The sequence below is a fragment of the Stenotrophomonas sp. 116085_Sma genome, assembly GCF_056479585.1.
In genome coordinates, this window is the sequence record NZ_CM151057.1 from 3877500 (window position 1) to 3992842 (window position 115343).

Annotated in this window: 99 protein-coding genes, 1 tRNA gene and 1 other RNA gene (2 of these 101 cut by a window edge); 44 read left to right on the forward strand and 57 right to left on the reverse strand. The window is 67.1% G+C overall.

The annotated features are described in order from the left end of the window. The 3 genes in view from ACZK0Z_RS18045 to ACZK0Z_RS18055 are tightly spaced (at most 27 nt apart) and all read left to right on the forward strand, a layout consistent with a single transcriptional unit that may run on beyond the window. On the forward strand, positions 1-63 hold the 3' portion of the coding sequence (locus tag ACZK0Z_RS18045) for a thiazole synthase (RefSeq protein ID WP_005410813.1). 732 nt of this gene lie to the left of the window's left edge; the window shows 63 of its 795 coding nt (coding positions 733-795); its start codon lies beyond the left edge, outside the window; it ends in the stop codon at positions 61-63. Beyond that, a complete protein-coding gene (gene trmB, locus ACZK0Z_RS18050; RefSeq protein ID WP_049429900.1) occupies positions 63-797 on the forward strand; it encodes a tRNA (guanosine(46)-N7)-methyltransferase TrmB in 735 nt (244 codons plus the stop codon). The genes ACZK0Z_RS18045 and trmB overlap by 1 nt, the downstream gene beginning before the upstream one ends. Before the next feature lie 27 nt (positions 798-824). Further along, entirely contained in the window at positions 825-2672 is a 1848-nt protein-coding gene (locus ACZK0Z_RS18055) for an SLC13 family permease (protein WP_197633144.1), read from the forward strand. Positions 2673-3016: 344 nt separating this feature from the next. Here the strand turns inward: ACZK0Z_RS18055 and ACZK0Z_RS18060 are convergent, their stop codons facing one another. After that, the gene (locus ACZK0Z_RS18060; RefSeq protein ID WP_197633145.1) at positions 3017-3352 is read right to left on the reverse strand and encodes a Rieske 2Fe-2S domain-containing protein; all 336 of its coding nucleotides are present in this window, start codon (positions 3350-3352) and stop codon (positions 3017-3019) included. A 178-nt stretch (positions 3353-3530) separates the two neighbouring features. Here ACZK0Z_RS18060 and ACZK0Z_RS18065 point away from each other — a divergent pair, with 178 nt between their 5' ends. From ACZK0Z_RS18065 to ACZK0Z_RS18080, 4 genes are all read left to right on the forward strand, one after another. Next, a complete protein-coding gene (locus tag ACZK0Z_RS18065; protein WP_010481462.1) occupies positions 3531-3812 on the forward strand; it encodes a hypothetical protein in 282 nt (93 codons plus the stop codon). 75 nt (positions 3813-3887) lie between these two features. Further along, the gene (locus ACZK0Z_RS18070; protein ID WP_049429897.1) at positions 3888-4604 is read left to right on the forward strand and encodes a fumarylacetoacetate hydrolase family protein; all 717 of its coding nucleotides are present in this window, start codon (positions 3888-3890) and stop codon (positions 4602-4604) included. Between the two features lie 54 nt (positions 4605-4658). Further along, positions 4659-5063, forward strand: a complete 405-nt coding sequence (gene mscL, locus ACZK0Z_RS18075) for a large-conductance mechanosensitive channel protein MscL (protein ID WP_049429896.1) — start codon at positions 4659-4661, stop codon at positions 5061-5063. 242 nt (positions 5064-5305) lie between these two features. After that, positions 5306-6727 (forward strand): M28 family peptidase, encoded by a 1422-nt coding sequence (locus tag ACZK0Z_RS18080; protein WP_197633146.1) that lies wholly within the window; start codon positions 5306-5308, stop codon positions 6725-6727. A gap of 184 nt (positions 6728-6911) precedes the next feature. On the opposite strand, the gene ACZK0Z_RS18085 is transcribed toward ACZK0Z_RS18080, so the two are convergent. From ACZK0Z_RS18085 to ACZK0Z_RS18120, 8 genes are all read right to left on the reverse strand, one after another. Then, on the reverse strand, positions 6912-7745 hold the full coding sequence (locus ACZK0Z_RS18085; RefSeq protein WP_049429892.1) for a TrmH family RNA methyltransferase: 834 nt from the start codon (positions 7743-7745) through the stop codon (positions 6912-6914). After that, positions 7738-9255: an alanine/glycine:cation symporter family protein gene (locus ACZK0Z_RS18090; RefSeq protein WP_049429891.1), complete on the reverse strand. Its 1518-nt coding sequence runs from the start codon at positions 9253-9255 to the stop codon at positions 7738-7740. The genes ACZK0Z_RS18085 and ACZK0Z_RS18090 overlap by 8 nt, the downstream gene beginning before the upstream one ends. Positions 9256-9435: 180 nt before the next feature. Continuing rightward, positions 9436-9975 carry a GNAT family N-acetyltransferase gene (locus ACZK0Z_RS18095; protein WP_197633147.1) on the reverse strand — a complete coding sequence of 180 codons (540 nt, stop codon included), beginning with the start codon at positions 9973-9975 and terminating at the stop codon, positions 9436-9438. Next, on the reverse strand, positions 9968-13093 hold the full coding sequence (locus tag ACZK0Z_RS18100) for an efflux RND transporter permease subunit (protein ID WP_197633148.1): 3126 nt from the start codon (positions 13091-13093) through the stop codon (positions 9968-9970). Before ACZK0Z_RS18100 ends, ACZK0Z_RS18095 begins: the two co-directional genes overlap by 8 nt. Beyond that, complete coding sequence (locus ACZK0Z_RS18105) at positions 13090-14196, reverse strand: efflux RND transporter periplasmic adaptor subunit (RefSeq protein ID WP_197633149.1); 1107 nt, start codon at positions 14194-14196, stop codon at positions 13090-13092. Before ACZK0Z_RS18105 ends, ACZK0Z_RS18100 begins: the two co-directional genes overlap by 4 nt. A 300-nt stretch (positions 14197-14496) precedes the next feature. Next, positions 14497-16560 (reverse strand): TonB-dependent copper receptor, encoded by a 2064-nt coding sequence (locus tag ACZK0Z_RS18110; protein WP_197633150.1) that lies wholly within the window; start codon positions 16558-16560, stop codon positions 14497-14499. A gap of 71 nt (positions 16561-16631) precedes the next feature. After that, positions 16632-17039 carry a DUF2946 family protein gene (locus tag ACZK0Z_RS18115; protein WP_197633151.1) on the reverse strand — a complete coding sequence of 136 codons (408 nt, stop codon included), beginning with the start codon at positions 17037-17039 and terminating at the stop codon, positions 16632-16634. Between the two features lie 590 nt (positions 17040-17629). After that, entirely contained in the window at positions 17630-18613 is a 984-nt protein-coding gene (locus ACZK0Z_RS18120) for a LysR family transcriptional regulator (RefSeq protein WP_049427427.1), read from the reverse strand. A 207-nt stretch (positions 18614-18820) separates the two neighbouring features. Between ACZK0Z_RS18120 and cysK the strand changes: the two genes are divergently transcribed. Further along, positions 18821-19780, forward strand: coding sequence for a cysteine synthase A (gene cysK / locus ACZK0Z_RS18125; protein WP_106551328.1), 960 nt, complete (start codon positions 18821-18823; stop codon positions 19778-19780). A 194-nt stretch (positions 19781-19974) separates the two neighbouring features. Further along, positions 19975-20574: an O-acetyl-ADP-ribose deacetylase gene (locus tag ACZK0Z_RS18130; RefSeq protein WP_197632854.1), complete on the forward strand. Its 600-nt coding sequence runs from the start codon at positions 19975-19977 to the stop codon at positions 20572-20574. 92 nt (positions 20575-20666) lie between these two features. Here ACZK0Z_RS18130 and ACZK0Z_RS18135 read toward each other — a convergent pair whose 3' ends face one another. The 8 genes from ACZK0Z_RS18135 to gap form a co-directional block, all read right to left on the reverse strand. Next, positions 20667-21812, reverse strand: a complete 1146-nt coding sequence (locus ACZK0Z_RS18135; protein ID WP_197632856.1) for an ABC transporter substrate-binding protein — start codon at positions 21810-21812, stop codon at positions 20667-20669. Positions 21813-21941: 129 nt separating this feature from the next. Beyond that, the gene (locus ACZK0Z_RS18140; protein ID WP_049427418.1) at positions 21942-22946 is read right to left on the reverse strand and encodes a class I fructose-bisphosphate aldolase; all 1005 of its coding nucleotides are present in this window, start codon (positions 22944-22946) and stop codon (positions 21942-21944) included. 195 nt (positions 22947-23141) lie between these two features. After that, a complete protein-coding gene (pyk, locus tag ACZK0Z_RS18145) occupies positions 23142-24608 on the reverse strand; it encodes a pyruvate kinase (RefSeq protein WP_049427416.1) in 1467 nt (488 codons plus the stop codon). Positions 24609-24813: 205 nt separating this feature from the next. Beyond that, on the reverse strand, positions 24814-25467 hold the full coding sequence (locus tag ACZK0Z_RS18150; RefSeq protein ID WP_049427413.1) for an HAD hydrolase-like protein: 654 nt from the start codon (positions 25465-25467) through the stop codon (positions 24814-24816). After that, a complete protein-coding gene (locus tag ACZK0Z_RS18155) occupies positions 25464-26639 on the reverse strand; it encodes a phosphoglycerate kinase (RefSeq protein ID WP_197632857.1) in 1176 nt (391 codons plus the stop codon). Before ACZK0Z_RS18155 ends, ACZK0Z_RS18150 begins: the two co-directional genes overlap by 4 nt. 593 nt (positions 26640-27232) lie before the next feature. After that, positions 27233-28609, reverse strand: coding sequence for a DUF3999 family protein (locus ACZK0Z_RS18160; RefSeq protein ID WP_197632859.1), 1377 nt, complete (start codon positions 28607-28609; stop codon positions 27233-27235). Continuing rightward, positions 28606-31269 carry a DUF2339 domain-containing protein gene (locus tag ACZK0Z_RS18165; RefSeq protein WP_197632861.1) on the reverse strand — a complete coding sequence of 888 codons (2664 nt, stop codon included), beginning with the start codon at positions 31267-31269 and terminating at the stop codon, positions 28606-28608. The genes ACZK0Z_RS18160 and ACZK0Z_RS18165 overlap by 4 nt, the downstream gene beginning before the upstream one ends. Positions 31270-31394: 125 nt before the next feature. After that, positions 31395-32399: a type I glyceraldehyde-3-phosphate dehydrogenase gene (gene gap, locus ACZK0Z_RS18170; RefSeq protein WP_019660012.1), complete on the reverse strand. Its 1005-nt coding sequence runs from the start codon at positions 32397-32399 to the stop codon at positions 31395-31397. 192 nt (positions 32400-32591) lie between these two features. Here gap and ACZK0Z_RS18175 point away from each other — a divergent pair, with 192 nt between their 5' ends. Next, positions 32592-33221, forward strand: coding sequence for an OmpW/AlkL family protein (locus ACZK0Z_RS18175; protein WP_049432699.1), 630 nt, complete (start codon positions 32592-32594; stop codon positions 33219-33221). Between the two features lie 231 nt (positions 33222-33452). Here the strand turns inward: ACZK0Z_RS18175 and ACZK0Z_RS18180 are convergent, their stop codons facing one another. Next, on the reverse strand, positions 33453-34580 hold the full coding sequence (locus ACZK0Z_RS18180; RefSeq protein WP_197632863.1) for a GGDEF domain-containing protein: 1128 nt from the start codon (positions 34578-34580) through the stop codon (positions 33453-33455). Between the two features lie 114 nt (positions 34581-34694). On the opposite strand from ACZK0Z_RS18180, the gene ACZK0Z_RS18185 reads away from it, so the two are divergent. Together ACZK0Z_RS18185 and ACZK0Z_RS18190 are read left to right on the forward strand one after the other, a co-directional pair. Further along, a complete protein-coding gene (locus ACZK0Z_RS18185; RefSeq protein WP_197632865.1) occupies positions 34695-35513 on the forward strand; it encodes a S1/P1 nuclease in 819 nt (272 codons plus the stop codon). Positions 35514-35524: 11 nt separating this feature from the next. After that, a complete protein-coding gene (locus ACZK0Z_RS18190; RefSeq protein ID WP_197632866.1) occupies positions 35525-36325 on the forward strand; it encodes an MBL fold metallo-hydrolase in 801 nt (266 codons plus the stop codon). A 22-nt stretch (positions 36326-36347) separates the two neighbouring features. Here the strand turns inward: ACZK0Z_RS18190 and ACZK0Z_RS18195 are convergent, their stop codons facing one another. The 5 genes from ACZK0Z_RS18195 to ACZK0Z_RS18215 form a co-directional block, all read right to left on the reverse strand. Next, positions 36348-36800: a hypothetical protein gene (locus tag ACZK0Z_RS18195; protein WP_049432687.1), complete on the reverse strand. Its 453-nt coding sequence runs from the start codon at positions 36798-36800 to the stop codon at positions 36348-36350. Continuing rightward, entirely contained in the window at positions 36797-37675 is an 879-nt protein-coding gene (locus ACZK0Z_RS18200) for a hypothetical protein (protein WP_197632867.1), read from the reverse strand. Before ACZK0Z_RS18200 ends, ACZK0Z_RS18195 begins: the two co-directional genes overlap by 4 nt. An 80-nt stretch (positions 37676-37755) precedes the next feature. After that, complete coding sequence (locus tag ACZK0Z_RS18205; protein ID WP_049432681.1) at positions 37756-38319, reverse strand: hypothetical protein; 564 nt, start codon at positions 38317-38319, stop codon at positions 37756-37758. Further along, positions 38316-39557, reverse strand: coding sequence for a M56 family metallopeptidase (locus ACZK0Z_RS18210; RefSeq protein WP_197632868.1), 1242 nt, complete (start codon positions 39555-39557; stop codon positions 38316-38318). Before ACZK0Z_RS18210 ends, ACZK0Z_RS18205 begins: the two co-directional genes overlap by 4 nt. Beyond that, positions 39550-39915, reverse strand: a complete 366-nt coding sequence (locus tag ACZK0Z_RS18215) for a BlaI/MecI/CopY family transcriptional regulator (RefSeq protein ID WP_010484077.1) — start codon at positions 39913-39915, stop codon at positions 39550-39552. The genes ACZK0Z_RS18210 and ACZK0Z_RS18215 overlap by 8 nt, the downstream gene beginning before the upstream one ends. Before the next feature lie 118 nt (positions 39916-40033). On the opposite strand from ACZK0Z_RS18215, the gene ACZK0Z_RS18220 reads away from it, so the two are divergent. The 3 genes from ACZK0Z_RS18220 to ACZK0Z_RS18230 all read left to right on the forward strand — a co-directional run bounded on the left by ACZK0Z_RS18220 (position 40034) and on the right by ACZK0Z_RS18230 (position 43226). Beyond that, on the forward strand, positions 40034-40591 hold the full coding sequence (locus tag ACZK0Z_RS18220; RefSeq protein WP_049432676.1) for a flavin reductase family protein: 558 nt from the start codon (positions 40034-40036) through the stop codon (positions 40589-40591). Positions 40592-40625: 34 nt separating this feature from the next. Further along, positions 40626-42578, forward strand: a complete 1953-nt coding sequence (locus ACZK0Z_RS18225) for an acetyl-CoA hydrolase/transferase C-terminal domain-containing protein (protein ID WP_049432673.1) — start codon at positions 40626-40628, stop codon at positions 42576-42578. A 99-nt stretch (positions 42579-42677) separates the two neighbouring features. Continuing rightward, positions 42678-43226: an NADAR family protein gene (locus ACZK0Z_RS18230; protein ID WP_049432719.1), complete on the forward strand. Its 549-nt coding sequence runs from the start codon at positions 42678-42680 to the stop codon at positions 43224-43226. Positions 43227-43341: 115 nt separating this feature from the next. On the opposite strand, the gene tkt is transcribed toward ACZK0Z_RS18230, so the two are convergent. The 13 genes from tkt to ACZK0Z_RS18295 form a co-directional block, all read right to left on the reverse strand. Further along, positions 43342-45339: a transketolase gene (gene tkt, locus ACZK0Z_RS18235; RefSeq protein ID WP_197632869.1), complete on the reverse strand. Its 1998-nt coding sequence runs from the start codon at positions 45337-45339 to the stop codon at positions 43342-43344. Between the two features lie 215 nt (positions 45340-45554). Next, positions 45555-46874 (reverse strand): dicarboxylate/amino acid:cation symporter, encoded by a 1320-nt coding sequence (locus ACZK0Z_RS18240; RefSeq protein ID WP_049432668.1) that lies wholly within the window; start codon positions 46872-46874, stop codon positions 45555-45557. A gap of 57 nt (positions 46875-46931) precedes the next feature. Beyond that, a complete protein-coding gene (locus ACZK0Z_RS18245; protein WP_197632870.1) occupies positions 46932-48647 on the reverse strand; it encodes a BatD family protein in 1716 nt (571 codons plus the stop codon). Further along, positions 48644-50488, reverse strand: coding sequence for a VWA domain-containing protein (locus tag ACZK0Z_RS18250; RefSeq protein WP_197632871.1), 1845 nt, complete (start codon positions 50486-50488; stop codon positions 48644-48646). The genes ACZK0Z_RS18245 and ACZK0Z_RS18250 overlap by 4 nt, the downstream gene beginning before the upstream one ends. Further along, entirely contained in the window at positions 50485-51489 is a 1005-nt protein-coding gene (locus ACZK0Z_RS18255; RefSeq protein WP_459018140.1) for a vWA domain-containing protein, read from the reverse strand. The genes ACZK0Z_RS18250 and ACZK0Z_RS18255 overlap by 4 nt, the downstream gene beginning before the upstream one ends. Beyond that, on the reverse strand, positions 51486-51935 hold the full coding sequence (locus tag ACZK0Z_RS18260; protein WP_049432655.1) for a DUF4381 family protein: 450 nt from the start codon (positions 51933-51935) through the stop codon (positions 51486-51488). Before ACZK0Z_RS18260 ends, ACZK0Z_RS18255 begins: the two co-directional genes overlap by 4 nt. After that, positions 51932-52861 (reverse strand): DUF58 domain-containing protein, encoded by a 930-nt coding sequence (locus tag ACZK0Z_RS18265; protein WP_197632874.1) that lies wholly within the window; start codon positions 52859-52861, stop codon positions 51932-51934. Before ACZK0Z_RS18265 ends, ACZK0Z_RS18260 begins: the two co-directional genes overlap by 4 nt. A gap of 8 nt (positions 52862-52869) precedes the next feature. Further along, the gene (locus tag ACZK0Z_RS18270) at positions 52870-53895 is read right to left on the reverse strand and encodes an AAA family ATPase (protein WP_197632876.1); all 1026 of its coding nucleotides are present in this window, start codon (positions 53893-53895) and stop codon (positions 52870-52872) included. Between the two features lie 198 nt (positions 53896-54093). Continuing rightward, positions 54094-56061 carry a type IV pilus secretin PilQ gene (locus ACZK0Z_RS18275; protein ID WP_100443671.1) on the reverse strand — a complete coding sequence of 656 codons (1968 nt, stop codon included), beginning with the start codon at positions 56059-56061 and terminating at the stop codon, positions 54094-54096. A 21-nt stretch (positions 56062-56082) separates the two neighbouring features. Then, the gene (locus ACZK0Z_RS18280; RefSeq protein ID WP_043035665.1) at positions 56083-56586 is read right to left on the reverse strand and encodes a pilus assembly protein PilP; all 504 of its coding nucleotides are present in this window, start codon (positions 56584-56586) and stop codon (positions 56083-56085) included. A 26-nt stretch (positions 56587-56612) separates the two neighbouring features. Continuing rightward, positions 56613-57269, reverse strand: a complete 657-nt coding sequence (locus ACZK0Z_RS18285) for a type IV pilus inner membrane component PilO (RefSeq protein WP_005410857.1) — start codon at positions 57267-57269, stop codon at positions 56613-56615. Beyond that, entirely contained in the window at positions 57266-58162 is an 897-nt protein-coding gene (locus ACZK0Z_RS18290) for a PilN domain-containing protein (RefSeq protein WP_197632879.1), read from the reverse strand. Before ACZK0Z_RS18290 ends, ACZK0Z_RS18285 begins: the two co-directional genes overlap by 4 nt. Further along, positions 58162-59220: a pilus assembly protein PilM gene (locus ACZK0Z_RS18295; RefSeq protein ID WP_099552984.1), complete on the reverse strand. Its 1059-nt coding sequence runs from the start codon at positions 59218-59220 to the stop codon at positions 58162-58164. The genes ACZK0Z_RS18290 and ACZK0Z_RS18295 overlap by 1 nt, the downstream gene beginning before the upstream one ends. Before the next feature lie 219 nt (positions 59221-59439). Between ACZK0Z_RS18295 and ACZK0Z_RS18300 the strand changes: the two genes are divergently transcribed. Together ACZK0Z_RS18300 and ACZK0Z_RS18305 are read left to right on the forward strand one after the other, a co-directional pair. Beyond that, positions 59440-61863: a PBP1A family penicillin-binding protein gene (locus tag ACZK0Z_RS18300; protein WP_197632880.1), complete on the forward strand. Its 2424-nt coding sequence runs from the start codon at positions 59440-59442 to the stop codon at positions 61861-61863. Positions 61864-62121: 258 nt separating this feature from the next. Then, complete coding sequence (locus ACZK0Z_RS18305; protein ID WP_010484059.1) at positions 62122-62766, forward strand: hypothetical protein; 645 nt, start codon at positions 62122-62124, stop codon at positions 62764-62766. 123 nt (positions 62767-62889) lie between these two features. Here the strand turns inward: ACZK0Z_RS18305 and ACZK0Z_RS18310 are convergent, their stop codons facing one another. The 15 genes from ACZK0Z_RS18310 to gmk form a co-directional block, all read right to left on the reverse strand. After that, on the reverse strand, positions 62890-63639 hold the full coding sequence (locus ACZK0Z_RS18310; protein WP_049432630.1) for a hypothetical protein: 750 nt from the start codon (positions 63637-63639) through the stop codon (positions 62890-62892). A 69-nt stretch (positions 63640-63708) separates the two neighbouring features. Further along, on the reverse strand, positions 63709-68637 hold the full coding sequence (locus ACZK0Z_RS18315) for an ESPR-type extended signal peptide-containing protein (protein WP_197632882.1): 4929 nt from the start codon (positions 68635-68637) through the stop codon (positions 63709-63711). Positions 68638-68704: 67 nt separating this feature from the next. Beyond that, positions 68705-69403, reverse strand: a complete 699-nt coding sequence (locus ACZK0Z_RS18320) for a pilus assembly protein (protein WP_197632884.1) — start codon at positions 69401-69403, stop codon at positions 68705-68707. A 17-nt stretch (positions 69404-69420) separates the two neighbouring features. Next, positions 69421-70548 (reverse strand): CfaE/CblD family pilus tip adhesin, encoded by a 1128-nt coding sequence (locus ACZK0Z_RS18325; protein ID WP_197632886.1) that lies wholly within the window; start codon positions 70546-70548, stop codon positions 69421-69423. After that, entirely contained in the window at positions 70545-73265 is a 2721-nt protein-coding gene (locus ACZK0Z_RS18330; protein WP_197632887.1) for a TcfC E-set like domain-containing protein, read from the reverse strand. The genes ACZK0Z_RS18325 and ACZK0Z_RS18330 overlap by 4 nt, the downstream gene beginning before the upstream one ends. 50 nt (positions 73266-73315) lie before the next feature. Beyond that, positions 73316-73819: a CS1 type fimbrial major subunit gene (locus ACZK0Z_RS18335; RefSeq protein ID WP_049432619.1), complete on the reverse strand. Its 504-nt coding sequence runs from the start codon at positions 73817-73819 to the stop codon at positions 73316-73318. Between the two features lie 431 nt (positions 73820-74250). Further along, entirely contained in the window at positions 74251-75315 is a 1065-nt protein-coding gene (locus ACZK0Z_RS18340) for a hypothetical protein (RefSeq protein WP_197633765.1), read from the reverse strand. Between the two features lie 288 nt (positions 75316-75603). Continuing rightward, the gene (locus ACZK0Z_RS18345; RefSeq protein ID WP_049404024.1) at positions 75604-76881 is read right to left on the reverse strand and encodes a citrate synthase; all 1278 of its coding nucleotides are present in this window, start codon (positions 76879-76881) and stop codon (positions 75604-75606) included. A gap of 296 nt (positions 76882-77177) precedes the next feature. Next, positions 77178-77420, reverse strand: coding sequence for a type B 50S ribosomal protein L31 (locus tag ACZK0Z_RS18350; RefSeq protein WP_010484049.1), 243 nt, complete (start codon positions 77418-77420; stop codon positions 77178-77180). An 88-nt stretch (positions 77421-77508) separates the two neighbouring features. After that, positions 77509-78447: a nucleoside hydrolase gene (locus ACZK0Z_RS18355; protein WP_049432713.1), complete on the reverse strand. Its 939-nt coding sequence runs from the start codon at positions 78445-78447 to the stop codon at positions 77509-77511. A gap of 515 nt (positions 78448-78962) precedes the next feature. Then, the gene (gene recG, locus ACZK0Z_RS18360; protein WP_197633764.1) at positions 78963-81074 is read right to left on the reverse strand and encodes an ATP-dependent DNA helicase RecG; all 2112 of its coding nucleotides are present in this window, start codon (positions 81072-81074) and stop codon (positions 78963-78965) included. 7 nt (positions 81075-81081) lie between these two features. Then, positions 81082-81468 carry a RidA family protein gene (locus ACZK0Z_RS18365; protein ID WP_005410875.1) on the reverse strand — a complete coding sequence of 129 codons (387 nt, stop codon included), beginning with the start codon at positions 81466-81468 and terminating at the stop codon, positions 81082-81084. A 196-nt stretch (positions 81469-81664) separates the two neighbouring features. After that, positions 81665-83827: a RelA/SpoT family protein gene (locus ACZK0Z_RS18370; RefSeq protein WP_049432610.1), complete on the reverse strand. Its 2163-nt coding sequence runs from the start codon at positions 83825-83827 to the stop codon at positions 81665-81667. Between the two features lie 105 nt (positions 83828-83932). After that, entirely contained in the window at positions 83933-84232 is a 300-nt protein-coding gene (rpoZ, locus tag ACZK0Z_RS18375) for a DNA-directed RNA polymerase subunit omega (RefSeq protein WP_005410877.1), read from the reverse strand. Positions 84233-84342: 110 nt separating this feature from the next. Next, the gene (gene gmk, locus ACZK0Z_RS18380; protein WP_057499642.1) at positions 84343-85008 is read right to left on the reverse strand and encodes a guanylate kinase; all 666 of its coding nucleotides are present in this window, start codon (positions 85006-85008) and stop codon (positions 84343-84345) included. Between the two features lie 292 nt (positions 85009-85300). On the opposite strand from gmk, the gene fdnG reads away from it, so the two are divergent. From fdnG to selD, 9 genes are all read left to right on the forward strand, one after another. Next, positions 85301-88369 carry a formate dehydrogenase-N subunit alpha gene (gene fdnG, locus ACZK0Z_RS18385; RefSeq protein ID WP_197633720.1) on the forward strand — a complete coding sequence of 1023 codons (3069 nt, stop codon included), beginning with the start codon at positions 85301-85303 and terminating at the stop codon, positions 88367-88369. 10 nt (positions 88370-88379) lie between these two features. Beyond that, positions 88380-89297 (forward strand): formate dehydrogenase subunit beta, encoded by a 918-nt coding sequence (gene fdxH / locus ACZK0Z_RS18390; RefSeq protein WP_197633721.1) that lies wholly within the window; start codon positions 88380-88382, stop codon positions 89295-89297. Beyond that, entirely contained in the window at positions 89294-89941 is a 648-nt protein-coding gene (locus tag ACZK0Z_RS18395; RefSeq protein WP_049432600.1) for a formate dehydrogenase subunit gamma, read from the forward strand. The genes fdxH and ACZK0Z_RS18395 overlap by 4 nt, the downstream gene beginning before the upstream one ends. Positions 89942-90163: 222 nt before the next feature. Beyond that, positions 90164-90349 carry a hypothetical protein gene (locus ACZK0Z_RS18400; protein ID WP_336339810.1) on the forward strand — a complete coding sequence of 62 codons (186 nt, stop codon included), beginning with the start codon at positions 90164-90166 and terminating at the stop codon, positions 90347-90349. Further along, positions 90330-91313, forward strand: coding sequence for a formate dehydrogenase accessory protein FdhE (gene fdhE, locus ACZK0Z_RS18405; RefSeq protein WP_197632766.1), 984 nt, complete (start codon positions 90330-90332; stop codon positions 91311-91313). The genes ACZK0Z_RS18400 and fdhE overlap by 20 nt, the downstream gene beginning before the upstream one ends. Positions 91314-91316: 3 nt before the next feature. Next, entirely contained in the window at positions 91317-92741 is a 1425-nt protein-coding gene (gene selA, locus ACZK0Z_RS18410) for an L-seryl-tRNA(Sec) selenium transferase (protein ID WP_197632765.1), read from the forward strand. Continuing rightward, a complete protein-coding gene (selB, locus tag ACZK0Z_RS18415; RefSeq protein ID WP_197632764.1) occupies positions 92738-94669 on the forward strand; it encodes a selenocysteine-specific translation elongation factor in 1932 nt (643 codons plus the stop codon). Before selA ends, selB begins: the two co-directional genes overlap by 4 nt. Before the next feature lie 24 nt (positions 94670-94693). After that, a tRNA-Sec gene (locus ACZK0Z_RS18420) sits at positions 94694-94789 on the forward strand. A gap of 26 nt (positions 94790-94815) precedes the next feature. Continuing rightward, the gene (gene selD, locus ACZK0Z_RS18425; RefSeq protein WP_197632763.1) at positions 94816-95895 is read left to right on the forward strand and encodes a selenide, water dikinase SelD; all 1080 of its coding nucleotides are present in this window, start codon (positions 94816-94818) and stop codon (positions 95893-95895) included. Positions 95896-95952: 57 nt separating this feature from the next. Here selD and ACZK0Z_RS18430 read toward each other — a convergent pair whose 3' ends face one another. Next, complete coding sequence (locus ACZK0Z_RS18430) at positions 95953-96813, reverse strand: YicC/YloC family endoribonuclease (protein WP_197632762.1); 861 nt, start codon at positions 96811-96813, stop codon at positions 95953-95955. A gap of 124 nt (positions 96814-96937) precedes the next feature. Here ACZK0Z_RS18430 and rph point away from each other — a divergent pair, with 124 nt between their 5' ends. From rph to pepQ, 7 genes are all read left to right on the forward strand, one after another. Beyond that, complete coding sequence (rph, locus tag ACZK0Z_RS18435) at positions 96938-97663, forward strand: ribonuclease PH (RefSeq protein WP_049426699.1); 726 nt, start codon at positions 96938-96940, stop codon at positions 97661-97663. Further along, on the forward strand, positions 97660-98049 hold the full coding sequence (locus ACZK0Z_RS18440) for a VOC family protein (protein ID WP_049426698.1): 390 nt from the start codon (positions 97660-97662) through the stop codon (positions 98047-98049). The genes rph and ACZK0Z_RS18440 overlap by 4 nt, the downstream gene beginning before the upstream one ends. Continuing rightward, on the forward strand, positions 98046-98642 hold the full coding sequence (rdgB, locus tag ACZK0Z_RS18445) for an RdgB/HAM1 family non-canonical purine NTP pyrophosphatase (RefSeq protein ID WP_197632761.1): 597 nt from the start codon (positions 98046-98048) through the stop codon (positions 98640-98642). The genes ACZK0Z_RS18440 and rdgB overlap by 4 nt, the downstream gene beginning before the upstream one ends. Before the next feature lie 58 nt (positions 98643-98700). Next, positions 98701-99927, forward strand: coding sequence for a radical SAM family heme chaperone HemW (gene hemW / locus ACZK0Z_RS18450; protein ID WP_336339809.1), 1227 nt, complete (start codon positions 98701-98703; stop codon positions 99925-99927). Between the two features lie 198 nt (positions 99928-100125). Continuing rightward, positions 100126-102402 carry a DUF1631 family protein gene (locus ACZK0Z_RS18455; RefSeq protein WP_197632760.1) on the forward strand — a complete coding sequence of 759 codons (2277 nt, stop codon included), beginning with the start codon at positions 100126-100128 and terminating at the stop codon, positions 102400-102402. After that, positions 102399-102773 (forward strand): PilZ domain-containing protein, encoded by a 375-nt coding sequence (locus ACZK0Z_RS18460; protein WP_049426705.1) that lies wholly within the window; start codon positions 102399-102401, stop codon positions 102771-102773. The genes ACZK0Z_RS18455 and ACZK0Z_RS18460 overlap by 4 nt, the downstream gene beginning before the upstream one ends. 75 nt (positions 102774-102848) lie before the next feature. Then, the gene (gene pepQ / locus ACZK0Z_RS18465) at positions 102849-104180 is read left to right on the forward strand and encodes a Xaa-Pro dipeptidase (RefSeq protein WP_197632759.1); all 1332 of its coding nucleotides are present in this window, start codon (positions 102849-102851) and stop codon (positions 104178-104180) included. 645 nt (positions 104181-104825) lie between these two features. Here the strand turns inward: pepQ and ACZK0Z_RS18470 are convergent. Together ACZK0Z_RS18470 and ACZK0Z_RS18475 are read right to left on the reverse strand one after the other, a co-directional pair. Beyond that, the gene (locus ACZK0Z_RS18470; RefSeq protein WP_197632768.1) at positions 104826-106148 is read right to left on the reverse strand and encodes an aminopeptidase P N-terminal domain-containing protein; all 1323 of its coding nucleotides are present in this window, start codon (positions 106146-106148) and stop codon (positions 104826-104828) included. Positions 106149-106153: 5 nt separating this feature from the next. Beyond that, positions 106154-106702, reverse strand: coding sequence for a UPF0149 family protein (locus tag ACZK0Z_RS18475; protein WP_197632758.1), 549 nt, complete (start codon positions 106700-106702; stop codon positions 106154-106156). 154 nt (positions 106703-106856) lie between these two features. Here ACZK0Z_RS18475 and ACZK0Z_RS18480 point away from each other — a divergent pair, with 154 nt between their 5' ends. The 8 genes from ACZK0Z_RS18480 (at position 106857) to ACZK0Z_RS18515 (ending at position 110927) form a co-directional block, all read left to right on the forward strand. Next, positions 106857-107078: a TIGR02449 family protein gene (locus ACZK0Z_RS18480; protein WP_005410898.1), complete on the forward strand. Its 222-nt coding sequence runs from the start codon at positions 106857-106859 to the stop codon at positions 107076-107078. Further along, complete coding sequence (locus tag ACZK0Z_RS18485; protein WP_049428297.1) at positions 107075-107371, forward strand: cell division protein ZapA; 297 nt, start codon at positions 107075-107077, stop codon at positions 107369-107371. Before ACZK0Z_RS18480 ends, ACZK0Z_RS18485 begins: the two co-directional genes overlap by 4 nt. A gap of 97 nt (positions 107372-107468) precedes the next feature. After that, positions 107469-107654: non-coding RNA, 6S RNA (ssrS, locus tag ACZK0Z_RS18490), on the forward strand. Positions 107655-107737: 83 nt separating this feature from the next. Then, a complete protein-coding gene (locus tag ACZK0Z_RS18495; protein ID WP_197632757.1) occupies positions 107738-108331 on the forward strand; it encodes a 5-formyltetrahydrofolate cyclo-ligase in 594 nt (197 codons plus the stop codon). Further along, positions 108328-108807: an EVE domain-containing protein gene (locus tag ACZK0Z_RS18500; RefSeq protein ID WP_197632756.1), complete on the forward strand. Its 480-nt coding sequence runs from the start codon at positions 108328-108330 to the stop codon at positions 108805-108807. Before ACZK0Z_RS18495 ends, ACZK0Z_RS18500 begins: the two co-directional genes overlap by 4 nt. Before the next feature lie 23 nt (positions 108808-108830). Then, positions 108831-109478 carry a ribose-5-phosphate isomerase RpiA gene (gene rpiA, locus ACZK0Z_RS18505; protein ID WP_019338635.1) on the forward strand — a complete coding sequence of 216 codons (648 nt, stop codon included), beginning with the start codon at positions 108831-108833 and terminating at the stop codon, positions 109476-109478. A gap of 21 nt (positions 109479-109499) precedes the next feature. Beyond that, complete coding sequence (locus ACZK0Z_RS18510; protein WP_049428291.1) at positions 109500-109946, forward strand: DUF192 domain-containing protein; 447 nt, start codon at positions 109500-109502, stop codon at positions 109944-109946. 135 nt (positions 109947-110081) lie between these two features. Then, positions 110082-110927, forward strand: coding sequence for a SirB1 family protein (locus ACZK0Z_RS18515; RefSeq protein ID WP_005410904.1), 846 nt, complete (start codon positions 110082-110084; stop codon positions 110925-110927). Between the two features lie 70 nt (positions 110928-110997). Here the strand turns inward: ACZK0Z_RS18515 and ACZK0Z_RS18520 are convergent, their stop codons facing one another. Further along, entirely contained in the window at positions 110998-111222 is a 225-nt protein-coding gene (locus ACZK0Z_RS18520) for a rubredoxin (RefSeq protein ID WP_014038358.1), read from the reverse strand. Between the two features lie 34 nt (positions 111223-111256). Between ACZK0Z_RS18520 and thiE the strand changes: the two genes are divergently transcribed. Together thiE and hemL are read left to right on the forward strand one after the other, a co-directional pair. After that, complete coding sequence (thiE, locus tag ACZK0Z_RS18525; protein ID WP_197632755.1) at positions 111257-111883, forward strand: thiamine phosphate synthase; 627 nt, start codon at positions 111257-111259, stop codon at positions 111881-111883. A 16-nt stretch (positions 111884-111899) separates the two neighbouring features. Then, complete coding sequence (gene hemL, locus ACZK0Z_RS18530) at positions 111900-113189, forward strand: glutamate-1-semialdehyde 2,1-aminomutase (protein ID WP_197632754.1); 1290 nt, start codon at positions 111900-111902, stop codon at positions 113187-113189. A gap of 174 nt (positions 113190-113363) precedes the next feature. Here the strand turns inward: hemL and azu are convergent, their stop codons facing one another. After that, on the reverse strand, positions 113364-113813 hold the full coding sequence (azu, locus tag ACZK0Z_RS18535; protein ID WP_049428283.1) for an azurin: 450 nt from the start codon (positions 113811-113813) through the stop codon (positions 113364-113366). 122 nt (positions 113814-113935) lie between these two features. Here azu and ACZK0Z_RS18540 point away from each other — a divergent pair, with 122 nt between their 5' ends. Then, complete coding sequence (locus ACZK0Z_RS18540; protein WP_049428280.1) at positions 113936-114538, forward strand: HAD-IA family hydrolase; 603 nt, start codon at positions 113936-113938, stop codon at positions 114536-114538. Between the two features lie 93 nt (positions 114539-114631). On the opposite strand, the gene ACZK0Z_RS18545 is transcribed toward ACZK0Z_RS18540, so the two are convergent. Further along, on the reverse strand, positions 114632-115343 hold the 3' portion of the coding sequence (locus ACZK0Z_RS18545; protein ID WP_006467246.1) for an acetylornithine transaminase. Its footprint extends 515 nt past the window's final position; the window shows 712 of its 1227 coding nt (coding positions 516-1227); its start codon lies off the right edge, out of view; it ends in the stop codon at positions 114632-114634.

The window sequence follows — 115343 nt, forward strand, 5'->3', positions numbered from 1 at the left end:
GGGCGCATTCCGCGCAAGCGCTATGCCAGCGCGTCCTCGCCGGTGGATGGGTTGATCGGCTGATGACCAATCCTTTCGACAGCGCCGGTTCCAAGGCCCCGCCCAAGCCCTTCACCGTCAGCGAGGGCCGCCGCGAGGTGCGCAGCTTCGTGTTGCGCCAGGGCCGTTTCACTCCCGCCCAGCAGCGCGCGTTCGATGAACGCTGGCCGCGCTTCGGCATCGACTACAACGGCCAGCCGCGCGACCTGGATGCCACCTTCGGCCGCCCGGCGCACAAGGTGCTGGAAATCGGCTTCGGCAACGGTGCCGCGCTGCGCTTCGCCGCCCAGCACGACCCGTCGCGCGACTACATCGGCATCGAAGTGCATGCCCCGGGCGTGGGTCGCCTGCTGAACGCGCTGGCCGAGGACAACGCCGACCACGTGCGCCTGTACCACCACGATGCCGTGGAGGTGCTGCAGAACGAGATCGCCGACGGTGCGCTGGATGAAGTGCGCATCTACTTCCCGGACCCGTGGCACAAGAAGCGCCACAACAAGCGCCGCCTGTTGCAGCCGGCGTTCGCCGACCTGCTGGTGCGCAAGCTGCGCCCGGGCGGCCGCCTGCACTGCGCCACCGACTGGGAAGACTACGCCGAGCAGATGTGGGACGTGCTCGATGCCACCGCCGGGCTGGTCAACCGTGCCGGCCCGCGTGGCAGCGTGCCGCGCCCGGACTGGCGCCCGCAGACCCACTTCGAGACCCGCGGCCAGAAGCTCGGCCATGGCGTCTGGGACCTGCTGTACGACCGCACCTGACGATCATCTGAGGACACCGCGCCCCACATGGATACCGCGCTGACGCTGACCAACGACATGAAGCTCGTGCTCGGGCTGGTCGGCTTCACGATGGCGATGTTCCTGTTCGAGCGCATCCGCGCCGACGTGGTCGCGCTGGTGGTGCTGGTGGTGCTGGGTGTCACCGGCCTGATCGCGCCAGAAGAGATCTTCGGCGGCTTCTCCGGTAACGCGGTGATGAGCATCATCGCCACGACCATCCTCGGTGCGGGTCTGGACCGCACCGGGGCGCTGAACCGGCTGGCCGCCTGGCTGCTGCGGCGCGGCCATGGCGTCGAGCAGCGGCTGCTGATGATGACCACGGCCATCGCCGGCCTGAACTCGTCCTTCATGCAGAACCCGTCGGTGATGGCGCTGTACCTGCCGGTCGCTTCGCGGCTGGCAGCGCGCACCGGCCTGACCCTGCAGCGCCTGCTGCTGCCGATCTCGGCGGCGATCGTGATGGGCGGCGCGCTGACCATGGTCGGCAACTCGCCGCTGATCCTGCTGAACGATCTGCTGGCCTCGGCCAACAACAACCTGCCCTCGGGCCTGGCCACCATCGAACCGCTGCGCATGTTCGCGCCGCTGCCCATCGGCGTGGCCCTGCTGATCGCCTCGCTGCTGTATTTCCGCTATTACGGCGACCGCAAGCTGGTCGAAGAAGAAAGCCTGGTCAACGACGGTGTCACGCCGGCGCGCACCGAGAGCTACTTCGCCAAGACCTACGGCATTGAAGGTGATGTGTTCGAGCTGGTGGTCAGTGCCGAAAGCCCGCTGGTGGGCATGACCCTGGGCGAGGCCGAGAACCTGCACGACGCGCCGCTGCTGCTTGCCCTGAAGACCGGCAACGACACCCGCCTGGCGCCGCCGGCGGAAATGCGCATCTGGGTTGGCAGCGTGCTCGGTGCGATGGGGCCGCGTGAGCAGATCAGCGACTTCGCGCAGAACCAGTTCCTGCGCATGTCCTCGCGCCTGAAGCACCTGGGCGACCTGTTCAATCCCAGCCGTGCCGGTATTTCCGAGGCGGTGGTGCCGCCGACCTCGAACGTGATCGGCAAGAGCGCGGCCGATCTGCGCCTGCGCAAGGAGCGCGGCATCAGCCTGCTGGCGATCAACCGCGACAAGCAGGTGATCCGCGAGGACGTGCGCGATGTGCAGCTGCGCGCCGGTGACATGCTGGTGTTCCACAGCATCTGGACCGACCTGGCGCAGGCCGCGCGCAGCCGCGACTTCGTGGTGGTGACCGACTACCCGACGGGCGAACAGCGCCCGCACAAGTTCAAGATCGCGATGGCGATCTTCGCGTTGACCATCCTCATCGCGCTGACCAGCAAGCTGCCGGTGGCGCTGACGCTGATGACCGGCGTGGCTGGCATGCTGCTGACCGGCGTGCTGCGCATGGACGAGGCCTACGCCTCGATCAACTGGAAGACGGTGTTCATGATGGCCGGGCTGATTCCGCTCGGCTGGGCGATGGATTCCAGCGGTGCGGCGGCGTGGGTGGCTGGCCATACCATCGACAAGTTGCCCACCGGTATCCCGATCTGGGTGCTGGAAGTGGCACTGGCGCTGCTGACCACGGCGTTCTCGCTGGTGATCAGCCACGTGGGTGCGACCATCGTGATGGTGCCCATTGCGGTGAACCTGGCACTGGCGGCCGGTGGCAACCCGACCGCGTTCGCGCTGATCGTGGCGCTGTCGGCGTCCAACAACCTGATGACGGCGTCGAATCCGGTGATTTCGATGATCACCGGTCCGGCCAATTACACCCCGCGCGAGATGTGGCGGGTCGGCGGACCGTTGTCGCTGATCTACACCTGCGTGGTGGTGTTGATGATCAACCTGATGTTCTGAGGGTTGGGGCTTGTTGGCAGGGCTGCGCCCTGCACCCGCAGAAGCCGAAGCAACAGCAACAGCGTGCATTCCGTGGGATGGCGGGGCACTGTGGGTTTGCGGGGACGCCGTGAACCCGTCCATGGGGGCTTGGTCGCGGCATCCATGCCGCTCACACCCCGCAAACCCACAGTGCCCCGCCTTCGACAGGTTCATGCTGCTGATGGTGGGTGCCGACCTTGGTCGGCACGGATCTCGCTCTGGTGGGTGTCGACCGTTGGTCGGCACGGATCTCGCTCTGGTGGGTGTCGACCTTGGTCGACACGGCTTTTGTAGAGTCGAGCCGTGCTCGACTGCTTCCGGCCTCAGGCCAGGTAAACCTGCCCGTCACGCACATCCACCGGCACGGTGCGCAGGCGGTCGCCCTTGCACGGGCCGGCAATGCAGTCGCCGCTGTCCAGGGCGAACGAGGCGCCATGCGCGGCGCACACCAGGTGGCCCTCACGGCTCTTCAGGAACTGGCCAGGAGCCCAGTCCAGGCGGCGGCCGGCGTGCGGACAGATGTTCAGGAAGGCTCGGACCTGCCCGCCGTCGCGGTACAGCACCAGCGACTCGGCATCGCCATCAACCACCGCTTCGACCTCGGCAAACGCGCCATCGGCAATGGCTTCAAGGGCGATCAGGGCAGCGGCGGTAGTCATGGCGAAGGCTCGGACGGTAAACCGGAATTGTCGCATGCCTGCTCAGGTGACTGGCTGCGACATGAACACAAGTCATTGATCCGTAATAAGCACAGGCTATATTTAACGAGTTTTTCACTCAATGACAGTGGCGCGTCCCGATACTCTGGTTTCGCTGATCCCAGCCTATCGAGCCGCCATGTTCAATCGCGCATCCGCCTTCAACCAGTTCCGCACCCTGTTCGCGCCGCGCAAGCCGCGCCATCCGTTGGTGCGCGTTGCCGTGGGCCTGCTTGGCCTGGCGATCCTGGCCGCGATGGTGTTCATCGGCGTGTTTGTTGGTGCGGCGATGATCATGGTCGGCCTGGCGTGGAAGCTGCTGGCCTCGCGCAAGCCGGGTGCCGCGCGTCCGGTCGACCCGACCGTGGTCGAGGGCGAGTACCGCGTGGTGCGCAAGCCGGTGTTGCCGGTCTCGCGCTGACCTGCGCCATCCGCGCCCGCTGACGGCGGGCGCCATGCGTTCTAGACTGCGGGCACGCCCTTCCTGGATGCCCGCATGTCCGATGTCTCCGATGTGATCCCTGCCGTAGCCCTGCCGCGTGTGCCGGTAGCCGGTGGCGGCAGTTTCCCCGTGCACCGCATCTACTGCGTCGGCCGCAACTTCGCCGACCACGCCCGCGAAATGGGCGCAGCGGTGCCGGCGGCCGATGACCGCGGCCGCCCGATGTTCTTCAGCAAGCCGGCCGATGCGATCGTGGTCGGTCACGACGATGCCATCCCCTACCCGCCGGCGACTGCCAACCTGCACCACGAAGTGGAACTGGTGGTGGCGATCGGCAGCGATGCACCTGCCGGTGAGCTGGCCGTGGCCGATGCCGATGCACTGGTCTACGGCTACGCCGTGGGCCTGGACCTGACCCGCCGCGACCTGCAGGCCGCCGCCAAGGACAAGGGCCACCCGTGGGACGCGGCCAAGGGCTTCGATGCTTCCGCGCCGATCAGCGAAATCGTCCACGCCGAGGAAGTGGGCGACCTGGCCGCGCTGAACCTGTCGCTGGAGGTCAACGGCGAGGTGCGCCAGCAGGCGCTGCTGGACCAGATGATCTGGAACGTGCCGGAGATCCTGCACGAGCTGTCCAAGCTGTGGCAGCTGCGCGCGGGCGATCTGGTGTTCATGGGCACGCCGTCCGGGGTCGCCGCTTTGAAGCCGGGCGATCGCTTCAGTGCGCGCCTGGAAAACGTGGCCGAACGCCATGGCGTGATCGCGGGCTGACATCACCTGCGCTACCCTGCGCGCTGTCCACTTCCCCACCGGAGAACAACAACAATGGGAATGCTCACCGAGTTCAAGGAATTCGCGATGCGCGGCAACGTCATCGACCTCGCCGTCGGCGTGGTGATCGGCGCGGCCTTCGGCAAGATCGTGACCGCGCTGGTCGAGAAGATCATCATGCCGCCGCTGGGCTACCTGATCGGCCGCGTGGACTTCTCCAGCCTGGCCTGGACGTTGTCGCCGGCTCACCTGGGCCCGGATGGCAAGGAGATTCCGGCCGTGGTGGTTGGCTATGGCGACTTCATCAACACCGTCATCCAGTTCGTGATCGTGGCCTTCGCCATCTTCATCGTGGTCAAGGCGATCAACCGCCTGTCGCGCAAGCAGGAAGCAGCACCGGCCGCCCCGGCCGAGGAAGTGGTGCTGCTGCGCGAGATCCGCGACAGCCTGAAGAAGTAAGGGTACCGGGTGCCGTCGGCGCCCCTCCCACCTGTAGAGCCGAGCCCACGCTCGGTTGATCTGCAAAAGGCAGCCGAGCATGGGCTCGGCTCTACAGAAGCAGGCGAAAGCCCCGCTCCGGCGGGGCCTTCGCTTTGCCGGACATGGCGGAAAACAGCGTTCGCGCCAGGCATGACCTCCCGCCCATGCGCGGGCCTGAACGACTGTTAAGCTCCAAGGCTTGGTCCCTTCCGGAGTTGCCCATGCGTCGCCGCGTCCTTGCCATCGCATCCTCCCTCGCCCTGCTGGCCGCTCCGGCCTTTGCGGCGCCGCACATCACTACCCTGCCCCCGGCATCGCTGGCCACCGCTGCACAGCTGCGCGATCAGGCACTGGCCGACGACACCGGCTGGAAGGTGGTCGAATCGCTTACCACCGAAATCGGTCCGCGCATCGCCGGCAGCGAAGCCGACGCCCGCGCCGTGGCCTGGGCTGAGGCCAAGTTCAAGGCCCTCGGCTTCGACAAGGTATGGAAGGAGCCGGTGACGTTCCCGAAGTGGGAGCGCCGCAGTGAACACGCCGCCGTGACCGGCAGGAACCCGCAGCCGCTGCAGATCACCGCACTGGGTGGCAGCCCGGGCGGCACCGTGGAGGCCGAGGTGGTGCGCTTCGCCGACCTGGCCGCGCTGCAGGCCGCACCGGCCGGTTCGCTGAAGGGCAAGATCGCCTTCGTCGATTACCAGATGCTGCCGTTCCGCGATGGCCGCGACTACGGCCGTGGCGGCGCGATCCGCAGCAAGGGCCCGTCCGAGGCGATCCGCAAGGGCGCGGTGGGTTTCCTGATGCGCTCGGCCGGCACCGATTCGCACCGCGTGCCGCACACCGGCATCACCCGTTTCGATGACGGCCTGACCCCGGTGCCGTCGGCGGCGCTGTCGGTGCCCGATGCCGACCAGCTGGCGCGCCTGCTGGCCCGTGGCAGCACCACGGTGAAGGTCGCGCTGGATTGCGGTTGGGATGGCACCGCCACCTCGTACAACGTGATCGGCGAGATCACCGGCCGCAGCCTGCCGAAGGAAGTGGTGGTGATTGGTGGTCACCTGGATTCATGGGACCTGGGCACCGGCGCGGTGGATGACGGCGCGGGCGTGGGCATCACCATGGCCGCAGGCCACCTGATCGGCCTGCTCAAGCAGGCACCGAAGCGCACCATCCGCGTGATCGCCTTCGCCAACGAGGAACAAGGCCTGTACGGCGGCAAGGCCTACGCCGAAGCGCACGCCAAGGACGTGGCCCTGCACCAGCTGGCTGCCGAGAGCGATTTCGGTGCTGGTCGCATCTACGCCTTCAACACCGGTTCGCCGAACCCGGAAGGCTCGCGCGAAGCGACGAAGCAGATTGCCGAAGTGATGAAGCCGCTGGGCATCGAGTACCAGGCCGACAAGGGTGGCCCGGGCCCGGACGTCGGCCCGCTGGCCGCCAAGGGCGGTGCGTGGGCGTGGCTGGCGCAGGATGGTTCGGACTACTTCCACCTGCACCACACCGCCGACGACACGCTGGACAAGATCGACCCGAAGGCGCTGGCGCAGAACGTGGCCGCGTATACCGTGTTCGCGTACCTGGCGGCGGAAGCCGATGGCAACTTCGGCAGCGAGGCCAAGGCGACCACGCCGCCAAACGAGTGATGCGGTAACGCCGGGCTATGCCCGGCGAGTGAAGCGGTGGGAGCGGTGCGAACCAAGGTTCGCACCCACCAAGGCAGATCCCGCATCGGTAACGCCGGGCCATGCCCGGCGAGTGAAGCGGCAGGAGCGGTGCGAACCAAGGTTCGCACCCACCAAGGCAGATTTCGCACCCACCGGGCGCCACTCAGCCGCGTCGGCTTGCCCACTGCGCCAGCAGCACCGCCGTGGCCGAGGCCACGTTGAGGCTCTCCACCGCACCACTGCCGGGAATCGAGACCTGCAGATCGCACTGGCTCGCTAGGCCACGGTCCATGCCTTCGCCTTCGGCGCCCATCACATACACCAGCCTGTCCGGCAGCGACGCGCGGAACACGTCATCACCGCCCTCAACCAGCGTCGCGGCCAGGCCAAAACCGGCGCTGCGCAGCTGTGCCATCGCCTCCGCGGTCTCCGGCAACTGCACCAGCTGCACCGATTCCGCACCGCCTTCGGCCACGCGTGCGGCAGCACCGGACAGCGCCAGCGTGCTGCCTGCCGGCAGCAGCAGCGCCTTGACCCCGAAGTGCGCGGCCGAGCGCAGGATCGCGCCGAAATTGTGCGGATTGCCGACACCGTCCAGCCACAACGCCAGCGCCGGGCCTTCGCCCAGATCGGCCAGCCACTGTGCCAGCGGCACAACCGGCGCGCGCAGCACGTCGGCCACCAGGCCTTCGTGATGGGTGGTGGCAGCCAGCTTGTTCAGGTCGCCTTCCTCGACGACGCGATAGCCCACGCGGTTGGCCACGCACCACTTCAGCACCGGCTGCATGCGCGGAATCAGCGCGTCCACCAGGTACAGCTTGCGCAGCGCCTGCGGGCGCTTGGCGAACAGGGCCTGCACGGCGTTCCAGCCATACAGGCGCAGTTCGTCGTTGCCGCGCCCCGGCGGCGGCGGGGTGCCGCCCTCACGCGGAGGCAGCGGGGTGGCCCGCGGCGGTCGCGACGACGGGCGGCGGGCATTCTTCCAGGGATCATTCACTACGGGACAACTCCAGCTTGCGTTGACGCCAGAAATCGGCGTTCTTGATGCCCAGGGCATCGGGGTCGAAGATCGGATCCAGGCCGAGCTTCTTCTGACGTTCGTAATCACGCAGGGCCAGCATCGCCGGCTTCTGGATGATGAGGATGGCAATGATGTTCAGCCAGGCCATCAGGCCCACGCCGATGTCACCCAGCGCCCAGGCCAGGGTGGCATTGTGGAACGCGCCGAACACCACCATGCCGATGATGCCCAGGCGCAGCAGCAGCACGGTCAGTGGGCGCTTCTTGTTGTGGTTCACATAGCTGAGGTTGGTCTCGGCCATGTAGTAGTACGCCATGATGGTGGTGAAGGCGAAGAAGAAGATGGCGATCGAGACGAACGCCGAGCCCCAGCCCGGCAGCACCGCTTCAACGCCAGCCTGCGCGTAGCCCGCGCCTTCCGGAATGCCGGCCAGGCCCTGGAAGATCGGCGCGGCGCCGGGCACCGGCGAGTACACATTGTAGGTACCGCTGGCCAGGATCAGGAACGCGGTGGCGGTGCACACCATCATGGTGTCGAAGTAGATGGCGAAGGCCTGCACATAGCCCTGCTTGGCCGGGTGCGAGACTTCCGAGGCGGCCGCCGCATGCGGGCCCGAACCCTGGCCGGCTTCGTTGGCGTAGATGCCGCGCTTGATGCCCCACTCCACCGCCAGGCCCATCATCGCGCCGAACGCCGCGTGCGTGCCGAAGGCGCTCTTGAAGATGATGCCGAACATTTCCGGCACGCGGTCGTAGTTGATGATCATGATGACGATGGCCATCAGGATGAAACCGGCTGCCATGAACGGCACCACCACTTCAGCGAAGTTGGCGATGCGCTTGACGCCACCGAAGATCACCACGCCCAGCAGCAGGGCCACGACGATGCCGATGCCCAGCTTCAGCGCCTGCACGGACTCCATGCCGAAGGCCTGGCCATCGAGCGGACCGCACAGGGCAGTGCCGCGGCAGGCGTTGATGATGCTGTCGGCGATGGCATTGGCCTGCACGCCCGGCATCAGGAAGCCGGCAGCGATGATCGTGGCGATGGCGAAGGCCAGCGCGTACCACTTCAGGCCCATGGCCTTTTCGATGTAGTAGGCGGGGCCACCGCGGTAGCGGCCTTCGGCGTCCTTGGTCTTGTAGATCTGCGCCAGGGTGCATTCCACGTACGAGGTGGACGCGCCGAGGAAGCCCATCACCCACATCCAGAAGATCGCACCGGGGCCGCCGAAGGCGATGGCGGTAGCCACGCCGGCAATGTTGCCGATGCCCATGCGGCCCGCCATCGACATGGCCAGGGCCTGGAACGAGGACACGCCGGCGTCGGATTTCTCACCCCTGACGGTGAGGCGGCACATCTCGACGAAACCCCGGATCTGCATGAAGCGGGTGCGCAGGCTGAAGAACAGGCCGGCGGCCAGGCACATGAAGATCAGTGCCTTGCTCCAGATGATGCTGTTGATGAAATGTACGGTAGCTTCCACGCGCGCTCTCTCCAGTCGGCGGGTTGTAAGGACGTCCCGTCGGCTGGAGGGGACCGGTCGATTCTCCCTGATCGAAGGCCGCTGCGGTAGCGCTGTTTTGCAGAGCCGAGCCCATGCTCGGCTGCCGTCAGGGGCCCAAGCCGAGCATGGGATCGGCTCTACAGCGGCCCGCCCGCGTGTTCAGGGCAGCTGCGTGCGCACCCGGGCGAAGCGGCGCAGGTCGTGCAGCTCACCCCGCTTGTAGATCGCGCAGCGATCCACGCCCTCTTCCTGGAAGCCGTTCTTTTCCAGTACCCGTGCCGAGCCGAGGTTGAAGTCGACCACCCCGGCCTGCAGCCTGAACAGGCGCAGTTCGTCCATCACCCACGGCGCGAACAGGCCAACCACCCGGGTCATCAGGCCCCGGCCCCAGTAGGCCTGGCCCAGCCAGTAGCCCAGCTCGGCCATGTGTCCGCGCTCGGCCACACCCTGCTGGGCGCCGACGCTGCCGCAGGCCTGGCCGTCGATCTCGATGGCCAGGTTCAGCGTGCCCGGGGCCAGCACGCGCCCGCCCAGGAAGGCTTCGCCATCCTCGCGGGTGTACGGATACGGGAAGCGGTCACGCAGCCCACGCGAGACGTCCGCGTCATTGGCATGGCGCAGCAGCGATTCCAGATCATCCGCGCGCCAAGGGCGCAGCTGGAAGCCATCGCCCCGCAGCAAAGTGGCCGGATCAGGCATGGCCACCCACCGAGGGCGATTCCGCTTCCTGCTTCTCCAGCTCGCGCTTCACCGCTTCAGGCGAACGGGTGTACGGGGCCAGCCGCGCGTAGAACGCCGGCACCACGAACAGCGACAGGAAGGTGGAGAGGGTCACGCCGAAGATGATCACGATGCCGATCGTGCCACGGCTGGCCGAACCGGGGCCACCGGCCACCACCAGCGGGATCGCGCCGACCACGGTGGCGATGGAGGTCATCAGGATCGGGCGCAGTCGCACCATCGCCGATTCGATGATCGCCTCGCGCACGGTGCGCCCGTCGTCGCGCAGCTGATTGGCGAATTCGACGATGAGGATGCCGTTCTTCGCCGCCAGGCCGACCAGCATGACGATGCCGATCTGGCTGAAGAGATTCACCGTGCCCCCGCTCACCCACAAGCCGACCAGCGCACCGAGCACGCCCAGCGGCACGGTCAGCATGATGGTGAGCGGGTGGATGAAGCTTTCGAACTGCGCGGCCAGCACCAGGTAGACCACCAGCAGGGCCATGGCGAAGGTGAGCAGCACCGCGCCACCAGCGCTTTGGTACTCGCGCGATTCACCCTTCCAGTTCACCTGCGCGTACTGCGGCAGCTCTTCCTGGGCCACGTTCTGTGCCCAGGCAATGGCTTCGCCCAGCGGATAGCCCGGCGCCAGGCCGGCACTGATGGTGATCGAACGCAGTCGGTTGAAGCGGTTCAGGGTGCCGGCCTCAGCCACTTCACTCAGCGTGACCAGGTTGGACAGCGGCACCAGCTCGCCGGAGGTGGCGCGCACGCGGATCGCGGCCAGGTCGGCCGGGCTGGCGCGGCCGTCACGCCCGGCCTGCACCAGCACGTCGTACTCCTCGCCGTTGTCGACGAAGGTGGTGACGCGGCGCGAGCCCATCATGGTTTCCAGCGCAGAACCGATCGCGGTGACCGGCACGCCGAGATCGGCCGCACGCTGGCGGTCGATGTTCACCCGCATCTGCGGCCGGGTTTCCTTGTAGTCCGAGTCCGGGCCGACCAGGCCGGGGTTGTCGGCCATGCGCAGCAGGATACGGTCGCGCCACTGCGCGATCTCTGCATATTCCGGGCCACCCAGCACGATCTGGAATGGCTGGCCGCCACTGCGCACCAGGCCGCCACCGACCTGGGTACGCACGCGCACGCCACGGATGGTGTTCAGTTCCTTCTGCAGTTCGTTGGCCACGTCCGGGGTGGCCTCGCTGCGCTGGCGCCACGGTTGCAGGAAGATGCTGACGCGGCCGGTGTGCATCTCTTCGCTGGCACCGAAGCCACCGGGCACGCGCGGGTTGGCACGCACGATCGGCTTGTCCGGGCCGACATGCGGCGCCAGCAGCGCTTCCACCTGCTGCACCTGCTGCACGGTGTAGTCGTAGCCGGCGCCTTCCGGGCCGTCGATCATGATCTGGAACGAACCACGGTCTTCGGCAGGCGCAAGCTCCGACGGCAGCAGCTTGAGCAGGCCCCAGCTGGCGGCCAGCGCGGCCACCATCACCAGCAGGTAGATCCAGGTGCGGTCGACATGGTGATCGAGCACCCGCCCATAGGCACCCGCCAGGCGTTCCAGGTTGCGGTTGATGAAGCCGTGCAGGCCCCGCGGTGCCTGCCCGGTGTGCGGCTTGAGCAGCTTGGAGGCCATCATCGGCGTCAGCGTCAGCGCCACGAACGCGGACAACGCCACCGCTGCCGCCAGCGCCACTGCCAGTTCGCGGAACAGGCGCCCGGTGTTGCCTTCCAGGAATCCAACCGGCAGGAACACCGCCACCAGCACGGCGGTGGTGGCGATCACCGCGAAGGCAACCTGTGCGGTGCCGCGCTTGGAGGCCACCAGCGGTGGTTCGCCCAGGTCGATGCGGCGCTGCACGTTCTCCACCACCACGATCGCATCGTCCACCACCAGGCCGATGCACAGCACCAGCGCCAGCAGGGTCAGCAGGTTGATCGAGAAATCGAACGCATACAGCGCGATGAACGCCGCCACCAGGCACACAGGCACGGTCACCGCTGGAATCAACGCGGCGCGGAAACTGCCGAGGAACAGCCAGATCACTGCCAGCACCAGGATCATCGCTTCCACCAGCGTGGCGTAGACGCGGTCCACGGCGGCTTCGATGAATGTGGTGTTGTCGAAGGCGACGAAGATCTGCGTGCCCTTGGGCAGGGTCAGCGCCACCCGCTCGGCTTCAGCGCGCGCGGTACGCGCAACGTCCAGCGAGTTGGCGGTGGAGGTCTTGACGATGCCCAGGCCGATGCCCGGCTCGCCGTTGCTGCGGTAGTACGCGCGGCGTTCGGCCGAGGCCAGCTCGATCTTCGCCACGTCACCCATGCGCACCACGTAACCGTCGCGCCCCTTGCCCAGCGGGATGGTCGCGAAGTCTTCGGGCTTGATGTAGTTACGCTCCACGCGCAGGGTGAAATCGCGGTCGGTCGACTCGATGCGGCCGGCCGGCAGTTCCACGTTCTCGTTACGCAGCGCGGTTTCCACGTCGCCGGTGGTCAGGCCGCGTGCGGCCAGTTGGTCACGGTCCAGCCAGATGCGCATCGCATAGCGCTGGCGGCCGCCGATGCGGACCTGGGCCACGCCATCGAGGCTGGAAAAGCGATCGACCACGTAGCGGTCGGCGTAGTCGCTCAGCTCCAGCGTGTCCATGGTCGAGGAGACCATGTTGAACCAGATGATCGGGTCGGCATCGCTTTCGACCTTGGCGATTTCCGGCGGCCGCGCTTCTTCCGGCATACGGTCGGCAACGCGGCTGACCGCATCACGCACATCGTTGGCCGCCGCTTCGATATCGCGGTTGGAGGTGAACTCGATACTGACCTGCGAGCGGCCGTTGGTGCTGCGCGCGTTGATGGTGTCGATGCCCTCGATGCCGGCCAGCGCGTCTTCCAGCACCTGGGTGATGCGGCTTTCGATGACCGCCGCCGACGCGCCGGTGTAGTCCACCGACACCGACACGATCGGCGGATCGATGGCGGGCAGTTCGCGCAGGGTCAGGCGGGTGAAGGACATCACGCCCAGCACCAGCAACAGCAGGCTCATCACCACGGCGAACACCGGCCGCTGGATGGAGATGTCGGACAGCTTCATCCGCCGTGGCCCTCGGCCGCGACCGGTGCCGGCGCGTCAGCCGGCTTCGCGCCGCTGGCCGGTGCCGCATCCTTGGCCGTGACCTTCAGGCCCGGGCGCAGCTTGCCGGTGCCGTCGACCACGATGCGCTGGCCGGCCTCCAGGCCCTGCTTGATCTCGACCACGCCGGCACGGCGCGCACCGGTCACCACGTCCACGCGCTCGACGCTGTCGTCGCTCTTGATGCGGTACACGAACGTGTCGCGGCCGACCTGCACCACGGCGATTTCCGGCACCACCAGCGCTGGGCGCTCCGGGCGGAACAGGCGCACGTCAAGCAGCATGCCCGGGCGCAGCGCGTGGTCGCCGTTGGCGAAGTCGGCACGCACGGTCACCGCGCGGGTGGCCGGATCGATGCGTGCGTCGATGGTGCTGACCACGCCCTCGAAGGTGCGGCCGGGCCATGCCACGCTGGTGGCGCTGACCTTGTCACCGACGCCCAGTGCGGCCAGTTCCACTTCCGGCACCTGGAAATCGATGTGCATGTGCTCGATATCGTCGAGCGTGGCGATCACCGTGGTCGGCGTCAGCAGCGAGCCAGGGCTGACCTGGCGGATGCCAAGCACGCCGGCGAACGGCGCGCGCACACGGCGATCACCGATGTCGGCCTGCATCTGCATCACGCGCGCCTCAGCGGCATCACGGATCGACTTCTGCGTATCCAGCGTGGCGCTGGACACCAACCGCTGGGAGGCCAGCTCGCGCTGGCGCTTGTACAGCTGGTCGGCCTCGTGGAACGTGGCCTGCGCCTGCACCAGCGCCGCTTCCTGGGCCTGGCCGCGCAGGGTCACGATCGGCGCACCGGCGGCGATGTGCTGGCCGCTTTCGAAATGCACCTTCTCGACGATTTCGCTGACCTTGGCGGTGACGCTGATCGACTCGCGTGCCTTGGCGGTGCCCAGCGCCTGCAGGGTGTCGTTCCACTGCGTGGGCTGCACGAGCTGCGCGGTAACCGGCACTGCTTCGCCCTGCCGACGCGCGGCGGCCTCCTGTTTGCCTGCGCACCCGGCCAGCACGGCCAGGCTGAGGCCAAGGGCCAGGGTCGAAGCGATACGAGCCAACATGAACGGTCCTGATTGATCCACGGCCGCCGAGTGTAGGCAAGGGCCCGCAAAAGCGGTATGTGCCAAGCGTTTACCGGCGTGGAACCGAAGCCGTGATAGCGCCTTGAACCCGTTCCGTGCAAGGCTGCCCATGGCGGTGTCGGCGTGTGTCGGGGTGTATCCAGCGCCCCATTGCCAGTGCCGTCATCGTAGAGTCGAAGCTGCCCGACGGAGGGCGTTGGGCAGGGGGCGGATCCTGGCGGGGATCCGGCCCCGTTTTTTTGCCCGGTGCATGGGTAGCGCCGGGCCATGCCTGGCGGATCAATACCGGTAATTCACCTTCATCCAGACGCTGCGCCCGGGCTCGTTGATGCGCACCGGATCGGCCGGGAAGCCGAAGTCGGCGCTGCCGGCCAGGTTCAGGTGCTCGCTGTAGGCGCGGTCGAACAGGTTGTCGACACCCGCGCTGAGCTGCAGCTGCGAACTGAAGCGATAGGCGGCGTTGAGCGCGAACGTGGCGAAACCAGCACTGGGACCCAGGTCCTGGGCCACCACGTTGCCTTGGCCATCTGCGACACGATGCTGGTGGGTCACCGCGCGCAGCAAGGCCCCCGCGCTCCAGCGCTGGCCTTCCCAGTTCGCACTCAGGCGCGCTTCCAGCGGCGGCATCTGCGGCAGTGGACGCTGCTGGTCGCGGTTCTCGCCCCAGGCATAGGCCAGCGTGCCCCCCAGTTTCCACTGCTCGGCCACACTCACTTCCAGCCCCGCCTCGGCACCGGCGATGCGCGCATCGATGTTGCTGGCCTGGCTCATGCCCATCATGCCGCTGCCGTGATAGGTGAACAGGATGTAGTCCTGGATCTGCCCGGCGTAGGCCGAGACCCAGGCCTGCACGCGCGGGCCCTTGTACTGCAGGCCGACGTCGAGCTGGGTGGTGCGCTCGGGCTGGATGCCGGCGAAGGCGTTCGGTGCACCGGCCGGACCGTGATCGGGTGAGAACAGCTCCCAGTAATCGGGCATGCGCTGGCTGTGGCCGAGACCGGCATACCAGGTCAGGCCGTCGGCCAGGTCCTGTTCGTAACGCAGGAAACCACTGCCCAGCCATTCCTTGCGACGCTGGCCCGAGGTCGCATTGGGCATGTTCCCCATCATGCCGCGGATCGACTGCCGCTCATCGCGCACGCTGGCGCGATCGATGCGCAGGCCACTGATCCAGCGCTGGTCGGTGCCGGCACCCAGGGTCAGTTCGCTGAACACGCCATAGCGACGGAAGCTGGCATCGGTCTCCCACGCCGCCTGCCGGTAGGTATCGCGGCCCATGCCCATGCGGCCGCGGTGGCGGCTGTCTTCGCCATCCACACCCGCCACCAGCTGCACGTCCTGCCAGCGCCACTCGGAACTGACGCGGCCGCCCTGGGTACGACGGTCCACGTTCGAGGCCATCGGCATCGGCATCATGCTGTTGGGATTCGGCGTGCGCAGCGTGTAGTTGTCCATCACGTGGTCGGCTTCGTTGTAGTACACGTTGGCCTGCACCACGTCCCACGCGCCCGGCAGGTTGCGCTTCTCGAAGCGTGCCGCGTAACTGGTGCGCTCGAACGCGGCGCCGTCCATGCCGCGCCCGGCATAACGCGCGATCGCATCGCCGGCACCGGCGGAAATTTCCAGCAGCGTATCGGCGTCCGGCGTCCAGCCGATCGCCACATCACCGTTCCACTTGCGCCACTTCGACGGCACCACATCGCCGTGGCCGTCCTTGTAGTCATCGGCTTCAGAACGGTTGCCGCTGGCACGCACATAGCCGGTCGGGTTGCCCAGGGTCAGGTCCAGTACCTGGTCGTTGCGGTTGCGCGAACCGACCAGCGCACTGGCATCGGCACGCAGGCCCGGCTCCTCGAAACGCGGCGTGTCGCGCTCGAAGCGCACGGTACCGGCCGAGGCACCGGCGCCCCAGCGCACGCTCTGCGGGCCCTTGATGATGGTCAACCGGTCGAAGCTCTCCGGCGCGATGTAGGACAGCGGATTATCCATGCGCGACGGGCAGGCACCGATCAGGTTGCCGTCGTTGCTGAGGATGTTCAGGCGCGACCCGAACATGCCGCGCAGCACCGGGTCGCCGTTGGTGCCGCCGTTGCGGATGGCGGAGAAACCGGGAACGGTTTTCAGGTAATCGGCACCATCACTGGCCGGCACCGGCTGCCGCGGCAGGCGCGGATCGGTCACCCAGTGCAGCGGCGAGGACGGTGCGGCGGCGGTGACCACCATCGTGTCGAGGGTGCGCGCTTCTTCGGCAGGCGCAGCGTGGGCCAGTGACGCGGCCACGGCCAGGCCAAGGGCAACCGGCAGGCGCGCGCAGGCGCCCGCGGGGCGGGAAGTCATTTTCATCGGAACAGCTCCAGGGTACGCACACGCGCACGGCGCCCGGTCAGGCGTCGTGCGGCAGATTCATGGGGATATCAGCGGACGATGGAGACGCGTGGTGGCCCACGTGCGGCATGTGCTGGCCAGTGCAGCGCGGGCAGCGCCTGCTGCGACCACGGGAACACCAGGCGCGGCCGCCACAGCAACGGCAACAGCAGCACCAGCACCGCCAGCCACGGCAGCAGGCGCATGGCCAGCACGCAGTACTCGCAGGCTTCGCCGTGCATGGCGTGGGGATCGGCGGGGCGACTGGGCGCTGTCGTCGCAGCGTTGTGCTGCTCGTGCCCGGCCATGGCCATGTCGTGCATGTCATGACCCATGGCGGCGTGGTCCATCGGCGGCGCCTGCAGCGCGCGGCTGACCAGCGGCGCAAGCACCATCAGCAGCGTCGCCAGGATGGCGAGCTGGAGCAGAAGGCGCTGCGGGCGGGACAGGCGGGTCACCCCGCTAGTGTAGAGGCGGGTCGAGGGTTGCCCGTGCGACGAACCGTCGCAGGAGGGGGTTTGTCGGCAGGGCTGCGCCCTGCACCTGCCGAATCAACGTCAACGTCAAAAGCGGGCAATCCGTGGGATGGCGGGGTGGGTACGGTTGCGGGGGACGCCGTGAATACCTCCATGTAGGCTCGGTCGCCGCATCCATGCGGCTCACGCCCCCGCAACCGGACCCACCCCGCCTTCGACAGATTTCTGCGATCTGTCGGAACGGCTTTGGGGTCAGATCCGTTTTCCGAAGGAAAACGGATCTGACCCCAGATGTATTTCGATATCTGACAGCTTTCATCCACGCATGGCGTGGATCTACCGTGTCGACCAAGGTCGACACCTACCAACAGCCATCGGAATCTGTCAGAGGTGGGGCGGTGTCGGAGTGCGGGGTGTCAGCCGCATGGATGCGGCTGCCAAGCCTACATGGACGTACTTGCGGCGTCCCCGCACTCCGACACCGCCCCGCCCCCCCTGCGGATAGCCCGCTTTTGACGTTGACGTTGCTCCGGCTTGTAGCAGGTGCAGGGCGCAGCCCTGCTCGACCTACCTCACACCGTGATGGTCTGGGTCAGCGATTCCCACGTCGGTGGCACCGGCCACGCGGCGGCCTGGTTGCCATCCAGCACCCTTCGCAGATCGCGCGGATCAATCTGCGGTGCCAGCACATGCACCAGTTCCAGCGCGTAATCACGCAGCACCCGGTCGCGCGGCAGCACCGCCCAGGCGATGCACTCGCTGATAGGGTCCGGCGCCGGCCACGATCTCAGGTCTTCGTCGTTGGAACTGACCGCCATCTCGGCCAGCAGCCCCACGCCCAGCCCGGTGCGCACGTAGGTCTTGATCAGGTCGGCGTCGAGCGCGGTCAGCGCCAGGTCCGGCACCAGCCCGTTGGCGGCGAAGGCGCGCTGCAACGACGAGTTCGGGCGGGTCGAGGATTCATAGCTGATCAGCGGCTGGCGGGCCAGCGCGGCCAGGTCCGGTGCACGACCGGCGCGATCCAGTGGATGGCCCTTGGGCACCACCACCAGCCGTCGCCAGCGGAACAGCGGCACCGCGATGCCATCGGTGGGTTCGCCACCGGCGGTACTGATGATCGCGATATCGGCATCGCCCTGGTTGAGGCGGTCCAGTGCGTCGGCCTCACCGGCCTGCTGCAGGTGCACGCTCACCTGCGGGTAGGCCTGCTTGATGGCTGCCACCGCCGGCGGCAGCACGAAGCGCGCCTGGGTGTGGGTGGTGGTCAGGATCAGCTGGCCCTGGCTCTCGCGGCGCTGGTTGGCAGCGTAGGTGCGGATGTTGTTGGCCTCGGACAGCACCGCGCGGGCGCGGGCGATCACCTCGGTGCCGGCCGGGGTGACCGATTCCAGGCTGCGGCCCTTGCGCACGAACAACAGGAAGCCGAGCTCGTCCTCCAGCTGCTTGAGCTGCTTGGACAGGCCGGGCTGGGTGGCGTGCACGCGCGAGGCGGCCAGCGTGATGTTCAGCTCGGCGTCGGCGATGGCAACCAGGTAGCGCAGCTGGGTCAGCGTCATGGGAGGCGGGCGGCGTGGGGCGGAGGTCCACTCTAGGGTCAATTGCCGTCACCAGCTTATAACCAAAGGTTGTTTAAGAAAGGTATCTGGTCATTTCCGGGCGTCATATGCCGGCGCTACGGTCAGCCGGCAGCCGCTGGCCTAACAGCCAGCCCTCCCCCCTTCGCCCGCCGAAGCCCGGCGCGGCCCCGTTTCCGGAGCGCTTCCATGGCCCTGTACGACTCCATCCTCGATACCGTCGGCAACACCCCCATCGTCAAGCTGCAGCGCCTGGCGCCGCCGCAGGTCAGCCTCTACGCCAAGGTCGAGTCGTTCAACCCGGGCGGCTCGGTGAAGGACCGCCTGGCGCTGGCGATCATCCTCGATGCCGAAGCGCGCGGCGTGCTGAAGCCGGGCGACACGATCGTCGAGGCCACCTCGGGCAACACCGGCGTGGCGCTGGCGATGGTGGCCGCCGCGCGCGGCTACAAGTTCGTGGCGACCATGGTCGAGACCTTCTCGGTGGAGCGCCGCAAGCTGATGCGCGCGTATGGCGCGAAGGTGATCCTGACCCCGGCCGCCGAACGCGGCAGCGGCATGGTGCGCAAGGCGCGCGAACTGGCCGAGCAGCACGGATGGTTCCTGGCCAGCCAGTTCGCCAACCCGGCCAACCCGGCGTATCACCGCAACACCACCGCCGCCGAAATCCTGCGCGACTTCGCCGGCAAGCGGCTGGACTACTTCGTCAGCGGCTGGGGCACCGGCGGCACGCTCACCGGTGTGGGTGAAGTACTGAAGGTCGCGCGCCCGCAGACCCGCATCATCGCCACCGAGCCGGCCGGCGCCGCACTGCTGAAGGGCGATGACTGGAAGCCGCACAAGATCCAGGGCTGGACCCCGGACTTCGTGCCGGACGTGCTCAACCGTGATGTGGTGGATGAACTGGTCTCGGTGGACGACGACCGCGCCATCGCCACCGCGCGCCGGCTGGCGGCGGAGGAAGGCATCTTCGTCGGCATCTCCGCCGGCGCCACCGTGGCCAGTGCCCTGGACGTGGCCGCACGTGCCGAACCGGGTTCAGTGATTCTGGCCATGCTGCCGGACACGGGTGAACGCTACTTCTCCACGCCGCTGTTTGCCGATGTGAACGAAGGCTCCGACGACGAGTGGCTGGCCGGCCTGCCGTGATGCGATTCGCCGGGCCATGCCCGGCGTGCGCCCCGCTTCAGCCTGCGTGAAGGCGTCGCCCGCCATCGTGCGTGAAGGCCGTCGGATCGCAGCGCGTGAGACGGTCATGACGCAGTATCGATGCCCTGTCCCCTACCGTGGGAACAGCCGGCGCAGATGCTGCGCGGATCACCTCACAGGCAGGAGACGGACGCATGAAGATCGAAGTTTGGCAGGGCGACATCACGACCCTGGCGGTGGATGCGATCGTCAACGCGGCCAACGAAACACTGCTCGGTGGCGGCGGTGTCGACGGCGCGATCCATCGCGCAGCGGGCCCTGCATTGCTGTCCGAATGCGAGCAGCTACCGGAGCTGCGCCCGGGCGTGCGTTGCCCGACGGGCGAGGTGCGCGCCACGGCCGCATATGCGCTGCCGGCACGCCACGTACTGCACACGGTCGGCCCGGTCTGGCACGACGGCCAGCGCGATGAACCGGCACTGCTGGCCAACTGCTACTGGAAATCGCTGCAGCTGGCCGAGTCGCTGGGCGTACAGTCGATCGCGTTCCCGGCCATCAGTTGCGGCGTGTATGGCTATCCGCTGTACCGGGCTGCACAGATCGCGGTGACGGAAACACTGGCATGGCAGCGCAGCCACGCGCAACCGATGCGCATCGTGCTGGTCGCGTTCAACACGGCCACCGCCAAAGCCTACCAGCAGGCGCTGGCCGCCGCCGGCCAGAGCACGGAAAGCGAGCCACGCGGCGCGATGCTGCCGCCGCTCGGCGATGCGGGCCTTGCCGCCGCGCATTGAAACGCGGCACAGCATGGAAAAGAAAAGGCCGGGCATTGCCCGGCCTTTTCCATTGCACCGTTGATGTCATCCACGCATGGCGTGGATCACCCTCAACGGCTGGCAGCTTCCACCGCAGCAGCGTCATCGGCCACGGCGGCTGCAGCGTCAGCAGCAGCGCGGGCCGCGGAGGCGGCAGCACCGTCAGCGCTGGCACCATCCACCTGCACGCGCACTTCCACCATGCCTGCGCCATTGTTCAGGCTGGACACGTCGACGGTGTAGTGGCCGGCCGGCAGGGTCTCCTCCAGGCGCGAGTTGGTACCGTTGCCACCGTCGTCGTCGGTCAGCTCGACATCGCCACCGACCACGCGCAGCACGGTATCGACCTGGCTGGAGATCGCATCCAGGCGCACGTCGGCGGGACGATCCAGCGTCAGCAGGAAGCGGCGACGGCCTTCGTTGTCCAGCATGGTGTACACGCTGCCCGACTTCGGCAGGGCAGTGCCATCGCGCTCGACCAGATTGCCCGGCAGTTCGATGCGGGTGGCAGACAGGGTGAACATGCCATTGACACCGCTGCCGAGGCCGCGCGCGGTCAAGGTGTACTTGCCCGGCTTCAGCGACAGGGTCAGCCGCGAGTTGGTGCTGTCGTTGCCATCGTCGTTTTCGGCTTCAACGCCCTGGCCCGACAGCTTCAGCACCGGATCGAAGACGTCCGACACCAGGCGGATTTCGTACAGGCCGGTCTTGTCCACCTGCAGGGTGTAGTCCTGCGAGTCACTGGCCAGCATGTCCACGATTTCGCCACTGCCCGCCAACGGCTTGCCGTCGTAGGGTTTCAGCTTCTCGGCGCGCAGGCGATACGGACCAAAGGCGGTCGGGCCATCGGCATTGACCGCCACCTGGTAGGTGCCGCCGCCATTGGCACGGAACGCCAGCGAGACGTCGCCTTCGCGTTCGTAACCGGTGTTGCTGGTGGAAACAAGGCTGCCGTTGTTGAACACGGCGATCGAGCCGCTGAGGGCACCGGTGAGCTTCAGGCCGACCAGGTCCTTGTCTTCCAGCTTGATCTGGTAGAGCTGGTGATGGCTGCCGTCGTTGAAGTTGATGCCGCTGCGCGAGGTGATCTCGCCGGACACCGGCTTGTCGAAATCGAGCGACGCGGCCTTGCCTGCGTCACCACTGCTGCCGATGCGGTTGCAACCGCCGGCGACCAGGACCGCGGCAACGGTCAGTGTGAGTACTGCCAAACGCATGTTGTTTCTCCTTGGCCTTCCATGTAGTTCCCGCGTGCCGGCCGGGCGCGCGGGGCCGGAAACGATACCCGCAAAAGCAAACGCCGGCGTGATGCCGGCGTTGCCCTGTTCATCCAGCGATGGGACGGATCAACCGTTCCACTTGCCCAGCGCGGCCAGACCGTTGTCCTTGGCGCGCTCGTACACGGTCTTCTGGGCAGCGGCGTAGTTGCCCTTCATGTCCTTGGCCCACAGCTTCAGCGCGGCCTGCTGCATGGCGCGGCCGTAGGAGAAGCTCAGCGGCCACGGCAGGTTGCCCAGCTGGTTCATCGCGTTCAGGTGCTCGGTCGACTGTTCGTCGCTCTGGCCACCGGACAGGAACACCACGCCCGGCAGGATCGCCGGCACGGTGCTCTTCAGGCACATCACCGTCGACTCAGCCACTTCCTCGACGTCGGCCTGCTCATCGCAGTTCTTGCCGGAGATGACCATCGACGCCTTCAGGATGGTGCCTTCCAGCAGCACGTTCTGCTGGTACAGCGCGTCGAACAGCGAACGCAGGGTGGCTTCGGTGACTTCGTAGCAGGTCTCGATGTCGTGGTCGCCGTCCATGATCACTTCCGGCTCGACCATCGGCACCAGGCCGCATTCCTGGCACAGCGCGGCGTAACGGGCCAGCGCGTGAGCGTTGGACTCGATGCAGGTGCCCGACGGAATGCTCTCGCCGATGTTGATGACCGCACGCCACTTGGCGAAGCGCGCGCCCAGCTTGTAGTACTCCTGCAGGCGCTCGCGCAGGCCGTCCAGGCCTTCGGTGACCAGCTCGCCCGGGCAGCCGGCCAGCGGGTGCGCACCCTTGTCCACCTTGATGCCCGGAATCATGCCGTGGTCGGCCATGTACTTGGCGAACGGCACGCCGTCCTTGGTCGACTGGCGGATGGTTTCGTCGTACAGGATGGCGCCGGAAATGTGCTCGTTGAGCTTCGGCGTGGTCAGCAGCAGCTCGCGGTAGGCACGACGGTTCTCCTCGGTGTTCTCGATACCGACGCCGGCGAAACGCTTGGCGATGGTAGCGGTGGATTCGTCGATCGCGATGATGCCCTTGCCCGGGGCGACCATGGCCTGGGCGGTTTCGGCCAGCTGTTCGATGCTCATGTATTTCCTGTGGCGGGTGCGGGAAAAACGTAAGTATAGCCCCGCTGCCCGTTGCCCCGGTGTCGAGGGCAGGATGGAAACGATTCCAAGTCTGCACAGGACAAAGAATGTCCTGCCGTTGGGGGTCAGAGCCCCTGCGGGGATCTGACCCCGGGCCGGATCCGCATGGCGGCTCCCGCCCGATGCGGCCCTTTCTTACAGGTCGCCCAGGCCGATGGCGCGGCCGTCGTCGCCCACTTCCAGCAGGCGCAGGGTGTTGGTCGCGCCCAGGGTTTCCATATGCTCACCGCTGGTGAACACGACGCGGTCGCCGGCCTGCAGCAGTTCGGCTTCGACCAGCAGGCGGATGCTGCCCCGCGCCGCTTCGCGCGGGGTCAGGCCACGGCTGTCGAAGTTGATCGGGTAGACATCGCGCATCAGCGCCATCTGACGGCGTGCGCCGTCATGGCGGGTGACCGCGAACACCGGCGCCTTGGCACGGAAACGCGACAGGTAACGCGCAGTGCCACCGGATTCGGTCATCGCCACGATCGCGCGCACGCCCACGTGCTGGGACAGGAACATGGTGGCCATGGCAATGGCCTGGTCGGCGCGTTCCAGGTTGCGCGGCGAAGCGTTGAAGTCGGTCTCGGTCTGGAACTGGCGCTCGGCCCCCAGGCAGATGCGCGCCATCGCTTCGACGGCCTTGACCGGCCAGGCACCGGCAGCGGTCTCGGCCGACAGCATCACCGCATCGGTGCCGTCGATGACCGAGTTGGCCACGTCCAGCACTTCGGCACGGGTCGGGATCGGGCTTTCCACCATCGACTGCAGCATCTGCGTGGCGGTGATCACCACCTTGTTCTGCGCCAGCGAGGCCTTGATGATCTTCTTCTGCAGGCCCGGCAGTTCGGCATCGCCGATTTCCACGCCAAGGTCGCCACGGGCCACCATCACCACGTCGCTGGCCTCGACGATTTCTTCCAGGTTCTCGATGGCCTCGGTGCGCTCGATCTTCGACACCAGCGCAGCATCACAGCCATGCGAGCGGGCGATGTCACGCGCATCGTTCATGTCCTGCGCGTTGCGGCAGAACGACACGGCGATGAAGTCGACGCCGATCTTGGCGACGATGCCGATCAGCTCCTTGTCACGCTCGGTCAGCGCGCCCAGCGACAGGCCGCCGCCCTGCTTGTTCAGGCCCTTGCGGTCGGACAGCACGCCGTCGTTGAGCACGGTGTTGATGATGCGTTCGCCCTGCACCTCCACCACCTGCAGCTGCATCAGGCCGTCGTCGAGCAGCAGCACATCACCCGGGCCGACGTCCTGCGGCAGGCCGAGGTAGCTGACACCGACCTGGGTGGCATCACCCGGGCCGGCGTTGGTGCTGGCGATCAGGTCGAAGCGGTTGCCCGCCTTCAGTTGCACCTTGCCTTCGGCGAAGCGCTCGATGCGGATCTTCGGGCCCGGCAGGTCGGCCAGGATGCCCACTTCCACGCCCACGCGGGCGGCGGCGGCACGCACTTCGGCGGCCCGCTTGGCCTGGCCGGAGGGGTCACCATGGCTGAAGTTGAGGCGCACCACGTTGACGCCGGCGCGGAACAGATCCTCCAGCACGCCCGGCGGATCGGTGGCCGGGCCGAGGGTGGCAAGGATCTTGGTGCGACGCTGACGCTCGAACATGGTGAATGGGCCTCTCCCGATAAAGAACGGAAATTAGCACATCCTTCACGTCGCATGTATACGGTTACAGCCTTGTGCTGCCTGACTTCGCGGGTCATGGAACGGACATGGTCCGGACATACGCTGGCGCAGGGCATTCTGTAGAGCCGAGCCCATGCTCGGCTGGGTACACGCCGAAGCAGCCGAGCATCGGCTCTACAGGAGCCTAGGCCAACAGCGTGGTCAGCTGTGCCGGCTCACGGGCCAGCTGGCCCGCACCGGCTTCGGTGAGTTCCGCTTCGCCACCAAAGCCCCACAGCACGCCCACGCTTCGCAGACCGTGGTGGCGCGCGCCCTCGATGTCCATGCGGCGGTCGCCGATCATCCAGCACTGCGCGGGCTGCACCTGCAGCCGACGCAGCGCTTCGCCGACCAGCTCCGGCTTGTGGCTGCGCGAGCCATCCAGGGTCGAACCGACGATCTCCTCGAACAATCCACCAAATGGCAGATGGGCGAGGATGCGCCGCGCGTGTGGCTCGTTCTTGGCAGTGACCACCGCCAGGCGGTGGCCACGACCATGCAGCGCGCGCAGCGTGTCTTCAATCTGCGGGTACACCGTGTGCTCGCGCCAGCCTTCGGCGTCGAAGCGCTCGCGGTAATAGCCCACCGCCTGCTCCACCCGCGCCGGTTCACCGAACAGCGGCGCGAAAGTGGTGCGCAGCGACGGACCGATCCAGCCCAGCAGCGTTTCCTGCGCCGGCACCGGATGGTCCATCTTCTGCAGCGCGTAGGCGATGCAGGCGGTGATGCCCACCTGCGAATCGATCAGCGTGCCGTCCAGGTCGAAGAACAGGACATCCTTGCCGTGGTCGGCACTCATGCGCCGCGCGCGTCGAGTGCCGCCACTGCCGGCAGGGTCTTGCCTTCCAGGAACTCCAGGAACGCGCCGCCACCGGTGGAGATGTAGCTGACGTCCTTGGCGATATCGAACTTGTCGACCGCCGCCAGGGTGTCGCCACCGCCCGCGATGGAGAAGGCCGGCGAGCTGGCGATGGCGCGGGCCAGTGCCTCGGTACCCTTGCTGAAGGCCTCGAACTCGAACACACCGACCGGACCGTTCCAGACCACGGTGCCGGCCTTATCGATCAGCTGCGCGTACTGCGCGGCGGTCTGCGGGCCGATGTCCAGGATCAGGTCGTCTTCGGCAACGGCGTCGACCGCCTTCACTTCCGCAGCGGCATCAGGCAGGAACTGCTTGGCGGTGACCACGTCCACCGGCAGCGGAATGTCGGCGCCACGCGCCTTGGCATCGGCCACGATCTTCTTCGCGGTATCCAGCAGGTCCGGTTCGTACAGCGACTTGCCGACGTTGTAGCCGGCGGCGGCGATGAAGGTGTTTGCGATGCCACCACCGACGATCAGCTGATCCACCTTGCCGACCAGGTTGGCCAGCAGTTCCAGCTTGGTGCTGACCTTGCTGCCGGCCACGATGGCCAGCAGCGGCTTGGCCGGTGCATCCAGCGCCTGCGCCAGCGCGTCCAGCTCGGCCATCAGCAGCGGGCCACCGGCAGCGACCGGTGCGAAGCGGATGACGCCGTGGGTGGATGCCTGGGCACGGTGCGCGGTGCCGAAGGCATCCATCACGAACACATCGCACAGCGCGGCGTACTTCTTCGACAGGGCTTCATCGTCCTTGCCCTCGCCGACGTTCATGCGGCAGTTTTCCAGCAGCACCAGCTGGCCCGGCTGCACGTCGACGCCATCGACCCAGTCGCGCACCAGCGGAACCTCGCGGCCCAGCAGCTCGGACAGGCGCGCCGCGACCGGTGCCAGCGAATCAGCTTCGCTCCACACGCCTTCCTTCGGGCGCCCCAGGTGCGAGGTGACCATCACCGCCGCGCCCTGCTCCAGTGCGCGCTTGAGCGTCGGCAGCGAAGCGGTGATGCGCTGTTCGGAAGTGATGCGGCCATTCTCGATCGGCACGTTCAGATCCTGGCGGATCAGCACGCGCTTGCCGGAGAGGTCGAGGTCGGTCATGCGGACGATGGACATGGGCAACTCTTTGGCTCAGGGACGGGATGCCGGGATGCGGCAGACGGCCATTGTATCGGGTGCGGGTGGTGGGAGGGTCGATGCCTGCGGCAGGCAGAGGCGCAGGGCAAATGCAACAGCAACGGCAACGGCCAAGGCGCTGGCGCTTCGTGGTGCTGTGAGTGGGCCGGGGTGGTGTGGGCTGGCAGGGGACGCCGTGAATCCATACCTGGAGGCTTGGCCGCGGCATCCATGCCGCGGACACCCCTGCCAGCCCACACCGCCCCGGCCTCGACAGGTTCATGAGGTAGAGCGGATGGCAAAAGGCAAGAGCGGTTTCTGATGTCGGACGGAGAAGGAATGTAGAGCCGAGCCCATGCTCGGCTGGAGATTTCGCGGAGAGCAGCCGAGCGCGGGCTCGGCTCTACAAAGAGCGCCCAGCCAGGCAGCTTTTGCTCTTCTTCTTTCTTTCCGTGGGTGGAAGCAACCGGAAACTGTCAAAGGACGTACTTGCGGCGTCCCCCGCGAACCCACCCCGCCCGGCCAAGCGCGGCTTTTGCTTTTGCTTTGCACGACCACCCCCACCCACGAGGGGCTGCGCCGTTCGCCGGAACCTACGCCGAAGGCGCAGGCTTCTGCCGAAGCAGGCTGACCGCCAGGCCGCCAACAACCAGCACACCCAGCCCCAGCAATGCCCACAGCAACCACGACTTCCAATCATGCTGGGCCTTCAGCGCCGCATCGCCGGCCAGCGGCTCCGGGCTGCCTTCCAGGCGCGCCAGCGTCGGCTGCCACGACGGGTCGTTGCGCTGTCGCAGTTCCTCGATCAGCACCCCGATCGGCGCCTCCATCCGGCGCGCGGTCGAGCTGCCCACCGCCAACGCGTAGGGCGCCGCGCCCTGGCTGAGGAACACCAGCACTTCCGGCTGGTAGCCCAGGCGCAGGGACGGCGCAGTCGCCAATTCGGCAGGATTCGCAACCAGCTTCCAGTAGCGGTCGCGATGCACGCCGCCCAGTGCCTGCGCGGCTGACTGCTGGCGCGGGCCCTGTGCGCCCTGCTGCAGCTGGTAGGCAATCCACGGCGCACTACGGCGCTGCCACTCCGCACTTTCGTCGTCGCGGCTGAACAACGTCCACTGCACCAGGCTGTTGTCGGTACTGGCCACGTCCGCACGGGCGACCGGGAAACGGCCATCCATCTCAAAGGTGTATTCCCCCTTGCCCGTCGAGGTCGGCTCCAGCGACAGCCACTCCCACGGCAGTGTGGCCGGCGCCGGCGGCAGCTCGGCCAGTACGCTGCGCAGCGCCGGCAGGCGTGCATCGCCCTGCGCCAGCACGCGCAGGTAGCGCGCCTCGCCGTCCACCTGCAGGCGGCGCTGCAGCAGGCGCTTGCCAGCACGCTGCAGGTCGACCAGCGGGATATCACGCCCGATCGGACGCCAGTGCTGCAGGTCGTCGCTGGCATCCAGCTGCACCTGTGCCTGCAGCGGCTCTCCGCTGTCGGCCCAATCCAGTACCAGCGCCGCCACCGGCTGCTGGCCGAGCACGCTGGCGTCGATCAGCCAGCCACCCTGCCCGCTCGCCGCCGCACCGCCACTCACGCGTGCTTCGACGCGACGCACACGGCCATCGGTATCACGCTCGGTCAGCAACTGCAGATCGTTGCGCTGCGCTTCGGCCAGCAGCGGCAGCGCGAACCAGGGCAGCTCACGCTGCACCGGCGGCTGCGCCAGCGGCTGATCGGGCGCCAGCAAGGCGGAGGGCAGCGACTGGCCTGCGGCATTGAACACCTGCAGATCGCTCAGGTCCGCGGTACCGGCGCGACGGTAGATCGCCGGTTCCAGCACGACGCGATAAGCACCGGACTGTGCACTGGACAACGTCAGTGGCCACTGTTCGGCGTACTGCGTGCGGTAATCGGCGGCCTGCACCGCGACGGCGGCCAGCAGGCCGAACATCGCCGGCAGCAGCACCCTGCTCCACGTTTTCATTGCTTTTCCTCCACGGTCGGCGCCGCGCTGGGCGGTGCCGGTGCCAGATAACCCACGACGGTGCACAGCAGGCCGTAGGCGATGAACGATGCGATGCCCAGCAGGTTGCCCAGGTGCTGGCGATCGACGATGACCAGCTTGGCCAGCACCACGCCCATCAGCACGGCACCGACCATCCACAACACGCGCTGGCCGCGACGCGAACCCCATACCCAGGCGATCACGCCGAGCACGCTCCACAGCACGGTCAGGCTGGTCTGCGCCAGGCTGAAGCGCATCATCGACGCGTTCCACGACAGGCCGCCCCACTGGTGCACGCCATGCAGCACCACGCTGGTCAGCGCAACGAACGTTGCCAGTGACAGCAGCGGCATGCGGATACCCAGCAGTGCCTTCGGCGCCTGGCCGCTGTACAGCCAGCGCGCGAGCAGCAACAGGCTGAGCCACTGTCCAAGCTCGGCCGGGTTCAGCACCGGCAGCCAGAGCAACGGAGAAGCATCGCCCGGCAACAGCTGCCCCAGCAGCCAGCCGATCGACAGCAGCCCGAACAGCACGCACTGCAGCGGCGTGCGCACGCGGTCGAACGCTTCACCCAATGGCCAGCGCAGCGTATTCCAGCGCCACAGCGACAGCGACGCCATCAGCAGCCACGGCAGCGTGACCAGCAGCGTCGTCCAACCCTGCGCCAGACCGGCCTCGCCCCCCCCCCACAGCGCCAGCAGCGAAAGCAGCGACGGCCACAGCAGCCACCACAGGAACTGCGCGATGCGCGCCACGCTGTCACCGCCCTGGCGCAGGCACAGCAGCGTGCGTACACCGAGCACGGCGAATACCGCCCAGGCCAACGCACCGTAGCCGGCGAACGGCTGATGGTGCGCGTCGCTCTGCATCAGCGCCAGCGGGAAGCCCAGCGCCAGCATCGCCAGCGCAGTCACGCCCAATGCACGCGCCGGCTGGCGGCGCTGCATTTCGGCGGCCAGCCATGCGGTGACCGCAGCCAGCACCAGCAGCGCATCCACTTCCATGCGGTACGGGAAGAAACGGGTGATCTCGTGTACCAGCCCGCCCAGCCACCACAGCAGGCCCCACAGGTAGTAGACCAGTGCGACCTCATGGCGCGGCCGGCGCTGGTAGCTCCAGGCGGAGGCGAAACCTGCCAGCGCCAGCAGCAGCGCACCGATGGCGGTCGGATTGATCAGGAAGCGCAGGTCCTCGTGCCAGTGGTCGCCGCCGGCCACGAAGGCGAACGCGGCGCCCATCTGCAGCAACGCGCCAGCCACCTGCGGCAGCCAGCGCTTCTGGCGCAGGCCCAGCCAGGCCAGGCCAGCGCCTTCCAGCGCGAACACGGCACCCGTGGCGCGTGCCGACAGCGCCAGCGGCACTGCCAGCGTGGCAAAGCCCGCCGCCAGCACCGCGTGCGACTGCGCCAGCACGGTGTACGACGCACGCCGGATCAACGCCCACGCCAGCACCGCGTAGATCGCGGCCAGGCCGAGCGCGCAGAGCGCCAGCGTCATCGGCTGCTCATGCAGCATGCCGGCCTGCAGCGAGAACGCGACCAGCGGGGTGCCGAACACCAGGCTGCCATCGACCAGGTCGCGGCGGCCGGCGGGCTGCCGGCGTGCGTACAGCAGCGGGATCAGCAGGTAGAAGGCAAAGAACAGCAGCAGGAACGGTTCGGTACTGCCGAACTTGTCCGGCGCGTACTGCAGCACGCCCCAGAACGTACCGATGCCGAACGTGAAGGCGAAACCCAGCAGGTTCAGCGCGCGCCACGGCCGGAACCAGGCAATGGCGAAGATGCCGGCGTTGAGCACCGCGTAGTAGCTGAACAACCCCACGTGGTTGCCACTGCCGGTGGACAGCCACAGCGGCGCCATGAAGCCGGCGAGGATGCCCAGCACCGCCAGGGTTCGCGAGTTCTGCATCACCGCCAGCACGCACAGGCCTGCCACCAGCGCAATCGAGCTGACGAAGGCGAAGCCTGGCGGAATCAGGTCGAATCGCTTGAAGGCGGCGAAGATGGTCAGCAGCAGCACGCCGATGGCACCGCCCTGCAGCGCAAGCGCGAACATGCGCCTGCGTTCGCGCTGGTGCCAGCCGAAGGCCAGCAGGCCCAGCGCGCCCACGGTGACGCCGGCCAGGCGCAGTTCGATCGGCAGCACCAGCCAGCCCTGGTCGCTGACGTATTTGAGCAGCGCGGCGACACCGGCGAGCAGCACCAGCATGCCGATCTTGACCGGCACGTTGCCTTCGGTGAACCAGCGCTTGACCGCACCGATGCCACGCTCGATGAAATTCGGCAGCGCCGGCTCGGCAGGCAGTGGTGGCGCCACCGGTACCGGCGGCGGCGTGACGGGACGGGGCGCAGGTGGCCCGGCAGGCAGGGCTTCAGGCGCCGGCGGCGGTTGTGGTGTCGCCGCCGCGACTGGCCGCAGGAACGGAGGATCGGCGCTGGCCGAAGGCGTCACCACCGACCGGGCAGGCGCCGCTTCGGTGGCGGTGGCCGCAGCGGCCGGCCGGGTGGCAGGCGCGGCGGCCAGCGTGCTTTCCAGCGCGGCGACGCGGCGGCGCAGGCCGGCGATCATCACCAGCGCCACCACCAGCAGCAGCGGGATGGCCAGCAGGACCAGTACGACCAGGGCGATCAGAGCTTCCATTGCGTGCTTCCATTGCGTTCCCGCGCCCCAGCGGCAGCGGTCGACCGGGCCATGCTACGACAGGGCCGGCCCCATAAACGACGAACCCCGGCCAGGCCGGGGTCCGCGTGCGATCTTCGCCGGCCTTACTTGGCGGCGACAACCTTGGCCATTTCCAGGCACTTGTTGGAATAGCCCCACTCGTTGTCGTACCACGACACGAGCTTGACGAAGGTGCCGTCCAGGGCGATGCCGGCGTCGGCGTCGAACACCGAGGTGTGGGTTTCACCGACGAAATCGGTGGCCACCACCTTGTCTTCGGTGTAGCCCAGGATGCCCTTCAGCGCGCCTTCGCTCTGTGCCTTCACTTCGGCGCAGATCTCGGCGTAGGTGGCTTCCTTTTCCAGCTCGACGGTCAGGTCGACCACCGACACGTCCGAGGTCGGGACGCGGAAGCTCATGCCGGTCAGCTTCTTGTTCAGTTCCGGAATGACCACGCCGACGGCCTTGGCCGCACCGGTGGACGACGGAATGATGTTTTCCAGGATGCCACGGCCGCCGCGCCAGTCCTTGTTGGACGGGCCATCGACGGTCTTCTGGGTGGCGGTGGCCGCATGCACGGTGGTCATCAGGCCACGCTTGATGCCCCACTTGTCGTTGATGACCTTGGCCAGCGGGGCCAGGCAGTTGGTGGTGCACGACGCGTTGGAAATGATGGCCTGGCCGGCGTAGGTCTTGTCGTTCACGCCGAACACGAACATCGGCGTGTCGTCCTTCGACGGGGCCGACATGATGACCTTCTTCGCGCCCGCATCGATGTGCTTCTGCGCGGTTTCCTTGGTCAGGAACAGGCCGGTGGCTTCCAGCACCACGTCGGCACCGACTTCATCCCACTTCAGGTTGGCCGGGTCGCGTTCCTGGGTCAGGCGGATCTTCTTGCCGTTCACCAGCAGGTCGTTGCCCTGCACGGCCACGTCGGCCTTGAAGCGGCCGTGCACGGAGTCGTACTTGAGCATGTACGCCAGGTAATCCGGCTCCAGCAGATCGTTGATGGCCACGATTTCGATGTCGTCGCCGAAGTTCAGCACCGCCGAGCGCAGGACGTTACGCCCGATGCGACCGAAACCGTTGATACCAACCTTGATTGCCATGTTCTCAAGCTCCTGCGGCCGCGACGGGTGCGGCGGGATGGATAGGGCCCACAAGTCTAGCAAACCGGGGCTGGCCACCGTGGGCCAGCGCCCGCGCCAGAGGGCTGGCGGACAGGATTTGATCCGGATCAAAGCGTTAGCGCGGCGTGAGGCCGAGACTGTCGCCATCCACCCAGCAACGAGATCACCCCCATGCGCAAGACCTCCCCCCTGATCCTGGCCGGCCTGGCCGCCGCCCTGTCCCTCGCCGCCGCCCCGGCCATGGCCCAGTCCAAGGGTGACTGGACCGTCTCGGCCGGCATCCACCAGGTGGCGCCGAAGTCGAACAACGGCTGGCTGGCCGGCCACACCCTGAAGGTCGACGTCGACAACGACGTCAAGCCGACCATCACCGGCGAATACTTCATCGCCGACAACCTGGGCATCGAAGTGCTGGCCGCACTGCCGTTCAAGCACGACATCAACATCAACGGCCTGGGCCGCGTGGGCAGCACCAAGCAGCTGCCGCCGGTGGTGACCCTGCAGTACCACTTCAACAGCAAGGGCAAGGTCTCGCCGTTCGTTGGCGCGGGCGTGAACTACACGACCTTCTTCAGTGAAGACACCACCGGCGCACTGGCCGGCAGCAAGCTGAAGCTGCAGGATTCGTGGGGCCTGGCCGCGCATGCCGGCATCGACTTCGCGATCGGCGAGAAGGGTGCCCTGCGCGTGGACATGCGCTGGATCGACATCGACAGCAAGGTGAAGTTGAACGGCGAGAAGATCGGCACGGTCAACATCGATCCGCTGGTCTACGGTGCGTCGTACGTCTTCAAGTTCTAAGCGGTGTGTTGAGCGCGGGGGCTTCGGCCCCCGCTCCCTGCCACACGCAAAACCCTCGCAGCATGTTGCCCCGGTCTTTGCCGGGGCTTTTTTCGGGAAGCATGCGTAGGCGCGCCCTTCTGTAGAGCCGAGCCATGCCCGGCTATCTCGCGGAGCGCGCAGATACCCGAAGAAGAGCAGCCGCGCATGGCTCGGCTCTACAGAAGCATGAACGGGCCGCCTTTCAGTCGATTATTGATCCGGCGCCACTTCCACCCGGTTGCGGCCGCTTTCCTTGGCGCGATACAGCGCTGCATCGGCGCGTGCCAATGCCTGCTCCAGCGTATCGCCACCATCGTCATGCCAGCGCGCCACGCCGATGCTCACGCTCACCACCGGGGCTGCATCCGAATCGGCATGTGCGATCGCCAGTGCCTGCACCTGTTGCCGAAGCTGCTCGAACGGCGCTGATTCCGGTTGGCCCGGCGCCCAGTGGCCCAGCGCCACGAACTCTTCGCCGCCGTAGCGCGCCACCACCGAGTCGCTACCGCGCAGCTGCGCGGCCAGGGTGGTTGCCACCGCATGCAGGACGGTGTCGCCGGCGGGATGGCCGTGGTGGTCGTTGTAGCGCTTGAAGTAGTCGATATCGATCATGGCGATGCGCAGCGCGCCGCGCGCATGCGGTGTACGCAGATAGCGCTGGAAGATCTGGTTGGCCTGGCGATCGAAGGCGCGCCGGTTCAGCAGGCCGGTCAGGCCGTCATGGTTGGCCAGTGCATCCAGGCGTTGTTCGGCCCGCCACGTTGCACGCGTCTGCCGTTCGGAAATGTAGCTGCCGAAAATGCCGGCGAGGTTGCTGGCCAGCACGAACATCACGCTCTGCAGCATCTGCGCCCAGTGCCGGCCCACCTGCAGCTCGGCCAGCACGAACGCCAGCGCGATCAGGGTTCCGGTCAGCGTCGCCACCCCGAAACGCAGCCCGCACAGGAAGTAGTTCAGCAACAGGAACAGGCTGATGCCTTCGTAGGGGTAGTTCACGCCGGCACGGTGCGCGGTCCAGATCATGGTCACCAGCGCCAGCCCGCTGACCAGCACGACGCTGCCGCCCAGCCACTGGAGGTGGCGCCGCAACATCGGCACGAAGGTCAGCGCGACGCCCAGCAGCAGTGCCGGCAGCAGAACGCCCAGCCGCCAGCGCAGCACCGGCGCGTGCACCTCCGGCGGCAACCAGTAGGTATCGAGCACGGCAAAGCCCAGCGAGAACGCGCCTGCCACGGCGCAGGCCCAGCGCATGCGCCAGACCACCTGGGCATCGAACGCGGCGGCGAACCCGTCGTCATCGGGATGCCCGGCCATGATGCGCCTGTCCGTGATCGCCATCAGCCCCTCCCCCGCGTGTGCCCGGGTCACCCTAGCGGCTGGTGCATCAAGACCGTGTGGCGAACGCCACGCGTGATCAAGCCCGGGTCTGCCGAGGCCCGCTAGAATGTACGCATGAAAGCCCTGCACTCCCTGTTCCTCGCCGCCGCCCTGGCGCCGGCCCTGCTGTCCGCTTCGGCCCCGGCCCATGCCTGGGGCGCACAAGGCCACCGCCTTGTCGCCGAAGTCGCCGACGCCCGCCTCAACCCCACCGCCCGCGCCGAAGTGGACCGCCTGCTGGCCACCGAGCCAGACGCCACCCTGGCCAGCATCGCCCCCTGGGCCGATCAGCTGCGCGCCAAGGACCCCGGCCTGGGCCGTCGCTCGGCCGGTTGGCACTACGTCAACATCGCCGAAGACAACTGCCATTACGAAGCACCGAAGCACTGCAAGAGCGGCAACTGCATTGTCGAGGCACTGAAAGCACAGAGCACCATCCTCGGCGACCGCAGCCTGACCGACGGCGAGCGCCTGCAGGCGCTGAAGTTCGTCGTGCACCTGGTGGGTGACATCCACCAGCCGATGCACGCCGGCTATGCCCATGACAAGGGCGGCAACGATTTCCAGCTGCAGTTCGGCAACCGCGGTACCAACCTGCACTCGCTGTGGGACAGCGGCATGCTCAACACCCGCAAGCTGGACGATGCCGGCTACCTTCCGCTGCTGCAGAGCCAGCGCGCGCCGAAGCTGGCGCGCCAGTCCAACCCGCAACGCGACCCGCAGACCTGGGCCGAGGCCAGCTGCCGCATTTCCATGCAAGCTGGCGTTTATCCGGCCACGCGTAAAATCGGTGATGAATACACCGAGCGCTACCGGCCGCTGGCCGAAGCGCAGCTGCGACTGGCCGGCGAGAACCTGGCCCAGTTGCTGAACCGCGTGCTCGGCGCGCGCTGAGGAGCGTTCCAATGTCAGTCCAGGTGCAGTCGTTCTTCCACCGTGACAGCAATACCTTCAGCTACCTGGCCAGCGACCCGGCCAGCGGCGAGGCGGCGCTGATCGACCCGGTCCTGGACTACGACCCGGACACCGACGCCAGCAGCGAGTCGCCGCTGCGCGACGTGCTGCAGGCCATCGAACAGCAGGGCCTGCAGCTGCGCTGGCTGCTGGAAACCCACGCCCACGCCGACCATGTGTCGGCGGGGCGTCGGCTCAAGCAGCGCTTCCCGCAGGCCACGCTCGCCATCGGCGAAGGCATCCGTGCGGTGCAGGCGACGTTTGCACCACGCTATGGCCTGCAGCTTCCTGCTGCGGATGACATCTTCGACCACCTGTTCAGCGATGGCGAAACCTTCGCCCTTGGTGGACTGGACGGACGGGTGATCGCCGTGCCCGGGCATACCAGCGACAGCGTCGCCTACCTGATCGGCGATGCACTGTTCACCGGCGACTCGCTGTTCATGCCAGACGGCGGCACCGCCCGCTGCGACTTCCCGGGCGGCGATGCCGCGCAGCTGTACCGTTCGATCCAGCGCCTGCTGGCCCTGCCCGATGCGACCCGCGTATTCGTCTGCCACGACTACGGTCCGGGCGGTCGTGATTTCGCCAACGAAACCACCATCGGCGAGCAGCGCGCGCACAACATTCACGTGCACGACGGTGTAGCCGAGGCGGAGTTCGTCAGCGTGCGCCAGGCCCGCGATGCGACGCTGGAAGAACCGAAGCTGATGCAGCCAGCGGTGAAGGCCAACATCCAGGGCGGGGCGTGAGCCTTCGCACCGGAGCCGGACATCACCCGCACACTGCAGGGCTGTTCCGTGCTGCAGTGGGCGCAGTGCCACTGCGAATGCGCGCAATGACGACGCTGCGGCGGGTTGCAGGCGTGTTCTTCAGCAAGGTGCACACTGCAGGCCCCTGCCTGCGGTAAAGCGTCGCAGCCATCTCGCTGATTTCTTCACTGGCCATGCCATCGGCCACAATCATGAAATCGATCAGTGCCTGCAGCTGCGCCCGCGTCAGTCGACCAGCATCGCGTTCCACCATCGCGTGTACAGCAGGGATCACACGGTCTTCGATGAAGGGTTCGTCTGCATTGCGCGCTGTGTCGGCACGCGCGTCGTGGACGGCGATGAACCGGGTTGCGATGACCACCATATCGGCGCCCTGGTCCCGCTCCGTGGCCAGGCAAGGCGTCATATGCAGCCCCAGGTACACCAGGACGATGGTACCGAGCGCTCTGATCATTCGTAGATCACCTTGTGATAGACGGTTTCCTGCAGCAGGTCATCCTGCGCCGTGCCCACATACATCTGCCGTGACAGCACGCGCTGCGCATCGAAGCGGATACGCACGTTGTAACTCTCCGATGCGTCGCCGCCCTGCAGGTCCAGCACACCGCCGCCAGCATCTGCCTTCAGGGTTCCGCGATGCAGATCGAAGAGATCTCGGTACACCGAGTACGCCACGGGAACCGGCTGGCCGTCCACGCGCAGTTCCAGATGCGTGACCTCGCGGCATGGCGAGGTGGTCCCGCCGCACGCAACGCCGCTTGCGGCCGGTGCATCGGCCGTGCGCATGGCAAGCGTGGCTTCCACTCGCCTGGTGGCAGACGCGTCTGACAGGCGTACCTTCGACTTCTGCGTCAATACACGCGAGGAAGGGTCCTCCAGTTCCTGCAAGGCCTGCCGCAGGCGCTGCAGCTGTTCCGCGCATTGCGCCGGCGCCCCTGGGGAGTCGGTACAGGCCGCCTGCAGCTGCAGCGCATCCACCTGTGCAGCGGTGATTTCGCCGCGATCGACCTTCATTGCTACCGCGCCGAGCAGAAGCGAAAGATCACTGCGCTCTCCCCCATCGAGGATCGCCTGCCGCGCAACCGGCAGGAAGGCCGGCGGCTGGCCGGCGAGCAGTTCGGCGATGCAGGGCGATCGCGGGCGGACCTGCAGCGCTCCCCGCAGATACGCCACGCGTGCGGGGTCGTCCAGCGCTGCCAGGTAGCCGCCGGCCGAGCAGGCCGGCGGACCATTTCGATACGCATCCAGGTCGTGCTTGTCCTGCCCATGCGGCGTGCAACCGGCCAGTACACAGGAAAGCCCGGCCAGCATGATTGTCCAGATACTCATCCCCAGCTTCCGTTGCCGTGTCGCCCGCACTGTACGCCTGTGCGGGCGACGGCGCCTGCCTGGTCGCGCATGGCCCGGCACTACCGGCCCTGTGTACGCACCACATGCTGGCCCTTCACGACCTCGAAGGTGAAGGCGTACTGCAGGGTAACGGCCACCGGCTCGACCCGCTCGGCACCGCGGCAGTCGCCGCGATCCGCAGGTACCTTGCCCGCTGCGAAGTGGCAGACCGCGGCGGACGAATACTTCCACATCGCAACCGCCTCCTGCGCGGCCTGCAGCAAGGGCGCATTCTCCGGCGCCCCACCCGCACTGCATTCGCTGCGGTCGGTCAGCGGCATGCTGCGCTCAACGCTGCCCTGCGCATCCACCACCACCTGCAGGCAGACCGTGGTCGGCGGCAACGACGTGCGAGGATCGCGATCACCCACCACCGGGTCCGGTGCCGTATGCAGCTGCGGCATCCGGTAGCCTTCGCTGGCGGCCAGCGTGTAAGGCTGGATCTGGCCAGCCCCTCCCCCTGCATCGGGCCGCAGCCGCTGGTGACCGACATTCTCGCTGCGGGTATCAACCGTGGTCAGGCGATCCTGGGTTGCACACCCCACCAGCAGCGCCGCCATCATCAACAGCGGCGCGGACTTCACTTCGTATCCTCGGTGTCATCCATGGCGTAGGTGATCGGAATGCGTACGGCACCGGCCACCGGCTTGCCGTTCTTCCGCGCCGGTCGGTAGGTCCAGCTGCGCGCGGCGGCGATGGAGACGGCATCGAACACCCCCGGATTGGTCGCGCTGAGCACCTGTACATCGGTCGGATGGCCCTGTGCGTCCACCTCGATGCGCAGGTTGACCACGCCCACCTGGCGCTGCTCGAAGGCGGACTTCGGATAGGACGGTGGCGGCATCTTGTCGACCTGGATCGGACTGTCCAGCCCCGCCTTTGCCGCATCCTCTTCCGCATGTTCGAACGGCTCGACACCGATCCGGGTACCTACCGCCGCACCGCCCTGGCTGGCCCACGCCACCGCCGCCATTCCCACGCACAACCCGACCACCAGCACCTGCCCCGACACCCACGGCAATGCCTTCCGCTTGGACTGCTTCAACATGGCGATACGCTCCTTCAACACGGGTTGGCTGCGCCAATGGCAGACCGCGGGCGCAACCGGATGGACCAGCTGCGCCTTCAGCAGCGTGCTGGCATAGAGGCCGCGCAGCGCAGGCTGCGGGGCAATGGTGCGGGCATCACAGGCCAGCTCCTGGTCGAGCAGGAAACGGCGTGCAGCCCATGGCAGAAGCGGGTGGAACCAGAACACTGCGCGCACCAGCAGCAGCGCGCCGTTGGCCCAGTGGTCGCCATTGCGGCGATGGCTGCGCTCGTGCTGCAGGATCAGGTTCTGCTCCTGTGCGGTGAACTGCTGATCGAATTGCGGACCGACCACGATGCGCGGCCGCCACAGGCCGACCAGCGCCGGCAGCCCGGGATCGCCACTGGCCTGCCAGCTGCCATCGGCACGCGCACGCAGCTGGCCCATGCTGCGTTCGAAACGGCGCTGCGCACGCAGGTCGCGCAGCAGGCAGATGCCCGTGCCCAGCGCCCATGCCAGCAGCGACAGCAGGGCCCCAGGCACCGACCAACCTGCCCCACCGTCAGTGGCCCCCGGCACCACTTTCAACGGCAGCGTCGGTACATGCTGCAGCAGCGCGACCTGCGGCAACGGCAGCAGCAAGGTCACCAGCAGCAACGGCAGCAGCCACCAGCTGCGATAGGCCAGCCCGGCGCCGCCCAGGCCCACCAGCAGTGGTCGCAGCGCCGCCAGCAGCAGCACGCCCACCGCCAGCCACAGGCTGGCCCGCCACAGTCCGTCGAGCAGCTCAGTCATGGTCCAGCTCCTGGATCAGCTTCTTCAGTTCGGCAATGTCCTGCGCGCTCAGCTGCCCACGTTCGCTGAAGTGCGCCACCAGTGGCGCCACGCGGCCCTCGAAGACGCGTCCGATGAAGTCCTGGCTTTGCGCCTCCACCCAGGCCTGGCGCTGCAGCAGGGGCCGGTACAGATAGCGCCGGCCATCGCGCTCGGCGGCGATCGCGCCCTTGGTCAGCAGGCGGTTGAGCAGGGTCTTGATGGTCGGCTCGGCCCAGTCGCGATGGGCCAGCGCGGCCACCACGTCATCGGCACTACGTGGTGCCTGTTGCCACAGCACCTCCATCACAACGGCTTCGGCTTCGCTGATCGGGGTCATGGTTTACATCCGTAATCGACGATCTGATTACGCGCGTAATCGACTTGGCTGTCAAGTCCCTCGACTCCGGGTTCATCCCGGCTGCGCCAGCATCGGTTCCTCCCACCCCTGGCATCGGATGAAAGCGCTGCCCAAGAAGGACTTCCCGGTCGAGCAGGCACGTCGCTTCCTCGAACCCGGCCCGATCGTGCTGGTCAGTACCGCGTGGCAGGGCCAGCGCAACCTGATGACGATGGGCTGGCACATGGTGATGGGCTTCTCGCCTTCACTGGTCGCAACCTACCTGTGGAATGAAAACCACAGCCACGGCCTGGCCGTCGGCAGTGGCGAGTGCGTGATCAACGTACCCGGCGTGGAGCTGCTCGATACCGTGGTGGACATCGGCAACTGCAGTGGTCGCGAGGTCGACAAGTTCGCCCGGTTCGGGCTCGACGCGCTGCCCGCACGCGAGGTCGGCGCGCCGCTGGTCGGGCAATGCCACTCGAACTTCGAATGCCGCTTGTACGACGACAGCCAGGTGGCATCGAACAACCTGTTCATCTGGGAAATCGTGCGCGCACACGTAGCGCCACGGCCGAAGCTGCCGCGCACGGTGCACTACCGCGGCGATGGGCAGTTCATGGTGGCCGGCGCCGAAGTCTCGCGTCGACGGCGGTTCAAGCCCGACATGCTGTAATGCCAGCACTCCCCCACACGCAGGACCGCCCCGCATGACCGAACACCTCACCGACCTGGACGCCGCTGTCGACTGGTTGTTTGCGCGCGTGGACGGGCCGTTGCGGATCGGGGCACCGCTGGCGCTGGGCAAGCCGCACCGGCTGCTCAATGCCCTGTACGCGCGCGTCGAGCACGACCCGTCGCGGCCGCTGCAGCTGTATACCGCGCTGTCGCTGAACCCGCCGAAGGCGCGCGGCAACGGCCTGGAAGCGCGCTTCATGGCACCGTTCACGCAGCGCCACTTCGGCGACGATTTCCCGCGCCTGGCCTATGCCGATGCGATCGCACGCGACGCGCTACCGGCACATGTGCAGGTGGAAGAGTTCTACATGCAGTCCGGCGCCCTGCTCGGTTCGCGCCAGGCGCAGTCCAGCTATACCAGCCTGAACTACACCCACGCCGCCGACGCGGTCGCCCAGCGCGCGCCGCAGGTGATCGTGCAGAAGGTGGCGATGCGGCCGGATGATCGCCGGCTGTCGCTGTCATGCAACAACGACATCACCCAGGACACCCTGGATGCCATGGCCGCACGTGGCCTGCCGCGGCCCCTGCTGATCGCCGAGATCGACCCGCAGCTGCCCTACCTGGGCGGCTCGGCCACCGTGGATGTGTCGTTCTTCGATCTGGTGATCACCCCGCCACCGCCGTATCCGGCACTGTTCGGCCTGCCGCGGCAGCCGGTCGGCGATGCCGACTACGCCATCGGCCTGTATGCCAGCACCCTGGTCCGCGACGGCGGCACCCTGCAGATCGGCATCGGCACGCTGGCCGACGCGCTCAGCCATGCGCTGGTGCTGCGCCACACCGACAACGCGCGCTACCGCCGCGTGCTGCACGCGCTGGACCCGCAGCTGGCCAGCCACCCGCTGGTGAAGGAGATTGGCGGGCTGGATCCGTTCGAGGTCGGCCTGTACGGCTGCAGCGAAATGCTCAATGAGGGCTTCCGCCGGCTGGTGCAGACCGGGGTGATCAAGCGCAAGGTGCATGACGACCTGGCGCTGATGCAGCGCATCGAGAACGGCAGCACGCTGTCCATCGACCACGCCACCCTGGCCGCCGAGGGCGAGTACCTGCACGGCGCGTTCTACCTGGGCTCGCCGGAGTTCTACGAATGGCTGCGCACGCTGCCGGATGACGAATGCCGTGCGATCGGCATGCGCAGGATCAGCGAGATCAACCAGCTGTACGGCGGCAACGAGACGCTGGAACGCCTGCAGCGCCGCCATGCGCGCTTCTTCAATTCCTGCATGATGGCCACCGCGCTGGGCGCAGCGGTGTCGGATGCGCTGGACGATGGCCGTGTGGTGTCCGGCGTGGGCGGCCAGTACAACTTCGTGGCGATGGCCCATGCCCTGCCCGAAGCGCGCAGCGTGCTGATGTTCCGCGCCGCGCGTGACGACAAGGGCCGGCGCGAATCCAACGTGCGCTGGAACTACGGGCACACTACCATCCCACGCCACCTGCGCGACATCTACCTCAACGAATACGGCATCGCCGATCTGCGCGGCTTGACCGACGAGGATTGCGTGCAGGCGATGACCGCAATCACCGAGGCGCCGTTCCAGGGCGACCTGCTGCAACAGGCGCAGGCTGCACGCAAGCTGTTGAAGAGCACCCAGCCGGATCCCGAGCGCCTGCAGCGAAACACGCCGCAGGCATTGGCCGCCGCACTGGCACCGTTCCGTGCCGATGGCAGCCTGCCGGACTATCCGCTCGGCAGCGATTTCAACGAGATTGAACAGGTGCTGGTGAAGGCGCTGGGATGGCTGAAGGCCAACACGCAGACCCGTGGCGACAAGCTGCGCACGGTCTGGGCGGCGCTGCGGCAACCGGCCGGCGACGGCGACGCGGTGTACCTGCAGCGCATGGGCCTGCAGGCGCCGAAGGATTTCGCCGAGCGCCTGGACGCGCGCCTGCTGCGCCTGGCGCTGGCGCGTACTGCGTAATCACGCGTACGGTAGCGCCGGGCCATCCCCGGCGAAAAAGCATCAGTGCCAACCAAGGTTGGCACCTACCAGGGCACGGCGGCACGCTATGCTGTGGCGATGAACGATGATTCCCGTTTCCTGCATGATCTGCAGCAGCGCGAGGCTTCAGGCGAAGACCTGCGTTACCTCTGCTTCTGGGGCCACCAGCCGCCGCGCAGCGGAGTTTCTGCGTCCTGTTTCAGCCAGTGGTATGACGCCGGCTTCGAGATCGATGGCGTGCACTACCGCACCGCCGAGCACTACATGATGGCCGGAAAGGCGCGTCTGTTCGGCGCCACCAAGCTGCTTGAGAAGATCGTCGCCAGCACCACGCCGGACAAGGCCAAGGCTTTCGGCCGCCAGATCGAAGGCTTCGATGAAGCGCGCTGGACGCAGGCCCGCTACGACCTGGTGGTGGAAGGCAACAGGGCCAAGTTCGCGCAGAACCCGGAACTTGGGGCGTTCCTGCGTGCGACCGCAGGCTGGGTGCTGGTCGAAGCCAGCCCGGTGGATTTCATCTGGGGCATCGGCCTGGCCAAGGATCACGCCGACGCGCACAACCCGGCGCAGTGGCGCGGATTGAACCTGCTGGGGTTTGCGCTGATGGACGTGCGGGACGCAATGTAACGCTCATCCACGCATGGCGTGGATCTACTGGCACGGCGGCCGATTCGTTTCGCCCCACAGAAAAAGAGAAAGGCCGGCTTGCGCCGGCCTTTCCTTCATCACGCTGCGATGCTGCTTACAGCGCCTTGGCAGCTTCCACCACATGGGCGGTGGTGATGCCGAAGTGCTTGTACAGCTGGTCGGCCGGGGCCGAGGCACCGAAGGTGTCGATGCCGATCACCGCGCCGTCCAGGCCGACGAACTGGCGCCAGAAACCGGTGACGCCGGCTTCCACGGCCACGCGCTTGCGCACGGCGTTCGGCAGCACCGATTCACGGTAGGCCGCATCCTGGCGCAGGAACACGTCGGTGGACGGCATCGAGACCACGCGGGTCTTGAGGCCGGCCGCGTCCAGCTGGGCCTTGGCTTCTGTGGCCAGCGAGACTTCCGAACCGGTGGCGATCAGGATCACGTCCGGGGTACCGGCAGCGTCGGCCAGCACGTAACCACCGCGCTCGATCTGGGCGATCTGCTCGGCGTTGCGCGGCTGGTGCGGCAGGTTCTGGCGGCTGAACACCAGGCAGCTCGGGCCGTCCTGGCGGGTGATCGCGGCCTTCCAGCTCACGGCCGACTCGACCGCATCGCACGGGCGCCACACATCGTTGTTCGGGATGTAGCGCAGCGAGGCCAGGTGCTCCACCGGCTGGTGGGTCGGGCCGTCTTCGCCCAGGCCGATCGAATCGTGGGTGTAGACGTGGATGGCGTGGGCCGGGATCAGCGCGCTCATGCGCACACCGTTGCGGGCGTAATCGCTGAACACCAGGAAGGTGGCGTCGAACGGAATGAAGCCACCGTGCAGGGCCAGGCCATTGGCGATAGCCGTCATGCCGAACTCGCGCACGCCGTAGTACACGTAGTTGGCGTTGGCGTCGTCGCTGGCGACCGACGTGCTGCCCTTCCACAGGGTCAGGTTCGAGTGCGCCAGGTCAGCCGAGCCACCGACGATTTCCGGCAGCAGCGGTGCGTAGGCTTCGATGGCCAGCTGCGAGGCCTTGCGCGAGGCGATCGTCGGGCCTTCAGCGGCGACCTGGGCGATGTAGGCATCGGCCTTGGCAACGAAGTCGGCCGGCAGTTCGCCGTGCGAGCGACGGGTCAGTTCGGCGGCTTCGCCCGGGTACTGGCTGGCGTACTTGTCGAACAGCTGTTCCCACTCGGCCTGGCGCAGGGTGCCGGCGCCATTGGCGCGCCAGCCGTCGTAGATCGCCTGCGGGATCTCGAACGGACCGTATTCCCAGCCCAGCTGCTTGCGGGTGGCTTCCAGTTCGTCCTTGCCCAGCGGGGCACCGTGGCTGGATTCCTTGCCCGCCTTGTTCGGCGAACCAAAACCAATGGTGGTGCGGCAGCAGATCAGGGTCGGCTTGTCGTTCTGCGACAGCGCGGCCTCGATGCCGGCCTTGATGCTTTCCGGGTCATGGCCGTCGACGTCGCGGACCACGTTCCAGCCATAGGCCTCGAAACGCTCCGGGGTGTTGTCGGTGAACCAGCCCTCGACGTTGCCGTCGATGGAGATGTGGTTGTTGTCCCAGAAGCAGACCAGCTTGTGCAGGCCCCAGGTACCGGCCAGCGACGCCGCTTCATGCGACACGCCTTCCATCAGGCAGCCATCGCCCATGAACACCCAGGTGCGGTGGTCGACCACTTCCAGCTCCGGGCGGTTGAAGCGCTGTGCCAGCAGCTTCTCGGCCAGGGCGAAGCCCACGGCATTGGCGAAACCCTGGCCCAGCGGGCCGGTGGTGGTTTCCACGCCCGGGGTCTCGTGGCGTTCCGGGTGACCGGCGGTGTGGCTGCCCAGCTGGCGGAACAGCTTCAGCTGCTCGATCGGCAGGTCGTAGCCGCTCAGGTGCAGCAGCGCGTACTGCAGCATCGAACCGTGGCCGTTGGACAGCACGAAACGGTCGCGGTTGAACCAGTGCGGATTGCTCGGGTTATGGCGGAGGTAGTCGTTCCAGAGGACTTCGGCGATATCGGCCATGCCCATGGGCATGCCGGGGTGGCCGGACTTTGCGGTTTCAACCGCATCGGCGGCAAGGAAGCGGATGGCGTTGGCCAACTGGCGACGGGTAGGCTGCGTCATGGTTCTGTCGGAATCGGGAGGCGGCCGCGGACGTGCGGGCGGCCTATTGTCCCATAGTCGCCGGGCGGGGGGTCGGTTCACGGTGCCCGGTCGTGGCGGCCGCTGGCCGGCGGCGGCGTGGTCTCCGCCGGATTCCGCATGTGAAAAGGGGTCGGATACCTTTCCCTGCGGAAAGGAATCCGACCCCGATCAGGTCGCCAGCTGTGGCGTTGGACTTAGTCCTGCTGCGGGCCCAGCGCCGGGCCGTCGTGGGACTCGCCCTTGGCCACCAAGGTGGTCAGGGCCAGGTCGCCGGTCACGTTCAGCGCGGTACGGCACATGTCCAGGAAGTGGTTCACGCCCAGGATCAGGCCGATGCCCAGCGGGTTAACGCCGACCATCGCACAGATCATCGCCACCACCGGCAGCGAGCCCGACGGCACGCCGGCGGTACCGATGCCACCAAGGATGCAGACCGCCATCACCATGATCTGCTGGCCGATGCTCAGGTCCACGCCGAAGAACTGGGCCAGGAAGATCACCGTCACGCCCTCGAACAGCGCGGTGCCATTCTGGTTGGCGGTGGCGCCCACGGTCAGCACGAAGCGCGACACGCGCTGCGGCAGGCCCATCTGGTCGGCCACGCGCAGCGCGGTCGGCAGGGTGGCGTTGCTGGAGGCAGTGGAGAACGCCATCACCGTCGCTTCCTGGGTATCGCGGAAGAACGACAGCGGCGAACGGCCGGACAGCCACACCGCAGTGCCGTAGGTCACGACCATGTGCAGGCCCAGCGCCAGCACCACCACGCCCACGTAGGCACCGAGGCGGATGATCAGTTCGAAGCCGAACAGTGCGGCCAGGTTGAACATGAAGCAGGCCACCGCATACGGGGCCAGGCGGATGACCAGGTTGATCAGGGTCATCGAGATTTCAAACACGCCTTCGATGGCGCGGCGCAACGGGGCGACCTTCTCGTTGTCGGTCAGCACCATGCCGATGCCGAACATCAGCGCGAAGAACATCAGCGACAGGATCGCACCGTTGTCCGACGCCGCCTGCAGCACGTTGCTCGGCACGATCGACAGCAGCATGTCCATGCCCTTCGGCGTGCCATGGATGCCAGCAACGATTTCCTTGCTGCGCTCGGCGTTCTCCGAAAGCATCATGGCGGCGACCTGCGGATCCACGCCGGCACCCGGCTTGAGCAGGTTGACCAGCACCAGGCCGATGCCCACGGCGATGCCGGACAGCAGCACGGTGTAGGCCAGGGTCTTCCAGCCGATGCGGCCGAGGGCGCGGATGTCGCCCATCTCCGACACGCCCATGATCAGCGCCGAGAAGATCAGCGGCACGATCAGCATGAAGATCAGGTTGAGGAACAGGCCCGACGCCGGGGTGGTGACGTAGTCCATTACCCACTTGGCACCGGCCTGCAGACCATCGACGCTGCCACCCAGGGCGTGCACGATCAGTCCCAGGACCAGGCCGATCGCAAAGCCGATGCCCATCTTCCAATGCAGGGGCAACTTCTTCTTGTCGGCAGCAGCTGCTGTCATACGCGGGTTTCCTCGAAAAATGAATGCACTCTAACAAAGCCCGCAAGCGGCGCCGGTTCAGGTTCGCCGCGGTGGATACAGCGGCGCCAGGCCAGTGTCAGCGGCCCCCGCAGCCGTCGACCAGTGCGGTCCGTCACGGAATACCTCGCGCAGACGCGCGCGCAGCGATGCCAGATCGCCCTGCCCGCCCCAGCGTGCCTGCTGCAGGTCCTGCAGCATCTGGCGCTGGGCCGGGTCATCCAACCGTGCGATGACCTGCTCGATGCGTTCGACGCCGGCCATCGCGCACAGCTGTGCCTCGACCTGCTCGAACCCTTCGCCATCCAGCGTGCGGCGCAGTTCGGCCAAGCCAGCACGTCCGCTCGCCACAATCGGCACAGAGGGCTTGCCGGCTACCGGCGCCGCCGCACGCGGTCGGCGGCCTCGCTGCCAGCCCCACAACAGGGTCAACAGCCACAGCAACGCCAGGCCGACGGCCGCGCCCATCCACGGCCACGGACGTTCGGCCAGGCCACCGGCACGCGGATCGGTCGCGGCGATGCGGCTGTCCTGGCCATCGCTGCCGGGCAGCGCGGCATCGGTATCGATTGGCGGCGGCGGTGCCGGCGAGGTGCTGCCAGCGCCATTGCCCGCCGCGACCGTCAGTGTCAGATCCGGCAGCTTCGCCTCCTGCGCCTTGCCTGCGCGCACATCCCACCACGGCAGGCGTGTACCGGGCACCACCAGCGAGCCGGGCTGGCGCGGCACGATCGAATAGCGGCGGGTGATCTTCAGCCGCGGCGTACTGCCATTGAAGGTCTCTTCGTACTGCGCCGGTTCGGCGAATACCTGCGCGGCGCTGCCGACATCCGGCACCGGCAGGTCGGTGAACTGCGCGCGGGTCGCCCCTTCGGCAATCGCTTCGACCACCACATTGGCCGCTTCACCCGTACGGGCGCTGGTCGGTGCACTGGTGTAGCGCAGCTGCAGGCTCTGCAGCGGCAGCCACGGTTGTGGCGCCTGCGTCGGTTGCGCCTGCACCTGCAACGTGCGGTCGGCGCCGGTGGCATTCATGCGCCCGTCACCACCACCAAAGAAGTCATCGAAGAAGCCACCGGCGCTGCGGCCGTTGAAGCGGGCGCCCGCGAGGCGCAGGGTGCCACTGCGCTCCGGGATCAGCAGGAAGCGGCGCTCGACCATGTTGTAACGGCGGCCGTTGACCTGGCGCACATCGGTACGGTCATCGCCTACGCGCTGCAGCGACGCACCGGCCGGGGTATCCAGCACCAGCTCGCCCGACGCCAGCTGTGATGCGAAATACAGGCGCACCACCACGCCCACGCTCTGCTGCACATAGGGTGTCTCATCATCGACAACGGTCTCGATGAAGGCCATCGCATTGCTGTCGGGGCCGGCGACGGCAGCGGCGTCCACCTGCAGGGTCAGCGGCGCGGTACGTGCACTGCCCACCTGCAGGCCCGGAATCACAAGCGCTCCGCTGCGCCGTGGCGTCAGTGCCACGCCATAAAGATTGCGCTGCTGCATGCTGCCATTGCTCCACTCCACCTGGCGGCTGCTGGTCTGCCCGCTCAGATCGAAGTCGTTGCGCAGCAGGGTGAAGTCCGGCGCGCCCTGGTCGCTCTCAACGTTGAGGGTGACCGTGTCGCCCATCGCGATGCGGTCACGGTCAAGCCAGGCCCGCGGTTGCGCCCAGGCCAGCAGCGGCAGCCACAACAGCAGCGCCGCCAGAACGTTCCGTGGCCAGCGCCCATGCATGTTGATCGCCCGCGTCATCGCCCTTCCCTCTTCCTGCGTTCGTTTTCCAGCTGGAACTTGGCCCGCAGCAACGCGCCCGGATCGTCCGGAACACGCCGCATCCACGCTTCCACCGCTTGCTGCTCCTCGCGCTGGCGCGCGGTGCGGCCGTCACCGGCCGGTACCGGCTTGCCGTCCTTGTCCGCCTCGCCTTCGCGCGCCTGCTGCATCGCCTGCTGCATGCGCTGGCGCTGCTGCTCGTCGGCCTGCGCCTGGGCCTTGGCATCCTCAACCTGCGGCGGCACCTGCTGGCCATCGCGGCTGCGCTCGCCGGACTGCGGCTTCGATTGCGTGCTGTCGTCACCCGGCCTGGGCTGGCCCTGCTGGCCCTGCTGTGACTGTGGCTGACCCTGTCCCGGATCCTTCTGGCCCTGCTGCGGCTGCTGGCCTTGCGGGTTCTGCTGGCCCTGGGACGGGTTCTGCTGCTTCTGCTGCCCGTTCTGCTGCGGCTTCTGCTGGTCCTGCCCCTGCCCCCCCGACTGCTTGCGCTTGCGCGCGGCATCGACCACCGCGCGGTTGGCCACCGCATCGGGCATGCCGGGATGCAACGCCAGTGCGCGGTCGTAGGCGGCGATGGCTTCATCGTAGCTGCCCTGGCGCGCCAGCGTGTTGGCCAGGTTGTACCAACCGGCATCGTTGTTGATGCCTTCAAACTGCCTGCGCGCGCTGGCGAAGTCGCCCTTGCGATAGGCCTGCACTCCTTCCGCCAGGCGCTGGTGCTGCAGCTGGTCAGCCCGCTTCCACAGGGTGCCCTGCGGCGGCTGCGAAGCGGGTGCGGCAGGCGCCTGCGCCTGCACGTCACTCATCCACGGCAACAGGCCCACCGCCAGCAGCGCCGCCAGCACCGCGCGGCGGCGGAACGCCAGCAGCGCCAGCAGCATCAGCGGCGGCAACAGCCAGAAGCCCTCGTCACGCCATTGCTTGCCTTCGCCCGGCCGTTGCGCGGCGCTGCCTTCGCGTGCATCGAGCACACCCAGCGCACGCAGGTCACTGTCATCGGCGGCAATGCGCGCATAGCGACCGCCACCTGCCGTGGCAACGGCACGCAGGCTGCCCTCATCCAGTGCGGCCTGGCGGATCTGCCCGCTACCGTCACGGTACGCCGCACCCGCCGGTGTACCCAGCCCCAGCACCGACACCTGCAGGCCGAGACCACGTGCCTGCGCGGCCGCCAACGCAGCTTCGCCATCGGCTTGGTCGGTGACCAGCAGAATCTGTCCCTGCGCTGCAGCGATCTGCCGCATCAGCCGCATGGCCCAGTCGATGCCACGGTCGGCACGCTGGCCATCACGCGGCATCACATCCGGCGACAAGGCATCCAGATACAGCGCAACATTGCTGCCGTCATCGGTCAGCGGCGCCACGGTGTAGGCATCTTCGGCGTACACCACCAGACCGACCTGCCCGCCCTTGCGTGCGCGCAGGAGCTCGCCGACCTTGGCCCGTGCCTGCAGCAGGCGCGACGGTGGCAGGTCGGTGGCAGTGATGCGGCTGGACAGATCCAGCACGACCAGCAGCGGTGCGCTGGGCTGGAACATCGGTTGTGCCTGCTGCCGCCAGCTCGGTCCCGCCATCGCCAGTGATGCCAGCGTCCAGCCCAGCAGCACCGCCAATGGCAGCCGCATGCGACGGCGCGTACCCGCCGCCAGCAGATGCGGCAACAGGTGTGCATCCACCGCCTGCCGCCACGCATCGCTGCGCCGCTGCCGGTACAGCGCCACGGCGAGAATCACCGGCAGCGCCAGCAATGCCCACAGCCATTCCGGGCGCAGGAAGTGCAGCGCGTTCCAGTCCGGAAGATGGGAAGCGAAAGCGATCATCGACGACGCTCCGGCCATGCCCAGGCCAACGCGCCCAGCAGCAACGCCAGGCCCAGCGGCCATGTGTAGCGCTCCTCACGCGGGCGCAGGCACGGTCCCTTCGCCGCGATCGGCTCCAGACGGTCCAGTTCGGCATAGATGCCGGCCAGCTGCGCGGTATCGCGTGCGCGGAAGAACTGGCCGCCGGTCAGGCTGGCAATCTTCTTCAACGTCGCCTCGTCGACCGGGTCCTGGTCAGCGGAAATCGGAATGCCGAGGAAGCGCATGCTGCCATCGCCACCAAACGCAACGGTGTGGATGCGTACGCCTTCGGCCTGCGCGACTTCGGCCGCACGCAGCGGTTCGAGCACGCCGGCATTGCTGACGCCGTCGGTCAACAGGATCAGTACACGCTGCCCTTCGGGCTGGCTGCGCAGGCGCTTCACCGCCAGGCCGATGGCATCACCGATGGCCGTCTCGCGGCCAGCCAGGCCGACCACGCTGTCGCGCAGCTGGTCGCGCACGCTGGCCAGGTCGGCAGTGAGCGGCGTGAGCGTATAAGCGCGGTCGCCGAAGATCAGCAGGCCGATGCGATCACCGGCGCGACGATCCAGGAAGTCGGCCAGCACGGCCTTGGCCGCGGTGAGGCGATCCACCGCCTGCCCCCCCAGTACCATGTCGCCCTCGCCCATGCTGCCGGATACGTCCATCGCCAGCATCATCTGCCGCCCCTGCTGCGGTGGCGTGATGGCCTCACCCAGCTGCTGCGGGCGCGCGAACGCGATGCACAGCGCGCACCAGCCCAGCCACAGCAGCAGCGTGCGCAGCCACGACACATCGACGCGGCCACCACCGGACAGCGCTTCCAGTTCACTCGCCGCGTACGGTACGCGCAGTGCCGCACCCGGGTCGGCGCGGCGCTTCCACCCCTGCATAAGCAGTGGCAGCGGCAACGCCAGCAGGGCCAGCGGCCACGCCAGCTGCAGGTCCGGCCATGGCCAGTAACTCGCCAGCAGGTTCATCGGCGGCGCTCCAGCAGCATTGCCAGGTAGCGCTCGCGGGCCCAGCTGCGCACGGCCGCCACTTCGCTGGCGTCCACGCGGGGGCGATAGGCACCTTCGGCCAACAGGCTGCGACGCGCGTCGGGCAACGTGCCCTTCGGATCCACGCGCTGCCACCAGGCATCGTCGCGCAGGGATTCACTGCCCGGCTGCGCCTGCCGCGCGGCACGGCGCAGCAGGCCGGCGATCACCGCCAGTTCCGCGGTGGCATCAGTGGTGGTGGCCAGCTCCTGGTCGAACGCCTGCAACCAGCGTTGGCGACGGCGGCGGCGTTTCCACCACAGCAGGGCCAGCGCCAGGATCACCAGCAACACCGCGCCGCCGATCATCAGATAGCCGGGGGCCGGCGGCCACCACGACGGTGCCGGCGGCAGCTGTACATCGCGCAGCGGAAGGTTGGCGCTCATGCCGGTACCTCGGTCGCCGACGGCGCCAACCAGGCATCGCTGGGCGCATCGGTGGACAACACCTGCACGTCAACGCGGCGTGCGCCGAGCTGGCGGCGCAGCGCCTGCAGCGGTTCGACGAAGTGCGCCTGCCAGTGCGACTGCACTTCGCTGCGCCGCAGATCAAGGCCAATGCGCTGCTGCGCGGTCTGGAACTGCAGGACCGCCGAAGGTGGTTGCAGCTCGAGGGGATCGACCAGCAGCACCAGGCTGAGGTCATGGTGCTGGGCCAGCGCGCTCCAGCGCACGACGGGAATCTTCGCGGCCTGCTGCGGATCGGCCAGCACCAGCATGCGCGCCCCGGGACGCAGCACGCGGGCGGCATGGTCCAGCGCGCGCTCCAGGCCGAGATCGTCGGCGGGCGGCTGCGCGTACCAGCGGGTGAGTGCGTCGAGCACGCGCAGTACGCCCCGCGGCCCACCCGCAGGTGCAATCGGCGCTTCGCGGTCGCTGCCGCGCAGGGCACCCACGCGATCACCGCGACGCTGTGCCGACCACGCAGCGACGGCGCCCGCGCGGGCCGCCTGCACCGACTTGAATCGCACGCGGGTGCCGAAATACAGCGCCGGCGAAGTATCAGCCACGATCAGGCTGACCCGCTCGCGTTCGGCCTGGAAAAGCTTGGTATGGGCACGCCCGGTCCGCGCGGTCACGCGCCAGTCGATATGCCGGGCATCATCACCGGCCACGTACTCGCGTGACTCCGCGTACTCCATGCCACGCCCACGCAGCGGCGACGGCGCCTGCCCGGCATTGCCGGCGCGACCACGGCGCGGCGGCGGCGGCCGCTGTGCCAGCCGGCGCAGCGCCACCAGTTCGGACAGGTGCGGGCGCAATCCGTCGCCATCACTGACGGTGGATGCGGCTTCCAGGGATCGATCGGTCATGCGCAGGCTCAGGGTGCCGGCACCCGGGCCAGCAGCTCCTGCACCAGGCGCTCGCCATCCCAGCCTTCGGCGGTGGCTTCGTAGCTGGGCAGCACGCGATGGCGCAGCACGTCGGCGGCGACCGCACGCACATCGTCGGGAGTGACGAAGTCGCGGCCGGCCAACCAGGCGCGTGCACGTGCGCAGCGTTCCAACGCAATGGAACCACGCGGGCTTGCGCCCCAGGCGATGCGGCGCCCAAGGCCGGCGTCATAGCGCGACGGATCACGCGAGGCCAGCACAAGTTCGACCAGATAGCGTTCCAGTGCCGGTGCCATATGCAGGTCCAGCACTTCGCGGCGGGCGTCGAACACATCCTGCATCGGCAGCTTCTCCGGTGCGGGTGCCACCTCGCCCAGCGCGCCACGGGCACGCTCGCGGGCGAGCCGCAGGATCTCTGATTCGGCCGCCTGGTCCGGGTAGCCGATGCGTACGTGCATCAGGAAACGGTCCAGCTGCGCTTCCGGCAGCGGGAAGGTACCTTCCTGCTCGATCGGGTTCTGCGTGGCCATCACCAGGAACAGCGGCGGCAATGCGTAGGTGTGACGGCCAACGGTGACCTGGCGCTCGCCCATCGCTTCCAGCAGCGCCGACTGCACCTTGGCCGGCGCACGGTTGATTTCATCGGCCAGCAGGATCGGATGGAAGATCGGGCCGGGTACGAATTCGAAGCGCCCTTCCTGCGGGCGCCAGATCTCGGTGCCGGTCAGGTCGGCCGGCAGCAGGTCGGGGGTGAACTGCACGCGGGCGAAATCCGCCTCCAGGCGCGAGGCCAGCGCGCGGATGGCCGTGGTCTTGGCCAGGCCCGGCGCGCCCTCCACCAGCAGGTGGCCGTCGGCCAGCAATGCGATCAACAGGCGTTCGACCAGGGCCGCCTGGCCGACGATTTCGGCCGACAGCGCGTCGCGCAGCTGGTTGAAGGCGCCATGCAGGCGGGAGGTGGCCGGCGCGGGCGGCGGCGAGACGGTTTCGGGCATCGGCGGTGGCAGGTTCATGGGGGCCTTTGACCGGCGCGGGACGGCACGGGTTCCCGACATCATCGCAGGGTGCCTTGCGATTGGCATCAAGAACGGCTGAACGGGCACCTCATCCACGCATGGCGTGGATCTACCGGATCGTCCGCGCATTACGTCCGGCATGAACGAAGAAGGGCCGCGCATGGCGGCCCTTCTTCGTGTCGCGGGTGCGTTGGCTCAGTTCTGCCTGGCCACGCGCAGCACCTTCGGGGTGACGAACACCAGCAGCTCGGCCTTGTCCTTGCTGCGGCCACGCTTCTTGAACAGGTTGCCCAGGAACGGCACATCGCCCAGGAACGGAACCTTGCTGATGCTGTTGCGGTCGGTGAACTCGTACACACCACCGATGACCACGGTCTGCCCGTCCTCGACCAGCACTGCGGTGTTCACTTCGCGGCGGTTGATCGACGGCACGGTACCATAGCCTTCCAGCTGGATCAGCCGATCCACTTCGTCCTTCTTCACCTGCATGTTGAGGAACACGCGGTTGTCGTTGGTGATGGTCGGGGTGACCTTCAGTTCCAGCACCACTTCCTTGAACTGCACGTTCGGCGTAGCGACACCGCCGGCACCGGCACTGATGGTCACATAGCCGATTTCCTTACCCTGCTTGATCAGGGCCTCGCGCTGGTTGGTGGTGACCACGCGCGGGTTGGAGATCACTTCACCACGCGACTCCTCCTGCATGGCCGACAGCTCCACGTCCAGCAGGTAGCCGGCATTGAGGATCGATAGCGCCAGCGAGCCCGCGGGGTTGGTGGACGCCGCCGGCATGGCCCAGTTCAGGCCACGGGTGATCGTCGAACCGACCGGAATCGGCGCCGGGCCGGTGCTGCCGCCCGCCACCCAGTCACGGTACGCCTTGGCGTTGGTCGCATTGGCTTCGACCTGCGACTTGCGGGTTTCCGCATTGGCTTCGAGGTTGCCGCTGAAGTAGGCGTTGTCGCGGCTGCCGCTGATGCCGAACCGCGCACCCAGCTCACGCGCGAACGTATCGGTAGCGATGACGATGCGGCTCTCGATCAGCACCTGGTCGACCGGACGGTCGATCACGCTGATCAGTTCACGCATGCGCGCGATCTTCTTCGGGATGTCGCTGATCATCAGCGTGTTGGTGCGCTCGTCGGCGACGATGCGGCCACGGCCGGACAGGAAGCCGCTTTCCTCCTGCGACGACCCACCGCCCCCGCCACCTGCACCACCACCGCCACCACCGCCGATGCCCTTGGCTTCGGTCAGGGCTTTGAAGATCTGGGTGGCGCTGTGGTAGTTGATCTGGACGTAATCGGTCACCAGGTCTTCGCGGTTCTCGATGGCGATGCGCGCGTCTTCCTTCTCCTGCTCGAACTTGGCCAGTTCGGCCTGCGGGCCGACCCAGATCACGCTGCCGTCGCGTCGCTTGTCCAGGCCCTTGGCGCGCAGCACGATGTCCAGCGCCTGGTCCCACGGCACGTTGACCAGGCGTAGCGTCACATTGCCCTGCACCGAGTCGGAGGCCACCACGTTGAGGTTGGACTCTTCGGCGATCAACTGCAGCACGGTGCGCACCGGCACGTCCTGGAAGTTGAAGGTCACCGGCTTGCCGGTGAAGCCGCGCTGGCCGACGGCCTTTGCCGCCTGGGTGACGCTGCCGGCGGTCACTGCACCGACGGCGGCCGGAGCCTGCCGCGCGCTGATCTCGACCACGTATTCGTTGCCGCTCTGGTAGGCCAGCGACTCCACCGCACCGCCGGTGCTCAGCACCAGCTGGGTGCCGGCGCCGGACGGCTTGGCGTCGATGCGCTGCACCGGCGTGGCGAAGTCGACGACGTTCAACGGCTTCTGCAGGTTGGCCGGCAGGCGGGCGTTGCCGACGTCGACCACCACGCTGTTGCCCTGCGTGCGCAGGTCCGGGATCGCGCCCTGGCCGTCAAACTGCACGATCAGGCGGCCCGCGCCATCATCGCCGCGCTTGAAGTCGATCTTGGCCACCGACAGGCCGGCGGGTGCCGCGGCCGGTGCGACGGTGGTGCCCACCGGCTTCTCCGCCGGTGCGGCGGCCAGCGCCGGAGCGCAGGCCAGCATCAGCGCGACTCCCAACGCGCTGACACGGTTCAAGGTAGAGCGCCGGATGGGACGCAGCCCCTTGGCTTGGTGAAAGGTCATCGTGCTATCCCCAGTAAACGATCATTGATCTTCAAGCGAGAGCGTTGCCGGCCGTTCCAGCCAGCCACCCGCGCCATCCGGCACCAGTTCGATCAGCTCCACACGGTCTTCGAAGACCGCAGTGACCCGCCCGTCGCTCTGCCCCAGGTAGCCGCCCGGGCGCACCCGGTAGGTCACCTTGTCCGGCCCCATCACCAGCGCGACGGTGCCGCCGCCGGTGCCGATGGTACCGACCATGTCCAGTGCGTCCAGCGGGAAGCCCTCCAGGGGCTCCTTGCGCCGGTTCGGATCCGGCCGCAATCCGCCATTCCCCTGCGGATTGGTCCAGGCGTCGGTGAACGGATCACGCAGGCCCTGCGCGGAGTACTCGAAGGTCTCGAACTGCTGCATCACAGGCAACGGTTCCAGCGGCTGCGCCGGCCGGGCACGTTCGCCTTCCACCCACTTCTCGAGATTCGGCGCGTCGCCCGGCGTGCTGGTCACGCCACGGCCGCAGGCGGCCAGCAGCAGCACGGCAGCGACCATCCCGCAACGTGCAAGGAAGGAACGGATCACTTGCTGCCCTCCTTGCCGGCTTCAGCCTTCTGCTGTTCCTGCACCTCGGTCTCGTCGAGATACCGGTAGGTCTTGACCGTGCCGGACAACTCCAGCGCACCGGCACGCGAACCACCGCCAGCCTTGTCCGCCGGCTTCAGGTTGATGTCGTGCATGGTCAGGATCACCACGCGCGGCAGCGAGGCCACGCCACTGACGAACGCGCCGAACTGGTGATAGCTGCCCACCATCTTCAGCTTGATCGGCTTCTCGGCGTAGAACTCCTTGACCTGCTCCTGTTCCGGTTCGAACAGCTGGCTGGTCAGGCCGCTGGACAGCGCGGTCTGCGAAATGTCGATGATCAGGTCCGGCATTTCGGTCTTGCTGGGCAGCTGCCGCAGCATCTGCTGCAGGACCTGCTCCATCTGCGCCAGCTGCTGCTTCAGCGGCCCCAGGTTCACCGCGCGTTCCTGCTGCTTGGAGAACTCGGTACGCAGATCGCTTTCCTTCGACTCCAGGCTGGCCAGTTCATCACGCTTGCCGCTGATCAGCAGCATCCACGCAACGAACATGATGACCAGGGCCAGCAACGAACAGAAGACGATCTTGGCCTTCTGCGGCCAGTTGCCGATGTCGTTGAAATCCAGGTTCTTCAGATCGATTTTCTGGCTCATGCGCGATCCCCCTGCAGCGGGGCGTAAGAGGCCTGCGGCGGCTGCGCCAGGCGGCTGCCCTCAGGCCTGGCGGCCGGTGCCGGTGCGGCGGGCTGGTTCGGCTTGGCCGGTGCAGGCGCCGGCGCAGTGGCCGGCGCAGTGGCCGGTGCGGTGGCCGGCGCCGCTGCCGGGGCCGCCGCCGGTTGGGCCGGGGCCGGCGCTGCTGCAGCGGCCGGGGCCGCCGCATCGGGGCCGGCGGCAAGCGGCGCCACGGCGGGCGTCGCAGCCGGCGCGGCCGCCACGCTGCCATCAGCGTTCAAACCGGGGGTGCCGGTCTCTTCACTCTGCGCAGGCAGCTTCACCGTGACCTTGAACATGTACGGCAGTGCCTTGATGTCCGATACCGGGCCGGCAGCACTCTTGTCTGCGGCACTGGCCTGGATGATCGACAGCTCCGGGTTGGTCATCCAGCCGGAAGTTTCCAGGTTGCGCATGTAAGCCGACACGCGTGCATTGGACTGGGTGCGCCCCTCGAGGGTGAGCATGTCCCCCTCCTGCTGCAGGGCGGTCAGCACCACGCCGTCAGGAATCGTGCGCACCAATGCGTCGAACAGGTGGACCATCTGCGAGCGCTTGGCCTGCAGTTCCTCGATCACCTTCTTGCGGGCCAGCAGGCGGTCCTTCTGCGCATCGAGGCGGTCGATCTCCTTGTTCTGTTCCTTGACCTTCTCGATCTCGGCTTCCAGATAGGCGTTGCGGTCCATCTGGCCGCTCACCTGGCGGTCGTAGTAGAACCAGATCAGCAGCGACAGCAGCAGGCCACCAATCGCGGCCATGCCCAGCATTGCGTAGAACTCGCGCTGGCGTTGCTTGCGCCGCTCGGCGCGCCAGGGCAATAGATTGATGCGTGCCATCAGTCGAAGCTCCTCAGCGCCAGACCGGTGGCGATCATCAGCGCGGGGGCATCCTGGGCCAGCGCATGCGCGTTCACCTTCGGGCCCAGGGTCATCTGTGCCAGCGGATTGGCGACAACGGTCGGCACGCCCAGCTGTTCTTCGACCATCTCCGGCAGGCCACCCAGCACGGCGCAGCCGCCGGCCAGCACGATGTGGTCGACACGGTTGAACTCGCTGCCTGCATAGAAGAACTGCAGCAGGCGGCTGATCTGCTGGACCGTGGCCTCCTTGAACGGCTCCAGCACTTCCATCTCGTAGCTTTCCGGCAACCCGCCCTGGCGCTTGGCCAGGCCGGCTTCCTCGTAGCTCAGGCCGTAGCGGCGCATGATCTCGTCGGTCAGCTGCTTGCCACCGAACACCTGTTCGCGGCTGTACAGGCTACGGCCACCGCGCAGCACATTGAGCGTGGTCATGGTGGCGCCGATGTCGACCAGCGCGACCACGCCGTCGCTGGACACCGGCAGCTCACTGGCGACCAGGGCGTAGGCGTTCTCGACCGCGAAGGCCTCCACGTCCATCACCTTGGCCTGCAGGCCCCCCAGTTCCAGCGCGGACTGGCGCAGTTCCACGTTCTCCGAACGCGACGCGGCCAGCAGCACCTGGACCATCTCCGGGTTGTTCGGAATCGCCCCGATCACCTCGAAGTCCAGATTCACTTCCTCGATCGGGTACGGAATGTAGTTGACCGCTTCCAGCTCGATCTGGGCTTCCATGTCGTTCTCGTCGAGCTCGGCCGGCATCGGGATCACCTTGGTGATCACCGCCGACCCGGCAACGGCGGCGGCGGCCAGCTTGGCCTTGCTGCCTGAACGATTCATCGCACGGCGGATGGCCTCACCCACGGCCTCCACTTCCACGATGTTCTTCTCCACCACCGCATTCGGCGGAAGAGGTTCCACAGCGTAGTGTTCCACACGGAAACGATTGCCGCTGCGGGACAGCTGCAAAAGCTTTACCGCAGTCGAACTGATGTCGACGCCTACAAGCGGCGACTGACTTTTTGGGATGAGCCCCACGGTTTCTCCCCTGCCGACGGGCACTTGGACGCAAGACCTGCGTCCGAGCATTAATAACGTATTCTTAGCAAATGGCAACGGCCCTGCTGTGAAGTTCCTCACGGATTCACGATGCAGCCCCTGACTGTTCCCCTTGCGCTCCCCGGTGCCGACCCCAGCCGCCACCTTGCGTAATCTATACTCTGCGACCACGAAATTCGCAATCGGAATCTGAACCCGATGACTCGACTCCGCCGCTGGCTGCGCTGGATCTTCCTGATTGTCCTGGTCCTGGCGCTGATCGGCGCGGCCGCCGTGGGCGGTCTGTACTACGCTGTGTCCTCCAAGCTTCCCGACGTGCAGACCCTGCGCGACGTGGAAATGCAGGAGCCGATGTACGTCTATGCTGCCGACGGCAAGCTGATGGCTGTGTTCGGCGAGACCCGGCGCACCCCGATCACCATGAAGGACGTGCCCGAGAAGCTGAAGCAGGCGTTCCTGGCCACCGAGGATGCCCGCTTCTACGAGCATGGCGGCGTGGACTACATGGGCATCGGCCGTGCGGTGTGGCTGCTGGCCACCACCAGCGACAAGCGCGTGCCGGGTGGCTCCACCATCACCCAGCAGGTGGCCCGCCAGTTCTTCCTCAGCTCCGAGTACAGCTACACCCGCAAGCTGGCCGAGATCCTGCTGGCGCGGAAGATCGAGTCCGAGCTGAGCAAGGATGAGATCTTCGAGCTGTACCTGAACAAGAGCTTCTTCGGCAACCGCGCCTACGGCGTGGCCGCCGCGGCCGAGTTCTACTACGGCAAGAAGCTGAACGAGCTGGACCTGGATGAAATGGCCTCGCTGGCCGGCATTCCCAAGTTCCCCTCCTCGGGCAACCCGATCTCCAACCCGGAACGTGCCCGCCAGCGCCGCGACAACTACGTGCTGCAGCGCATGGCCGACCTGAAGTTCGTCAGCCAGGCCGAGGCCGACGCGGCCAAGGCCGTGCCGATGCACGCCACCGCGCATGAGCCGCCGGTGCAGGTGGATGCGCCCTACGTGGCCGAGCTGGTGCGCCAGGAAATGATCGCCCGCTTCGGCGGTGACGTCGTCAACAAGGGTTACCACGTCACCACCACCATCGACTCCACCCTGCAGACCGCCGCCAACCAGTCGGTGCGCGACGGCCTGCTGCTGTACGACCACCGTCATGGCTGGCACGGCGTGGAGAAGCAGGTCCAGGTCGGTGCCGGTGAAGACGCCGCCGCCCTGGCCGAGCACCTGCGCGGCATGTTCGGCCAGGCCGGCCTGCTGCCGGCGATCGTCGCCAGCACCGGTGCCGATGGCAGCGCCACTGTGGTGCTGGCCAACCGCACCGAGATCGTGCTGCCGGCCGGTGCCGCCAAGTGGACCAACAAGACCCCGGGCAAGCTGGTGCAGCGCGGTGACATCGTGCGCGTGCGTGCCGGTGCCAAGGAGGGCGAGTGGCTGCTGGACCAGATTCCGCGCGGCCAGTCCGCGCTGGTCTCGCTGGATGCCCATAACGGCGCGCTGAAGGCGCTGGTCGGTGGCTTCAGCTTCTCCGGCAACAAGTTCAACCGCGCCACCCAGGCCCGTCGCCAGCCGGGTTCGAGCTTCAAGCCGTTTGTCTACGCGGCCGCCTTCGACAAGGGCTACAACCCGGCCTCGATCGTGCTCGACGCCCCGGTCGTGTTCCGCGACCGCCGCGGCAAGACCTGGGCCCCGCAGAACGATGGCGGCGGCTTCCGCGGCCCGATGCGCCTGCGTGAAGCGCTGGTGCAGTCGCGCAACCTGGTCTCGGTTCGCCTGCTCGACGGCATGGGCGTGGACTACGCACGCAAGTACATCAGCGAGTTTGGTTTTGCCGAATCCGAGCTGCCGCCGAACCTGTCGATGTCGCTGGGTACCGCCTCGCTCACCCCGCTGTCGGTGGCCCGTGGCTACGCTGTGTTCGCCAACGGCGGCTCGCGCGTGGACACCTGGCTGATCGACCAGGTGAACGACCGCGACGGCAACCTGGTGTTCAAGGAGAATCCGGCGCTGGCCTGCCGCGACTGTGCCGGCAGCAGCGACCAGCCGGTCAACCAGGTGGTGGACGGCTTCAACTTCGGCGCCCCGGCCCCGAAGGTGGACCCTGCCGCCGCGGCCAAGGCCGAAGCCAAGGCCGAGACCCCGGCCGCACCGGTCAACCCGGATGCCCGTACCGCCCCCCGCGCGATCGATGCCCGCACCGCCTACCAGCTGGTATCGATGATGCGCGACGTCGTGCAGCGCGGTACCGGCGTGCAGGCCAAGGTACTTGGCCGCGAGGACGTGGGTGGCAAGACCGGCTCCACCAACGACCACCGCGACGCCTGGTTCTCCGGCTTCGGCGGCCCGTACGTGACCACCGTGTGGGTGGGCCGCGACGACTTCCGCTCGCTGGGTTACCGCGAATACGGTGGCAAGGCCGCCCTGCCGATCTGGATCGACTACATGCGCACCGCGCTGAAGGACACCCCGATCGCGCAGAACGATCCGCCCAGCGGCATGGTCCAGGCCACCCTCAACGGCGCGACCGAGTGGGTGAAGGTGGAAGACATGGATCGCCTGACCGACTACGACCTGAACCTCAATACGCCGCAGGCCGACGCCGCCGCGTTCGATATCTTCTAAGAGGCAGGTAGGGGTGGGTGCCAACCTTGGTTGGCACTGCCCTTTGTCTGGTAGACGCCAACCTTGGTTGGCGCCGGTGCGGCTCTGGTAGAGGCCAACCTTGGTTGGCGCTTCGTGCCGACCAAGGTCGGCACCTACCAAAGCATTGGTGGCTGCCAACCTTGGTCGGCACCCACCAGAGCAGCAACATCGCCATACCCACGCAGATGTCACATCCGTGCGCTAGTCTGTAGCCAGGTCGCAACAGGGAGTCATCGCATGCATCGCGCCCGCCAGCATGCTGCCAGCCAGACCCGCGAGCGGCGCCACCGCCTCGCCCACGAAGCCGCCCGCCTGATGGCCGAAGGCGGCATCCGCGACTACCACCAGGCCAAGTTGAAGGCCGCCAGCCGGCTCGGCATCCACGACGATGCCTCCCTGCCCCGCAATACCGAGATCGAAGACGCCCTGCGCGAGTACCAGCGGCTGTTCTCCGGGCCCCAGCACGGCAACGAACTGCAGCGTCGTCGCGAGGCCGCAATGCGTGCGCTGGAGTTCCTGCACGGCTTCTCCCCGCGCCTGGCCGGCCCGGTGCTGGATGGGACCGCCGACGCCAACAGCCCCGTGCAGCTGCACCTGCACAGCGACGACCCGGAGGCCGTGCATCGTTTCCTGGACGAGCACGGCATCCCCGCCGAATCACGGACGCGCCGCCTGCGCATGGACCGCGAACGCTGCCTGGACGTGCCGGTGTGGGTGTTCAGTGCCGAGGAACTGACCTTCGACCTGGCCGTGCTGCCGTACGACGCCCTGCGTCAGGCACCGTTGTCGCCGGTGGATGAGAAGCCGATGCGGCGCGCGTCTGTTGCGCAGTTGCGGCAGGTGCTGGCGGAAGCGGAGATCACCGCGTACATCGGCGGATGACGACGGTAGCGCCGGCCCATGGCCGGCGAGCGCAGCGGCACCTGCCCTGGGTGGGTGCGGACCGTGGGTCCGCACTCTGCTTCAGGTTTCACAGATGCCTGGCCGAAGAGCAGCCGAGCATGGCTACAGTGGCAATCCGGTGCCACGCGACGGCTCGGGGTCACTCATCCACTCGGCCAGCCATGGTGCGGCGGCACGCTTCGGATACTCCTCCATCATCCGCGCATGCATGGTCTGCAGGTCATTCAACAACCAGGCCTGATGGTAGATGTCGCTGAACGAATCAGACCAGCCGCTCTTCACCCGCTGGCGATCGCTGCTTTCCAGGCTCGGCACCAGATCGTGGGGCCCATCCAGAATGGTCTGCAGCGCGCGGTTGATGCCGGCGTTTTCCTCGGCCGCCTCACGCAGCGAGGCAATGCGGTCCACCACACGCGTGCAGCGATAGGGCGCACAGCCGCCCGTGGCCTCGATGTAATCGGCAATATCCGCCAGCAGGTTGGCCTTCAACCGCCACGCCACTTCGCTTTCCATCGCCTGCCGTACCCGCATGGTTCGCCGCGTGCTGGCACGGATGTCCTCCGCGGTGACGTACGGTTGCCCCGGCGTGTTGCTGCCATGACGCACCAGCACGATGCGATGGATCGCCTCCTTGCCGATGCCCTCCACCCGCAGCGCGGCCGCCTGCGGGTGTATGCGCGGCGGAGGCACATTGGTGAACCGCCAGTAGTACCAGAGCAGCATGACCACACCGGACAGGCACAGCAGGCTGGCCAGCATCCAGCCATCCAGGTGCCGGGTGTAGTAGTAGTACCGCGCACGCCACAGATAGAAGCTGCGGTAGCTCATGAATCGACGGACCCAACCGTACATTGCCATCTCCTCGGCCAGTGCCCCGGCGCGGCGGGGCTCGTTACGCGCACCACGCCGGGGCGTCATGCGTTACCAGCCGATGCCCACACCCACGCCCACGGTACGTTCGCCACTGTTGGTGAACGCGCCATTGAGGCTGAAGGTGGCTGAGCCCTTTTCGTTGAGCACGCGCTGGTAGCCCACCGCCATGGCCGACTCGCCATCGCTGTAGCCCACGCCCGCACCCAGGCGGTTGTAGGTGTTCAGGCCGGCGGTGTTCATGGCCATCGCACTCTGCGCGCTGCTCATCGCCGCCATGCGGTTGAAGCGCTTGTCCATCTTGTCCAGGCGACGATCCACCTCGCGCGAGATGCCATCGCTGTACTCGTTGGCACGGGCCAGCATCTTTTCCAGATCGGCGGTGTCGACCTGCGGGGTCGGCTCCTTCGGGGTTTCCGGCGTGGCGTTGGGTGCCTTGCCGGCATCGGCCACGGTCGGCGTTTCGGCTGGCGGCGTGGGGGCCTCGGGGGCACCGGCGGCGTTGGCGGCAACGCGTGCCTGCGGCTGGCCGTCGATGCGCTGCTCCAGCCCGTCCATGCGGCCGTTGAGCTGCTGCTGCACGTCGTGCAGCTGGCCGCCGTTGACGGCGTCGCGGCTGCCGGCAGCGACCAGGCCGTTGGCCACGTTGGAGATGACCATGCCCTGTGCACCGGCCAGGGTGAGCTGGTTCAGGCCGTCGCTGCGGGTGGTGGTGTCCTGGAAGACGGAGCGGAGCTGGGTTTCCACCTGGTCCACGCGCGAGCCCTGGGTGGTAACAGCGCCATCAAGCGACTGCAGGGCATCGTTGAGCGTGGACTGCTGCTGGCCCTGGACAGTGAAGCGCGGGCCGATGATGTTGCCGTTGCTGTCGATGTGGGCGCCGCCGCCGAGGGTGGCGAGGGTGGCGTTGAGCTGGGCGACATTTACGGCATCGTTGCTGCCTCTGCCGCGCGCGAGATTGACGATGCGCCGCTCGTAGCCCGAACGGCCGATGGAGATCGTATCCGCCTCATCTGCATAGGAGCTGTATCCGAGCGCAACACTGTTGGTTGCGTTCGCGTGTACGACTGATCGGGCGCCAAGCGCAATCCCTCCAGAGGATTGGACTTGCGAGACAGTTCCGAGGGCAAAGCCCTCTGTAGCATCTTCCAGCACCCAAGAGCCGCGTCCCAATGCGACGGAATTTGTTGCCATTGCCTTCGCGTAGCTGCCAAGAGCGGTTGCCCCCTCCTTCCCAAGTGCTGGCGAAGCTTCCGCCGAATCACCAACCGCAACACCAAGCAAGCCAGCCGAAGCCCCGGTGCTGTTCTCGTACGAACCAATTGCAACAAATCGACTCCGCTCTTGGATTTCATCCAAACTACGGTTTGTCACGTACAACTGACCACCGTTCACTACGTCCTTGCTCCCCGCCTGCAACTCACCATCCGCCACACCAGTCAGTGTCGCGCCGCCGTAGTCAATTACGCTGCCCGTCTTAGCCGCAGACAAACGTGCAAGATCGTTACCCGTTGCTTGAGAGTCACGCAGCGCATCCAGATCGCTGCGATTGCGGGCGATCTCCTGCTTGGCATCGTGCAACTGGCTACCCGTCACTGCATCGCGACTGCCCGCTGCGATTCGACCATCAGCCAGGTTGGTCAGCACCGCGCCCTGTGCGCCGGACAGCGTGAGTTGGTTCAAGCCATCAGCACGGGTCGTGGTGTCCTGGAATGCCGAGCGCAGCTTGCCTTCCAGCGAGCCGACCCGCGCATCGGTCACGACCACCGCACCATCCAGCGCGGTCAACGCATCGCCGACAGTGTTGTGGTTGCCACCTTGGATCGCATACGTGGGCGCGATGATGTTGCCGTTGGAATCGAGACCGGCGCCTCCACCAAGAACCTCCACGACATCCTTTAGCTGAGAAACTGTGGTTGCATCGTGGTCGTCGCGACCGCGCTGAACGTTCACAAGACGACGTTTTAGCGTCACGTTACCAAAAGAAACGGTATCAACATCCCTTGCCACGGAGTGAGCACCTAATGCAACTGCGCCAGTGGCCCCCAGCTCGACTTGTGAGGCAGTACCCAAAGCCACGCCCAAGGATTCGTCGACTATTGATCCCATACCAAGTGCAAAGCCTCCTTCGGCCAGCTCACCGACATACGCGGCCCTACCCAAGGCAACAGAGCCCTTTCCACGCGCATTTGCAAAGCTGCCAACGGCAGTCGCCCCTTCACCAATGTCGGCTCTTGCCGAGTTCCCCAACGCGACGCTGAACTCGGTGGCCTGCGCTGCCAGATAGGTTGACTCTCCTCCGAATGCGACTAGCTCATTCTTCCTTTCGATAGCGGCGAGTCGCGAATTGGTAGCAAACAACTGCCCACCATTAACCGCATCCGTACTGGCAGCCGAGCTGATATCCCCCGGACCGACACCCTTCACCACGGCACCTTCGAGGTCAACCAGGGTCCGGTCAGCATTGAACTTCACCACGCCTTCCAGATCCGGTTCGAAGCCATCGAAGTCGGCGCGCAGGCGGTCCAGATCCACACGATGGTCAGCCAGACGATCAGCGTGATCCACCAACTGCAGATCCTGGGCCTCGTTCCGCGCCTCGGCTGCGTCTACGCGCTCGTTGGTGGCAAACAGCTGCTGACCGGTCACCGCATCGGTGCTCGATGCGCCCAGGATGCCGTTGGCGATGTTCTGGATGCGGCGGTGCGCGCCGTTCTTGTTGGACACGTCCAGTACGGTGCCGGTGTTCTCGGCGCCCAGGCGGACCTGGCCGCTGGCCGACACCTGCCCGATCAGACCGGCCACGGTACCTACCTGGCTGATGGCGCTGTCCGCCGCCGTCTTCGCGGCAGTTGCCGTGGACTGTGCGGTGGTCACCGCCGTGTTGGTGGCATGCAGCTGCTGGCCGGTCACGGCATCGGTGCTGGACGCACTGAGCGTGGCGTTGGCCACATTGCTGATACGGCGTGCGGCGCCATTCTTGTTGGCTACATCCAGCACGATGCCGGTGTTCTGCGCACCCAGACGCACATTGCCGGTGGCGGAGACCTGCCCGACCAGACCTGCCACCGTGGTCACCTGACCAAGGGCGTTGTCGGCGGCCGCCTTGGCCGCGGTAGCGGTGCTACTCACGCTGGTCAGTGTGGTGTTTGTCGCGTGCAGCTGCTTGCCGGTAACGGCATCGCTGCTGGTTGCGCTGAGGGTGCCATCGTTGACATTCACAATGCGGCGCTTGACCGTGTCGTTGCCGACCGAGATCTGATTCACACCGGTAGTTTGCGAGTTGCTTCCGAGCGCAACGCTGCCGGCGAAGCTGGACACTGCGTCGTCACCCAGTGCAACAGCGTTTGATGCAGACGCCACCGCATCCATGCCCATGGCAACGGATCGGTTGCTCAGCGCCCTCGCGCGATAGCCGATGGCCGTGGCTGCATTCGCACTCCAACTGCCTGAGCCGATCGAAGTTGCACCGACACCATTGTTGTTCTCGCCATCTGCACCTACGCCCGCCCGTGCCTTCGGCCCCAGAGCGACACTGTCACGGCTGTACGCCGCGGCGGTGCTACCCAAGGCAACACTCGCCGAATCGCCTCTGCCACCGGCCAGGGCCGAGCGCCCCAGCGCCAGCGCTTGCGCATCCACGCGTGCAGACACTGTGTCTGCCACGCCCTTCGCTGCAGTTGCTGTGGCCTGCGCCGTGGTCACTGCAGTGTTGGTGGCATGCAGCTGCTTGCCGGTTACCGCTTCGGTGCTGGCGGTGCTGAGGGTGGCGTCGGCTACCCCGGTCAGCTTGCGGTTGGCGTTGGACTTGTTGCGGATGTCCAACTGGGTGCCGGTGTTGTCACCGCCCACGCGTACGGCACTGCTGGCCGAGGTCTGGGTGACCAGTCGCGTATTGACCAGTGCCTGGTCGGCAGCGGTCTTCGCGGCATTGGCCGTATTGGTCGCGGTGGTGACGTTCTGGTTGGTGGCGTAGAGCTGCTTGCCAGTTACCGCATCGGTACTGGTGGCCGAAAGCGTTCCGTTCTCTACATTCACAATCCGTCGCTTGAGTGAGTTGTTTCCCACAGAAACCGTTCTTGTTTCGGTAGCTTCAGAACTCGTACCCAGTGCAACCGAGTTTGTTGCCTGAGCCTTTGAATATTGACCGATAGAAACTGCATTGAACTCCGCCCGTGCGCTTCCTCCCAGAGCGATTGCTCCAGAATGGCCCGCAGTACCTGCGAACGAATTGCCACCAATGGCGATGCGAGAGTTTCCTGTCGAGGTATCGACCGTGCGCGCGCCACTGCCGACCGCTATCGAGTTCTCCCCGTAGGCGCGCGCGTCATTGCCGAGCACAGTGGTGCCTACGCCATTCCCTAGCGCGGTTGCACCAATGATGGTGCTGTAGCCTTGCTGCGCCCTGGCGCCGTATCCGAACACCGTATTGAAATCGCCACTGGTCCTGATCGAGTGACCAAATGCAGTAGAAAACTGCCCGCTGGCATTCATGCCAACACCAGTGAACAGCACATTTCTTGAACTGGGAGCGACAACGGAGTGGACATAATCGTCAACACTTCCGAATGACGGTGTGCACCGGTAGTAGGTCCCGCCCAGTTCCCCGCTACAGGATTCGTTGAACATGGCATAGCCGCTGCCGAGCGTGGATCCATTGGCCCTCGGCATCTGGCCCATTGCACCGGCCCTGGACTCATACCCCGCATGTGCCGCCGAGCGCATCGCTTCCTGCATGGCAAGCTGGGTGGCGGGTGCCCCCAGGTCATTGCCTACGATTTCCAGTGGCGCCTCGCCATCTTCATTCTCGCTGCCACGCTCCGATGCAACAGACAGCAGGGGTGTGCCAAGCAGCATCAGCAGCACGCTGGCCAGTGCGCGCGGGCCAGCAGCACGCTTGCCACGCGCCGCGGCCAACTCACTGGCCACCACCCAGCACTGCCGCGCAGTGCACCAGATACGACGATAGATCCTGTTCATGATGTCTCCTTAACAACCAAGGGAAAAGAAGCCCGTCGCAGCGCGCTGCCACGACGGAACGTGCGCTTCAGAGCGCGAGGGCCTGCACGTGTTCGCGATAGCCATCGCGGGTCAACCGATAGCGCAGCTGCAGGCGATGGCCGGGCTTCGGGGTAAAGGGCAATTGCAGGGACGCACCGGGGTAGAGGCTGCGTGAGACGTCATGGGCGGTGCAGGCGCCGGCCGCATCGCAGTCGGCCACGCTGGTCAGGCCCACGCGCAGGGTTCCGGTATTGACCAGGCTGTTGCCCTGCACGCGCACGTCCACATGCCCGTTGGCCGGCACCACGTTCACCAGCGCCCCCCAGATCAGGCTCATGCCCACGGCAGCGCGGGTGGCCGGATCGTCCGGCTCGGCGTCATCAGGACCGCGCACACCTTCGAAGTACACGCGGTAGGCGGTCTCCTTCTCCACCGGCTGCAACGGGATGACCCGGATCAGGCGATTGCCGCCACCGGCCAGGGCGAACTTGCCCGGGGTGATGGCAATGGCCGCGTCGGCTGGCTCGATCTCGATTTCCTGCTCGTCGCTACTGGCCGGATCGTCGATGCGGCGAACAGTGGCCTGCACGTACTGCGCCGTGGTGGATTGCGAGTACACGCGGATCTGCGCGCCCTTCCGGGCCTCGACCGACGTACGCATCGGATGCACGGTGAGGTTTGCATGGGCGGGCGCGGCTGCAAGCAACAGCGCGCAGGTGAACAGGCAGGACAAGGCGGGATGCATAGTGGGCTCCATCGACTTCACGGGCGGGAGGTAGGCAGGCGCAGTTCGACCTTCAGATCGCCCTGGTAGGCACCAGAACGTTTCTCGTCGATGGGTACGCGCGGGGTATCGAGGGTGAGTGGCGTGGGTACGCAGAACACCGGCTGCGACATCCCGGGCAACATCACCAGGCGCAGCCGCGCCGTATCGATGTTGCGCAGTTGTTCTTCCACCCCGTTGCGCAATGGAATGCGTGCGCCGTTGTGGTCGAGGATGACGGTGTAGTCCATGCGTTGGCTGTCACCACCGGCGCCGTCGGTGTGCCAGACCGAATAGCCGGTGGGACCGGGAGGCCGCGTGCCGCTGTCGCGTACAGTGACCCCCAGGTACTCGCTCTGCGAACCGAGGCCGTCATACAGGCACATGTCCAGGTGCGCGCGGCCACCGACCGTTCGGGCAATGGGGTCGTAGCTGAGATTGAGGCCTACGGTGGGGGCGGCTTCCTGGAACTCGGGCAGGTAGATGGAGACCGCGTCGTAGTCGGTGATGGTGAAGTCGAGCGAGAATGAATAGGTTGCTAGAACCAGACCAGAGTTGTCCCGTAGCTTCAACCTGACCTCAGCATCCCAGTGACCAGCAACCAAACGCACGAGTTCGGTAGAAGGCAGATGCATCTCAACACCGATTCCTGCTGGAGAATCTGGACCACACCGGTCGAGCCTCGAAGACCAGAGCGGACGATTCACGTCGTACCAGTATTGGCAAGCAAATCCATTCATTGGCCGCTGGATTCTTGCCAGTAGTGCGACGTCAGTCTGCATACCGCTACGCCTCTCCGTAGCTCGAACCCTGATCTCTCCAAAACCGGAAATGGGCTCTTCGGTTCCCTCGACAGGGCATCGGCCATATGTCGAATCCACACTTGATGTGCAAACCAAATGCGTTTGCGCGTAGGGATTTCCTATGCTGTCGGGATCGTAGGCAAGTAGGCTTCTCGCTCGCCAGAATTCGATGTCCCCCGGCATCGCAGACCGATCCCACGTCATCACAATGTCGCGATGCTCATCGGTCGGATGCGTTTCCGGTGGCCGCTGTGCCATCGCCTGCGGCACCAGCAGCACCAGCGCACTGAACAGCACCAGCCACCACCACAGCCGCCGGCTCATCGCGCACCTCCCGCGGCAGCCTGCTGGCTGCTGGCAATCAGCGCCTTCTCCTGCAGCAGACGCGTCACCCGCGCCTGTTGGCGGATGTCCGCCGGCAGCTGCGCCACGTTCAGCGGTTCGCACTGCACGGCCCCCACCAGCAGCACCACCTGGCGGCGCTCGCGCACCTGCAGCGGGCATTGCAGCAGGCGGTCGTCCTGCAGCAGGTACAGCACCGCTTCGCGGCGCGGGAAGTCGGCCACGAAGCCGCCGTTGCTGCCGGTGCCCGGCACCGGTGCATTGAGGATGCGGGCACCGCGCAGCGGCGTGCCGGCCAGGTCGTGCGCGTTGCCGATGAAGGTGTAGGTCACTTCAATCGGCACCGGCATGCGCAGCAGCTTGCCGGGCGGCAGGAACAGCGGGCGCGCGCCGCCCACGCCGGTCACGCGGATGGAGGCGATGCTGTCCAGCGCGCTGGCATCCTGCACTTCGGCACGATGCGACTGATACGCCGACACCGGCAGCAGCCGGCGATCGCCCAGCTTCAGGCGCTGGCGGCGCAGGCCGCCCACCTGCAGTTCGGCGGCCACGCCGGTCAGTTCCAGGTCGTCGGTGCCATCCACCTGCACGGCCAGGCCTGCATCAGCACCCAGGCCACCGCCCCAGTACAGGCCGCGCGAACCGAGCGCCACGCCGGAACTGTGGGTGGCGCTGTAGGCCAGCTCATCGCGGCCGCGCTGCTGGTAGTGCGACACGGTGGCGCCGGTGTGGCCGATGCGGTTCTGCAGCTGCCCGCTGAGCGTGGCGCTGTAGCGGTCGCTGTTGTTGCCGCGCAGTTCGGCGGACAGTTCGCGGAACTGGTCGTCGTGATCCTGGCGCAGGCTCTGCGCCACGCTGTAGGTCACATCCGGGCGCTGGTGCTGCGGCTGGCGCAGGTCCAGCCCGTAGCGGCGCTGCGCGGTGCCGCGCTCGCCCTGCTGCAGGCGGGTGAGGGTAAGGGTGAGAAACACGCCACGGTCGCGGCTGCTGCGCAGGCTCCCGTCGTTGTGCTGCTGCCACACGCCCACGCGCGTGGAGGCGCTGAAGTCACCCCAGCGTTCACTGCGGTTGTAGCTGGCCTGCCAGGTACGGCTGAGCTGCGGTTCGCGGCTGGGACGCGGCGCCCACGGCGGCAGCAGCGGGTCCAGGCCGTACAGCGGATCGTCGATATCGCCGGAGATGCCCACGCCCTGCCGCCAGGTCTGGCGCCGGGTATAGGCCAGGTAGGCATGGCCACCGGCCACCGGCAGCGCCACCGAGGCGCTGAGCGAATCGGCGCAGCCGAGCTGGTCGCGGGCATCGTCGCGGAACTCGCACGCCTTGCCGCGCATGCGCTGCTGGTACAGGTTCCAGGACGCATGGCGGCGGTAGGACAGCTGGTGCTGCTGCCCGCGGCTGCCATCACTGCCCTGCATGCCGCTGAAGCTGGCGCGGATCTCCTGCGTGGCGAACACCCGGCGCAGGTCCACGCGCAGTTCGCCGTAGCTGAAGCCCGCCAGGTCGGCCACGCCAGCGGTGACGGTGGCGCTGCGGCCCAGCGGCACGCGTACACCGGCCATGGCGGCCATCTCGCCATCGAACTGGTCGCTGCGGCGCTCGCTGCGGCGGCCGCCCTGCATGAACCACTGCACGCTGCTGTCGGCCCAGTCGCCGCCCTTGTCGAAGGGCGCTTCTTCGCTGCGTACCAGCACGCCGTCTTCGTAGATGCGCAGGGTGACGGTGTAGTTGCCGAACGGGAAGCGCCGCGTATCGATCTGGTTGATGCCGGCCTGCAGGTAATAGGTCTGCAGCAGGCGCTGACCATCGAAGGCATCGACGCGGGCATCGCGCGCCAGCAGCACGGTCAGTGGCGTGGCCTGCACGGCCGCTTCGCTGTCCACGTAGGCCTGGGTGGTGCCGATGCGCAGGCCCTGGAAACGGTCCAGCGGCAGCATGCTGAAACTGAAGGTGCCGCCCTGCGGGCTGGACAGGTTGCGGCGGTCCATGCGCCCGGCCTGCAGGTAGTGCTCCGGGCCGATGTCGTGCCGGTAGTAGGCGTTGTCCAGCTGGAAGTCGTGCCGCGTGCGCTGGTTGCGGTAGCGCTGGTGGCTGAAGGTCCAGTTGGCCGAGACATGGCCGCGCTCGAACAGCCCCAGCACGCCGGCGCCCTGCGCGGCCAGCGATTGATAGTCGCGGCCGCCACTGAGGTTGACCGTCTGCTGGTGCAGGAAGGCGTTCTCGGCGTTGGCGCTGACCTGGTGATGGCGCTGCGCGGCCGGCTCGCCGGGAATCCATTGGCGGGCGACGAACAGGCGCACCGCGCCCTCGCCCTCGTCATACAGTGCGCGCACGGCGGTGGGGTCCTCCGGGGGATCGAGATAGCCGCAACCGGCGGCGGCACCGCCGTAGCGGCAGGCCAGGTGGCTGTTGCGCGGCAGCGGCTGCGACAGCGCCGGCAGCAGCGCCGCCTGTGCCTCGGCCGGCAGCTGCAGCGCCTGCAGCGCCTCCGCAGGCGCTTCCAGCTGCACGTGGTCGAGGGTGACGCGCACGGGCATCAACCCGGTCGAACGCCCGAACAGGCGCACGTCCAGCTGCTCGGTCTGGCCTTCAACCAGATCCTCGAAGCCGGCGGGAACGCCGCGTGCCGCGACCAGCGGTGCGGACAACGACAGGGCGAGCGCGAGCGCCAGCCGGGTGACGGCGGGGGCAGAAGCTTTCATGGGGGCGACCAGAAGCGGCCGGCCCGACACCCGGGCCGGCGCGGGGGGACTTACGGGCTGGTGGTCTTCTGCTTCATGGCGATGCTGACCATGCCCTGGAAGCTGTCAGCCACGTCGATGGCACCCGGGGTCTTCTGCGCGATCTGCAGCGGCATGGCGACCGAAGCGCCCGGCAGTGCGCCGTCGAACAGGTCGGCGGCCAGGTAATCGGTGGCGGCCAGGCCCAGCTCGCGACTGTTGAGGCTGACCGACAGCGGTACCGACGGCGTGCCCGGGGCATTACCGATCAGCACCGGCTCGTTGATCAGGCGCACTTCGATGTCCTTGTCGATGTCGTTGGAATAGATGCGCACCTGCTGCGACCACGGAATCAGGCCACGGCCCGGGGCGTGGTCCAGCTTGACGGCGTCCGGCAGCGGGCTGCCATCGGCCTGCAGCAGGGCCAGGGTCGGGTCGACGTCGGCCAGGACGGTGATGTGGGTTTCGGCGGCATTCGCGGACAGCGAAGCAGTGACCAGCGCTGCAGCCAGCGCGGCCTTCTTGAGCATGTGCATGGGTGTCTCTCTCGGACAGGGGGAATAGTCGAAAGCCTCCCTTCCGGCATGACCGGAAGGGAGGCGCCGCCTGCAGAGGTGGTTGCCGGCGACGGAGAGAATGTTAGAAACCCTGCGAGCCGCAGACTATTCAAGCATTCCTAAAAAGTTGAACGTTAAGAAGGATCCTAGAGGCCGTTCAATGTTTGAGGGTTATGCAATTTTCCTCATCTGCTGAATGCAAGAAACTTCATTGCAGGATGAAAAGACTTCTGGTGATGTGCTTCGGATCTGCTCAAAAAGCGTCAGGCCGCGTCGCGGCGGCCTGACGGGTTCCACTCAACGATGCACTCTCAGAAGAAGATTGCGTACAGGATCAGCAGCGGAATCGGCACGCCCAACAGCCAGAGCAGAATCATTTTCATGGCAGGTCTCCTTGCATGGAATGCGGGTTACAGGTCGCGGCGGCGGCCGCCCCAGGTGGCGCTGAGGCTGGCGAAGAACGCGCCGATCAGCAGGGTGATGAACAGCCACAGCGCGGCATGCGCTGCGGCCTTGCGGGCATCGTCGGCCGCCTGCTTGGCGGTGGTCTTTGCCTTCTCCAGCGCGGCACGCATGCGCGTCTGTACATCGGTCACACGGGCCTGCGCTTCGGCCTGGCTCATGCCGGTTTCGCGCGCGATGAGCTGCGACAGGTACTGGGTATCGGCCGGGTCGAGGCCATCGCCCTGCAAGCTGTTGACGATGATGCGGTTCACTTCGGCGCGCAGTTCACGACGGTCGCTGGCCGGTGCACGGACCGGCATCGGGCGCGGCGGCGCCATGCCGGCCTCGCGCGGGCCCGCATTCGGTGCCGGCGGCGGGGCCGCGTTCGGATCCATCGGCGCGCCCGGCGGTGGCGGCGCCGCGGGATCGGCAGCACCGGCGTTGGTGGCACTGCGGAACAGGGAATCCACCCAATAGTTGAGGTCGCCTTCCGGTGCGGCTGCGGCGGCGCTACCGGCACCTGCGGCGGCAACACCGGCCGTGGATGCAGCGGCGCCTGCAGTGGCGCCGGCCACCTTCGCGCCCGTGCCGAGCACGCCGCCGATGGCCGAGGTCAGCAGGCCCGCAGTCAGCAGCGTGGCCACCGCCCACGACACGAAGCCGTGCGCGGTATCGCGGAAGTAGGTTTCATCGCCATGGATCTGCGTCCACTTGGTGCGCAGGCGGCCAGCCAGGTAGCCGCCCAGGCCGGACGCGGCCAGTGCGGTGAAGGTGAGCCAGGCGATGCTGGACCAGCCGAAGGTTTCCTTGCTGACGCCTTCGAACGACCACGGCGACACCGAGGAGAGGCCAAGGCCGACACCGAGGATGAGCAGGATGAGGGAGAGTGCGGCGGCGGCGACGGCACCGGCGAAAATCGCGCTCCAGGACACGGCGCTTTCGCTGGCGGGTGGCACGATGGGGGCGGTGACGACAGTGGCGACGTCGGGGCCGAGCGCGCCGCGCTCGGGTGGATCGAATCGGGTACTCATTGCGTGGATGCTCCGTCTCGGACGCTGCGGGTGCAGCTGGCGTCCTGAGGCTGCGCGAGCGGTCGTGAAGCTGGCGAGACCCTTGAATCACGCGGTCTTTGCGCGGTGAAGCGTGTGCCAACCAAGGTTGGCACCTACCGAAGGCGGATGAGGTGGTAGATCCACGCCATGCGTGGATGATTTTCTGCGAACACCACAGAACGTGCCAACCAAGGTTGGCACCTACCACAAGCGCAAAAAAAACGCCCCGCGGATGCGGGGCGTTCTCGGCACAACCTACGCAGGCGATCAGCCCTGGTAGTCGCGCACGTCGCTGCCGGTGTAGACCTGGCGCGGACGGCCGATCTTCATTTCCGGGTCGACCTGCTGTTCCAGCCAATGCGACACCCAGCCGGAGGTACGGCCCAGCGCGAACATGACGGTGAACATCTCGGTCGGGATCTGCAGCGCCTTGTAGATGATGCCGCTGTAGAAATCGACGTTCGGGTACAGCTTGCGGGCGACGAAGTACTCGTCCTGCAGCGCGGCCTGTTCCAGCTTCACGGCCACGTCCAGCAGCGGATCCTGCACGCCCAGCTGCTTGAGCACCTTGCTGGTCATCTCGCCGATGACCTTGGCGCGCGGGTCGAAGTTCTTGTAGACGCGGTGGCCGAAGCCCATCAGGCGGAAGCCGGAGGTCTTGTCCTTGGCCTTGACCACGGCGGACTCGACGTTGTCGGCGGTGCCGATCTCTTCCAGCATCTTCAGCACGGCTTCGTTGGCACCGCCGTGGGCCGGACCCCACAGCGCGGTGACGCCCGCGGCGACCGACGCGTACGGGTTGGCACCGGTCGAGCCGACCAGGCGCACGGTCGAGGTCGAGGCGTTCTGCTCGTGGTCGGCGTGCAGGATGAACAGCAGGTCCAGCGCCTTCACCACGTCCGGGTTCAGATCGTACTGGCCGTCAGCCGACTCGAAGGTCTGCTTCAGGAAGCGGCTGACGTAATCCAGCGAGGTGTCCGGCTTGTTGGCCGGCAGGCCCTTGCCGTGGCGGTAGATCAGCGCCGACAGGGTCGGCACCTTGGCGATCAGGCGCACGGCGGCCTGGCGGCGCTGTTCGGCGTCGGACAGGTCCAGCGAGTCGTGGTAGATGGCCGACAGCTGGGCGATCGCAGCGGCCAGGATCGCCATCGGATGGGCGTCCTTGGCGAAGCTGCCGATCAGGGTGTTGATCGAATCGTCGACGTTGGCTTCGGCAGCCAGCTCATCGGTGAAGGCCTTCAGCTGCTCGGCGCTCGGGCGCTCGCCGTTGATCAGCAGGTAGGCCACTTCGACGTAGCTCGACTTTTCCGACAGCTGTTCGATCGGGTAGCCGCGGTACAGCAGCACGCCCTTGTCGCCGTCGATGTAGGTGATGGCGGACTTGCAGCTGGCCGTCGCCGTGAAGCCGGAATCGTAGGTGAAATACCCCGTTTCCTTGGTCAGCTTCGCGATGTCGACGCAGTCGTTGCCAAGGGTGGGTTTGATGACGGGCAGAACGACCGACTTATCGCCGGCGTTGAGCGTGACCTGATCAAGATCGGACACTGTGTGCGCTCCTTCATGGGAAGGCGCCTGCCCAAGCGCATTGGTCAGGCACGTGAATGACGTCCTCGGCCTGTGCCGGGGATCAGGTCATTATCGCACAGCAGCATTTGTCGGGTGCTAGACGGAAGTCGTATACGACAGGCGGCCAGACGCCGGCCGTTGAGCGGCCCGGATCGGCAAAAGCGCTGTCATACGAACGCAGTGTTCCGTCCATCCAAACGCCCGTTGGGCAGGCGTTGGGGAAAAACAAACGGCCGCGCAGAGCGCGGCCGTCGGTTCGAAGCTGGATCGACAGATCAGCGCGCGTAGCGCTTCTGGAACTTGTCGATACGGCCCGAGGTGTCGATGACCTTGTGCTTGCCCGTGTAGAACGGGTGCGAAGCCGAGGAAATTTCAACCTTCACCAGCGGGTAGTCGTTGCCGTCTTCCCACTTGATGGTTTCCTTCGTCGCCATGGTCGAGCGGGTCAGGATCTTGAAATCGGAGGTGACGTCATGGAAGACGACGTCGCGGTAGTTCGGATGGATATCGGCCTTCATGGGCTCACACCGTAAATGGGCTGGTGGTCAAGAGCGGCATTATAAGCACCGGTTGCCGCCCGGGGCAACCGGTGCCGGGCAATTGACTTCAGTCCGCGCCCAGGGCCTGGCGCACCAGGGCCTCGAAACGCTGCTGGTCGTAGGCCATCAGCAGATCGCAGTTGTCCGGCTGGCCGGTCTGGCGGTTCCAGTCGACGATGGTGGCACCGCGGCTGAACGTGCCGTTCAGTTCCACGTTCAGCGGACGCGATTCCACCTGCAGCTGCCCTTCCGGGTTCAGCGCCCAGGCCATGGCCACCGCATCGGCGGTGTACCAGCGGCCGCCCTTGGCGTCTTCCGACAGCGCGCGGGTCTTGCGCGAGATCAGCTCGTAGAAGCGGGCGCGATCGGAATCGGCCTGCAGCCACTGCTCGGCATCTTCCAGCGGCAGACCGTGGGCGACGGTGGCTTCCCAATCCGACACCAGCAGGTGCTTGAACGAGGTGAACACCACGTGCGCCGCTTCCGGGTCGAAGGCGATGTTGAATTCGGCCGCCGGGGTGATGTTGCCGTGGCAGGTGACCGCGCCGCCCATCACCACGATGCGCTTGATGCGCTGTGGCAGGGTCGGGTCCAGCTTCAGCGCCAGTGCCAGGTTGGTCAGCGGGCCGAGCATCACCAGCATCAGTTCGCCGGCGTGCTCGTGCGACAGGCGCAGGATGGCCAGCGCGGCGTGCTCGGCTTCGGCCTGGCGGCTGGGCGGCGGCAGGTCCACGTCGCCGTAGCCATCACGGCCATGCACGTGGGCAGCGTCGACGGAGGGATGCAGCAGCGGATCCGGGCTGCCGGCAAACACCGGCACGTCGGTGCGGCCGACGATGTCGCAGAGCTTGAGGGCGTTGCGGACGGTGTATTCGAGGCCGACATTGCCGGCGGCGATGGTCAGGGCGACCACGTCGTGCCGTTCATCGGCGAAGGCCATCAGCAGGGCCAGGGCGTCGTCCACACCGGGGTCGGTGTCGATCAACAGCGGGATCTTGTGGGTCATCGTTGCCGTCTTCAGATCGGCAACGAAGTGTGGACCGGGTTGATGACCGTTGCAAGTATGTGGGTTCGGCAGGGCGGCGCCCTGCACCCGCAGAGGCAACAGCAGAGGCAACATCAGCAGCAACGGCAAAAGCTGATTTCCTGGGGTTGGCGGGGTGGGTCCGGCTGCGGGGGACGCTGCAAGTACGTCCATGTAAGCTCGGTCGCCGCATCCATGCGGCTCACGCCCCCGCAACCGGACCCACCCCGCCTTCGACAGACCCTGCAGTCTGTCGGAACGGCGTCCTGCCTTGGTAGGTGTCGACCTTGGTCGACACATCCACGCAATGCGTGGACGAACATGGAAATGATCGAAAAGGCTGTCTGTAGAGTCGAGCCATGCTCGACTCACGCGCGCAGCGCGAACGGCAGCCGAGCACGGGCTCGGTTCTACAGTAGATCCACGCCATGCGTGGATGAGCATGTCGGGAATGGGGTCAGATCCCTTTGCTGCGCAAAGGGATCTGACCCCGTGCATTACGCCGAGGCGTAACGCACTGCGGTGCCGATCCACCGTGCAACCACGCGGTCGGCCAGCGCCGGTTGCTGGGCCAGCAGGCGCTCGGCCAGGTCGTGCACGCCGGGCAGCAGGCCGGCGTCACGGGCGAGGTCGGCGATGCGGAAGCCGGCCAGGCCGGTCTGCCGCGTGCCCAGCAGTTCGCCGGGGCCGCGCAGTTCCAGATCCTTTTCGGCGATGACGAAACCATCGTTGGTTTCGCGCATGGTCTGCAGGCGCTCGCGTGCCATCTGCGAAAGCGGGGCCTGGTACAGCAGCACGCAGCGCGATACCGCCGAACCACGACCGACGCGGCCGCGCAGCTGGTGCAGCTGGGCAAGGCCGAGACGCTCGGCGTTCTCGATCACCATCAGCGAGGCATTCGGTACGTCCACGCCCACTTCGATCACGGTGGTGGCCACCAGCAGGTCGATGTCGCCCGCCTTGAACGCCACCATCGTCGCCAGCTTCTCGGCGGCTTTCAGGCGGCCATGCACCAACCCGACGCGTACGCCGGGCAGCAGCGCCTGCAGCGATTCGTAGGTGGCTTGCGCCGGCGTGGCATCCAGCTCTTCGCTTTCCTCGATGAGCGTGCACACCCAGTACACCTGCCGCCCTTCCTGGCAAGCCAGGGCGATGCGTTCGATCAGCTCCGGGCGACGGTCGTTGTTCAATGCCACGGTCTGCACCGGCGTACGCCCCGGCGGCAGTTCGTCGATGGCCGAGACATCCAGGTCTGCGTACTCGGACATCGCCAGCGTGCGCGGAATCGGCGTGGCGGTCATCACCAGCTGGTGCGGCACGCTGTTGCCGCCTGCGCCCTTGTCGCGCAGCGCCAACCGCTGGTGCACGCCGAAGCGGTGCTGCTCGTCGACGATGGCCAGGGCCAGGTCCTGGAACACGACCGCCTCCTGCATCAGCGCGTGGGTGCCGACCACCACCTGCGCTTCGCCAGTGGCGACCTGCTCCATCACCTTGGCGCGCGCCTTGCCAGTGACCTTGCCGGCCAGCCACGCAATGCGCACGCCGAGCGGTTCCAGCCAGCCGCGCAGGTTGTTGAGGTGTTGCTCGGCCAGCAGCTCGGTGGGTGCCGCCAATGCGACCTGCTTGCCCTGCTCCACCGCCAGCATCGCCGCCAGCGCGGCGACCACGGTCTTGCCGGAGCCGACATCGCCCTGCACCAGCCGCAGCATCGGGCTGGGCCGTGCGAGGTCTTCGCGGATCTGCGTGAACACGCGCGCCTGTGCGCCGGTCAGTGCGAACGGCAACTGCTTCAGCAGCGCCTTGGCCAGTTTGCCCGGGCCCGCCAGCGGCGGCGCATGGTGTGCCTGCAACGCGATGCGCTGGCGACGCAGGCTGAGGTGGTGGGCCAGCAGTTCTTCCATCGCCAGGCGGCGCTGGGCCGGATGGGTGCCGGCGGCCAGCACGGCCAGATCGGCATCCGGCGGCGGCCGGTGCACGGTCAGCAGCGCGCTGCGCAGCGACGGCAGGCCGAGGCCATCGAGCCAGCCGCTGGGCAGCAGTTCCAGCGTGCTTTCCTCGGGCAGGCGGTCCAGCGCCTGGCCGATCAGCTTGCGCATCGTCATCGGGCCCACGCCTTCGACGGTGGGATACACCGGGTCGAGGCGGTCGCCGAGTTCGGGATCATCGTTGCGGCCCAGCACCTGGTAGCTGGGGTGGACGATTTCCAGGCCAAGGTGGCCGGGCTTGGGCGTGCCGAAGCAGCGCAGCCGGTTGCCGACCGCGAACTGGCCGACCTGCTGCTGGCGGAAATGGAAGAAGCGCAGCACCAGGGTGCCCTGCCCTTCATCTTCCACCGCCACCTTCAGCATCGGCCGGTAGCGCATGCCGCGCTCGACCGCGACCACCCGCCCCTCCACCTGCGCCGGCACGCCGTTGCGCAGGTCTTCGATGCGGGTCAGCCGGGTGCGGTCTTCATAGCGCAGCGGCAGGTGCAGCCAGAGATCCTGCAGGGTGGCCAAGCCACGCGCCTGCAGTTTGGCGGCCACGGCCGGGCCCACGCCAGCGAGCATCGCCAGGGATGCTTCGCCGGACGGTGACAGGACCGGGGTGACCGCCGCCTTGCGTGCCACGTGGCGGTCAGTCGATGACCATCACCGCGTCGACCTCGAAGTTGGCGCCCTTCGGCAGGCCGGAGACTTCGATGGTGGAACGGGCCGGGTACGGGGCCTGGAAGTAGTCCTGCATGACCGCGTTGACCTTGGCGAACTCGCCCAGGTCGGTCAGGTACAGGCCCAGGCGCACGACCTTGTCCAGCGAACCGCCGGCGGCTTCGGCCACGGCCTTGAGGTTGTCGAAGGCGCGGCGGGCCTGTGCTTCGACGTCACCGGCGCCGACGATGTCGCCGGTGGCCGGGTCGAGCGGGATCTGGCCGGAGAAGTACACGGTGTTGCCGGCGCGCACGGCCTGCGAGTACGGGCCGATGGCGGCGGGAGCCTTTTCGGTGTTGATGATCTGGCGGGACATGGGTCGCTCCGGTGCTTGGGGGAAAACAGAGCGGTGATTGTACCGGGTGGGGGTGCATCCACGCATGGCGTGGATCTACGGCAATCCGGTCATGTGATGCGCCGTCTGTAGAGCCGAGCCCATGCTCGGCTGCCTCGGGCTGGAGCAGCCGAGCATGGGCTCGGCTCTACAGAAAGCATCCACCCATGGCGTGGCTCTACTGGCGGCGCACCGACTGCACGACCGACAGGCGGCGCAGGCGGCGCATCACTTCGGCCAGGTGGTTGCGGTCGCGTACCTGGATGTTGAACGCCAGCACGGCGGCGTTGAAGTCGCGGTCGAGGTAGTCCACCCGTTCGATGTTGGAGTGGCTCTGGGCGATGGCGGCGGCCAGCTGCGCCAGCACGCCGGTGCCGTTCTCCACTTCCACCACCAGCGAGGTGTCGTAGTCGCCGGACACGGTGGTGTCCCAGCCGATCGGCACCCAGCGCTCGGGCGACTTGCGCAGCTCGGCCAGGTTCGGGCAGTCCATGCGGTGCACCACGATGCCCTTGCCGGCGGTGTGATAGCCCATGATCTCGTCGCCGGGAATCGGCTGGCAGCAGCCGGCGAAGGTGACCACGCCACGCTCGCTGCCGTTGATCAGGATCTTTTCCTGCGAATGGTGGCGCGAATGCGGGCCGCCACGCAGCTCGGCGTAGGCCATCAATGCCTGCGCGGCCTGGGTCGGCATCCAGTTGCCCAGCGCGACCTCGGCCAGCAGGGCTTCCAGGCGCGGGAAGCGGTGTTCGGTGAGGAACGCATCCAGGCGCCCCTTCGGCAGCCGTTCCAGCGAGGAATCCATCGCTTCCAGCGCGCGGTCCAGCATGCGGTGACCCAGCTGCACGGCGTCTTCGTGTTCCAGCTGCTTCAGCTGGTGGCGGATGGCGGTGCGTGCCTTGCTGGTGACCACGAATTCCAGCCACTGCGGTTTCGGCGTGGCCGAGCGTGCGGTGATGATCTCCACCGACTGGCCCGACACCAGCTTGGTGCGCAGCGGCACCAGCTTCTTGTCCACGCGCGAGGCCACGGCCATGTTGCCGACGTCGGTGTGCACGGCGTAGGCGAAATCGAGCGCGGTGGAGTTGCGCGGCAGGGCCAGGATCTTGCCCTTCGGCGTGAACAGGTAGACCTCGTCCGGGAACAGGTCGACCTTGACGTTGTCGAGGAACTCAAGCGAGGACCCGGCAGCGCGCTGCGAGTCGATCAGTTCGACGATCCAGGCATGTGCACGGCTCTGCGCGCTGTTGGGCGAATCGCCGCCGAACTTGTAGGTCCAGTGTGCGGCCACGCCACGCTCGGCGATCAGGTCCATTTCCTCGGTGCGGATCTGCACTTCGATCGGCGAGCCGTACGGCCCGAACAGCACGGTATGCAGCGACTGGTAACCGTTGGCCTTGGGAATGGCGATGAAGTCGCGGAAGCGGCCATCCAGCGGCTTGAAGGTGGCATGTACCGAACCCAGCGCGTGGTAGCAGCTGGGCACGCTGCGCACGACCAGGCGGAAGCCGAACACGTCCATCACCTGGTCGAAGGATTTGTTCTCGTCGCGCATCTTGTTGTAGATGCTCCACGGGGTCTTGATGCGGCTGATCAGCCGATGCTCGATCCCCTCCTTGGCCAGGCGCTGCGACAGCTGCACTTCCACCTGCGCCATCGCCTCGCGGCGCACCACCGGCTGGCTGCGGATGTGCTTTTCGATGATGGCGTGGCGCCACGGGTACAGCGCCTTGAAGCCGAGGTTCTGCAGCTCGCTCTTGACCAGGCTCATGCCCAGGCGCTGGGCGATGGGCGCATAGATCTCCAGCGTCTCGCGGGCGATGCGACCGCGCGCTTCGCGGCTCTGCGCGCCCAGCGTGCGCATGTTGTGCAGGCGGTCGGCCAGCTTGATCATGATCACGCGCAGGTCGCGCGACATCGCCAGCAGCATCTTGCGGAAGCTCTCGGCGGCCGCTTCCTGGCGATCGCGGAACTTCAGCTTGTCCAGCTTGGTCACGCCGTCGACGAGCTCGGCCACGGCTTCGCCGAACTCGGCGGCCAGCGCCTCGCGGGTCAGCGGGGTGTCTTCGATGGTGTCGTGCAGGATCGCGGCGATCAGCGCTTCCACGTCCAGGCCGAGCTCGGCCAGCACCTGGGCCACGGCCACCGGATGAGTGATATAGGGCTCGCCCGACTTGCGCGTCTGTCCAGCGTGCGCGGAGGCTCCGACTTCCCAGGCACGGCGCAGCAGGGGCAGCTGTTCCGGCGGCAGATAGTGGGCGGCGCGTTCAAGCTGGAGGACGTAGTCGGGTACGGCGGCAGCGGGGGCTGCGGCGACCTTGGCAGTGGGGCCTGGGTTCATGCCCGAAGCCTATTCCAGCGCGACGTTTACGGCAAATCCTGAATGCGAAACAGCCCGCACGGGGCGGGCTGTTCGGCGATCCAGCAATGACGTTGATCGATGCGATCAATCGTCGTTCTTGGACATGTCTTCGTCGGCGACCACTTCGGCGGCAGCCCACTCCAGCGCTTCGCGCTCGGCGCGCTCACGCTCGGCCTTCTCGACTTCGTCGATCAGCGCGTTGTCGATCTTGCGGGCGGCGATTTCGCGCAGCGCCAGCACGGTCGGCTTGTCCTCGGTCTCGCTGTTGTCCAGCGTGGCCTGCACGCCGTTGGCGAGCTGGCGGGCACGCTTGGACGCCATCATGACCAGTTCGAAACGGTTGTTAACGACTTCCAGGCAATCTTCTACGGTGATGCGGGCCATACGGGCTCCCGGCGACCGGTCGGCCGCTCAGTCGAATGAGGGAAAGGGGACGGAGTGTACTGGCAGGGGCTGGACAAAATCAAGCCAACCCCCACCCGATTCTTTTGGAATCAGTCAGTTGCGCCCGGATCCGGGGTCAACAGGGCCTGGATCAGGCCGGCATGGCGGACCTTCTGGGCCTCCCGGCGCAGGCGGCTGGCGGTGAAGATGGCGCACAGCTCGTCCACCGCGGTGTCGAACACCTCGTTGACGATGACGTAGTCGAACTCGTTGAAGTGCAGCATTTCATCCCGGGCCGCGCCCAGGCGCTGGGCGATGACCGCCTCGCTGTCCTGGCCGCGCTTGCGCATGCGGTCCTGCAGCGCCTGCCTGGACGGCGGCAGGATGAACACGGTGACCGTGCCCGGCACCAGCTGGCGCACCTGCTGGGCGCCCTGCCAGTCGATCTCCAGCAGCACGTCCTGGCCGGCGGCCAGCTGCGGCTCCACCGACTGCCGGGCGGTGCCCTTCCAGTCACCGTGCACCCAGGCATGCTCGAAGAAGTCGCCGGCGGCGATCATTTCCTCGAACTTTTCCGCAGAGACGAAATGGTAGTGCTGGCCGTTCACTTCACCCGGACGCATCGCGCGCGAGGTGAAGGAGATCGACAGGGCGATCTGCGGATCACGCGCCAGGGTGGCGTTGACGATGCTGCTCTTGCCGGCGCCTGAAGGGGCGGCAACGATGTACAGCGTGCCGCGCGCAACGGCGTCCGACGGCTTCGACGGGGCGCTCATGCGGCGGATCCAACGGGTTGATTTCGCAAAATTTTTCCTCGGTGTTCCAGATCCGACGCGGAGGATCGCGCCAGGATGGCGGGGGCTGCGCGGAACATCCTGGAACCAGGCCCGGCAGACGCTTCCCCGGGGTGCGGGCACGCAACTTTACCAGAGCGGCCCCTTTTCGCGCCCGTCCGGCCGGTACCGGCCCTAGTGCCACATGGGCATCCGGGGGCCTGTGCTATAACCGGCGCGTACCTACCGACAGCCGGGTGGTCTGCGTGCCGCCCCGCCATCCAAGGAGAACGGCATGCCCTCGATGAGTCGCCGCCAGTTCCTGAAGGTCACCGGGACAACCCTGGTGGGCTCCAGCCTGGCTTTGATGGGCTTCGCGCCCGGCATCGCGCTCGCGGAGGTCCGGCAATACAAGCTGACCCGCGCGACCGAGACCCGCAACACCTGCACGTACTGCTCGGTGGCCTGCGGCATCCTGATGTACAGCCTCGGCGATGGCGCCAAGAACGCCGAGCCGAGCATCTTCCATATCGAGGGCGACCCGGACCATCCGGTCAACCGCGGCACGCTGTGCCCGAAGGGGGCCGGCCTGGCCGACATCATCCACAGCAAGTCGCGCCTGCTCTACCCCGAGTACCGCGCGCCGGGCTCGAACGAGTGGAAGCGGCTGAGCTGGGACGATGCGCTGGACCGCATCGCGCGGCTGATGAAGGAAGACCGCGACGCCAACTTCGTGCAGAAGAACGAAGCCGGGCAGACGGTCAACCGCTGGCTGACCACCGGCATGCTGGCCGCCTCGGCCACCAGCAATGAAACGGCGGTGCTGACCCACAAGGTCGTGCGCTCCCTGGGCATGCTGGCATTCGACAACCAGGCACGTGTCTGACACGGCCCGACGGTGGCAGGTCTTGCCCCGACGCTAGGCCGTGGTGCGATGACGAATCACTGGGTCGACATCAAGAATGCCGACCTGATCCTGATCATGGGTGGCAATGCCGCCGAGGCCCATCCGTGCGGGTTCAAGTGGGTGACCGAGGCCAAGGCACACAACAAGGCACGCCTGATCGTGGTCGACCCGCGCTTCAACCGCTCGGCCGCGGTGGCCGACGTGTACGCGCCGATCCGCACCGGCACCGACATCGTGTTCCTGGGCGGCCTGATCAACTACCTGTTGACCGAGGACCGCATCCAGCACGAGTACGTGCTGAACTACACCGACATGTCGTTCCTGGTGAAGGACGAATTCGCCTTCAAGGACGGCCTGTACTCGGGCTACAACGCCGAGAAGCGCAGCTACGACCGTTCCAGCTGGGACTACGTGTACGGCGATGATGGCTTCGTGCGCAGCGACCCGACGCTGAAGGACCCGCGCTGCGTCTACACCCTGCTCAAGCAGCACTATGCGCGCTACACCGTGGAGATGGTCGAGCGCATCTGCGGTACGCCGGCCGACAGCATCCGCCAGATCTGGGACATGATCGCGTCCACCGCCGGCAAGGACAAGGCGATGACCATCCTGTACGCGCTGGGCTGGACGCAGCACTCCATCGGTGCGCAGAACGTGCGTGCCGGCACCATGGTGCAGTTGCTGCTGGGCAACATCGGCGTGGCCGGTGGCGGCATGAACGCACTGCGCGGGCATTCCAACATCCAGGGCCTGACCGACATCGGCCTGATGTCCGACCTGTTGCCCGGCTACCTGACCCTGCCGAAACAGGACGAGCAGGACTACGACGCCTACATCGCCAAGCGCACGCAGAAACCGCTGCGCGCCAACCAGATGTCGTTCTGGCAGAACTACCCCAAGTTCCACGTCAGCCTGATGAAGTCGTGGTGGGGCGACGCCGCCACCGCCGACAACAACTGGTGCTTCGACTACCTGCCCAAGCTCGACAAGCCGTACGACATGCTGCAGGCGTACGAGCTGATGAACGAAGGCAAGATCCACGGCTACATCTGCCAGGGCTTCAACCCACTGGCCTCGGCGCCGAACAAGGGCAAGTTGATCAGCGCGTTCTCCAAGCTGAAGTTCATGGTCAGCATGGATCCGCTGGAAACCGAGACCATCGCGTTCTGGCAGAACCACGGCGCGCTGAACGATGTCGACCCCAGTGCGATCCAGACCGAGGTGTTCCGCCTGCCGACCACCTCGTTCGCCGAGGAGAACGGCGCGGTGGTGAATTCCTCGCGCTGGCTGCAATGGCACTGGAAGGGGGCCAATCCGCCGGGCGAAGCGCGCAGCGACATCGAGATCATGTCCGAGCTGTTCCATCGCATCAAGGCGATGTACGAGAAGGACGGCGGCGCCTGGTGGGAGCCGGTGCGCGACCTGGCCTGGAAGTATTCCAACCCCGAGGCACCGACGCCGGAAGAGCTGGCGATGGAATACAACGGCAAGGCGCTGGTGGACGTGTTCGATCCGAAGGACCCGACCAAGCTGGTGCGCAAGGCCGGCGAGCAGCTGGCCGCGTTCGGCGACCTGCGCGACGACGGCAGCACGTCCTCCGGCTGCTGGATCTACATCGGTGCCTGGGGCCCGACCGGCAACATGATGGCGCGGCGTGACAACAGCGACCCGACCGGCATCGGCAATACCCTGGGCTGGGCCTGGGCGTGGCCGGCCAACCGTCGCGTGATGTACAACCGCGCTTCGTGCGACGTGGCCGGCCAGCCGTTCGATCCGCGGCGCACCCTGCTGGCCTGGAACGGCAAGAACTGGGGCAGCGTGGACGTACCGGACTTCAAGGCCGACGAAGACCCGGCCGGGGGCATGGGCCCGTTCATCATGAACCCCGAAGGCATCGCCCGCTTCTTCGCCAAGGCCGGCATGGCCGAAGGCCCATTCCCGGAGCACTACGAACCGTTCGATACGCCCCTGCGCAGCAACCCGCTCAGCCCCGGCCAGGCTCAGACGCTGAACAACCCGGCCGCCCGCGTGTTCGCCAGCGACCGTGCGCAGATCGGTTCGCCGGACGAATTCCCGCATGTGGCCACCACCTACCGCCTGACCGAGCATTTCCACTTCTGGACCAAGCACGGCAAGCTCAACGCCATCATCCAGCCCGAGCAGTTCGTCGAGATCGGCGCCGCGCTGGCCGATGAGCTGGGCATCAACAACGGCAGCCGCGTGCGCGTGAGTTCCAAGCGCGGCCACATCGAAGCCGTGGCGATGGTGACCAAGCGCATCAAGGCCCTGCAGATCGATGGAAAGACCGTGCACCAGGTGGGTATTCCGATCCACTGGGGTTTCCTCGGTGCAGCCAAGCCCGGCTACATCGCCAATACGCTGACCAACGCCATCGGTGACGGCAACTCGCAGACGCCCGAATCGAAGTGCATCCTGGTCAAGGTCGAGAAGGTGTAGGAGACACGCCATGTCACTGCAATCGCTGGACATCATCCGCCGCTCGGCCACCACCACGCCCTCGCCACAGGCGCGCAGCGCCCACACCGGCCAGGTCGCCAAGCTGATCGACGTGAGCAAGTGCATCGGCTGCAAGGCCTGCCAGGTCGCATGCATGGAGTGGAACGACCTGCGCGACGAAGTCGGCAGCTGCGTCGGCAGCTACGACAACCCACCGGACCTGAGTGACCAGTCGTGGACGGTGATGAAGTTCCGCGAATACGAGGACGAGAAGGGCAAGCTGGAGTGGCTGATCCGCAAGGAGGGCTGCATGCACTGCAGCGACCCGGGCTGCCTGAAGGCCTGCCCATCGCCCGGCGCGATCATCCAGTACGCCAACGGCATCGTCGATTTCCAGGAAGAGAACTGCATCGGCTGCGGTTACTGCGTGACCGGCTGCCCGTTCGACGTGCCGCGCATTTCCAAGAAGGACCACAAGGCCTACAAGTGCACGCTGTGTTCGGACCGGGTGGCCGTGGGCCAGGAACCGGCCTGCGTGAAGACCTGCCCGACCGGCGCGATCACCTTCGGCAGCAAGCAGGCGATGACCGAACATGCCGCCGGCCGCGTCGAAGACCTGAAATCACGCGGCTACGAGAACGCCGGCCTGTACGATCCGCAGGGCGTCGGCGGCACCCACGTGATGTACGTGCTGCAGCACGTGGACAAGCCCGAGCTGTACGCCGACCTGCCCAAGGACCCGCGGATCAGCCCGATGGTGGAGGTCTGGAAGGGCGTGGCCAAGCCCTTGGGCGTACTGGCGATCGCCGCCACTGCCTTCGCCGGCTTCCTGCATTACATCGGCATCGGCCGCAACACGGTCAATGACGAGGAAGAAGAGGAAGCCGAGCACGAGGCGAAGAAGATCGAAGAGGAGCAGCGGCCATGAAGTACGCACCGCACCCGCGACAGATCATCCGCTACCGCGCGCCGACCCGCATCAACCACTGGATCGTGGCGATCTGCTTCGTACTGACGGCCTTGTCCGGGCTGGCATTGTTCCACCCTGCCCTGTTTCCGCTGACCCAGCTGTTCGGCGGCGGACCGTGGACGCGCATCCTGCATCCGTTCATCGGCCTGGCGATGGTGGTGGGCTTTGCGCTGCTGGCGTTCCGCATGTGGCGCGACAACCTGCCGAGCGCCGACGATGGCAAGTGGATGCGCGGCATGCGCGATGTACTGCGCAACGAAGACGAGCGGCTGCCACCGGTGGGCCGCTTCAATGCCGGCCAGAAACTGCTGTTCTGGGCCATCATCGGTTGCCTGTCGGCGCTGTTGCTGACCGGCTTCGTGATCTGGCGGCAGTACTTCAGTCATTTCTTCCCGATCGGGGTGATCCGGTTCTCGGTGCTTGCCCATGCGCTGTTCGGCTGGGTGCTGATCTGCGCGATCGTGGTGCACATCTATGCGGCGATCTGGATCAAGGGGTCGGTGCGGGCGATGACGCAGGGCAAGGTGACCTACGGGTGGGCGTACAAGCACCACCGGCAGTGGTTCCGGGACATCCTGCGCGGGCGGCGGGAACAGGGCTAGCGGCAGGGCCTGCGGCCCTGCACCCGCTTCAGGCCAATGCAACAGCAACAGCGGCTATCCGTAGGACGGCGGGGTGGGTCCGGTTGCGGGGGACGCCGTAAACCCATCCATGGGGGTTTGGCCGCGGCATCCATGCCGCGGACACCCCCGCAACCGGACCCACCCCGCCTTCGACAGTTTCCTGCGATCTGTCGGGACGGCTTTCTGCGCTGCTTTTGGTGGGTGTCGACCTTGGTCGACACGATGAACACGGCAACAACCGAGGGGGTCAGATCCGTTTTCCTCTGGAAAACGGATCTGACCCCGACCTTTCAAATGGCCGGCGTCACGCTGGACGCCAGCGCTGACAACGGCGAGGATGGAGGCTGGTTCTTCCGGCTGGCCCTGCATGGCGCAACGCATCCTTGAACCCGGTGAGATCGAGACGCTGGCCTCGCGCGATGTTCCGCGCATCATCCTGCCCGATGCGGCATCGCTGTTCGCCGAACGCGCGGCGCGGCTGCGCAGCCTGGCTGTGCACAGCGCCATCGGTGGCTACCTGCAGCTGCTGGCGGCGCTGGCCGATGCGCAGCAGGCACTGCTGGATGAGTTGACGCCGCAGCAACGCGAGGAGGTTCAGGCACAGGCGCGTGCACAGCAGTCGACTGCGGCCGCCAGTGCCGGGATGCCGTTACGCCCGGCCAATACCCTGCAGCTCGATGGCTGCTGGCGCAACTGGCTGCGCACGCTGTGCCAGCACTGTGCCGACGAAGCCGGGCTTCCGGTGGAAACCCGGCAGGAGCTGCAGCGCGTCGCCGCTGCCGACGATGCCTGGCTGGATGCGCAGGCCCATGCCGTGCTGGAGCGTGATGACGCGCCATCGGTGGACGCGGTTGCAGCACTGCTGGTGATGAACGCACTGCAGGTCTACTGGGCAGTGCTCGCGGCCAGCTTCCGGCCCACCGACCTCAAGCCACTGGCGGATGCGCCGGGGCTGTGCCCGCTGTGCGGCACGCTGCCGGTGGCCAGCGTGGTGCAGGCGCGCCCGCCCTACGCCTCCTATCGTTACCTGTCATGCTCGCTGTGCGCCTGCCAGTGGCATTACGTGCGCGTGCAGTGCAGCCAGTGTGGTGCCGCCGGCAAGGACATCGCGTATCGCGCCTTGGCCGAGGTGGACGGCGACAGCGGCGAGGCGGTGCGCGAGAGTGCGGTGCGTGCCGAGACGTGCGACCACTGCCACAGTTATCGCAAGATCCTGTATCTGGAGAAAGACCCGTCACTGGAGCCGGTGGCTGATGATCTCGGCACGCTGGCGCTGGATCTGCTGCTGGCCGAGGATGGCTATGCGCGTGCCAGCCAGAATCCGCTGCTGTGGCAATCCGACAGCGACTGACCGATGGCTGCCATGTCCCCCACCCCGGCATCGGTTGCCGCCCTGCCCTCGCTGGACCGGTTGCTGCGCCTGCCAGCACTGGCGGCATTGATCGAACGCCGCGGCCGCAGCCGCATCACCCAGCTGCTGCGTTCGCACCTGCAGGGGCTGCGCGACCGTATCGGCGCCGGCCAGCTGTCGACCGCGCAGCTGCAGGAAGCCATCGACGGCCCTGCGCTGGCCGCGGCACTCGATGCTGAACTGGCCAGCGATGCACGCCTGGACCTGCAGCCGATGTTCAACCTGACCGGCACCGTGCTGCACACCAACCTCGGGCGCGCCCTGTTGCCCGAGGCCGCGGTGAAGGCGGTGACCCGTGCGATGACCGCACCGATCGATCTGGAATTCGACATCTCCCGTGGCCGTCGCGGCGACCGCGATACGCGGGTGCAGGCACTGGTCTGCGAGCTGACCGGCGCCGAAGCCGCCACCGTGGTCAACAACAATGCAGCTGCGGTCCTGCTGCTGCTCAACAGCCTGGCCAACCGCCGCGAGGTGATCGTCTCACGCGGCGAGCTGGTGGAGATCGGCGGCGCTTTCCGCATCCCGGATGTGATGCGCAGCGCGGGCGCGCGGCTGCTGGAAGTGGGCACCACCAATCGCACACACCCGACCGACTTCACCAACGCCATCGGCGCGCGCACAGCGCTGCTGATGGAGGTGCATGCCAGCAACTACGCAATCACCGGTTTTACTGCCAAAGTTGATACTGCGACGATGGCGGGCATCGCGCACGAACATGGCTTGCCGTTGGTCGTGGACCTGGGCAGTGGCAGCCTGTGCGATCTGGCGGCCTTCGGGCTGCCGCACGAGCCCACCGTGCAGGAAGCGCTGGCCGCTGGCGCCGATCTGGTTTCGTTCAGTGGCGACAAGCTGCTGGGTGGTCCCCAGGCCGGCATCATCGCCGGCCGCGCTGACCTGATTGCGCGGATCAACCGCAACCCGCTCAAGCGGGCACTGCGCATGGACAAGATGGGCCTGGCCGCACTGGAAGCGGTGCTGGCCCTGTACCGCGAACCGGAGCTGCTGGCGCAGCGGCTACCGACGCTGCGCATGCTGTCGCGCACGCAGGAGCATATCGAAGCGCAGGCCCAGCGCCTGCTGCAGCCGATGCGTGCCTCGCTGGCGGCGCACTACACCCTCGAGCCTGCTTCGATGCACAGCCAGATCGGCAGCGGCGCGCAGCCACAGGCGCAGCTGGCCAGCGCCGGACTGCGCATTGCCAGCGCACGCCGTGGCGGACTGGATCGCCTGGCCAAGCGCTTGCGTCAGCTACCACGCCCGGTGCTGGGCCGCATTGCCGATGACGCGTTGTGGCTGGACCTGCGCTGCCTGGAACCCGGGGACGAAGCGGCCTTCCTCGCCCAATGGAGCGCGCTGCAGGCATGATCGTCGGCACCGCCGGGCATATCGACCATGGCAAAACAAGCCTGGTACGCGCACTGACCGGCATCGAAACCGATCGCCTGCAGGAAGAGCGCACGCGCGGCATATCGATCGAACTGGGCTACGCCTATGTCCCGGTGGAAAGCCGGGACGTCGAAGGCTCGGCCGCGACGCTGGGCTTCGTCGACGTGCCGGGCCATGAGCGCTTCGTGCACACGATGGTGGCCGGCGCCACGGGCATCGATGTCGCCCTGCTGGTGATCGCTGCCGACGACGGCGTGATGCCACAGACCCGCGAGCATCTGGCCATCCTGCAACTGCTGGGCGTGGAACGCGGTGCGGTGGCCCTCACCAAGATCGACCGCGTGGATGCGGCGCGCATCGCCCGGGTCGAGATCGAGATCGCTGCCCTGCTGGCCGGCACGCCGCTGCAGGATGCCCCAGTGTTCGCGTGCAACAGCACCGTACCCGACGATGCCGGCATAAACGCGCTGCGTGCCCGCCTGCATGCCTGGGCCGCAGCCGATGCCGGCGCGCGGCAAGCCAGGCTGCGCGGCGAGCTGTTCCGCATGCCGGTGGACCGTGTTTTCTCGCTGGCCGGCCACGGCACGCTGGTAACCGGCGCAGTGCACGGCGGCATCGCCGCGGTGGGTGAGCATCTGCAGCTGATGCCGGCCGCCACTGACGTGCGCATACGCAGCATCCACGCGCAGAACCAGGCCAGCGACCACGCGATGGCCGGGCAACGCTGCGCGTTGAACCTGGCCGCAATCGCCCGCGACGACATCCACCGCGGCGACTGGATCGCCGACCCGCGCGCACTGCTGGCCACCACCCGCGTTGATGTGCGCCTGCGGCTCTCCGCGCTGGCACCGCCGCTGCGCGACTGGGCGCCGCTGCATATCCACTGGGGCACGATGCACCGGCAGGCCCATGCAGTGCTGCTGGAAGATCGTGACCACGGCAATGGACAGCTCGTGCAGCTGGTGTTCGACGCGCCGGTATGCGCGATGTGCGGCGATCGCTTCATTGCCCGCGATTCGGCGGCAACCCGTACGCTGGGCGGCGGTGTGGTACTCGATCCGGATCCGCCACAACGGCGGCGGCGCAGCCCTGCACGCCTGGCGTGGCTGGTGGCGCTGGAACAGCTGGCCACCAGCGCAGATGTTGGCCCGCTGCTTCAGCAGGCGCCCTCCGGAATTCCATTGGCCGCGCTGCAGCGCTACTGCCGGCGCGCCGCCGACCGGATCGATCTTCCTGCAGGCGCGCAGCGCATCGCCACCCGCGACGCCACTGTGGTCATCCTCGCTGCGCACTGGCAGGTGCTGCGCGAACAGGTAATCGCCTCACTGCGTGGCTGGCATGAACGACGCCCTGACGAACCCGGTGTCGACAGCGGGCGCCTGCAGCGCAGCACCCTGCCTGCGCTGGCAACGAGCCTGTGGAACGCGCTGCTCCAGGACCTGCTGGACGACGGCAGCGTGCAGCGCGTGGGCGCCTGGTGGCGCCTGCCCGGCCATGACCACGCGCCACCGGAACGCGAGCGCCTGCTGCTCGAACGCGTGCTGCCGCAGCTGCATGACGGCGGTTTCGATCCGCCATGGGTGCGCACCCTGGCCGCCGGCTTCGGTCTGGTCGAAGACGAGGTCCGCGCCGCCCTGCGCCGCGCCGCAGCGCGCGGTGAACTGTTCCAGGTAGTACCGGACCTGTTCTATGCGCCGGCCCGCATTGCCGAGCTGGCCGCGATCGTCGCGCAGCTGTCGCAGGCCACCGGCACGGTGGATGCGGCCGCTTTCCGCGATGCCATCGGCCTGGGCCGCAAGCGCAGCATCCAGATCTTGGAGTTCTTCAATCGCGTTGGCTACACTCGACGCGTCGGTGACCAGCATCGGCCACGCGGCGATCTGCAATGGAACGCAGCCCGCGACTGAGTCGACCGGTACCGCGGTACTTTCGGAAGGCATGCGCATCCGGGCATGCGGCTGGGCTTCAAACCCAGTAGGGGGCGTCGATCGTTCCCTGGTAGGTTCGACTCCTGCTGCCTTCCGCCATTCGTGTTTCCGCAGGAGATGTCGGCATGGCCACGCACGCGCAGTCCCCCGCTCCTTCAACGGCCGATGCCCCGCAACGCCTGACCTCGCTGGCGCACGGCGGCGGCTGCGGCTGCAAGATCGCGCCGGGCGTACTGACGGAACTGCTGCGCGGCGCTCCAGCGCTTCCGGCACCAGCTGAACTGCTGGTCGGCCGCGAGACCAGCGACGATGCGGCGGTATACCGCCTTGATGACCACCAGGCGATCGTCGCCACCACCGATTTCTTCATGCCGATTGTCGACGACCCGTTCGACTTCGGCCGCATCGCCGCCACCAATGCGTTGTCGGACCTGTACGCGATGGGCGCACGGCCATTGTTCGCACTGGCCATCGTCGGCATGCCGATCAACACCCTGCCGCAGGACACCATCCGCAGCATCCTGCAGGGCGGCGAACGCGCCTGCGCCGATGCCGGCATCGTGGTGGCTGGTGGCCACAGCATCGATTCGGTGGAACCCATCTATGGCCTGGCCGCGATCGGCATGCTCGATCCACAGCGGCTCAAGCGCAATGCCGATGCCCGCGCCGGCGACGTGCTGGTGCTGGGCAAGCCGTTGGGCGTGGGCGTGTATTCGTCAGCACTGAAAAAAGAAGTGCTGGATGCCGACGGCTACCAGCAGATGCTCGAGTCGACCACCCGACTTAACACCGTGGGCGTCCCGCTGGCCGCACTGGACGGCGTGCACGCGATGACCGACGTGACCGGTTTCGGCCTGCTCGGCCACCTGCTGGAAGTGTGCCGCGCCAGTGGTGTCGCTGCCGAGGTGGACAGTGCCCAGGTGCCGCTGCTGCCTCAGGCCCTGCAACTTCTGCAGCACGGCTGCGTGACCGGCGCGTCCCACCGCAACTGGGCCTCGTATGGCGCCGACGTGCGCTTCGCCGACGGGTTGCCAGCACACTGGCAGCCACTGCTGACCGACCCGCAGACCAGCGGCGGCCTGCTGGTGTCCTGTGCCCCGGAAGCAGTGGATGCGGTGCTGGCCTGTTTCCACGACGCAGGGTTTGGCCAGGCAGGCGTGATCGGCCGCTTGAGCGCTGGAACACCAGGCGTCAGCGTGCGCTGATGCGCGGGAACGACAAGGGCGCCCGCAGGCGCCCTTGTTGTTTCGCTGGGTGCAACATCACTCGATGTTCTGCACCTGTTCGCGGATCTGGTCGATCAGCACCTTCAGCTCCACCGCCGCATTGGACGTGCGGCTGTCCACCGACTTCGAACCCAGCGTATTGGCTTCGCGGTTGAACTCCTGCAGCAGGAAGTCCAGGCGACGGCCGACCGGCTCGCGCTGCTTGAGCACGCGGCGGATCTCGACGATGTGGCTGCCGAGGCGATCCAGTTCTTCATCCACGTCCAGCTTCTGCAGCCACAGCACCAGCTCCTGCTCGGCGCGGCCGGGGTCGACCGGGTGCGGCAGGTCAGCCAGGCGTGCGGCCAGCTTGGCGCGCTGGCCGTCGCGAATGGCCGGAATCAGGGTGCGCACTTCCGTTGCGATGCGTTCGATGCCGTCCACGCGCTCGCTGATGGCTGCCGAGAGCTTTCCACCTTCTCGCTCGCGGGCCTCGACGAAGCCGTCCAGCACCTGGTCCAGCAGGGCCAGCGCCTCTGCCTGCAGGGCGGCGGCATCGGCGGCCTCGCCACGGGTCACGCCCGGCAGCTGCAGCAGCTCGGTGAAGCTGACCTGCAGGTTGGGGAAATCCGAGGTCAGCCGGTGCGCCAGGCGTCCCAGCTGGCCCAGCAGGGCTTCATCCACCTGCAGGTTGGCCGCCGCTTCCGGCGCACGCAGGCGCATCACCAGATCCAGCTTGCCGCGGCTCAGGCGCGCGGCAACGCGCTCGCGCAGCTGCGGTTCCAGCGCCCGCAGTTCCTCGGGCAGGCGGGTGCCGACCTCCAGGAAGCGGTGGTTGACCGAGCGCAGCTCGCAGCCCAGCGTGCCCCACGGGGTGACCCGCTCGCCGCCGGCGTAGGCGGTCATGCTTCGACTCATGGATTGTGTCCGGTGCGTGCAAAGGGGGAATGGTACCCTAGCGACCTCACCAGAGCCCCCTTGCCCGCCCCGTGAAGGCCGCGGGCGTGGCGGCGTACTCCCTCGCCATTACGGAACCCGCACCATGTCCGATTCCCGCCCCAGCGGCCGCCAGCCCGACCAGCTCCGCCCGGTCGTCATCCAACGCGGCTTCACCCGCCACGCCGAAGGTTCGGTGCTGGTGTGCTTCGGTGAAACCCGTGTGCTGTGCACCGCCAGCGTCGAGAACCGCGTGCCGGGCTTCCTGCGCGGCAAGGGCGAGGGCTGGGTCACCGCCGAGTACGGCATGCTGCCGCGCGCCACCCACACCCGCAGCGACCGTGAAGCGGCCCGTGGCAAGCAGGGGGGCCGCACGCTGGAGATCCAGCGCCTGATCGGCCGCAGCCTGCGCGCCTGCGTCGACCGCAACGCGCTGGGCGAACGCACCATCACCCTGGACTGCGACGTGCTGCAGGCCGACGGTGGCACCCGCACCGCCGCCATCACCGGTGCCTACGTGGCCCTGGTCGATGCGGTGAACGTGCTGATGAAGCGCGGCGACATCAAGCGCAACCCGATCCTGGGCGCGGTGGCCGCCGTGTCGGTGGGCGTGTACCGCGGCACCCCGGTGCTGGACCTGGACTACGCCGAAGACAGCGACTGCGACACCGACATGAACGTGGTGATGAACGACGGTGGCGGCTTCATCGAGCTGCAGGGCACCGCCGAAGGCCATGCCTTCCGCCGCGACGAACTGGACGCGCTGCTGGGCCTGGCCGAAAAGGGCGTGGCCGAACTGCTGGCCGCACAGCAGGCGGCGCTGTCGGCATGAACCGGCGCCTTGCCCTGACCACCCTGGTGGTGGCCGATTACGACGAAGCCATCGCCTGGTACACCGGCAAGCTCGGCTTCACGCTGCTGGAAGACATCGACCAGGGCCACAAGCGTTGGGTGGTGGTCGGCCCGACCGACGGCAGCGCCGCCGCCCTGCTGCTGGCGCGTGCCAGCGACGAGGAACAGCGCAGCCGCATCGGCAACCAGACCGGTGGCCGGGTAGCCTTCTTCCTCAACACCGACGACTTCCACCGCGACCACGCGGCGATGCTGGCCGCCGGCGTCGAGTTCCTGGAAGCGCCGCGCGAAGAACCCTATGCAACGGTTGCGGTGTTCCGCGATCTGTATGGCAACACCTGGGACCTGCTGGAGCCCCGTCAATGAACAAACTGGTACTGGCCAGCCACAACGCCGGCAAGCTGGTGGAGATGCAGGAGATCCTTGCCGACCTCCCGCTGCAGATCACCTCGGCCGCCGAACTCGGCCTGGGTGACGTGGAAGAAACCGGCCTGACCTTCGTCGAAAACGCGCTGCTGAAGGCGCGCGCGGCCTGCGAAGCAACCGGCCTGCCGGCGCTGGCCGATGATTCGGGCCTGATCGTCGATGCCCTCGGCGGCGCGCCGGGCCTGTACAGCGCGCGCTATGCCGGCCACCCGACCAACGCGGCGGCCAACAATGCCAAGCTGCTGGACGCGATGGCCGATATTCCCGATGGCCAGCGCAGCGCCCGCTTCTATGCGGTGATCGTGCTGCTGCGCCACGCCACCGACCCGCAGCCGCTGATCTGCGAAGGCCGCTGGGAGGGCCAGATCATCCGCGAGCTGCGCGGCACGAATGGTTTCGGCTACAACCCGGTGTTCCTGGACACCACCCACGGCCTGACCGCCGCGGAAATGGAGCCGGCGCTGAAGAACGCCATCAGCCACCGCGCCCTCGCCCTGCAGCAGCTCAAACAGCAGCTGGCGACGCTGTACTGACGCCCCACCTGATCGAACCAGGGAAGCCGGCCAGCGGCCGGCACTACCGAAGAAGCCCATGCCGCACGCCCACGACCACTGCAACCACCTGCCCGGCGAAGCCTGCTCCGCTGACCACGACAGCCCACTGCGGCTGGTGCCGCCGCCGCTCTCGCTGTACGTGCACCTGCCGTGGTGCGTGCGCAAATGCCCGTACTGCGATTTCAATTCGCACCAGGCCAAGGGCGAGCTGCCGTTCGATGCCTACATCGATGCACTGCTGCGTGACCTGGACCAGGATCTGCCGCTGGTCTGGGGCCGGGTGGTGCACAGCGTGTTCTTTGGCGGCGGTACACCCAGCCTGTTCCCACCGGAAGCGATCGACCGCTTCCTGCAGCAGGCCAGCGCGCGCCTGCGTTTCGCGCCCAATGCCGAGATCACCCTGGAGACCAACCCGGGCACCGCCGAGCACGGCCGTTTCGACCGCTATCGCGCGGCCGGCGTGAACCGCCTCAGCTTCGGCATCCAGAGTTTCGACGACGCGATGCTCAAGCGCCTGGGCCGCATCCACGACAGTGGCGAAGCCGAGCGCGCGGTGAAGATGGCGCAGGACGCGGGCTACGACAACTTCAACATCGACCTGATGTACGCGCTGCCGGAACAGACCCTGGCCGGTGCCGAGGCCGACCTGGAGCGCGCCTTCGCGCTGCAGCCGGCGCACATCTCGCATTACCAGCTCACCCTCGAGCCGAACACGGTGTTCTTCGCACGGCCGCCGCAGGGCATTCCCGATGAAGACAACGCCTGGGACATGCAGGAGCACTGCCAGGCACTACTCGCGCAGGCCGGTTTCGGCCAGTACGAAGTCAGCGCCTATGCGCGACCCGGCCGGCAGAGCGCGCACAACCTGAACTACTGGCGCTTCGGCGATTACCTGGGCATCGGTGCCGGTGCGCACGGCAAGATCAGTTCAGGCGCCGAAGAACACGTGCTGCGCCGCTGGAAGCTGAAGCACCCGCAGGCCTACCTGGACAGCGCGGGTACCCCGGCCTCGCTCGGTGGCGACGATGTGATCGCGCCGGAGCGCCTACCGTTCGAGTACATGCTGAACCTGCTGCGCCTGCACGAAGGTTTCAGCCTGCGCGATTTCGAATCGCGTACCGGTCTGCCGCGCAGCGTGCTGGACGCACCACTGGCCGAGGCCGTCCAGCGCGGCTGGCTGCAGGTGGCCGATGGCCATGTACACCCGACCGAACTCGGCCGCCGCTTCACCAACGATGTGGTGAGCCTGTTCCTGGAGGACTGATCCTCGCGTGACAGAGGCAGCGCCGACCGCTGGCCGGCAATCCGGTGCAGATCGAGCTGCCGGCCAGCGACCGGCACTACCGCACATCAGGGCCACGCCCGGCGGATGCGGTTCACGTTCAGCCTAAAGTAGCGCCGACGTCGGCCGACACGGTAGATTCACCAGATCGATCCGCGGGAATCCGGGTACCGCTCGCAGATGTCAGCTGTCTTTTCCCCAACCCCTGCCGACAAAGCCCGCCTGGCCGCAGCCGACCTGCCGCCGCGGGTGCGCGAACTGCTGGGCGCGTTGATCGGCCTCTGCCGGCAGACCCTGGCCGCGCCTCTGATCCTGACCGTTGAAGCGCTGGAACAAGCGCTGCTGCACGACGCGGATCGCGCGCGCAATCCCACGCAGCAGGCGGACCTGATGGCCCAGCGCGGCCAGCTGCATGCCTTCGCCGGCCATTTCCCCGATCGCATGCTCGACGCAGTCGCCGAATCCCTGGCGCGCCTGCGTGACCCTGCGGCGGCGGCGACGGCGCTTTCCACGCCACCACCGCTGCCCGGCATGCTGGGCCTGTCCCTGGTCGCCGAACACGATGTCGACCGCGATCTGCTGCTGACCGAGATGGTGCGGCGTGAAACCCTGCGTTCAACCAACTCGCTGAACCTGCTGGGCCAGCGGTTGGGCGTACTCGCCGCTGCGCCGGCATTCGAGACCGACGCCCTGCCCCTTGCACCGCAGGCCTTGTGTGCAATGGTGCGCAGGCTGGCCGAACAGGACGGCCTCAGCACCGAAGTGCAGCTGGCGCTGTACCGCAGCTTCGAACGCCAGGTACTGGAGCGCCTGGGCGATGTACTCGACCGCGCCAATGCCCTGCTGTCCCAGCAGGGCGTCCTGCCCGGGCTGGTCTACACCCCTTACCTCGCACGTTCGGCGAGCACCCGGCGCATCATCACCCAGTCGGTGGGTGGTGGCCGCGCGACACAGCCCGCCAAACGTACCGCAGCGCCGCTGACCGGCTGGAACGGGCCGGCCCCCTCCGGCTCGTGGTCGAACCTGCTGCAGGATGCGGTCAGCGACAGTGGTAGCGCCGGCTCGGTCATCCCCGGGCTGACCACCTCCGCCGGCAGCGCCTTGCACGAACTGCTGCAGCAGGCCCGGCAGGCCAGCGCAGCGCCCGCGCAGAGCGTCGCCGTGCCCAGCGCCGCCGTAGATGCCGTACTCGCGCGATTGCAGGCCCAGTCCAGTGCCGCCACCGGCGTTGCCGATCTGCAGGCGGCCGTTGTCGCCCAGCTCCGCAGCGAACATGGCGCACAGGCGCAGCTCGGCAGCCATGACCGTGACAACCTCGACCTGCTGCGCCTGCTGATGCAGCAGGTGCAGCAGCAGCAACGCCCAGACCCGGTGCCGGCGGCCCTGCTGGCACGCCTGCAGGTGCCACTGGCGCGCGCCGCCATGGCTGACCCCGGCTTCTTCGTGCGTGACGAGCATCCCGCCCGCGAACTGCTCAACCAGGTCGCCGAAGCCGGCGCCAGCTGGCTGGGCGATGATGATGTCGATCCACAGCTGCTGCAGCGCATGGCGCAGAGCGTGCAGGGCCTGCTGGGCCAGGACGTCCGTACCCCGGAAGCCTTCGCCACCGCCAACGAGGACGTGCAGCAGCACCAGCGTGCGGCGGTTCACCGCGCCGAGCTGGCCGAGCGCCGCCACGTCGAAGCCGCGCGCGGCAAGGAACGCCTGGAACTGGCCCGGCGCCAGGCCAATGCACAGATCGACCAGTGCTGTGATGCGCAGGCACCGCCGCGCTTCGTGCAGACGCTGCTGCGCCAGGCCTGGGCCGATGCCCTCACCCTGACCCGCCTGCGCCACGGCGATGATTCACCGCAATGGCAGGAGCGCCTGCAACAGACCCAGCGCATTGCAGCGGTGACCGCGCAGGCCGTGGATGCCCCCGGTGGCACCGATGCCGCGCTGGCCGCCGATGTGGAAGCCGCGCTGGTGCAGGTGGGCTACCACGCCGAGGAAGCCGCTGCGGTCGCGCGCAGGCTGGCCACGCCCGGCGGCGAGGATGACAGCACCTCGCGTACCGAGCTCAGTGCGCGCCTGAAGGCGCGCGCACGGCTGGGAGAACAGGCCGGGCCCACCACCACCGCACCGTCCAGCCCGCGCAACGCCGCCGAGGAAGCCGCTTACCAGCAGCTGTCCGCGCTGCCGTTCGGCAGCTGGTTCGACATCGACAATGGCGATGGCACGCTGCGCCGCCAGCGCCTGTCCTGGTACAGCCTGCTGACCGGCCATGCCCTGTTCGTCAATCCGCGCGGACAGAAGATCGCCGATACCGACCTGGATACGTTGGCCCGGCAGATCAGCGCGGGCCGCGCGCAGCTGGTCACCGAAGACAAGGGGCGGCTGGTTGATCGCGCGTGGCAGGCCAGCCTCGACGCACTGCGTGCACTGGCCGACGGCCACGCCGGGGAGACATCCGCATGAACACCCAACCGCCCCAGGACACCCGTCGCGCGCCTCGCCGCCAGGTCTCGGACCTGGTACCGGTCACCGACCAGATGCGCGACTGCGTGGTCGGTCGCCTTGGCAACGTGTCCGAAACCGGCATGCTGATGCTGGCCAGTACGCCATTGCGCGAGGACGCGCTGTACCAGCTGCGTTTCCCGTTGCCGATGGGCGACGGCCGCCAGGAGGCCATCGACGTGGGCGTGCACCTGCTGTGGAGCGAGCCTGCGCACGCCCCTGGGCAGAGCTGGACCGGCTTCCGCTTCCTTACCCTGTCGCGCGAACATCGGCAGCTGCTGCGGCAGTGGGTAGGCGAGGACAGCGACGAGGGACCGGTTTCGACGGCCTGAGTGCCGGTTCCGGCACAGCGGTTTTCTGCGGTATGCGGCAGAATCTAGGGCCGTTTTCCGTGTCGAGCCACCGCAATGATCCAGCAAGACCCCGGCGCCCTGTATTCCGACCATCTGGCCGTGCTGTGCCGACGCGCCGAACAGGCGCTGGCCCGCGGCGGCTTCGACCACCTGGTGGTGCCCAGCGGCACCCTGCACTACCAGGTGTTCGACGACCGCGACTATCCGTACGCGGTAAATCCCCAGTTCAAGGCGTGGCTGCCGCTCACCCGCGTGCCCAACAGCTGGATCGTGTTCACCCCGGGCAAGCGCCCGGCGGTGATCTTCCACCAGCCCTTCGACTACTGGCACGTGGTGCCGGACGCGCCCAGCGGCTGGTGGGTGGAGCACTTCGACATCCACATCATCCGCAAGCCCGAAGAGGCGCTGGCCCTGCTGCCGGCCGATCCGGCGCGCTGCGCGATCCTGGGCGAGCCGCAGAGCGCGCTGGGTGCCTTCGTGCCGAACAACCCGGCGCCGGTGGTGAATTACCTGGAATGGCACCGCGGCAGCAAGACGTCGTATGAGATCGCGCTGATGCGCCAGGCGCAGGTGCTGGGCGTGCGCGGCCACCGTGCCGCCGAAGCCGCGTTCCGCAATGGCGCCGACGAATTCAGCATCCACATGGCCTATTGCCAGGCCGTCGGCCAGGATGCCAATGAACTGCCCTACGGCAACATCGTGGCCCTGAACGAGCACGCTGCGGTGCTGCACTACACCGAGCTGGGCCGCAAGGCACCGCAGCCGCTGCGCAGCTTCCTGATCGACGCCGGCGCCAGCGCGCACGGCTATGCCAGTGACATCACCCGCACGTACGCTGCGCACGGCCACGACGAATTCGCCGCGATGATCGCCGCCGTCGACGCCGCCCAGCAGCAGATGTGCGCAGCAGTACGCCCGGGCTTCGACTACAAGCAGCTGCATGTGGATGCACATCTTTCGCTGATGGGCGTGCTGAAGGACTTCGGCGTGATCAAGGTCTCGCCGCAGACTGCGCTGGAAACCGGCGTCAGTGCCGCGTTCTTCCCGCACGGCATCGGTCACCTGATCGGCCTGCAGGTGCATGACGTGGCCGGCTTCGCCGCCAGCGACGAAGGTGGCCGCATCGAGCGCCCGGCCGGTCATCCCTACCTGCGCCTGACCCGCGTGCTGGAGCCGGGCATGGTGGTGACCATCGAACCGGGCCTGTACTTCATCGACATGCTGTTGAACGAAGTGAAGGACGCTGGCCATGGCGATGCGATCAACTGGGACCGCGTGGACTTCTTCCGCCCGTATGGCGGCATCCGCATCGAAGACGAAGTGCTGTGCACCGAGGGCGAGGCGGACAACCTGACGCGGCCGGAGTTTGCGGCGGCCAACGGCTGAGCCCCTCGTGGTTGGGCGCTGAATTCAAAATGCCGTGCTTGGCGGGGCGGGTGAGCCATGCAGGGGACGCTGCAAGTACCCCTCCGGGGCCCGGCCCAGCCGCTGGCGGCTGTGCGTTCGGTCGCTTGCGAAGCAGTGCTTCGCAAGCAAAGCGCCCTCACCCCTGTAAGCTCGATGGCGCCATCCATGGCGCCAACGCCCCTGCATGGCCTACCCGCCCCACCTTTGACAGTTTCCTGCCGCGTCCAACCACGGAAAAGAAAAAATAAAAGCAGAAGCGGGTCGCTCGCTGCGCTCGCTCTGTGTCGACCAAGGTCGACACCCACCAACAGCCGCGCGAACCAACAACCGCAATTGCCAGTAGATCCACGCCATGCGTGGATGATTCATTCGATGTCTGACAGATGTGCCGACCAACGGTCGGCCCCCACCAACAGCGGCGTGAACCTGTCGAAGGCGGGGTACTGTGGGTTTGCGGGGTGTGAGCGGCATGGATGCCGCGACCAAGCCCCCATGGACGGGTTTACGGCGTCCCCGCAAACCCACAGTGCCCCGCCATCCCACGGAATGCCCGCTGTTGCTGTTGCTTCGGATGTTGCCCTGGCTTGAAGCAGGTGCAGGGCTGCAAGCCCTGCCGATAACCCCTTACCCCGCCATCACCGCTTCGATCTCGTCGGCGCTGCGCGCCAGGCCTTCGGTCAGCACACGATGTCCGTCATCGGTAATCAGCACGTCGTCCTCGGTACGGATGCCGATGCCACGCCAGCGCGGCTCCACCGTCGTGTCGTCCACGCCGATGTACAGCCCCGGCTCGATGGTGAACGCCATGCCCGGCTCCAGCAGGCGCGAGTCGCCCGCCAGGCGGTAATCGCCCACGTCGTGCACATCCATACCGATCCAGTGGCCGGTCTTGTGCCGGTAGAAGCGCTGGTACAGGCCTTCGGACAGGTTCTTTTCCAGCGTGCCCTTCAGCAGGCCCAGCCGCAGCAGGCCCTCGGTCAGGGTCTGCACTGCGGCGAGGTGGCCGGCCTCGTACGGCACGCCCGGTTTGGCCTGCGCCAGCGCCGCGGCCTGCGCCTCGCCCACCAGATCGTGCAGCGCGCGCTGCTCGGCACTGAAGCGGCCATTCACCGGGAAGGTGCGGGTGATGTCGCTGGCATAGCCGCGGTATTCGGCACCGGCGTCGATCAACACCAGCTCGCCATCGCGCGAACGCGCGTTGTTGTCGCGGTAATGCAGGATGCAGCCGTTGCGGCCGGCACCGACGATGCTGCAGTACGCCGGCACGGCATCGTTGGCGCGGAACACGCGCTCCAGCTCGGCCTGCAGTTCGTATTCGTGGATACCCGCCCTGGCCGCCCGCATCGCCGCCAGGTGCGCACGCACGCTGATCTGCGCGGCATGATGCATCAGCGCCGCCTCCGCGCCGGACTTGAACAGGCGCTGCTCGTGCAGCAGGTGGCCCAGTTCGAGGAACTCATGCGGCGGCTGCGCGCCGTGGCGCACCTGCGAACGCACGCGGTTGACCCAGCCGATCAGTTTCAGGTCGAAGTCGGCATCGCGGCCGAAGTGGTAGTAGACGCGCGAGCGCCCTTCCAGCAGGCCCGGCAGGATGTCGTCCAGATCGTCGATCGGGTAGGCATCGTCCATGCCGTAGTGCGCCACCGCCCCTTCCTGCCCGGCACGGCTGCCGTCCCATGCCTCGCGCTCGGCATCGCGCTCGCGGCAGAACAGGATGGCCTCGCCGTGGCGACGGCCCGGGATCAGCACCAGCACCGCTTCCGGCTCCGGGAAACCACTCAGGTACTGGAAGTCCGAATCCTGGCGGAACGGGTAATGGGTATCGAGGCTGCGCACCTTTTCGGCCGCGGCCGGCAGCACCAGGATCGCGTCTTCGCCGGCCATGTCCATCAGCTGGCGGCGGCGACGCTTGTACTCGCCGGCCGCGATGCCGGTGCGCTGCTTGATATCCATCAGTTCAGGCGCTGCCGATGGCGCGAGGCCAGCACCACGTCGCCGTGCAGCAGCAGCACCGCCACGCGGATGAATTCCTCGATCTCCGACAGGGCTTCGTCATCATCATCGCCACCGGCCTCGAAATCCTCACTGGAGGCACGGGCCAGGCTGGCCATGTCGGTCAGCGCTTCTTCGCCTTCCTCGGACAGGGTCGGGCGGCGGCCGCCGCTGCCCAGGCCGAAGCCGCCCAGGAACGAGCGGGTCCAGCTGAACATGGCATCGGCCTGCGCGGACACGTCGTCGGTGTCGGTCAACAACAGTTCGAAGGCGAAGTCGCGGTCTTCCAGCTGCTTGATGGTGGCCTGCAGCAGCTGCCCCAGCACGCTGCCGGCGGCCACCGGCGGCAGGTTGTCGTCGGCCAGCACGCGCGCCGGCCAGTCGTTGCCGGGGGCGCCGCCGGCGGCCAGCCAGCCGCACAGCGCGCCGTGCAGTTCGGCAGCGGTGGCGCCCAGGCCCAGTTCCTGGCTGGCGCGGGTAACGTCGTCGACGGAGGGAAGTTCGGTCATCGTGCGGCTCGTTCGGATAAGGAAACCCGGGACGCGCACGCGCGCGCCCGTGAGACCCGGTAGTGTAGCAACCCGACGGCATCCTCTCCGCAGCTGTCCAGCCTTGCTGCGACAACGCTTGACCGCCCTTACCCGGCTTGCCTATCGTGCCCGCATGGAACCCGCCGATCCCCTTGCCCAGCTGCAGGACTTCGCCGCCCGCGTGGAGGCGTTGCTTGAACGCAACCAGCGCCTGGCCGAGGAGAACCGCAGCCTGCGCCACCAGCAGGAACAGCTGGTGGCCGAGCGTTCCACGCTGCTGGCCAAGAACGAGCAGGCACGCTCGCGGGTGGAAGCAATGATCAGCCGGCTCAAATCCCTGGAGCAGCACACATGAGCGCCGAACCGGTCAGTGTCCGCATCCTCGATCGTGAATACACGGTGGGCGTCGGTGGCGATGAACGCGACAGCCTTATGGCGGCCGCGCGCCTGCTCGATGCGCGCATGCGCGAGATCCGCGGCAGCAACCGCATGGCCGCCGTCGATCGCGTTGCCGTGCTGGCCGCACTGAACCTGGCCCACGAACTGCAGCAGCTGCGCGACGAGAACGCCCGCCAGGCGGTGGCCCTGCAGCAGACGCTGGCCGACCTGAACCGGCGCCTGGACCGCGCCATCGACAGCGGCGCCTGAAGATCGTGCACAACGCGTCTTCTCATATCTGAATTGGCACGGACTGTTGCCGACGAACGGCCTATCCAGATTCTGCTCGCTGGCTATAATGGCCACGCGTTCTCTGCGGTACTCGACGGCATGTGCAAACATTCGCCTTGTCCCTTAAGAACGACACCGGGAGCGCGACAGCGCCGGGAGTGCAGGTCCGCCTTGTAGCGGGAAGCCCGATGGTTCTCCAGCGTTCCCACTTGAGCCCCCGGGTTCAAGGTCGTTTCGCATGCATCGACATTGCGGAGAATGCAATATTCCAGCAAGGGCGGCGTCTTCGGGCGTCGCCCTTGTTCTTTGCGGCACAATGACGGCTGTTCCTTGCCGCACGCTGCCATGACTGACCCGCGCCAGGCCCTGCGCCACGACCTGCGGCAACGCCGCCGCGACCTTTCCGCCGTTGCGCGCATCGCCGCCGCCGAATCGCTTGCCGATGCCCTGCTCGCACTGCCATTTGCGCCGCGCGAAGGCGCCGTGGCCGGCTACTGGGCGCTGGATGGCGAGATCGCCCTGCACCGCTGGCAGCTGCAGCTGCCCGAAGGCCTCACCTACTGCCTGCCGGTGCTGGCCGGTGAGGTGCTGCGCTTCGCACCGTGGCGGCCGGGGCAGCCGCTGACCAGCAACCGCTACGGCATTCCCGAACCGGACGTGGCGCTGGAAGACACCCTGGAACCGGCACAGATGGCGCTGGTGGTGACTCCGCTGGTGGGCTTCGACAGCCAGTGCCGGCGGCTGGGCATGGGGGGCGGCTGGTATGATCGCAGCTTCGCCTTCCGCCACGACCGGCCGGCGCCGCCCTGGCTGGTCGGTGCTGCGTTCGCGGTGCAGCAGGTCGAGGCCTTGCCGGTGGCGTCGTGGGACGTGCCGGTGGACGCGATCTGCACCGAAGACGGCACCCTGTTCCCCTCCGCTGCCCCCGTGAACGCATGACCGCCCGCAAGCGCTACTGGCTGATGAAGTCCGAACCGGACGCTTTCTCCATCGATGATCTGGCCAAGGTCAAGGTCGAGCCTTGGAACGGGGTGCGCAACTACCAGGCACGCAATTTCATGCGCGATGGCATGCAGGTGGGCGACGGCATCCTGTTCTACCACTCCAATACCAAGGTGCCCGGCATCGTTGGCCTGGCCACCGTGGCCAGCCCGGCCTATCCGGACGACACCCAGTTCGACCCGACGTCCGACTACCACGACCCCAAGAGCACGCGCGAGAACCCGCGCTGGATGCTGGTGGACGTGGCCTTCGACCGCAAGCTCAGGCAGGTGATCGCGCTGGACGAGATCAAGCTGCACGCTGATGAGCTCGGCGAAGGCTTCCCGCTGGTTGCCAAGGGCAACCGCCTGTCGGTGTTCCCGGTGACCGCTGCGCAGTGGAAGCTGCTGCTGTCGCTGGAAAAGAAATCCTGATTCCCTGCCTGAGAGTTCTTCCCATGTCCGAAGCCAAGCGCCTGGCCGCCGAGAAAGCCATCGAGTACGTTGAAGACGGCATGATCGTCGGTGTCGGCACCGGTTCCACCGTGGCCTATTTCATCGATGCCCTGGCCCGCATCCAGCACCGCATCAAGGGCGCCGTGTCCAGCTCCGAGCAGAGCACCGCGCGCCTGAAGCAGCACGGCATCGAGGTGATCGAGCTGAATCACAGCGGCAACCTGTCGCTGTACGTGGACGGCGCCGATGAGTGCGACGCCAACAAGTGCCTGATCAAGGGCGGCGGCGCCGCGCTGACCCGCGAGAAGATCATCGCCGAGGCCAGCGAGCGCTTCATCTGCATCGTCGACCCGAGCAAGCAGGTGCCGGTGCTGGGCAGGTTCCCGCTGCCGGTGGAAGTGATCCCGATGGCGCGCAGCCTGGTCGCCCGCCAGATCCGCGACATGACCGGCGGCCAGCCGACCTGGCGCGAAGGCGTGGTCACCGACAACGGCAACCAGATCCTGGACATCCACAACCTGCAGATCACCGATCCGGAAAAGCTGGAGCGCGAGCTCAACCAGCTGCCGGGCGTGGTCTGTGTCGGCCTGTTCGCGCGCCGTCGCGCCGACGTGGTGATCGTCGGTGGCGAGCCGCCGGTCGTGCTCTGACCCTTTCGAAGGATCCTGACGATGTCGCTGTTGCGTTCGCTGCTGATGCTTCCGCTGCTGGCCCTGGCCGGCTGTGCCACCGATGCGGCCCGTCACTGGGTCGAGCTGGATGGCGCCCGCTACCAGGTGGAGCTGGCCACCAACGATGAAACCCGCGCACGCGGGCTGATGTTCCGCGACCAGATGGCGGCCGACCACGGCATGCTGTTCATCCACGACCGCGAGGAAATGCAGGCGTACTGGATGAAGAACACCAAGATCGCGCTCGACATCCTGTACTTCGACAGCGAGCGCAGGCTGGTCAGCCAGCAGCGCGACGTACCGCCGTGCTCGGCCGGCGACATGTGCCCGCCGTATCCCAGCGGTGGCCCGGCCCGGTACGTGCTCGAGCTCAACGCCGGCCAGGCCGAGAAGCTCAAGCTGAAGGACGGCACTGCGCTGACCTTCGGCCCGGGCATCGAAAAATAATGGTAGTGCCGGCCGCTGGCCGGCAATCCAACCTGACCGGGGTCAGATCCCTTTCGCAAGCGAAAGGGATCTGACCCCGGAATTTTTCACGCGACACCGCTTGAAACCGCCTGCAATTGCCGCCAGTCTGTGGTCATGCAGGACCGGATCACACTCCCCGACTGGGATGCACTGGCCGACCTCGAAGACGAGGCGCTGCCACTGTTGCCGACCGCGCTGCTGATCGCGCGCGATGAATACCCCGATCTGCAGCCGTCCACCTACGACGCGCTGATCCAGAGCCATGTCGACCACCTGCGCTCGGAAGTGGAGAGCATCGACAACAGCCCCTTGAAGATGGCGGCGATCAACCGCCACCTGTTCGACGAGCTGGGCTACAGCGGCGACCACGACGAGTATTACGACCCGCGCAACAGCTACCTCAACCAGGTGTTCGAGCGGCGCCTGGGCAACCCGATCTCGTTGGCGCTTGTGCAGATGGAAGTCGCGCGCCGGCTGGGCATCCCGCTGGATGGCGTGTCCTTCCCCGGCCACTTCCTGGTGCGCCTGCCGGTGGACGACGGCGTGCTGGTGATGGATCCATTCAATGGTGGCCGTCCGTTGGACGTGGACGAGCTGCGCGAACGTGCCAAGTCACACCTGGGCGGGCAGATGCCCGACGACCAGGTGCTGGCGCAGATCCTCGACCCGGCCCCCGCGCGCGCCATCCTCATGCGCATGCTGCGCAACCTGCATGGTGTCTACGCCGAGGCCGGCGAATGGGACCGTGCCGCGCGCAGTGCCGACCGCCTTCTGAAGCTGGCCCCGGAGCAGGACGACGCGCTGCGCGACCGCGGCCTGGCCTACCTGCAGCTGGAGTACCTGGCCGGTGCCCGCCATGACCTGGGGCAGTACCTGAAGCGCAATCCCGAGGCCAGCGATGCGCAGTGGCTGCGCGAGAAGCTGATCGACCTGGGTGGACCGGTGCCGCGGCTGCATTGAAGGAGTCGGTGTGTGGACCAACGGTCCGCACCCACCGGTAGCGCCGGGCCATGCCCGGCGACCCTTGCGATCAGTCGACCTCGACCATCTCGAAATCGGCCTTGGTCACCCCGCAGTCCGGGCAGGTCCAGGTCTCGGGAATGTCCTCCCAACGCGTCCCGGGCGCGATGCCCTCTTCCGGCAAACCTTCCGCTTCGCTGTAAAGAAAGCCGCAGACCACGCACATCCAGGTTCGCAGGGTGGTGGGGGTGGCGTCGCTCATCGGATAATCGGGGCTGGATTCACGGGCCGCCATTGTCCCATCGCGGCCCACGCACCGGTAGCCATCGATGACTTCTGCTTCCCCGGCGCCTCGCGGCGTCTACCTGATCACCCCGGATGAGCCTGATACCGCGCGCCTGCTGGCCCGCACCGCGCCGCTGCTGGCCGCCGGCGCCACTTGGCTGCAGTACCGCAACAAGACCGCCAGCGACGCGCTGCGGCAGGAGCAGGCGATCGCGCTGCAGGCGCTGTGCGCACACTACGGTGTACCGCTGATCATCAACGACGACCCGGTGCTGGCCCAGGCCGTGGGCGCGGCCGGCGTGCACCTGGGCGGCACCGACGGCGACATTCCCAGCGCGCGCGCCCTGCTCGGCCCTGATGCCATCATCGGCGCCTCCTGCTACGACCAGCTGGCCAATGCCGAGAAGGCCGTGGCGGCCGGCGCCAGCTACGTGGCCTTCGGCGCCTTCTTCCCGACCACCACCAAGGTCACCAGCAGCCGCGCCCACACCGACCTGCTGCGGCAAAGCGCCGCACTGGGCGTGCCGCGGGTGGCGATCGGCGGCCTGACGCCGGACAATGTCGGTCCCATCATCGACGCCGGCGCCGATCTGGTGGCCGTGGTCAGCGGTATCTATGCCGCACCGGACCCGGTCGCGACCCAGCGCGCCTACCTCGCCCAGTTCGCGTAATGCCCAGGAAAGCCCCATGAACCACGACCAGTCCCACGCCCTGTTCTCCCGTGCCCAGCAGCTGCTGCCGGGCGGCGTCAATTCGCCGGTACGTGCGTTCAAGTCGGTCGGCGGCGAGCCGTTCTTCGTCGAGCGCGCCGACGGCGCCTACCTGTACGACGTCGACGGCAACTGCTACATCGATTACGTCGGTTCCTGGGGCCCGATGATCGTCGGCCACAACCACCCGGCCGTGCGCCAGGCGGTGAAGAAGGCGATCGACAACGGCCTGTCGTTCGGCGCGCCGTGCGCGGCCGAAGTGACCATGGCCGAAACCATCACCCGCCTGGTGCCGTCGTGCGAGATGGTGCGCATGGTCAACTCCGGCACCGAAGCCACGCTGTCCGCGATCCGGCTGGCGCGCGGTGCGACCGGCCGCAACCGCATCGTCAAGTTCGAAGGCTGCTACCACGGCCACGGCGACTCGTTCCTGGTCAAGGCCGGCAGTGGCATGCTGACCCTGGGCGTGCCGACCTCGCCGGGCGTCCCGGCCGGCCTCAGCGAGCTGACCCTGACCCTGCCCTACAACGATTTCGAAGCCGCCACCGCGCTGTTCGAACAGCAGGGTGACGACATCGCCGGCCTGATCATCGAACCGGTGGTCGGCAACGCCAACTGCATCCCGCCGCGCGAGGGGTACCTGCAGCACCTGCGCGAACTGTGCACGAAGCATGGCGCGCTGCTGATCTTCGATGAAGTGATGACCGGCTTCCGCGTCGCCCTCGGCGGTGCGCAGGCGCACTACGGCATCACCCCGGACCTGACCACCTTCGGCAAGATCATCGGCGGCGGCATGCCGGTGGGCGCCTACGGCGGTCGTCGCGAGCTGATGCAGCAGATCGCCCCGGCCGGCCCGATCTACCAGGCCGGTACGCTGAGCGGCAATCCGGTGGCAATGGCGGCTGGCCTGGCGATGCTGGAACTGATCCAGCAGCCGGGTTTCCACGCCGACCTGGCCGAACGCACCGCGCGCCTGTGCGCCGGCCTGGAAGCCGCCGCCGCCGAAGCCGGCGTGGCCGTGACCACCACCCGCGTGGGTGCGATGTTCGGCTTGTTCTTCACCAGTGAAAAGGTGGAAACCTATGCGCAGGCCACCGCCTGCGACATCCCGGCATTCAACCGATTCTTCCACGCCATGCTGGACCAGGGCGTGTTCCTGGCACCGTCGGCGTACGAGGCCGGCTTCCTGTCCAGCGCGCACGACGATGCGGTGATCGAGGCGACGCTGGCCGCCGCACGCGTGGCGTTCAAGGCTGCCAAGGGCTGAGCCCAGCTCTGGCAGGTGCCAACCTTGGTTGGCATTGCGGTGCACCGTATCCACGCACGGCGTGGATCTACTGCACTGTGTACGGCGATTTATCTGTAGAGCCGAGCCATGCTCGGCTCATCGCGCGCAGCGCGGAAAAGAACAGTCGAGCATGGCTCGACGCTACAAGCGGCATCAACCGAAGACGAACTTGCCCTTCATCATCGCGAAGTGGCCGGGGAACGAGCAGAAGAAGGTGTAGTCACCGCCCTTCTGCAGCCCCTGGGTGGAGAAGCGCACGCGCGTGCTCTCACCGCCACCGATCACCTTGGTGTGCGCCAGCACGCGCTTGTCGGCCTTCGGCAGGTAGCTGTCGGCCAGGGTCATGCGCATGCCGGCCATCGCCACCGGCTGGTAATCGGCGGTGCGGGTCAGTACCCAATTGTGGCCCATGGCAGTGGCGGCCAGCTTGCCGGTGTGGCGCAGAGTCAGGTCCACGGCGGTGCAGTCGGCGGCGACCTTGATCTCGCGGCTGCTGAAGCTCATCTGGTCGGTGCTGTCGATGCTCACCGCACACACCCGTGCCATCGCCGACGGCGCCAGCATCAGCGCACCCAGTCCCACTGCCACCATCCAAGCCTTCATCGTTGCGTCTCCTGCAGGTTCAAGCGCCATTCTAGGCAGGCACCTGCAGCCATGTCTGCGACCGTCTGTCGCACGCGCACTCCAGGGTTTCCGCACATCGGCCACGATGGCATGCTCGGCCGATGCGGATCGATCTGTTGCTGCTGGATGTGGATGGCGTGCTGGTGCAGTACCAGCGCGCGCAGCGTGTACTGCACCTGGCGCAGGCGCTGGGGGTTCCGACGCAGGCCGTGCAGGCTGCGCTGTACGACAGCGGCCTGGAAGCCGCGCATGACAATGGCGCGCTGGATGGCCCGGCCTATCTCGCGCGATTGGGAGAGCTTCTGCACAGGACTGTCGACGTGGACACCTGGACAGCAGCGCGGCAAGCCGCCAGCCATCCGCAGCCCGCAGTACTGCAACGGCTGCAGGCCCTGCAGCTGCCGATGGCGGTGCTGACCAACAATGGCGCGCTGATGAAGCAGGCGTTGCCTTCCCTGCTGCCGGAGCTGTTCCCTGCCCTGCTGGGGCGCGTGTTCTGCAGCGCCGATTTCGGCCTGCGCAAACCGGCGCCGGAGGTGTTCCTGCGCACGCTGCAGATGCTCGACGCCGCGCCTGCGTACACGCTGTTCATCGATGACCTGTTCGCCAACGTACGCGGTGCACGCGCCGCCGGCCTACATGCAGAAACCGTGCACGATGGCCGTGGACTGGGCAAGGTGTTGAAGCGCTATCGGATTGCGTGAACCGCCGTAGAGCCGAGCCCATGCTCGGCTGCTGTTGCCTGGCATCGCGATGAGCCGAGCGTAGGCTCGGCTCTACAGATGCCTCTGCTGGCGTCAGCGCGCGGCAATGAACGCAGCAATCGCTGCGCGCAGGCGCTTCAGGCCTTCGGCCACTTCTTCGTCGGTGATGTTCAACGACGGCACGAAGCGAAGCACGTCCGGGCCGGCCTGCAGGGTCAGCAGGCCCTGCTCGGCGGCATGGTCGAGGATCGCTCCGGCCTGGCCAGCGAAGTCCTTGCTCAGCACCGCGCCCAGCATCAGGCCGCGGCCACGCACGTCGCTGAACACACCGAACTCGTCGTTGATGCGGGCGAAGCCATCGCGCAGCGCCTTCGACTGGCGGCTGACATTGGCCGCGATCTCCGCCGAGGCCAGCTTGCGCAGTGCCACGCGGGCGACCGCAGCAGCCAGCGGGTTGCCACCGAAGGTGGTGCCGTGCGCGCCGAACTGCATGGTCTCGGCCACCTTCGGGCCGGCCAGCATCGCGCCGATCGGGAAGCCACCGCCGAGGGCCTTGGCCAGGGTGACCATGTCCGGCACCACGTCGTCCTGCCAGTGCGCGAACAGAGTGCCGGTGCGGCCCATGCCGGCCTGGATCTCATCCAGCACCAGCAGCGCGTTGTGCTGGTCGCACAGCTCGCGCACGCGCTTGAGGAAACCGGACTTGGCCGGCATCACGCCGCCCTCGCCCTGGATCGGCTCCAGCATCACTGCAGCCACATCGCCGGCGGCCATCGCGGTTTCCAACTGCACTTCATCGTTGAAA

What these genes read in the sequence shown, in the direction of transcription:
- trmB (WP_049429900.1), top strand. Translation starts at nt 63, where the DNA reads ATGACCAATCCTTTCGACAGCGCCGGTTCCAAGGCCCCGCCCAAGCCC.
- ACZK0Z_RS18055 (WP_197633144.1), top strand. Translation starts at nt 825, where the DNA reads ATGGATACCGCGCTGACGCTGACCAACGACATGAAGCTCGTGCTCGGG.
- ACZK0Z_RS18060 (WP_197633145.1), bottom strand. Translation starts at nt 3,352, where the DNA reads ATGACTACCGCCGCTGCCCTGATCGCCCTTGAAGCCATTGCCGATGGC.
- ACZK0Z_RS18065 (WP_010481462.1), top strand. Translation starts at nt 3,531, where the DNA reads ATGTTCAATCGCGCATCCGCCTTCAACCAGTTCCGCACCCTGTTCGCG.
- ACZK0Z_RS18070 (WP_049429897.1), top strand. Translation starts at nt 3,888, where the DNA reads ATGTCCGATGTCTCCGATGTGATCCCTGCCGTAGCCCTGCCGCGTGTG.
- mscL (WP_049429896.1), top strand. Translation starts at nt 4,659, where the DNA reads ATGGGAATGCTCACCGAGTTCAAGGAATTCGCGATGCGCGGCAACGTC.
- ACZK0Z_RS18080 (WP_197633146.1), top strand. Translation starts at nt 5,306, where the DNA reads ATGCGTCGCCGCGTCCTTGCCATCGCATCCTCCCTCGCCCTGCTGGCC.
- ACZK0Z_RS18095 (WP_197633147.1), bottom strand. Translation starts at nt 9,975, where the DNA reads ATGCCTGATCCGGCCACTTTGCTGCGGGGCGATGGCTTCCAGCTGCGC.
- ACZK0Z_RS18100 (WP_197633148.1), bottom strand. Translation starts at nt 13,093, where the DNA reads ATGAAGCTGTCCGACATCTCCATCCAGCGGCCGGTGTTCGCCGTGGTG.
- ACZK0Z_RS18105 (WP_197633149.1), bottom strand. Translation starts at nt 14,196, where the DNA reads ATGTTGGCTCGTATCGCTTCGACCCTGGCCCTTGGCCTCAGCCTGGCC.
- ACZK0Z_RS18110 (WP_197633150.1), bottom strand. Translation starts at nt 16,560, where the DNA reads ATGAAAATGACTTCCCGCCCCGCGGGCGCCTGCGCGCGCCTGCCGGTT.
- ACZK0Z_RS18120 (WP_049427427.1), bottom strand. Translation starts at nt 18,613, where the DNA reads ATGACGCTGACCCAGCTGCGCTACCTGGTTGCCATCGCCGACGCCGAG.
- cysK (WP_106551328.1), top strand. Translation starts at nt 18,821, where the DNA reads ATGGCCCTGTACGACTCCATCCTCGATACCGTCGGCAACACCCCCATC.
- ACZK0Z_RS18130 (WP_197632854.1), top strand. Translation starts at nt 19,975, where the DNA reads ATGAAGATCGAAGTTTGGCAGGGCGACATCACGACCCTGGCGGTGGAT.
- ACZK0Z_RS18135 (WP_197632856.1), bottom strand. Translation starts at nt 21,812, where the DNA reads ATGCGTTTGGCAGTACTCACACTGACCGTTGCCGCGGTCCTGGTCGCC.
- ACZK0Z_RS18140 (WP_049427418.1), bottom strand. Translation starts at nt 22,946, where the DNA reads ATGAGCATCGAACAGCTGGCCGAAACCGCCCAGGCCATGGTCGCCCCG.
- pyk (WP_049427416.1), bottom strand. Translation starts at nt 24,608, where the DNA reads ATGTTCGAGCGTCAGCGTCGCACCAAGATCCTTGCCACCCTCGGCCCG.
- ACZK0Z_RS18150 (WP_049427413.1), bottom strand. Translation starts at nt 25,467, where the DNA reads ATGAGTGCCGACCACGGCAAGGATGTCCTGTTCTTCGACCTGGACGGC.
- ACZK0Z_RS18155 (WP_197632857.1), bottom strand. Translation starts at nt 26,639, where the DNA reads ATGTCCATCGTCCGCATGACCGACCTCGACCTCTCCGGCAAGCGCGTG.
- ACZK0Z_RS18160 (WP_197632859.1), bottom strand. Translation starts at nt 28,609, where the DNA reads ATGAAAACGTGGAGCAGGGTGCTGCTGCCGGCGATGTTCGGCCTGCTG.
- ACZK0Z_RS18165 (WP_197632861.1), bottom strand. Translation starts at nt 31,269, where the DNA reads ATGGAAGCTCTGATCGCCCTGGTCGTACTGGTCCTGCTGGCCATCCCG.
- gap (WP_019660012.1), bottom strand. Translation starts at nt 32,399, where the DNA reads ATGGCAATCAAGGTTGGTATCAACGGTTTCGGTCGCATCGGGCGTAAC.
- ACZK0Z_RS18175 (WP_049432699.1), top strand. Translation starts at nt 32,592, where the DNA reads ATGCGCAAGACCTCCCCCCTGATCCTGGCCGGCCTGGCCGCCGCCCTG.
- ACZK0Z_RS18180 (WP_197632863.1), bottom strand. Translation starts at nt 34,580, where the DNA reads ATGGCGATCACGGACAGGCGCATCATGGCCGGGCATCCCGATGACGAC.
- ACZK0Z_RS18185 (WP_197632865.1), top strand. Translation starts at nt 34,695, where the DNA reads ATGAAAGCCCTGCACTCCCTGTTCCTCGCCGCCGCCCTGGCGCCGGCC.
- ACZK0Z_RS18190 (WP_197632866.1), top strand. Translation starts at nt 35,525, where the DNA reads ATGTCAGTCCAGGTGCAGTCGTTCTTCCACCGTGACAGCAATACCTTC.
- ACZK0Z_RS18195 (WP_049432687.1), bottom strand. Translation starts at nt 36,800, where the DNA reads ATGATCAGAGCGCTCGGTACCATCGTCCTGGTGTACCTGGGGCTGCAT.
- ACZK0Z_RS18200 (WP_197632867.1), bottom strand. Translation starts at nt 37,675, where the DNA reads ATGAGTATCTGGACAATCATGCTGGCCGGGCTTTCCTGTGTACTGGCC.
- ACZK0Z_RS18210 (WP_197632868.1), bottom strand. Translation starts at nt 39,557, where the DNA reads ATGACTGAGCTGCTCGACGGACTGTGGCGGGCCAGCCTGTGGCTGGCG.
- ACZK0Z_RS18215 (WP_010484077.1), bottom strand. Translation starts at nt 39,915, where the DNA reads ATGACCCCGATCAGCGAAGCCGAAGCCGTTGTGATGGAGGTGCTGTGG.
- ACZK0Z_RS18220 (WP_049432676.1), top strand. Translation starts at nt 40,034, where the DNA reads ATGAAAGCGCTGCCCAAGAAGGACTTCCCGGTCGAGCAGGCACGTCGC.
- ACZK0Z_RS18225 (WP_049432673.1), top strand. Translation starts at nt 40,626, where the DNA reads ATGACCGAACACCTCACCGACCTGGACGCCGCTGTCGACTGGTTGTTT.
- ACZK0Z_RS18230 (WP_049432719.1), top strand. Translation starts at nt 42,678, where the DNA reads ATGAACGATGATTCCCGTTTCCTGCATGATCTGCAGCAGCGCGAGGCT.
- tkt (WP_197632869.1), bottom strand. Translation starts at nt 45,339, where the DNA reads ATGACGCAGCCTACCCGTCGCCAGTTGGCCAACGCCATCCGCTTCCTT.
- ACZK0Z_RS18240 (WP_049432668.1), bottom strand. Translation starts at nt 46,874, where the DNA reads ATGACAGCAGCTGCTGCCGACAAGAAGAAGTTGCCCCTGCATTGGAAG.
- ACZK0Z_RS18245 (WP_197632870.1), bottom strand. Translation starts at nt 48,647, where the DNA reads ATGACGCGGGCGATCAACATGCATGGGCGCTGGCCACGGAACGTTCTG.
- ACZK0Z_RS18250 (WP_197632871.1), bottom strand. Translation starts at nt 50,488, where the DNA reads ATGATCGCTTTCGCTTCCCATCTTCCGGACTGGAACGCGCTGCACTTC.
- ACZK0Z_RS18255 (WP_459018140.1), bottom strand. Translation starts at nt 51,489, where the DNA reads ATGAACCTGCTGGCGAGTTACTGGCCATGGCCGGACCTGCAGCTGGCG.
- ACZK0Z_RS18260 (WP_049432655.1), bottom strand. Translation starts at nt 51,935, where the DNA reads ATGAGCGCCAACCTTCCGCTGCGCGATGTACAGCTGCCGCCGGCACCG.
- ACZK0Z_RS18265 (WP_197632874.1), bottom strand. Translation starts at nt 52,861, where the DNA reads ATGACCGATCGATCCCTGGAAGCCGCATCCACCGTCAGTGATGGCGAC.
- ACZK0Z_RS18270 (WP_197632876.1), bottom strand. Translation starts at nt 53,895, where the DNA reads ATGAACCTGCCACCGCCGATGCCCGAAACCGTCTCGCCGCCGCCCGCG.
- ACZK0Z_RS18275 (WP_100443671.1), bottom strand. Translation starts at nt 56,061, where the DNA reads ATGACCTTTCACCAAGCCAAGGGGCTGCGTCCCATCCGGCGCTCTACC.
- ACZK0Z_RS18280 (WP_043035665.1), bottom strand. Translation starts at nt 56,586, where the DNA reads ATGGTCGCTGCCGTGCTGCTGCTGGCCGCCTGCGGCCGTGGCGTGACC.
- ACZK0Z_RS18285 (WP_005410857.1), bottom strand. Translation starts at nt 57,269, where the DNA reads ATGAGCCAGAAAATCGATCTGAAGAACCTGGATTTCAACGACATCGGC.
- ACZK0Z_RS18290 (WP_197632879.1), bottom strand. Translation starts at nt 58,162, where the DNA reads ATGGCACGCATCAATCTATTGCCCTGGCGCGCCGAGCGGCGCAAGCAA.
- ACZK0Z_RS18300 (WP_197632880.1), top strand. Translation starts at nt 59,440, where the DNA reads ATGACTCGACTCCGCCGCTGGCTGCGCTGGATCTTCCTGATTGTCCTG.
- ACZK0Z_RS18305 (WP_010484059.1), top strand. Translation starts at nt 62,122, where the DNA reads ATGCATCGCGCCCGCCAGCATGCTGCCAGCCAGACCCGCGAGCGGCGC.
- ACZK0Z_RS18310 (WP_049432630.1), bottom strand. Translation starts at nt 63,639, where the DNA reads ATGTACGGTTGGGTCCGTCGATTCATGAGCTACCGCAGCTTCTATCTG.
- ACZK0Z_RS18315 (WP_197632882.1), bottom strand. Translation starts at nt 68,637, where the DNA reads ATGAACAGGATCTATCGTCGTATCTGGTGCACTGCGCGGCAGTGCTGG.
- ACZK0Z_RS18320 (WP_197632884.1), bottom strand. Translation starts at nt 69,403, where the DNA reads ATGCATCCCGCCTTGTCCTGCCTGTTCACCTGCGCGCTGTTGCTTGCA.
- ACZK0Z_RS18325 (WP_197632886.1), bottom strand. Translation starts at nt 70,548, where the DNA reads ATGAGCCGGCGGCTGTGGTGGTGGCTGGTGCTGTTCAGTGCGCTGGTG.
- ACZK0Z_RS18330 (WP_197632887.1), bottom strand. Translation starts at nt 73,265, where the DNA reads ATGAAAGCTTCTGCCCCCGCCGTCACCCGGCTGGCGCTCGCGCTCGCC.
- ACZK0Z_RS18335 (WP_049432619.1), bottom strand. Translation starts at nt 73,819, where the DNA reads ATGCACATGCTCAAGAAGGCCGCGCTGGCTGCAGCGCTGGTCACTGCT.
- ACZK0Z_RS18340 (WP_197633765.1), bottom strand. Translation starts at nt 75,315, where the DNA reads ATGAGTACCCGATTCGATCCACCCGAGCGCGGCGCGCTCGGCCCCGAC.
- ACZK0Z_RS18350 (WP_010484049.1), bottom strand. Translation starts at nt 77,420, where the DNA reads ATGAAGGCCGATATCCATCCGAACTACCGCGACGTCGTCTTCCATGAC.
- ACZK0Z_RS18355 (WP_049432713.1), bottom strand. Translation starts at nt 78,447, where the DNA reads ATGACCCACAAGATCCCGCTGTTGATCGACACCGACCCCGGTGTGGAC.
- ACZK0Z_RS18365 (WP_005410875.1), bottom strand. Translation starts at nt 81,468, where the DNA reads ATGTCCCGCCAGATCATCAACACCGAAAAGGCTCCCGCCGCCATCGGC.
- ACZK0Z_RS18370 (WP_049432610.1), bottom strand. Translation starts at nt 83,827, where the DNA reads ATGAACCCAGGCCCCACTGCCAAGGTCGCCGCAGCCCCCGCTGCCGCC.
- rpoZ (WP_005410877.1), bottom strand. Translation starts at nt 84,232, where the DNA reads ATGGCCCGCATCACCGTAGAAGATTGCCTGGAAGTCGTTAACAACCGT.
- gmk (WP_057499642.1), bottom strand. Translation starts at nt 85,008, where the DNA reads ATGAGCGCCCCGTCGAAGCCGTCGGACGCCGTTGCGCGCGGCACGCTG.
- fdxH (WP_197633721.1), top strand. Translation starts at nt 88,380, where the DNA reads ATGTCACTGCAATCGCTGGACATCATCCGCCGCTCGGCCACCACCACG.
- ACZK0Z_RS18395 (WP_049432600.1), top strand. Translation starts at nt 89,294, where the DNA reads ATGAAGTACGCACCGCACCCGCGACAGATCATCCGCTACCGCGCGCCG.
- fdhE (WP_197632766.1), top strand. Translation starts at nt 90,330, where the DNA reads ATGGCGCAACGCATCCTTGAACCCGGTGAGATCGAGACGCTGGCCTCG.
- selA (WP_197632765.1), top strand. Translation starts at nt 91,317, where the DNA reads ATGGCTGCCATGTCCCCCACCCCGGCATCGGTTGCCGCCCTGCCCTCG.
- selB (WP_197632764.1), top strand. Translation starts at nt 92,738, where the DNA reads ATGATCGTCGGCACCGCCGGGCATATCGACCATGGCAAAACAAGCCTG.
- selD (WP_197632763.1), top strand. Translation starts at nt 94,816, where the DNA reads ATGGCCACGCACGCGCAGTCCCCCGCTCCTTCAACGGCCGATGCCCCG.
- ACZK0Z_RS18430 (WP_197632762.1), bottom strand. Translation starts at nt 96,813, where the DNA reads ATGAGTCGAAGCATGACCGCCTACGCCGGCGGCGAGCGGGTCACCCCG.
- rph (WP_049426699.1), top strand. Translation starts at nt 96,938, where the DNA reads ATGTCCGATTCCCGCCCCAGCGGCCGCCAGCCCGACCAGCTCCGCCCG.
- ACZK0Z_RS18440 (WP_049426698.1), top strand. Translation starts at nt 97,660, where the DNA reads ATGAACCGGCGCCTTGCCCTGACCACCCTGGTGGTGGCCGATTACGAC.
- rdgB (WP_197632761.1), top strand. Translation starts at nt 98,046, where the DNA reads ATGAACAAACTGGTACTGGCCAGCCACAACGCCGGCAAGCTGGTGGAG.
- hemW (WP_336339809.1), top strand. Translation starts at nt 98,701, where the DNA reads ATGCCGCACGCCCACGACCACTGCAACCACCTGCCCGGCGAAGCCTGC.
- ACZK0Z_RS18455 (WP_197632760.1), top strand. Translation starts at nt 100,126, where the DNA reads ATGTCAGCTGTCTTTTCCCCAACCCCTGCCGACAAAGCCCGCCTGGCC.
- ACZK0Z_RS18460 (WP_049426705.1), top strand. Translation starts at nt 102,399, where the DNA reads ATGAACACCCAACCGCCCCAGGACACCCGTCGCGCGCCTCGCCGCCAG.
- pepQ (WP_197632759.1), top strand. Translation starts at nt 102,849, where the DNA reads ATGATCCAGCAAGACCCCGGCGCCCTGTATTCCGACCATCTGGCCGTG.
- ACZK0Z_RS18475 (WP_197632758.1), bottom strand. Translation starts at nt 106,702, where the DNA reads ATGACCGAACTTCCCTCCGTCGACGACGTTACCCGCGCCAGCCAGGAA.
- ACZK0Z_RS18480 (WP_005410898.1), top strand. Translation starts at nt 106,857, where the DNA reads ATGGAACCCGCCGATCCCCTTGCCCAGCTGCAGGACTTCGCCGCCCGC.
- ACZK0Z_RS18485 (WP_049428297.1), top strand. Translation starts at nt 107,075, where the DNA reads ATGAGCGCCGAACCGGTCAGTGTCCGCATCCTCGATCGTGAATACACG.
- ACZK0Z_RS18495 (WP_197632757.1), top strand. Translation starts at nt 107,738, where the DNA reads ATGACTGACCCGCGCCAGGCCCTGCGCCACGACCTGCGGCAACGCCGC.
- ACZK0Z_RS18500 (WP_197632756.1), top strand. Translation starts at nt 108,328, where the DNA reads ATGACCGCCCGCAAGCGCTACTGGCTGATGAAGTCCGAACCGGACGCT.
- rpiA (WP_019338635.1), top strand. Translation starts at nt 108,831, where the DNA reads ATGTCCGAAGCCAAGCGCCTGGCCGCCGAGAAAGCCATCGAGTACGTT.
- ACZK0Z_RS18510 (WP_049428291.1), top strand. Translation starts at nt 109,500, where the DNA reads ATGTCGCTGTTGCGTTCGCTGCTGATGCTTCCGCTGCTGGCCCTGGCC.
- ACZK0Z_RS18515 (WP_005410904.1), top strand. Translation starts at nt 110,082, where the DNA reads ATGCAGGACCGGATCACACTCCCCGACTGGGATGCACTGGCCGACCTC.
- ACZK0Z_RS18520 (WP_014038358.1), bottom strand. Translation starts at nt 111,222, where the DNA reads ATGGCGGCCCGTGAATCCAGCCCCGATTATCCGATGAGCGACGCCACC.
- thiE (WP_197632755.1), top strand. Translation starts at nt 111,257, where the DNA reads ATGACTTCTGCTTCCCCGGCGCCTCGCGGCGTCTACCTGATCACCCCG.
- hemL (WP_197632754.1), top strand. Translation starts at nt 111,900, where the DNA reads ATGAACCACGACCAGTCCCACGCCCTGTTCTCCCGTGCCCAGCAGCTG.
- azu (WP_049428283.1), bottom strand. Translation starts at nt 113,813, where the DNA reads ATGAAGGCTTGGATGGTGGCAGTGGGACTGGGTGCGCTGATGCTGGCG.
- ACZK0Z_RS18540 (WP_049428280.1), top strand. Translation starts at nt 113,936, where the DNA reads ATGCGGATCGATCTGTTGCTGCTGGATGTGGATGGCGTGCTGGTGCAG.